Source organism: Streptomyces sp. NPDC057280, assembly GCF_042668605.1.
GTDB lineage: Bacteria > Actinomycetota > Actinomycetes > Streptomycetales > Streptomycetaceae > Streptomyces.
Genome location: NZ_JBHUYR010000012.1, coordinates 115,344 through 230,686, shown reverse-complemented (window position 1 = coordinate 230,686; position 115,343 = coordinate 115,344). Strand labels below are relative to the sequence as shown.

97 protein-coding genes and 11 pseudogenes (2 of these 108 cut by a window edge) are annotated in these 115,343 nt (G+C 68.9%); 50 read left to right on the top strand and 58 right to left on the bottom strand.

What is annotated here, in order from left to right:
* The 3 genes from ACFUO4_RS40790 to ACFUO4_RS40780 form a co-directional block, all read left to right on the top strand.
* Window positions 1-1,660, top strand: partial view of a hypothetical protein gene (locus ACFUO4_RS40790; RefSeq protein WP_383494974.1) — the 3' portion only. Its footprint begins 1,349 nt before the window's first position; 1,660 of the gene's 3,009 nt are visible here — the last part of the coding sequence; its start codon lies beyond the left edge, outside the window; it ends in the stop codon at window positions 1,658-1,660.
* 107 nt (window positions 1,661-1,767) lie between these two features.
* Window positions 1,768-2,487 (top strand): hypothetical protein, encoded by a 720-nt coding sequence (locus tag ACFUO4_RS40785; RefSeq protein WP_383494971.1) that lies wholly within the window; start codon window positions 1,768-1,770, stop codon window positions 2,485-2,487.
* 107 nt (window positions 2,488-2,594) lie between these two features.
* Entirely contained in the window at window positions 2,595-3,047 is a 453-nt protein-coding gene (locus tag ACFUO4_RS40780) for a hypothetical protein (protein ID WP_383494968.1), read from the top strand.
* A 157-nt stretch (window positions 3,048-3,204) separates the two neighbouring features.
* On the opposite strand, the gene ACFUO4_RS40775 is transcribed toward ACFUO4_RS40780, so the two are convergent.
* Window positions 3,205-3,585, bottom strand: coding sequence for a PRC-barrel domain containing protein (locus ACFUO4_RS40775; RefSeq protein ID WP_383494965.1), 381 nt, complete (start codon window positions 3,583-3,585; stop codon window positions 3,205-3,207).
* Between the two features lie 485 nt (window positions 3,586-4,070).
* On the opposite strand from ACFUO4_RS40775, the gene ACFUO4_RS40770 reads away from it, so the two are divergent.
* Together ACFUO4_RS40770 and ACFUO4_RS40765 are read left to right on the top strand one after the other, a co-directional pair.
* Window positions 4,071-5,828, top strand: coding sequence for a SpoIIE family protein phosphatase (locus ACFUO4_RS40770; protein ID WP_383494962.1), 1,758 nt, complete (start codon window positions 4,071-4,073; stop codon window positions 5,826-5,828).
* Between the two features lie 67 nt (window positions 5,829-5,895).
* A complete protein-coding gene (locus tag ACFUO4_RS40765) occupies window positions 5,896-7,044 on the top strand; it encodes a serine hydrolase domain-containing protein (RefSeq protein ID WP_383494959.1) in 1,149 nt (382 codons plus the stop codon).
* 340 nt (window positions 7,045-7,384) lie between these two features.
* On the opposite strand, the gene ACFUO4_RS40760 is transcribed toward ACFUO4_RS40765, so the two are convergent.
* On the bottom strand, window positions 7,385-7,957 hold the full coding sequence (locus ACFUO4_RS40760) for a HutD family protein (RefSeq protein WP_383494956.1): 573 nt from the start codon (window positions 7,955-7,957) through the stop codon (window positions 7,385-7,387).
* 119 nt (window positions 7,958-8,076) lie between these two features.
* Entirely contained in the window at window positions 8,077-8,427 is a 351-nt protein-coding gene (locus ACFUO4_RS40755; RefSeq protein WP_383494953.1) for a hypothetical protein, read from the bottom strand.
* A gap of 48 nt (window positions 8,428-8,475) precedes the next feature.
* On the opposite strand from ACFUO4_RS40755, the pseudogene ACFUO4_RS40750 reads away from it, so the two are divergent.
* Window positions 8,476-8,562, top strand: a pseudogene (locus tag ACFUO4_RS40750) (IS5/IS1182 family transposase); the annotation flags it as partial.
* 203 nt (window positions 8,563-8,765) lie between these two features.
* Here ACFUO4_RS40750 and ACFUO4_RS40745 read toward each other — a convergent pair.
* From ACFUO4_RS40745 to ACFUO4_RS40705, 9 genes are all read right to left on the bottom strand, one after another.
* On the bottom strand, window positions 8,766-9,182 hold the full coding sequence (locus ACFUO4_RS40745; protein WP_383494950.1) for an AtzH-like domain-containing protein: 417 nt from the start codon (window positions 9,180-9,182) through the stop codon (window positions 8,766-8,768).
* A gap of 91 nt (window positions 9,183-9,273) precedes the next feature.
* The gene (locus tag ACFUO4_RS40740) at window positions 9,274-11,004 is read right to left on the bottom strand and encodes a regulator (RefSeq protein ID WP_383494947.1); all 1,731 of its coding nucleotides are present in this window, start codon (window positions 11,002-11,004) and stop codon (window positions 9,274-9,276) included.
* A 146-nt stretch (window positions 11,005-11,150) separates the two neighbouring features.
* Window positions 11,151-11,891, bottom strand: coding sequence for a cysteine hydrolase family protein (locus ACFUO4_RS40735; protein WP_383494944.1), 741 nt, complete (start codon window positions 11,889-11,891; stop codon window positions 11,151-11,153).
* A 123-nt stretch (window positions 11,892-12,014) separates the two neighbouring features.
* The gene (locus ACFUO4_RS40730) at window positions 12,015-12,749 is read right to left on the bottom strand and encodes a cysteine hydrolase family protein (protein ID WP_383494941.1); all 735 of its coding nucleotides are present in this window, start codon (window positions 12,747-12,749) and stop codon (window positions 12,015-12,017) included.
* Between the two features lie 569 nt (window positions 12,750-13,318).
* Complete coding sequence (locus tag ACFUO4_RS40725; protein WP_383494938.1) at window positions 13,319-13,486, bottom strand: hypothetical protein; 168 nt, start codon at window positions 13,484-13,486, stop codon at window positions 13,319-13,321.
* Between the two features lie 342 nt (window positions 13,487-13,828).
* Window positions 13,829-14,449: a hypothetical protein gene (locus ACFUO4_RS40720; RefSeq protein WP_383494935.1), complete on the bottom strand. Its 621-nt coding sequence runs from the start codon at window positions 14,447-14,449 to the stop codon at window positions 13,829-13,831.
* Between the two features lie 74 nt (window positions 14,450-14,523).
* Window positions 14,524-15,339 (bottom strand): hypothetical protein, encoded by an 816-nt coding sequence (locus ACFUO4_RS40715; RefSeq protein WP_383494932.1) that lies wholly within the window; start codon window positions 15,337-15,339, stop codon window positions 14,524-14,526.
* On the bottom strand, window positions 15,336-15,695 hold the full coding sequence (locus ACFUO4_RS40710; RefSeq protein WP_383495021.1) for a TraR/DksA family transcriptional regulator: 360 nt from the start codon (window positions 15,693-15,695) through the stop codon (window positions 15,336-15,338). Before ACFUO4_RS40710 ends, ACFUO4_RS40715 begins: the two co-directional genes overlap by 4 nt.
* Window positions 15,696-15,759: 64 nt before the next feature.
* On the bottom strand, window positions 15,760-16,086 hold the full coding sequence (locus tag ACFUO4_RS40705; protein ID WP_383494929.1) for a TraR/DksA family transcriptional regulator: 327 nt from the start codon (window positions 16,084-16,086) through the stop codon (window positions 15,760-15,762).
* A gap of 335 nt (window positions 16,087-16,421) precedes the next feature.
* Between ACFUO4_RS40705 and ACFUO4_RS40700 the strand changes: the two genes are divergently transcribed.
* From ACFUO4_RS40700 to secD, 4 genes are all read left to right on the top strand, one after another.
* Entirely contained in the window at window positions 16,422-17,375 is a 954-nt protein-coding gene (locus tag ACFUO4_RS40700; RefSeq protein ID WP_079307941.1) for a sensor histidine kinase, read from the top strand.
* Window positions 17,372-18,037 (top strand): response regulator, encoded by a 666-nt coding sequence (locus ACFUO4_RS40695; protein WP_383494926.1) that lies wholly within the window; start codon window positions 17,372-17,374, stop codon window positions 18,035-18,037. Before ACFUO4_RS40700 ends, ACFUO4_RS40695 begins: the two co-directional genes overlap by 4 nt.
* A 133-nt stretch (window positions 18,038-18,170) precedes the next feature.
* The gene (locus ACFUO4_RS40690; RefSeq protein ID WP_383494923.1) at window positions 18,171-18,599 is read left to right on the top strand and encodes a hypothetical protein; all 429 of its coding nucleotides are present in this window, start codon (window positions 18,171-18,173) and stop codon (window positions 18,597-18,599) included.
* A 70-nt stretch (window positions 18,600-18,669) separates the two neighbouring features.
* The gene (gene secD / locus ACFUO4_RS40685) at window positions 18,670-20,940 is read left to right on the top strand and encodes a protein translocase subunit SecD (protein WP_383494920.1); all 2,271 of its coding nucleotides are present in this window, start codon (window positions 18,670-18,672) and stop codon (window positions 20,938-20,940) included.
* Between the two features lie 35 nt (window positions 20,941-20,975).
* Here secD and ACFUO4_RS40680 read toward each other — a convergent pair whose 3' ends face one another.
* Window positions 20,976-21,653, bottom strand: coding sequence for a metalloregulator ArsR/SmtB family transcription factor (locus tag ACFUO4_RS40680; protein ID WP_079307778.1), 678 nt, complete (start codon window positions 21,651-21,653; stop codon window positions 20,976-20,978).
* A gap of 87 nt (window positions 21,654-21,740) precedes the next feature.
* Between ACFUO4_RS40680 and ACFUO4_RS40675 the strand changes: the two genes are divergently transcribed.
* The 3 genes from ACFUO4_RS40675 to ACFUO4_RS40665 all read left to right on the top strand — a co-directional run bounded on the left by ACFUO4_RS40675 (window position 21,741) and on the right by ACFUO4_RS40665 (window position 24,492).
* Complete coding sequence (locus tag ACFUO4_RS40675) at window positions 21,741-22,178, top strand: hypothetical protein (RefSeq protein WP_383494917.1); 438 nt, start codon at window positions 21,741-21,743, stop codon at window positions 22,176-22,178.
* A 716-nt stretch (window positions 22,179-22,894) separates the two neighbouring features.
* Entirely contained in the window at window positions 22,895-23,173 is a 279-nt protein-coding gene (locus ACFUO4_RS40670; RefSeq protein WP_383494914.1) for a hypothetical protein, read from the top strand.
* Between the two features lie 416 nt (window positions 23,174-23,589).
* The gene (locus ACFUO4_RS40665; RefSeq protein WP_383494912.1) at window positions 23,590-24,492 is read left to right on the top strand and encodes a hypothetical protein; all 903 of its coding nucleotides are present in this window, start codon (window positions 23,590-23,592) and stop codon (window positions 24,490-24,492) included.
* Between the two features lie 258 nt (window positions 24,493-24,750).
* Here the strand turns inward: ACFUO4_RS40665 and ACFUO4_RS40660 are convergent, their stop codons facing one another.
* The 3 genes from ACFUO4_RS40660 to ACFUO4_RS40650 form a co-directional block, all read right to left on the bottom strand.
* The gene (locus ACFUO4_RS40660) at window positions 24,751-25,146 is read right to left on the bottom strand and encodes a nuclear transport factor 2 family protein (RefSeq protein WP_383494909.1); all 396 of its coding nucleotides are present in this window, start codon (window positions 25,144-25,146) and stop codon (window positions 24,751-24,753) included.
* Window positions 25,147-25,512: 366 nt separating this feature from the next.
* Window positions 25,513-26,160, bottom strand: a complete 648-nt coding sequence (locus tag ACFUO4_RS40655; RefSeq protein ID WP_383494906.1) for a hypothetical protein — start codon at window positions 26,158-26,160, stop codon at window positions 25,513-25,515.
* A complete protein-coding gene (locus tag ACFUO4_RS40650) occupies window positions 26,157-26,705 on the bottom strand; it encodes a SigE family RNA polymerase sigma factor (RefSeq protein ID WP_383494903.1) in 549 nt (182 codons plus the stop codon). The genes ACFUO4_RS40655 and ACFUO4_RS40650 overlap by 4 nt, the downstream gene beginning before the upstream one ends.
* A 299-nt stretch (window positions 26,706-27,004) precedes the next feature.
* Between ACFUO4_RS40650 and ACFUO4_RS40645 the strand changes: the two genes are divergently transcribed.
* Together ACFUO4_RS40645 and ACFUO4_RS40640 are read left to right on the top strand one after the other, a co-directional pair.
* Window positions 27,005-27,265, top strand: coding sequence for a hypothetical protein (locus ACFUO4_RS40645; protein ID WP_383494900.1), 261 nt, complete (start codon window positions 27,005-27,007; stop codon window positions 27,263-27,265).
* A 232-nt stretch (window positions 27,266-27,497) separates the two neighbouring features.
* The gene (locus tag ACFUO4_RS40640) at window positions 27,498-29,660 is read left to right on the top strand and encodes a toll/interleukin-1 receptor domain-containing protein (RefSeq protein ID WP_383494897.1); all 2,163 of its coding nucleotides are present in this window, start codon (window positions 27,498-27,500) and stop codon (window positions 29,658-29,660) included.
* A 248-nt stretch (window positions 29,661-29,908) separates the two neighbouring features.
* Here the strand turns inward: ACFUO4_RS40640 and ACFUO4_RS40635 are convergent, their stop codons facing one another.
* Together ACFUO4_RS40635 and ACFUO4_RS40630 are read right to left on the bottom strand one after the other, a co-directional pair.
* Window positions 29,909-30,433, bottom strand: coding sequence for a DUF1877 domain-containing protein (locus tag ACFUO4_RS40635; protein ID WP_383494894.1), 525 nt, complete (start codon window positions 30,431-30,433; stop codon window positions 29,909-29,911).
* 96 nt (window positions 30,434-30,529) lie between these two features.
* A complete protein-coding gene (locus ACFUO4_RS40630) occupies window positions 30,530-31,246 on the bottom strand; it encodes an SDR family NAD(P)-dependent oxidoreductase (RefSeq protein WP_383494891.1) in 717 nt (238 codons plus the stop codon).
* Window positions 31,247-31,415: 169 nt separating this feature from the next.
* Between ACFUO4_RS40630 and ACFUO4_RS40625 the strand changes: the two genes are divergently transcribed.
* Both ACFUO4_RS40625 and ACFUO4_RS40620 read left to right on the top strand, forming a co-directional pair.
* The gene (locus ACFUO4_RS40625; RefSeq protein ID WP_383494888.1) at window positions 31,416-32,468 is read left to right on the top strand and encodes an Lrp/AsnC family transcriptional regulator; all 1,053 of its coding nucleotides are present in this window, start codon (window positions 31,416-31,418) and stop codon (window positions 32,466-32,468) included.
* Between the two features lie 428 nt (window positions 32,469-32,896).
* Entirely contained in the window at window positions 32,897-33,811 is a 915-nt protein-coding gene (locus ACFUO4_RS40620) for an LLM class flavin-dependent oxidoreductase (protein WP_383494885.1), read from the top strand.
* A 227-nt stretch (window positions 33,812-34,038) separates the two neighbouring features.
* Here ACFUO4_RS40620 and ACFUO4_RS40615 read toward each other — a convergent pair.
* The 9 genes and pseudogenes from ACFUO4_RS40615 to ACFUO4_RS40575 form a co-directional block, all read right to left on the bottom strand.
* Window positions 34,039-34,140, bottom strand: a pseudogene (locus ACFUO4_RS40615) (AAA family ATPase); the annotation flags it as partial.
* Window positions 34,141-34,178: 38 nt separating this feature from the next.
* Window positions 34,179-34,775 (bottom strand): ATP/GTP-binding protein, encoded by a 597-nt coding sequence (locus ACFUO4_RS40610; RefSeq protein ID WP_383494882.1) that lies wholly within the window; start codon window positions 34,773-34,775, stop codon window positions 34,179-34,181.
* Entirely contained in the window at window positions 34,759-35,112 is a 354-nt protein-coding gene (locus ACFUO4_RS40605) for a DUF742 domain-containing protein (RefSeq protein ID WP_383494879.1), read from the bottom strand. The genes ACFUO4_RS40610 and ACFUO4_RS40605 overlap by 17 nt, the downstream gene beginning before the upstream one ends.
* On the bottom strand, window positions 35,109-35,537 hold the full coding sequence (locus ACFUO4_RS40600) for a roadblock/LC7 domain-containing protein (protein WP_079308908.1): 429 nt from the start codon (window positions 35,535-35,537) through the stop codon (window positions 35,109-35,111). The genes ACFUO4_RS40605 and ACFUO4_RS40600 overlap by 4 nt, the downstream gene beginning before the upstream one ends.
* Complete coding sequence (locus tag ACFUO4_RS40595) at window positions 35,534-37,909, bottom strand: nitrate- and nitrite sensing domain-containing protein (RefSeq protein WP_383494876.1); 2,376 nt, start codon at window positions 37,907-37,909, stop codon at window positions 35,534-35,536. The genes ACFUO4_RS40600 and ACFUO4_RS40595 overlap by 4 nt, the downstream gene beginning before the upstream one ends.
* Before the next feature lie 404 nt (window positions 37,910-38,313).
* Window positions 38,314-40,068, bottom strand: a complete 1,755-nt coding sequence (locus ACFUO4_RS40590) for a cellulase family glycosylhydrolase (RefSeq protein ID WP_383494873.1) — start codon at window positions 40,066-40,068, stop codon at window positions 38,314-38,316.
* A 115-nt stretch (window positions 40,069-40,183) separates the two neighbouring features.
* Complete coding sequence (locus tag ACFUO4_RS40585; protein ID WP_383494869.1) at window positions 40,184-41,695, bottom strand: glycoside hydrolase family 43 protein; 1,512 nt, start codon at window positions 41,693-41,695, stop codon at window positions 40,184-40,186.
* A gap of 51 nt (window positions 41,696-41,746) precedes the next feature.
* Window positions 41,747-43,888, bottom strand: a complete 2,142-nt coding sequence (locus ACFUO4_RS40580; protein ID WP_383494865.1) for an alpha-galactosidase — start codon at window positions 43,886-43,888, stop codon at window positions 41,747-41,749.
* Between the two features lie 71 nt (window positions 43,889-43,959).
* Complete coding sequence (locus ACFUO4_RS40575; RefSeq protein ID WP_383494862.1) at window positions 43,960-45,945, bottom strand: beta-galactosidase; 1,986 nt, start codon at window positions 45,943-45,945, stop codon at window positions 43,960-43,962.
* A gap of 313 nt (window positions 45,946-46,258) precedes the next feature.
* Between ACFUO4_RS40575 and ACFUO4_RS40570 the strand changes: the two genes are divergently transcribed.
* The 4 genes from ACFUO4_RS40570 to ACFUO4_RS40555 all read left to right on the top strand — a co-directional run bounded on the left by ACFUO4_RS40570 (window position 46,259) and on the right by ACFUO4_RS40555 (window position 49,463).
* A complete protein-coding gene (locus tag ACFUO4_RS40570) occupies window positions 46,259-46,609 on the top strand; it encodes a hypothetical protein (protein ID WP_383494859.1) in 351 nt (116 codons plus the stop codon).
* Between the two features lie 121 nt (window positions 46,610-46,730).
* Window positions 46,731-47,441, top strand: a complete 711-nt coding sequence (locus tag ACFUO4_RS40565; protein ID WP_383494856.1) for a ThuA domain-containing protein — start codon at window positions 46,731-46,733, stop codon at window positions 47,439-47,441.
* Window positions 47,411-48,538: a Gfo/Idh/MocA family protein gene (locus ACFUO4_RS40560; RefSeq protein WP_383494853.1), complete on the top strand. Its 1,128-nt coding sequence runs from the start codon at window positions 47,411-47,413 to the stop codon at window positions 48,536-48,538. The genes ACFUO4_RS40565 and ACFUO4_RS40560 overlap by 31 nt, the downstream gene beginning before the upstream one ends.
* A 571-nt stretch (window positions 48,539-49,109) precedes the next feature.
* Window positions 49,110-49,463: a hypothetical protein gene (locus ACFUO4_RS40555; RefSeq protein ID WP_383494850.1), complete on the top strand. Its 354-nt coding sequence runs from the start codon at window positions 49,110-49,112 to the stop codon at window positions 49,461-49,463.
* 610 nt (window positions 49,464-50,073) lie between these two features.
* Here ACFUO4_RS40555 and ACFUO4_RS40550 read toward each other — a convergent pair.
* The gene (locus tag ACFUO4_RS40550; protein ID WP_059190295.1) at window positions 50,074-50,361 is read right to left on the bottom strand and encodes a DUF4190 domain-containing protein; all 288 of its coding nucleotides are present in this window, start codon (window positions 50,359-50,361) and stop codon (window positions 50,074-50,076) included.
* Between the two features lie 289 nt (window positions 50,362-50,650).
* Between ACFUO4_RS40550 and ACFUO4_RS40545 the strand changes: the two are divergent.
* The 4 genes and pseudogenes from ACFUO4_RS40545 to ACFUO4_RS40530 all read left to right on the top strand — a co-directional run.
* Window positions 50,651-50,923 (top strand): annotated as a pseudogene (locus ACFUO4_RS40545) (ATP-binding protein); the annotation flags it as partial.
* Window positions 50,924-51,177: 254 nt separating this feature from the next.
* Window positions 51,178-52,488, top strand: coding sequence for a cellulose binding domain-containing protein (locus tag ACFUO4_RS40540; protein WP_383494846.1), 1,311 nt, complete (start codon window positions 51,178-51,180; stop codon window positions 52,486-52,488).
* Between the two features lie 20 nt (window positions 52,489-52,508).
* Window positions 52,509-53,675, top strand: a complete 1,167-nt coding sequence (locus ACFUO4_RS40535; RefSeq protein ID WP_383494843.1) for a cellulose-binding domain-containing protein — start codon at window positions 52,509-52,511, stop codon at window positions 53,673-53,675.
* Window positions 53,676-53,867: 192 nt separating this feature from the next.
* On the top strand, window positions 53,868-55,364 hold the full coding sequence (locus tag ACFUO4_RS40530; RefSeq protein ID WP_383494840.1) for a cellulase family glycosylhydrolase: 1,497 nt from the start codon (window positions 53,868-53,870) through the stop codon (window positions 55,362-55,364).
* A gap of 721 nt (window positions 55,365-56,085) precedes the next feature.
* On the opposite strand, the gene ACFUO4_RS40525 is transcribed toward ACFUO4_RS40530, so the two are convergent.
* From ACFUO4_RS40525 to ACFUO4_RS40505, 5 genes and pseudogenes are all read right to left on the bottom strand, one after another.
* Window positions 56,086-56,550 (bottom strand): hypothetical protein, encoded by a 465-nt coding sequence (locus tag ACFUO4_RS40525; protein WP_383494837.1) that lies wholly within the window; start codon window positions 56,548-56,550, stop codon window positions 56,086-56,088.
* Window positions 56,551-56,657: 107 nt separating this feature from the next.
* Window positions 56,658-56,851 (bottom strand): annotated as a pseudogene (locus tag ACFUO4_RS40520) (IS110 family transposase); the annotation flags it as partial.
* Window positions 56,852-57,206: 355 nt separating this feature from the next.
* Window positions 57,207-58,784, bottom strand: coding sequence for a hypothetical protein (locus ACFUO4_RS40515; protein ID WP_383494834.1), 1,578 nt, complete (start codon window positions 58,782-58,784; stop codon window positions 57,207-57,209).
* Window positions 58,675-59,613, bottom strand: coding sequence for a hypothetical protein (locus tag ACFUO4_RS40510; RefSeq protein ID WP_383494831.1), 939 nt, complete (start codon window positions 59,611-59,613; stop codon window positions 58,675-58,677). The genes ACFUO4_RS40515 and ACFUO4_RS40510 overlap by 110 nt, the downstream gene beginning before the upstream one ends.
* Window positions 59,614-60,069: 456 nt before the next feature.
* Window positions 60,070-60,912 (bottom strand): helix-turn-helix transcriptional regulator, encoded by an 843-nt coding sequence (locus tag ACFUO4_RS40505; RefSeq protein ID WP_383494828.1) that lies wholly within the window; start codon window positions 60,910-60,912, stop codon window positions 60,070-60,072.
* A 186-nt stretch (window positions 60,913-61,098) separates the two neighbouring features.
* Between ACFUO4_RS40505 and ACFUO4_RS40500 the strand changes: the two are divergent.
* Both ACFUO4_RS40500 and ACFUO4_RS40495 read left to right on the top strand, forming a co-directional pair.
* Window positions 61,099-61,334 (top strand): annotated as a pseudogene (locus ACFUO4_RS40500) (Atu4866 domain-containing protein).
* Entirely contained in the window at window positions 61,331-62,191 is an 861-nt protein-coding gene (locus ACFUO4_RS40495) for an oxidoreductase (RefSeq protein WP_383494825.1), read from the top strand. Before ACFUO4_RS40500 ends, ACFUO4_RS40495 begins: the two are co-directional and overlap by 4 nt.
* Before the next feature lie 14 nt (window positions 62,192-62,205).
* On the opposite strand, the gene ACFUO4_RS40490 is transcribed toward ACFUO4_RS40495, so the two are convergent.
* Window positions 62,206-62,742, bottom strand: a complete 537-nt coding sequence (locus ACFUO4_RS40490) for a DUF6924 domain-containing protein (RefSeq protein ID WP_383494822.1) — start codon at window positions 62,740-62,742, stop codon at window positions 62,206-62,208.
* Entirely contained in the window at window positions 62,630-63,406 is a 777-nt protein-coding gene (locus tag ACFUO4_RS40485; RefSeq protein WP_383494819.1) for an alpha/beta fold hydrolase, read from the bottom strand. The genes ACFUO4_RS40490 and ACFUO4_RS40485 overlap by 113 nt, the downstream gene beginning before the upstream one ends.
* A gap of 54 nt (window positions 63,407-63,460) precedes the next feature.
* Here ACFUO4_RS40485 and ACFUO4_RS40480 point away from each other — a divergent pair, with 54 nt between their 5' ends.
* Window positions 63,461-63,874 carry a MarR family winged helix-turn-helix transcriptional regulator gene (locus ACFUO4_RS40480; protein ID WP_383494816.1) on the top strand — a complete coding sequence of 138 codons (414 nt, stop codon included), beginning with the start codon at window positions 63,461-63,463 and terminating at the stop codon, window positions 63,872-63,874.
* Between the two features lie 36 nt (window positions 63,875-63,910).
* Here the strand turns inward: ACFUO4_RS40480 and ACFUO4_RS40475 are convergent, their stop codons facing one another.
* Window positions 63,911-64,522, bottom strand: a complete 612-nt coding sequence (locus ACFUO4_RS40475; RefSeq protein ID WP_383494813.1) for a GNAT family N-acetyltransferase — start codon at window positions 64,520-64,522, stop codon at window positions 63,911-63,913.
* A gap of 165 nt (window positions 64,523-64,687) precedes the next feature.
* Window positions 64,688-64,858, bottom strand: coding sequence for a hypothetical protein (locus ACFUO4_RS40470; protein WP_383494810.1), 171 nt, complete (start codon window positions 64,856-64,858; stop codon window positions 64,688-64,690).
* A gap of 570 nt (window positions 64,859-65,428) precedes the next feature.
* Between ACFUO4_RS40470 and ACFUO4_RS40465 the strand changes: the two genes are divergently transcribed.
* Window positions 65,429-67,279, top strand: coding sequence for a M1 family aminopeptidase (locus ACFUO4_RS40465; protein ID WP_383494807.1), 1,851 nt, complete (start codon window positions 65,429-65,431; stop codon window positions 67,277-67,279).
* Between the two features lie 11 nt (window positions 67,280-67,290).
* Here ACFUO4_RS40465 and ACFUO4_RS40460 read toward each other — a convergent pair whose 3' ends face one another.
* Complete coding sequence (locus ACFUO4_RS40460; protein WP_383494804.1) at window positions 67,291-67,539, bottom strand: putative quinol monooxygenase; 249 nt, start codon at window positions 67,537-67,539, stop codon at window positions 67,291-67,293.
* Between the two features lie 511 nt (window positions 67,540-68,050).
* Between ACFUO4_RS40460 and ACFUO4_RS40455 the strand changes: the two genes are divergently transcribed.
* Window positions 68,051-68,860 carry a DUF6585 family protein gene (locus tag ACFUO4_RS40455; RefSeq protein ID WP_383494801.1) on the top strand — a complete coding sequence of 270 codons (810 nt, stop codon included), beginning with the start codon at window positions 68,051-68,053 and terminating at the stop codon, window positions 68,858-68,860.
* Window positions 68,861-68,906: 46 nt separating this feature from the next.
* Here the strand turns inward: ACFUO4_RS40455 and ACFUO4_RS40450 are convergent.
* A pseudogene (locus ACFUO4_RS40450) lies at window positions 68,907-69,143 on the bottom strand (amino acid permease); the annotation flags it as partial.
* A gap of 181 nt (window positions 69,144-69,324) precedes the next feature.
* On the opposite strand from ACFUO4_RS40450, the gene ACFUO4_RS40445 reads away from it, so the two are divergent.
* The gene (locus ACFUO4_RS40445; RefSeq protein WP_383494798.1) at window positions 69,325-70,422 is read left to right on the top strand and encodes an isopenicillin N synthase family dioxygenase; all 1,098 of its coding nucleotides are present in this window, start codon (window positions 69,325-69,327) and stop codon (window positions 70,420-70,422) included.
* 694 nt (window positions 70,423-71,116) lie between these two features.
* On the opposite strand, the gene ACFUO4_RS40440 is transcribed toward ACFUO4_RS40445, so the two are convergent.
* The 8 genes and pseudogenes from ACFUO4_RS40440 to ACFUO4_RS40405 all read right to left on the bottom strand — a co-directional run bounded on the left by ACFUO4_RS40440 (window position 71,117) and on the right by ACFUO4_RS40405 (window position 81,988).
* Entirely contained in the window at window positions 71,117-74,179 is a 3,063-nt protein-coding gene (locus ACFUO4_RS40440) for an FG-GAP-like repeat-containing protein (protein WP_383494795.1), read from the bottom strand.
* Between the two features lie 376 nt (window positions 74,180-74,555).
* Window positions 74,556-75,194, bottom strand: a complete 639-nt coding sequence (locus tag ACFUO4_RS40435) for a hypothetical protein (protein ID WP_383494792.1) — start codon at window positions 75,192-75,194, stop codon at window positions 74,556-74,558.
* Window positions 75,195-75,361: 167 nt separating this feature from the next.
* Window positions 75,362-75,556 (bottom strand): annotated as a pseudogene (locus tag ACFUO4_RS40430) (hypothetical protein); the annotation flags it as partial.
* Between the two features lie 647 nt (window positions 75,557-76,203).
* Window positions 76,204-77,781, bottom strand: a complete 1,578-nt coding sequence (locus ACFUO4_RS40425; protein ID WP_383494789.1) for a sensor histidine kinase — start codon at window positions 77,779-77,781, stop codon at window positions 76,204-76,206.
* A complete protein-coding gene (locus tag ACFUO4_RS40420; protein ID WP_383494786.1) occupies window positions 77,778-78,530 on the bottom strand; it encodes a response regulator transcription factor in 753 nt (250 codons plus the stop codon). Before ACFUO4_RS40420 ends, ACFUO4_RS40425 begins: the two co-directional genes overlap by 4 nt.
* A gap of 163 nt (window positions 78,531-78,693) precedes the next feature.
* A complete protein-coding gene (locus ACFUO4_RS40415) occupies window positions 78,694-80,460 on the bottom strand; it encodes a CotH kinase family protein (protein ID WP_383494783.1) in 1,767 nt (588 codons plus the stop codon).
* Window positions 80,460-81,143, bottom strand: a complete 684-nt coding sequence (locus tag ACFUO4_RS40410) for a DUF4956 domain-containing protein (protein ID WP_079308886.1) — start codon at window positions 81,141-81,143, stop codon at window positions 80,460-80,462. Before ACFUO4_RS40410 ends, ACFUO4_RS40415 begins: the two co-directional genes overlap by 1 nt.
* The gene (locus ACFUO4_RS40405; protein WP_383495017.1) at window positions 81,140-81,988 is read right to left on the bottom strand and encodes a polyphosphate polymerase domain-containing protein; all 849 of its coding nucleotides are present in this window, start codon (window positions 81,986-81,988) and stop codon (window positions 81,140-81,142) included. The genes ACFUO4_RS40410 and ACFUO4_RS40405 overlap by 4 nt, the downstream gene beginning before the upstream one ends.
* A 442-nt stretch (window positions 81,989-82,430) precedes the next feature.
* On the opposite strand from ACFUO4_RS40405, the gene ACFUO4_RS40400 reads away from it, so the two are divergent.
* Window positions 82,431-84,914: an ATP-binding protein gene (locus ACFUO4_RS40400; protein WP_383494780.1), complete on the top strand. Its 2,484-nt coding sequence runs from the start codon at window positions 82,431-82,433 to the stop codon at window positions 84,912-84,914.
* 98 nt (window positions 84,915-85,012) lie between these two features.
* On the top strand, window positions 85,013-85,429 hold the full coding sequence (locus tag ACFUO4_RS40395) for a glycosyl hydrolase (protein WP_383494777.1): 417 nt from the start codon (window positions 85,013-85,015) through the stop codon (window positions 85,427-85,429).
* Between the two features lie 15 nt (window positions 85,430-85,444).
* Here the strand turns inward: ACFUO4_RS40395 and ACFUO4_RS40390 are convergent.
* Window positions 85,445-86,376, bottom strand: a pseudogene (locus tag ACFUO4_RS40390) (IS5 family transposase).
* Between the two features lie 301 nt (window positions 86,377-86,677).
* Window positions 86,678-86,815, bottom strand: a pseudogene (locus ACFUO4_RS40385) (DUF899 domain-containing protein); the annotation flags it as partial.
* A gap of 312 nt (window positions 86,816-87,127) precedes the next feature.
* Here ACFUO4_RS40385 and ACFUO4_RS40380 point away from each other — a divergent pair.
* The 4 genes and pseudogenes from ACFUO4_RS40380 (at window position 87,128) to ACFUO4_RS40365 (ending at window position 90,077) form a co-directional block, all read left to right on the top strand.
* Entirely contained in the window at window positions 87,128-87,349 is a 222-nt protein-coding gene (locus tag ACFUO4_RS40380; protein ID WP_383494774.1) for a hypothetical protein, read from the top strand.
* A gap of 378 nt (window positions 87,350-87,727) precedes the next feature.
* Window positions 87,728-88,222 carry a hypothetical protein gene (locus ACFUO4_RS40375; protein ID WP_383494771.1) on the top strand — a complete coding sequence of 165 codons (495 nt, stop codon included), beginning with the start codon at window positions 87,728-87,730 and terminating at the stop codon, window positions 88,220-88,222.
* A gap of 333 nt (window positions 88,223-88,555) precedes the next feature.
* Window positions 88,556-89,063 (top strand): annotated as a pseudogene (locus ACFUO4_RS40370) (transposase family protein).
* A gap of 807 nt (window positions 89,064-89,870) precedes the next feature.
* Window positions 89,871-90,077: a DUF397 domain-containing protein gene (locus ACFUO4_RS40365; RefSeq protein ID WP_383494768.1), complete on the top strand. Its 207-nt coding sequence runs from the start codon at window positions 89,871-89,873 to the stop codon at window positions 90,075-90,077.
* Window positions 90,078-90,150: 73 nt separating this feature from the next.
* Here ACFUO4_RS40365 and ACFUO4_RS40360 read toward each other — a convergent pair whose 3' ends face one another.
* Window positions 90,151-90,375: a hypothetical protein gene (locus ACFUO4_RS40360; RefSeq protein ID WP_383494765.1), complete on the bottom strand. Its 225-nt coding sequence runs from the start codon at window positions 90,373-90,375 to the stop codon at window positions 90,151-90,153.
* Between the two features lie 591 nt (window positions 90,376-90,966).
* Complete coding sequence (locus ACFUO4_RS40355) at window positions 90,967-91,884, bottom strand: helix-turn-helix domain-containing protein (RefSeq protein WP_383494762.1); 918 nt, start codon at window positions 91,882-91,884, stop codon at window positions 90,967-90,969.
* A 217-nt stretch (window positions 91,885-92,101) separates the two neighbouring features.
* Between ACFUO4_RS40355 and ACFUO4_RS40350 the strand changes: the two genes are divergently transcribed.
* The 3 genes from ACFUO4_RS40350 (at window position 92,102) to ACFUO4_RS40340 (ending at window position 95,804) form a co-directional block, all read left to right on the top strand.
* Window positions 92,102-92,563, top strand: coding sequence for an IS30 family transposase (locus ACFUO4_RS40350; protein ID WP_383494759.1), 462 nt, complete (start codon window positions 92,102-92,104; stop codon window positions 92,561-92,563).
* A gap of 202 nt (window positions 92,564-92,765) precedes the next feature.
* A complete protein-coding gene (locus ACFUO4_RS40345) occupies window positions 92,766-93,128 on the top strand; it encodes a hypothetical protein (RefSeq protein WP_383494756.1) in 363 nt (120 codons plus the stop codon).
* 129 nt (window positions 93,129-93,257) lie between these two features.
* Window positions 93,258-95,804: a tetratricopeptide repeat protein gene (locus ACFUO4_RS40340; protein WP_383494753.1), complete on the top strand. Its 2,547-nt coding sequence runs from the start codon at window positions 93,258-93,260 to the stop codon at window positions 95,802-95,804.
* Between the two features lie 87 nt (window positions 95,805-95,891).
* Here the strand turns inward: ACFUO4_RS40340 and ACFUO4_RS40335 are convergent, their stop codons facing one another.
* The 5 genes from ACFUO4_RS40335 to ACFUO4_RS40315 form a co-directional block, all read right to left on the bottom strand.
* Window positions 95,892-96,482: a hypothetical protein gene (locus tag ACFUO4_RS40335; protein WP_383494750.1), complete on the bottom strand. Its 591-nt coding sequence runs from the start codon at window positions 96,480-96,482 to the stop codon at window positions 95,892-95,894.
* A gap of 15 nt (window positions 96,483-96,497) precedes the next feature.
* Window positions 96,498-97,409 (bottom strand): hypothetical protein, encoded by a 912-nt coding sequence (locus tag ACFUO4_RS40330; RefSeq protein WP_383494747.1) that lies wholly within the window; start codon window positions 97,407-97,409, stop codon window positions 96,498-96,500.
* 854 nt (window positions 97,410-98,263) lie between these two features.
* Window positions 98,264-98,881, bottom strand: a complete 618-nt coding sequence (locus ACFUO4_RS40325) for a DUF305 domain-containing protein (RefSeq protein WP_383494744.1) — start codon at window positions 98,879-98,881, stop codon at window positions 98,264-98,266.
* Complete coding sequence (locus ACFUO4_RS40320; RefSeq protein WP_079308872.1) at window positions 98,857-100,227, bottom strand: DUF1996 domain-containing protein; 1,371 nt, start codon at window positions 100,225-100,227, stop codon at window positions 98,857-98,859. Before ACFUO4_RS40320 ends, ACFUO4_RS40325 begins: the two co-directional genes overlap by 25 nt.
* A gap of 160 nt (window positions 100,228-100,387) precedes the next feature.
* Window positions 100,388-102,100 (bottom strand): discoidin domain-containing protein, encoded by a 1,713-nt coding sequence (locus tag ACFUO4_RS40315; RefSeq protein WP_383494740.1) that lies wholly within the window; start codon window positions 102,098-102,100, stop codon window positions 100,388-100,390.
* A gap of 325 nt (window positions 102,101-102,425) precedes the next feature.
* On the opposite strand from ACFUO4_RS40315, the gene ACFUO4_RS40310 reads away from it, so the two are divergent.
* From ACFUO4_RS40310 to ACFUO4_RS40290, 5 genes are all read left to right on the top strand, one after another.
* Window positions 102,426-103,418: a LacI family DNA-binding transcriptional regulator gene (locus tag ACFUO4_RS40310; RefSeq protein WP_383494737.1), complete on the top strand. Its 993-nt coding sequence runs from the start codon at window positions 102,426-102,428 to the stop codon at window positions 103,416-103,418.
* A gap of 980 nt (window positions 103,419-104,398) precedes the next feature.
* Window positions 104,399-104,572, top strand: a complete 174-nt coding sequence (locus ACFUO4_RS40305) for a hypothetical protein (protein ID WP_383494734.1) — start codon at window positions 104,399-104,401, stop codon at window positions 104,570-104,572.
* A 66-nt stretch (window positions 104,573-104,638) separates the two neighbouring features.
* The gene (locus tag ACFUO4_RS40300) at window positions 104,639-105,568 is read left to right on the top strand and encodes a hypothetical protein (protein ID WP_383494731.1); all 930 of its coding nucleotides are present in this window, start codon (window positions 104,639-104,641) and stop codon (window positions 105,566-105,568) included.
* 344 nt (window positions 105,569-105,912) lie between these two features.
* A complete protein-coding gene (locus tag ACFUO4_RS40295) occupies window positions 105,913-106,212 on the top strand; it encodes a hypothetical protein (protein ID WP_383494728.1) in 300 nt (99 codons plus the stop codon).
* A gap of 95 nt (window positions 106,213-106,307) precedes the next feature.
* A complete protein-coding gene (locus ACFUO4_RS40290; RefSeq protein WP_383494725.1) occupies window positions 106,308-106,445 on the top strand; it encodes a hypothetical protein in 138 nt (45 codons plus the stop codon).
* A gap of 114 nt (window positions 106,446-106,559) precedes the next feature.
* On the opposite strand, the gene ACFUO4_RS40285 is transcribed toward ACFUO4_RS40290, so the two are convergent.
* Complete coding sequence (locus tag ACFUO4_RS40285) at window positions 106,560-106,970, bottom strand: hypothetical protein (protein ID WP_383494723.1); 411 nt, start codon at window positions 106,968-106,970, stop codon at window positions 106,560-106,562.
* Between the two features lie 36 nt (window positions 106,971-107,006).
* Here ACFUO4_RS40285 and ACFUO4_RS40280 point away from each other — a divergent pair, with 36 nt between their 5' ends.
* The gene (locus tag ACFUO4_RS40280; RefSeq protein ID WP_383494720.1) at window positions 107,007-107,264 is read left to right on the top strand and encodes a transposase; all 258 of its coding nucleotides are present in this window, start codon (window positions 107,007-107,009) and stop codon (window positions 107,262-107,264) included.
* 169 nt (window positions 107,265-107,433) lie between these two features.
* Here ACFUO4_RS40280 and ACFUO4_RS40275 read toward each other — a convergent pair whose 3' ends face one another.
* Window positions 107,434-108,714 carry a hypothetical protein gene (locus ACFUO4_RS40275; RefSeq protein WP_383494717.1) on the bottom strand — a complete coding sequence of 427 codons (1,281 nt, stop codon included), beginning with the start codon at window positions 108,712-108,714 and terminating at the stop codon, window positions 107,434-107,436.
* Between the two features lie 521 nt (window positions 108,715-109,235).
* Between ACFUO4_RS40275 and fxsT the strand changes: the two genes are divergently transcribed.
* The 4 genes and pseudogenes from fxsT to ACFUO4_RS40255 all read left to right on the top strand — a co-directional run.
* On the top strand, window positions 109,236-111,662 hold the full coding sequence (gene fxsT / locus ACFUO4_RS40270; RefSeq protein ID WP_383494714.1) for an FxSxx-COOH system tetratricopeptide repeat protein: 2,427 nt from the start codon (window positions 109,236-109,238) through the stop codon (window positions 111,660-111,662).
* Between the two features lie 511 nt (window positions 111,663-112,173).
* Entirely contained in the window at window positions 112,174-112,632 is a 459-nt protein-coding gene (locus ACFUO4_RS40265; RefSeq protein WP_383494711.1) for a hypothetical protein, read from the top strand.
* A 48-nt stretch (window positions 112,633-112,680) separates the two neighbouring features.
* Window positions 112,681-113,004 (top strand): annotated as a pseudogene (locus ACFUO4_RS40260) (transposase family protein); the annotation flags it as partial.
* Between the two features lie 69 nt (window positions 113,005-113,073).
* Window positions 113,074-115,343, top strand: the 5' end (the start) of a protein-coding gene (locus ACFUO4_RS40255; RefSeq protein WP_383494708.1) for a hypothetical protein. The gene runs 5,227 nt beyond the window's last position; only the first 2,270 of its 7,497 coding nucleotides appear in the window; the start codon lies at window positions 113,074-113,076; the stop codon falls past the right edge of the window.

Sequence of the window (115,343 nt, the reverse complement as noted above, 5' to 3'; positions counted from 1 at the left end):
GGTCGAGTGGGCCGTCGACCAGGCCGTCCACGGCGACTTGAACATCACCCGGCCGTCGAACTACCTCGGCACCGGAAGCGCCGCCTATAACCCGCAGTCGCTGTTCCCGCGCGTCGCGCTCACCGGCGGCGGCACCGTCCCCGCTCAGGTCGTGCTCGGCATCCTCGCCCAGGAGTCCAACTTCAAGCAGGCGTCCTGGCATTCGGTGCCCGGTGACGGCGGCAACCCGCTGCTCGGCGACTACTACGGCAACGGCGACAGCATCCACTACTACCCCAACGGCGGGGCCGCCGACTGCGGTTATGGCATCGCCCAGGTCACCACGGGCATGAACGAGGCCAAGCCGAACCCGTACGAGCCCACCCAGGCGTACGCCATCGCCACCGACTACGCGGCCAACATCGCTGCCGGTGTGCAGATCCTGAGCCAGACATGGAACCAGCTCAAGAGCCTGGGCATGAACGTCAACACCGGCAACCCCGCCTACATCGAGAACTGGGTCATGGCGCTGTGGGGCTACAACAGCGGCGTCTACACCGACTCCTCGCAGAACGGCGGCCACACGGGTCTGGGTTGGTTCAACAACCCGGCCAACCCCGACTACCCGGCCGACCGCGCCCCGTTCCTGCGTGAGTCGTACGACGACGCCTCCCACCCGGCGGACTGGCCGTACCAGGAAAAGATCATGGGCTGGATCGAGACCCCCCAGCTGACCTACAACAGCCAGCCGTCCTACGCCCTGCCCCAGTTCCCCACCGGCGGCACCAGCCCGGCCGGCAAGCTCAACCTGAACCTCAACTACCGCGCCTACTGCGACAGTTCCAACAACTGCGACCCCGGCGCCGCCTCCGGCAGCGATCCGTGCCCGGCCGAGAACGAGACCTGCTGGTTCCACGGCTCGGTCAACTGGGGCGCCGGCCAGGACAGCACCGACGGCTCCACCGAGAACCTCGTCCACGCGCTCGGCAGCAGTGAACCGGCCCTGAACCGGCAGTACGCCGCGGGCCCCTGCAACAACGCCCCCGCCGGCCTGCTCGTCGACGACCTGCCCGACCCTGACGACAACACCCAGGGCTGCACCGAATCACAGTCGGCCGAAGGGAAGTTCACCCTGCAACTCGGAGACAACTTCACCTACGACCGCAGCGACGGCACCTGGCGTGCCACCGGCGACATCGCGCCCATCGACCTGCACCAACTCGGCGCCGGATACGATGGACACGCCTGGTTCACCCACGGCTACGCCGGCGGCACCGGCAGCGCCGCCAACCTGTGGCACAAGGTCACCGCGACCTGGACCCCGAAACCGTCGCTGATGTCCGAGCCCGGCACCACCGGGCTGCTCTACGACATCTACGTCCACCTGCCCAACCACGGCGCCCAAGCCATCGTCCCGTACACCGTCCACGTCGGCATGAACACCGCCGGCGCGACCGCCACCCGCACCTGCAGCGTCAACCAGGCCACCAGGAGCAACGGCAAGGACGTGTGGGTCGAACTCGGCACCGTGCGGATGTGGCAGGGCGGCAACCTCCAGGCCGACAACACCAGCCGCTCCGACTACACGGGCGACCAGGACGTCGCCTACGACGCGGTCGTCTTCTCCGCGACCACGACGGCATCCAGCACCGGCATCTGCTTCCACGACGCGATGCCCTGACCAACCCCCGCGCACCACGCCACGGCGGTGCGCCCCACGACCCGGAAACGGCCGGGCGCGGGCGCACCGCCTTCGGCACAGCCGCCCTCGCAACGGAGCCCACGTCCATGAAGATCCCCCACACCCTGGCGGCGGCGCTGGCCGTCTGCGCCCTCCTCACCGCCTGCTCCTCGCACGCCGCCTCCTCACCGGGCTCCGCCTCCTCGACGTCACCCGGGCCGGGGGAGGGCGAGGTCACGCCCTCCGCCACGGCCGCGATCACCCCCTCGACCACGGCCACCGCCGACCTCGACGACTGGCCCACCGAACCCGCGACCGCCGACAAACTCCCCACCGGCATCCACAGCGCCGCCTTCGCGCACGGGTACACCGGCGCCGCCTTCCTGGACCGGCTGACGAAGCGGTGGAACATCACGATGAGCGCCAGGAAGAAGAACGACTTCAAGGCGAACGATGCCTGGCCCGCCGTGTGGATCTCCTCCGGCTCCACCCACCCCACGCCTGACACCAAGGTGAGCATCGCCGTCGTCTGGAGCCTGGGCGGCGACCTGGAGTCCCTCACCTGCACGGCCGACCGGAAGGCCGCCGACCACCCCGAGTTCCTGCGGCAGTGCGCCGAACTGGACCATCCCGGCGCACACCCACAGGCCGCGGCGAACTGGCTCCAGCGCACGACACCGGCCGTGGACAAGGCGTTCGCCCAGGCCAACAAGCCCGTCGGCAGCGCCCTTCACCGCTCCGGCCGGGCCGCGACCTACCTGCAGGAGTACGGCACCGGCGAGGACACGGCGACGTACGCGCTCCGCGTCTTCGGCACCGCCTCATAAGCCACCGCACACGCCACCCACTGCCCCGAGCCCGGGCATGTCCGGGCCCCTGTCGCAGCCCCTGGGCGGATCGCGGAGCGGAGGCGGCTCGCCGGTAGGCTGCCCAGGTGGCTGAGACCTGGGACGAAGTGCAGCTGATCGCGGATGGCTTTGAGCGTGTGTACGTCGAGTTGGAGTGGTACGACGGCCCCCGCTTCGGCCTCGCCGGCGTAGACGGCAAGCCCCATTATTTTCAGATCGACGACTACAGCGACGCCGACGAAGCCCACGAGTACCGTGTCTGGCCCGCCGACGAGACCGCGGTGAAGCTGGAGCGCGAGCAATGGGCGATCTACGCCCGGTGGAACCAGCGCTATGAGGCCGGTACGGTCACCACCGAGAGCCATCCGGGCCACGGGGGAATCGACGCCCGATACGACGAACTGACACTGCTGCTGGCCCCGCACCGCCAGGCACCGGACGACGCGCGTCGGCTCGTGGGCGAACTGCGGTTCGACGCGGGTGCTCGCTACCGGGTCGAGGGGCTGGACCACTGGTTCCGGTGGCGTCCCAGCAGGTGAGAGCGCGGATGATCATCGGGTGTCGTGTGGGCACCCAATGATCACGCGGCGGCCTCGGGCGCCGGCATAGGCCAGGTCGCGTTCTTGCGCGGCGCGGCGCGGGCGAGGCCAAGGCCCTGGCGTGGGCGTCCCTCATGACTGGCGCCGTGTGCGTCGCTCAGGCGGTGCCGGGAAGTCCGTAGTGCTCGTCGATCAGTGCGCGGAAGCTCGGATCGGTGACCCGCATGTCGCCGTCGAAGCGCGGCGCACCCTTGATCCTCTCCGTGTCGTACCCGACGTGGAGCAACTGGGCCTCCTCGTCGATCCTGGTGACGGCCGCCAGGGGCAGCAGGACCTTCTTGCTCAGCAGGACGTCCCTGGTGGCGACCACGACATGCTCCGGGCCGGCCTCCGTCGAGACGGCATCCACCCGCCCCACCGAGCCGTCCGTCGCCTCCACCGCATAGCCGACGAGGTCCGCGCCCCTCAGCCGGCCGGCTGGAACTTCCTGCTCTCCCCTGGGGCAGGGCGTCGGCCCAGCGCTCAGGTCGTCCGTCATCCTCGTACTCCTCTCCGCCGCGAACCGCGCGGGACTTCCCCGGCGCATCCAGGCACCGGGCGGCCGCCGACTCTGGCGTGCCTGGCAGTTCAGATGTCCGCGCGACGCCCGGCAAAACCTCCCCGGTCAGTGACAACGCAGCCCTCGAACATGCCAGTTGGGTAGACGGCGCACATCCTGCGTCGCACAACCTCCGCACGGCTGCGCGCCGGTGAACGCTTCCAGGCTGGGCGCGCGAAGATTGCGACCGTGAGGAGAATGCTCCTCTGCGCTTCATCCCAGGACGTGCCGCCGGGGAGATGGGAAATCCCGATCTGCCGGTGGCTGAACGATCTGCCCTCCCTCAGGCCTTCCCGGCGAGAGCCGGGGGCGAGGGCGGCATGCCTGCGCAAGGGGGTAGTCGGGAAGAGGAACGCAGGACAGGACAGCACGCAGCGTGCGGATGCACAGTGGGGGCAGGACCGGTGATCATGAAGGAGGCCCACGTGGCGGAGCCAGAGCGGACCGAGAGCATGGATCAACGATCCCGTGGGGCGGCTGACACCACTGTGGGCGGGGCATTGTCCGCCATCGGTGCGGGGGCGTACGTGGTGGACGAGAAGGGGTACATCATCGCGGTCAACGCCCGAGCCGCGCAGTTGCTGGCCCGGCCCGCCGAGCACCTCGTGGGCCGTGACGCGCACGATCTGCTGCACCGCGACGGCCGCGGTCAGCCGATGCCGACCAGCCGGTGCAGCATGCGGCAGGCCTTCCACGCCGGACGCACCGCGCAGGCCGAAGGGGAGTGGTTCGCCCGCGGCGACGGCTCGCTGCTGCCCGTCAACTGGGTGATCACCCCGTACGACTCCGGTGGCGGGGAGACCGCCATGCTCGTCGTTTTCTACTGCGCCCAGCAACCGCAGGAAGCGGGCCGGCCGCCTGAGCTGGTGGCTGACGCGCTGACCGAGGTCGAGCGGCTGGCGCTGCTGGCGCAGACCACGACACAGCTGACGTCCACCCTCGATACCGATGAGGCGCTGCGTCGGCTCGTGGCGCTGCTCGTGCCCCGGCTGGCGGACTGGGTGGTCATCGATCTGATCACGGAGCGGGACGAGGTGTGGCGCGCCGCCGTGGTCCACGCCGAGGACGACGCATTGGTGCACCGCGAAGAGCTGCAAGGACCGATGCCTCCGGTGCCGGAAGAATCCCCGATGCCGCTGTCCAGAGCACTGCGCGGGGTTGCCTCCACCCTTGCCGGTCCCGAGACCTATCAGCAGCCGCCTGATTCCGGCATCGCGGTCGAGCAGCGCCGCCTTTTCGAGGCGACCGGCATCCGCTCCGCGGCCATCGTCCCCATCCGCAGTGCCCGGGAGGTCCTGGGGGCTCTGACCCTGGGCCGCGCCGAGACGGCGGGGGACTTCACCACCGCCGACCTGCCGCTGATCGAGGACCTCGCGCGGCGGGCCGCGGTCGCGCTGGACAACGCGCGCCTCTACCAGCGTCAGCGCAAGGTCGCCGAGACCATGCAGAACCACCTGCTGCCCCAGCTGCCCCGCGTGCCCGGGCTGGAGATGATCGCCCGCTATCTGCCGGCACCCCATGCCTCGCAGGTCGGCGGCGACTGGTACGACGCCTTCTGTCTGTCCGACGGCGCCACCGTTCTGACCATCGGAGACGTCGTCGGCCACGACCTGGACGCGGCGGCCGGCATGGCGCAGGTCCGCAACATGCTGCGTGCCTACGCCTGGGCCCAGCAGGATCCGCCCAGCCGGATCGTCGAGCGGCTCGACGAGGCGATCACGCACATCACCGACGTCCCCATGGCCACCATGCTCTTCGCCCGTCTCACACAAGCGGACCACGGCCACTGGGAACTGTCCTGGACCAACGCAGGCCACCCGCCACCCCTGCTCATCAGCCGGGACGGCATCACCCGCTACCTCACCGACGGCCACGGCATCCTCCTGGGCACCGGGACCCGCGCACCCCGCCCCGACGCCACCGCCGCGCTGCCGCCCGGCTCCACTCTCCTGCTGTACACCGACGGTCTCATCGAAGAACCCGGCCGCTCCCTGGACGAGGGCCTGGATCGGCTGCGTCAGCACGCGGCCGCCCTCGCCCACCGCCCCCTCGCCTCCTTCACCGACCAGCTACTACGGCGGGTCCGCCCCGCCGCCAACGACGACGACGTCGCCCTCCTCGCTCTGCGAACCCCAGGGAAAACCCGGCCGCACGGACGGACATCGAGCCCACCGCGCAGCTGAGACGCCGATGATTCCCGGCCCGGGCGGGAGTCTGTCTTTCGACAGCACTCTTCTGGAAGGCGGACTCGTGACGACCCTGCACGACTTGCTCGAAGCCCACGTCGGTGCCGGTGCGCTGCCGGGAGCGGTTGGCCTGGTGGCCCGGGGCGAGAAGGTCGAGGTGGTGGCCGTCGGCGCGCAGGCCGCCGGCGACGGGTCCCCGATGGGGAGGGACTCCATCTTCCGGGTCGCCTCGATCACCAAGTCCGTCACCGCCGCCGCACTGCTGATCCTCGTGGAGGAGGGCAGGATCGCACTGGACGACCCGGTCGGGAGGTGGCTGCCGGAGCTGGGGAAGCCGGTGGTCGTCCGCACGCCGGCGAGTCCTGTGGACGACGTGGTGCCGGCCGACCGGCCCATCAGCGTATTCGACGTGCTGGCCTCTCAGGCCGGGTACGGATTCCCCTCCGACTTCACACTGCCGGCGGTGCAGGAGTTGTTCACGGTGCAAAAGGACGGCCGGGTGCCGAGCAACTTCCCGCCGGCCGACGAGTGGATGGCGGCACTCGGCCGCATCCCGCTGCTGTACCAACCGGGCGCCGCCTGGCTGTACGACACCTGCTCGGTGCTGCAGGGGGTCCTGGTTTCGCGGGTCACCGGACAGCCGCTGCCGCAGTTCCTGGCAGAGCGGATCTTCGAGCCGCTGGGCATGGTGGACACCGGTTTCGAGGTGCCGGCCGCCAAGCGGAGCCGGTTCACCAGCTTCTACAGGCCGGCCGACGACGGCAGCCTGGAGCTCGCCGACGGCCCGGACGGCGAGTGGAGCAGCCTGCCCGCGCTACCGCTCGGCAATGGCGGGCTGGCCTCGACCGCCGACGACTGGCTGGCCTTCTGCCGGATGCTGCTGGCCGGCGGGGTGGCGGCCGACGGCCGCCGGGTGCTGTCGGCCGACTCCGTGCGCATGATGACCACCGACCATACGAATCCGGTCCAGCGCGACATCGGCCGGCTGTTTCTGGAGGGCCAGGGCTGGGGCTTCGGCGGTTCGGTTGACATCGACCGGACCAATCCGTGGAACACGCCCGGCCGTTACGGCTGGGTCGGCGGCACGGGCACAGCGGCGCACATCGTCCCGGCCACGGGTGCGGTCACCATCCTGCTGACCCAGGTGGCAGCGATGGGTCCCGTGCCGGCACCGGTGATCAGGGAGTTCTGGCGGTATGCGGCGGACGCCTGACACACGCATCTCACGCCCGTGGCCTGACGGCGGGCCCAGCTGACTGCGTGGCGACATCGGACCACGACGCATGGCTCTGTATGCCCACCAAGAGATCTAGCTGACATGTCCAGGTTGGGTGCGTCTGTTGTGGCGATCTGATGGTTCGCAGGGTGGGGGAGCCGTGACCGATCTGTCGCCGGCGACCGGCGGAAGACGGGCAGCAAGCATCGTCTGATCTGCGGCGGCCAGACCCCCGCTACACGTCATCACGAACGCCGTGGTCATGGCCCGAGGAAGTCGCGACCTGGCAACTGCCGCTGTTCGCGACCCGCCCCGGTGGCGCAACCGGGCCGCCGGGTCAGTCCTCACCGCGATCGGCGACGGTGACCAGTGCGAGAACCCCGTCGACGTCAACGTCGTCGGCATCCCCTTCGGCGAACAGCACGGCGTCCAGGCGGCCGAGGCGGATGGACTCCTTGCCGAGGGTGGCCAACCCGCGAAGGACCACGGCGAGCACGCAGGTTCCGGCTTCCGGTCGTACCGTGAAGCGGTCGCGCATGATCCGGACGTCTGCCGTCGCATCAGCGCGCCGCACCATGACGTTGAAGTCGACGATCGGGCCGCCGAGCAGCTCGCACTCCGTTTCGGAGTCACCGCGGAAGGCGAACGGCTCGTACGGGGCGGCGATCTCGTGCGAAGTGCCGTCAACCGTAAGGGTCATGCCGGGACCGTCGACGACGGTGATGATCCTGTCCACGTCCTCGAAGACGGAGAACGGTCCGCTCCGGGCGACATCGGCGATGCTGACGCGCCAGACGAAATCACCGGTCCCCGCCCCCTCAGGGCGGGCGGCCACCTCGGAGGTGACGCCTCCGCCGTTCTTCCACGGCGCGGGTGTTCTGTCCTGCGCCCGCAGAACCTGCAGTGCCATGCGCGTTCCCTCCGGATACAGCGGACCGTGGACGGCTGCGGAGCCCGTTCCCCCAGCTCGGCGGCCCGGACGGCCTTGAGGCCCTCGACACGGCACCGTACGCGACGATCTCCGACGCCTCACAGAAGCCGGGACGCCGAGGCTAGGAGTTGTCCGCACCCGGGCTTGTCCCCAGCGCCGTCCAGAGCAGCGATCACGGCCTCAGACACCATCACTCCTGTCTCCTGGATTCGCTGGCGCATGTCCCCTTCGTACAGCCAGGCGCAGGCCTCGATCGCTGGGTGGAGTTCGGCGAGGATCAACGCCGCACGCTTCGGTACGTGGGTTTCTTCCCTCCACGCCGTCCCGCAGCGATCGATCTGCCCCTGTAGCTGAAGGAGCGCCTGCTCATCGAACCCTTCGTTCAGGCGCAGGGGGATCACGAAACGATCCGCAGCCTCTTCCAGACGACTCACCAAGTCCGTCTCCATATGCGCCTCCGTATCGGCCAGTTCGCAACGCGGTGGGACGATCTTCTCGTGGCAGGCGTGATCACGGCGTCACAGCCGTCCTGGATAGGTCCGTTCACCGGGCTGAGCCCGCGCTGCTTCGGCAAACTGGTGTCGGCCGCCGACGGCCCCGTCGTACGAGGGTCTGGCTGGCCGAACGCGACCGCAACGGCAACCGCACCCGCCCGCTACGTCCTCAACCCCACTCTCCCGCCGCCGAGTTGAGCACAGCCTTCCCAGCCGTCCTGCGCTCCCGGCACCGGCGCGCCGCCAGCCCGCCCCCTACATCCCCGCGGCGGCCACATGGCCGCCAAGGCCCCTCACGCGCCCGGCCGGGAAGGCTCGTCCGGCACCTCCGACACATGGGCGCTGACAATGCGCCAGCCTACGGGGAAGCGTGTCCACGACTGCGTCTGGCGGCCGACGGCGTTGCCCCCGGGGTAGGCGAACAGGGTGGTGACCACGGCGTAGTCGGTCCCGAACGTGCTGATTCTGGTGTCGAAGAGCTTTCTGCCCGGGGGAAGCGGCGGTTGTTGCCGCCGCCAGTCCCGGATTTCCTCGATCCCGGCCTGCCGGTCGGCGATACCGAAGCGGACCGTGTCGGGTGAGGTCCAGAAGTACCCGGTGACGCCTTCGTCGTCGTCGGTGACCAGGGCTTCCTCGTAGCCGGCGAAGGCCGCCGTCACTTCGGCGACCGTCTGGGGCAGGTCCACATCCATGCGCTCTCCGTTCGTCATGGGACCGATCCGTCCTCGCGCGGGCGTGCAGCCAGGGGGTCACCCGGCTGCACGGGAGGCGCTGTCATCGGTGTCAGTTGTCTGAGCCACGTCAGTCGGTGGCCGCCGATTTGTGCGGCTCGGCGGGCGCGGTGGTCGCGTCCGACAGGACACCGACGCTGGCCGGCGCGGTCTCCGGGACCGGGTCAGGTCCCTGCTCGTTCTCCGGCTCCGGTGCTGCCGTCGCGGAGGAGCCGCCGCCGTGCAGCCGCTCGAGTTCCAGTTCCTCGGCGTCCGGCTCGCGGGGTGCCGGCCGGGTCAGGGCGAAGGCTCCGCACAGGACGGCGGCGAAGAGGTAACCGAGACTGACGCTTCCGCTGGCGTTCCAGTCGATCTTCGGGGCGTGGATGAGCCCGATGAAGGAGAGCGCCGCTCCGGTCAGGGCCACCGCTGCCGCCGGGACGAACCGTTTGTCGATGACGAACGCGACGAGCGCGCCCAGGATCAGGCCCGCCAGGATCGCGCCCTGGCCGAGGACCATCAGCCCGTGGTAGACGACACCTGACGACTCCAGACCCGCTTCCCCGACCTTGGAGGCGTTGGTGCCGGCGGCCGCGAGGGCGTTGTCGATCTGGCCGACGGCCCACGAGGCCAGGTTCGGCACGAGTGCGGCGACGACGGCCGCGGCGTGTGCCTTGGGTGACAGCTGGAAGGCCTGGGCGCCGATGAGCAGGCCTATGTACAGCAGGATGGGCACGATCGCAGCGACGGGGAAGATCGCACCCAACAGGCTGAACATGCCGAGGAAGCACATCAGGGCGATGACCGCGCCGGTGGCCAGCGAGTAGCCGGTGCGTCCGCCGGCCGCCTTCCACCCGGGGTGACCGACGTACACGGCGGGCGGGAAGGGTGAGCCGAGCGCCGAGCCGATGACGGCGCCCGCGCCGTCGGCCAGCAGTACCGAACGCAGGTTGTAGTTGTCGCCGGCGGCAGCGGCGCTCTCGACGTTGCTCATGCCCTCGGTGAAGTTGTAGACGCCCAGCGGGATGGCGGTGGCGAGCAGCGGTGCGACGTCCGAGAGGCCGGAGAACAGCGTGTCGAGGTGGAGGCCCGGGAGGGCGAAGGTGATGTCGTCGGCCGCAGCCGAGACCGCGGAGCCGTCCATCGCTCCGCCGGCCCAGCCGATCGCGGTGCCCACCAGGAGCGCGGCGAGCCCGATGGGGATGTTGCCGGGCAGCTTCAGATCGGTCATGAGGCCGATCAGGAGCAGCAGGAAGACCGGCAGGGCGATCCACAGGTCGTCCCACATCTGGCCGGCGGGCCGCATGGAGATGAAGGAGACGGAGATGCCGGCGAGGGTGCCGAGCAGGGCGGCCCTGGGTGCGAACCGGCGGATGTACGGGCCCACGAAGGCCCCGATGAGGACGATGACACCGATGATGAAGGCCCAGGCGATACCGGCCTTCCACGCCAGCAGCGGATCCTTGGTCTTGAGGTAGATCGGCAGCATGATGACGAACACGACGATGAACATGTGCGGCACGCTCGGCCCGTAGGGCATCGCGGTGACGTCCTGCCGACCCTCCCGCCGTGCGAGTCGGCGGCCGAGGTAGGCGTAGTAGATGTTGCCCGCGATCAGGGCGATGCCCAGCGCCGGCAGGATGGTGTGGAAGACGTCGTCGGCCGGAATCTTGACGACGCCCAGGCACAACCCGGTCAACGTCAGCACATTGACCAGGACGTTGACGGCCAGTCCGAAGAACGCGTTGGTGTCGCCGCGTACCCACAGCGGGAGGGGCAGGGGTTCGGTCTCGGCGGGGGCGGTGCGGCGGAGTGACAGCATGGCGGGATCACCCTTCGTAGGGTGGAGCGGTGGATTCCGGCGCGGGGTACGCCTGGTGACGGGATGCTGGTGGACAGTGGGCGCCGTCGAGGTGGCGGTGCAGTGGGGGCGGGCCGGGGCGTGGCGGCCGGGCGCTGGTGGCCCTGTCAGCGCGGCTGTGGCGCCGGTTTGCGGGCGGTTTCCGGAACGTCGGGGCTGACGGGCGACGCGGTGGCCAGTGCCGCCAGGAACGCGGCCGACTCCGCGGTCCAGCCGAAGATGCCGCCCTGCGCGGCCACCATCTCCAGGCCCGCCTGCTGGAACTGGGGGAAGTAACTGCCGACGCAGTCCGACAGCACCAAGCACTCGTATCCACGGTCGTTGGCTTCGCGGACCGTCGTGTGCACGCACACTTCGGTGGTGACGCCGGTGACGACGAGACGGCGAATGCCGCGGGCGGTGAGCAGCTCACCGAAGTCGGTGGCGTAGAAGGCGCCTTTGCCCGGCTTGTCGATCACCGGCTCACCCGCCACCGGGTAGAGCTCCTCGATGATGTCGTGGCCCTCCTCACCGCGGACCAGTATCCGGCCCTTGGGGCCCGGGTCACCGATGCGCAGGCTGGGGTTTCCTCGCAGCAGCTTGCTGGGGGGACAGTCGGACAGGTCCGGCAGGTGCCCCTCGCGGGTGTGCATGACCGCCATGCCCGCGGCACGGCAGGCGTCGAGCACGCCCCGCAGCGGAGCGATGGTTTTCCGCAGTTGTTCGACGTCGTTGCCCAGGCTCTCGCCGAATCCACCGGGTTCGAGGAAGTCCCGTTGCATGTCGATGAGGACGAGTGCCGTCTCGGCGGGGTCGAAGGTGAACGCGTACGGGGCGGCCTCGACACGGAGCGATTCCGCAACTGCCATGGCGGTTCCTGCTTTCGTCGATGGGAAGGGGAGTCGACGCGGCCGGCTCGGGCGGATTCGGACCATGCGCCCGGATGCGCAGGACTGTTCGAGCGGTGCAGGGGCCCCGTCCGGTGGGTCAGCTCAGGAGGTGGTCTCAGTCGTGGCGGCGATCAGGTCGTCGGCGGTGGAGACGCATCCGAAGACGCCGCCCTGCATGGTCACCATGTGCAGCGCGGCTTCATGGTTCGAAGGGTCCGTCGCCCCGGTGCAGTCGGAGAGGATCAGGCATTCGTAGCCGCGGTCGTTGGCCTCGCGCATGGTGGTGTGGACGCACACGTCCGTGGTGATGCCGGTGAGGACGAGATGGGTGATGCCCCGGGTGCGCAGCACGAGGTCGAGGTTGGTGGCGTAGAACGCTCCCTTGCCCGGCTTGTCCACGATCACTTCACCGGGAAGCGGGGCCACTTCGGGCACGATCTCCCAGCCGGGTTCTCCCCGGACCAGAATGCGGCCGCACGGTCCGGCGGCGCCGATCTCGGCGCCGATCTGCGCGGACCGCCAGCGCTTGTTGGCCGGCAGGTCCGCCAGATCGGGGGCGTGCCCCTCACGGGTGTGGACCACGAGCATGCCCGTGCTGCGGGCGTGCGCGAGCAGCTTCTGCGTCGCCGGGAGCCCGGCCCGGGTCAGCGAGATGTCGTATCCCATGGTGTCCACGTAACCGCCGGGTCCGCAGAAGTCCGTCTGCCAGTCGATGCAGAGCACGGCGACCCGGTCGGCGGACACGGAGGTGTCGTACGGCCACGCGTAGGGCTTCGCGGTGACCGGGCCGATGATTACTGTCGGATTTTGCGGACTTATAGGCGCATTGTCAGCCATTGATCCCCCAAGCCGGGTGAAATGGTGCATGGGAAAGTAGCCGCAATATTTCTGGTATTCCGTACACGGTGATTATGTGGAAATTAGTTTCGGCCAGACGCTCGCCGGGTTACGCAGGAATGACGCGCCCACGGGTGGGCGCAGGCCTGGGCCAGGGCCGGGTCGACGTCGCGGGGCCTGGTCTGCTTCCGTTCTGGCCCCCGTGCCCGCCCGGTGTACGGCTGCACTGCGCGCGTATCACGGCCGTTATGGCCGACCTGGCCCCGAGTTCGGCTGCGCCGGCAGCAGCGTGTCCCACGCGGAGGCGGGCCGACGATTCACAGGGTTTCGCCCCGGTAGGCCATGCCGTAGGGATGCCGGGAGAACCGCGGTCAACCCCAGCGGCAGCCTCCATCTGGGACTAGTTGAGCCACTCCCTGCTCACTTCGTTGAACCAGCCGGTCACCTACATGTTCCACGCGTTGAAGATCAGATTGACCCGACTCTGGCCCATCGGCCGCCGCCCCGCCCGCGGAGGAAGTAGACGGTGGTGTCGTACTGGTCGGCGTCGACGTTCGTCATGTCGAAGCTCATGCCATCGGCCGGGACCTTCGCGCCGGCCAGCCGTAGTGACCGCCCAGCGAATGGAGCTGCGCAGCGGTGGTGAGGTTGCCGCCCAGGTCGGCGACGGCGTCGGCGAGGGCGGTCGGGAGAATGGCCCATGTGCTGAGCCTGCGGAAGATGTGCGCTCGGGACATGGTGTGCGCTCCGTTGTGCGTGGTCGGTGGCCCGGGCCCGGGGCCCGGCTTGCCCCACCGACACGGGCGGCGCAGAGATTGATTCGCAGGCCCCTCCACCGACCGGATCAACTTTGTGTGCGGCAGGCCAGTGTCAGAGGTTGTTTGGTGGGCAGGGCCGGTTGTGGGCGTCCCCCCACACGCCCTTCGCGGGCATGAAGCTGGGGGCTGCGCGTTCCCACCGTTCGTCCTGCGACCGCCGCACCGGCCGGAGCTCTTGTCCGCGGTCGGGGTCGATACTTTCCAACTGCACCGCCTCACCCAGGACATGTTGGCTGGGTGGAGTCCCGGCAGCGCAGCGAGTCAGCGAGACGTGGTCCATCGCTGGGCGACGTCAGCCCAGGCCGCGTCCCACCGGGCGAGGTTGTGCCGTTCCAGCCTGCGGTGGGCGTAGCCGTATGCGGCGGCACCGAGGAGGGGCACGGCCATGGCGGCGACGAGGGCGGAGCCCATCGCGCGGTTGCGGACCTGCGTTGTGGTCATGGGCGGGTCGGTGATCTTTCCGTCGTTGTCGACCCAGACGCGGATGGCGCTGCCTGCGGGAAGGGCGGGCTCGACGTCGGCCTTTGCGGTGCGGGTATGTCCATGCGGGTCGGTGAAACGGACGGAGGCCGGGTACCGGGTCTGCTTCGCCTCGTCTGATCCTGGTTCTGGATGGCGCGGGGCGTCGTGGACCAGTACGGCGGGGGTGTGATGGCGGGTGGCGGCCTGGTGCCGGGCGGTCTCCATGTGATGGCGGTAGGCGGTGTCGCCGACGAGGAACATGGCGACGGGTATGGCGGCGAGCACGGTGAGAAGGAGTACTGCCCCGATCCATGCCTGCGCGAGATCGGTGCGACGGCGCAGGGGGTTGCGCCGCCACCGCCACAGCACGACGCGCGGGAGTTCTTCGGCAGGGGGCTCTGGGGGTGTCGCGCGGGCCACGAGGTCTCTCCTTCCGCGTGGTCGTGACCGTCCTCGCCATCCGTGCGGCGAGGACGGGACGGGCCGTGACCTGACTAGCCGTGGTGCACCGCGTCGGTGAGCGCGGAGGGGTGGGCGTGGGCAGCCTGCAGAAGTCTTGCGGCGCCGCGGACCGCGCTGGTGTGGGGCGCCGCGACAGGCTGGACGGACGCGTGGAGACGGTCGACGAGCGGGTAGACGATGTCAGCTCGCAGTGCGCCCCCGCCGGCGAGGAGTGGACCTCGGCGGAGGGCGTCCAGCGTCAGGGACGTGCGGTCCTGGTCCAGCATGGTGGTCACCATGACGACGACCGCTTCGGTGATCCGCGACGGCGGGGTGCGGCTGTCCAGGTCGCTGGTGCCCAGGGCGGTGCAGTGGGCGTCGGTCACCGCACCGTCGACGAGCAGGGTGACCTCGGTGAGGTGGGCGCCGACGTCCACGACGAGCAGCGGGCGGGTCAGGTCGGCCTCTGCGGCCGCGGCCACGGCGCGCGCGGTGGGGACGGTCAGTACCGCGCGCGGGCGCAGGACCTCGACCGCGGTGCGGGCTTCGGCCCGGTAGGCCATGCCGCCCAGTACGGGCGTGGTCAGGATGAGCAGGGGACGCCCGGATCGGGGCAGCCGGTGACCGAGCAGCCGGTCGAGCATCCTGGCGGTTCCAGGGGTGTCGACAATGGTGCCGCGCCGAATGGGGTACGTGGCGCCGTGGCCGGGGAACGTGACCGTGGGCACGTCGAGGATCATGCGTCGTCCCGACGTCCAGGCCCGGGTGCGGGCGCTCCCCAGATCGAGGGCTATGCCGTTGCACCGTCGGCACCGAGGCCACAAGCGGTGCCGGGCGGTCACGGGAAGGAGGTTGGGGACGGTGGTCACCGGCCGGCCTCCCTGACCTGCTGGCAGCGGGCGCAGTAGCGGGCCTGCGGCACGATCATCAGTCGCTCGCGGGCGATGGGCCCGCGGCACAGATGGCAGGCGCCGTAGCGGCCCTCGTCCATCCGCTGGAGGGCGGCCTCCACATCGGCCAGAACCATGCGCGCGGAGGCGGCGAGCTTGACGCGGACCTCGGTCTGCGCGGCGGCCTGCCGGTCGAGAGCCGCGTCGAGGCGGGTCGTGGCGGCGTCCGACAGGTGCTGAAGCTGTTCCTGGCGGAACAGACGCTGCTCGTGCAGGTTCTCGCGCAGTGCGGCGAAGTCCTCGACCGAGAGAGTGGTGTGGGGGTTCTCGACCATCTGTGGGTTCACCAAGTCACCTCCTGAGCAAGGCGGGAGAGGGAGTAGTCCGGGGGAGCGGCCGTCAGGCGGTGTCACGCTGGCAGGGCACGCAGAACGGGGTGTAGGGCAGGATCTCCAGGCGTTCGACCGGGATGGTCTTGGAGCAGTTCTGACAGATGCCGTAGCTACCGTCCCGAACGCGGGCGAAGGCTGCCTCGACCTGGGCGAGGACCCTCTTGATGGTGTCTTTCTGCGCGGACATCACCTGCTCCTCCGCGTCGGGCCCCGCCTCGCCGATGGCCCGCAGCTGGGTGAGGCGGGAGGCACGTTCGTGTTCGAGGCGCTGAAGGGCCTCGTGCGCCGTCAGCCGCTCGCGACGGGTCTCGGTCTGGGGCGTGTCGAGCGACATGGCTTCTCTCTCTTTCGGATGGAGGCGGGGCGCGCCGGGCAGGCAGCGGTCGGGGGAGAACCGGGGAGCCACCGGGTCGATTGCTGCCTCCAGCGTGGCCGTGCTGCCGCGCAGAACCAATCGGGCGCGATACCCATCCGCGGCAAGGCCCGGCAGGGCGGCATGGGCAGGCCAGGCTGCGGAAAATGGGCAGTGGTCCCCATCGACGGCGGTGCCGGAAGCGGGCAGCCTGGACGGCAGGCCGGTTGAGACCAGTGGCCGCGGCTCACACATGAGAAGCGCGGTGACAGACAGTGGAAACGAAGCCGCGTCACCTGGAGAAAGGCGTCATCGCGGTGTCCCTGTTCTGGCGGATCTTCGCCCTCAACGCGGTCGTGCTGGGAAGCGCCACCGCGCTGCTGCTGTGGGCCCCGGTCACCGTCTCCGTGCCGGTCCTCCTGACCGAGGCGGTCATCCTCGTGGCGGGCCTGGCCGTCATGCTGGTCGCCAACGCGGCCCTGCTCCGGATCGGCCTGACCCCGCTCGACCGGCTCACCCGGCTGATGACCACCGTGGACCTGCTGCGGCCCGGTCAGCGGCTGCCGGAAGGCGGCCTCGGCGAGACCGCCGAACTGATCCGCACCTTCAACGCCATGCTGGAGCGCCTTGAGCACGAACGGGCCACCAGCAGCGCCCGTGCCCTGTCCGCGCAGGAGGCGGAGCGCCGCCGTATCGCCCAGGAACTGCACGACGAGGTCGGCCAGAGCATGACCGCGATCCTGCTGGCGCTGGAGCGAGCCGCCGGAGAGGCGGGCGAGCCCCTGCGCAGTGAGCTCCGCCAAGCACAGGAGATCACCAGGACAAGCCTGGACGAGGTGCGCCGCCTGGTCCGCCGACTTCGGCCGGGGGCTCTGGACGACCTCGGTCTGGTCAGCGCACTGACCTCACTGACCAGCGAGTTCGCCACCCACGTCGGGTTGCGCGTGGTGCGCCGCTTCGACACCGGGCTGCCCACGCTTGACCAGCAGACGGAACTGGTGGTGTACCGCGTCGCCCAGGAAGCCCTGACCAATGCCGCCCGCCACGCCGAGGCCGACAAGGTCGAGGTGAGCCTGCGCCACACCGACAGAGCGATGGTGCTGGCCGTCAGCGACGACGGCCGCGGCACCGGCGGCGCCCGCGAAGAGGCGGGAATCCGCGGAATGCGCGAGCGAGCCCTGTTGATCGGGGCCGCGTTGGACGTCACCTCACAGCCGCAGGCCGGTACGACGGTCCGGCTGACCGTGCCCCTTGTCAGGAAGCAGCCATGACCAAGCCCCACACCTCAGTGATCCGCATCCTCGTCGCCGACGACCACGCTCTGGTACGTCGTGGGGTGCGGCTGATCCTCGACCGCGAACCGGACCTCGAGGTCGTCGCCGAAGCGGGGGACGGCGCGGAGGCCATCGAGCTGACCCGCACCCATGAGGTCGACCTGGCGGTCATGGACATCGGGATGCCCCGCAAGACAGGACTGCAGGCCACCCGGGAACTCCTCGCCCTGAAACCCGGCGTACGGGTGCTGATGCTGACGATGCATGACAACGAGCAGTACTTCTTCCAGGCGCTGAAGGCCGGCGCCAGCGGCTATGTGCTGAAGTCCGTGGCGGACCGCGACCTGGTGGCGGCCTGCCGGGCCGCGATGCGTGACGAACCCTTCCTGTATCCGGGCGCGGTCACCGCGCTCATCCGCAACTATCTGGACCGGGTTCGCCAGGGCGAGGAGCCGCCCGAGCAGGTGCTGACCGCACGGGAGGAGGAGGTTCTCAAACTCGTCGCCGAGGGCCACTCCTCCAAGGAGATCGCGGAGATGCTCTTCATCAGCATCAAGACCGTCCACCGGCACCGGGAGAACCTCCTGCACAAGCTCGGCCTGCGTGACCGGCTGGAACTCACCCGTTACGCGATCCGCGCCGGCCTCATCGAAGCCTGAGACCGCTGACTCCTCAGGGCCTTGGCTGCCCACTCCCCAGCCGAGGCCCTGAGGTACCGACTGCCGCCGACGGGCTGCTGCCGCGGATCGGCTGCCACCGATGGGCTGCCACCGATGGGAAGGGAGACGGGGGATGGCTCGTTTCGCACGCCGCGTAACGCGCACGAGTGAACCCCGCTCGGCAGCGATGTGGGCCGTCCTGCTCACTGTTCTCGCCATCCTGCTCGGCTCGTACGCCCCGGGCAGCGAGCACGCCCGTGCGGTGAGTGGGGCGGGGGTCACCGGGGAGACCGCGCCGGCGCGCAGCGCGTCGTACGCGGACAGTGTGTCGTACGTGGCCAGCGCGGACCCCGCGATCCTCACCACCCTTTCCGTACGAAGCGATCGTGCCGGCACCGGCGAACGCCATGCCTCGCCGGTCGCCACCCCAGGGACAGCACGGGCGGCGTCCGCCACCCCCTTCCCGTGCGCACCGCCGCCCTCAGCGACGAGCCCGCCCGCATCGGGGCAACCGGCACACCGTGACGGGGTCCGGGCTCCACCCACGCTCTCCGGCATCTGAACCCTCACCACTTCACACTTCTCCACCCAGGCCACTGCGCTGGCCTCGGTGCGCCTGCCGGAGGCCCGCTGTGAAACGATCCCCGCACATCAGAGGACTGATCGCCCTCGCCACCGTCGCCCTGTCCCTGTACGTCGCGCTCACCGTGCCCGTCCATCTCGGACTCGACCTGCGCGGCGGCACCCGGATCATGCTGGAGACCCGTCCCGCTTCCGCCGCGGATGCCGGCGGCGAGGCCACAGACCGCACGGTGGAGGTGCTGCGCGGCCGCATCGACGCTCTCGGCGTCGCCGAACCCACCCTCGCCCGCTCCGGCAGCGACCGGATCGTCGTCGAACTGCCGGGCCTGGAGGATCCGCGGAAGGCGGCCGAAGTGCTCGGCCGCACCGCCCAACTCAGTTTCCACCAGGTGCTCGGCACCGTCACCGGCGCCAACCAGCTTCCCGAGCCGTTGCCCAAGCGGCCGCGCGAGCAGGCGTTGCCCGATGAGTCCGGCCAGTACCTGCGTCTGCGGGCGGCTGCACTCACCGGCAAGGACGTCGAGAGGGCCGCCGCCCGCTTTGACCAGCAGGGCGGTGCCGGATGGCACGTCACCGTCGACTTCAAGGGGTCAGGCAAGAAGGGGTGGGCCCGCTTGACCGGCGAGGCCGCCTGCCACGCGAACGGAGACCCGGCCCGCCGGGTCGCCATCGTCCTGGACGGCAAGATCATCTCCTCGCCGCAGGTCGACCCGTCCGTCGCATGCCGCTCCGGCATCAGCGGCGGTTCCACCCAGATCACCGGCGCCTTCGACGACGGCGACGCCGAGGAGCTGGCCCTGCTCATCAACGGAGGTGCGCTGCCGGTGCCGGTCGAGATCATCGAGCAGCGCATCGTCGGCCCCACCCTGGGCGCCGAAGCCATCACGGCCAGCGCGTGGGCCGCCGTCATCGGCACCGCACTGACCTCGCTGTTCATCATCGTCGTCTACCGCATCATGGGGTTCCTGGCCACGGTGGCGCTGGTCTGTTACGGCCTCCTGTCCTACGCGGCCCTCGCCGCCCTCGGGGCCACCCTGACTCTGCCGGGCCTCGCGGGATTCGTGCTGGCCATCGGTATGGCGGTCGACGCGAACGTGCTCGTCTTCGAACGCGCCCGAGAGGAGTACGCCTCGGGCCGGCGGCGCACCCCGCGGTCGGCCCTGACGTCCGGATTCCGCAGGGCGTTCAGCGCGATCGCCGACTCCAACATCACCACTCTCATCGCTGCCGGTCTGCTGTTCTTCCTCGCTTCCGGGCCCGTGCGCGGGTTCGGCGTCACGCTGGGCATCGGCGTCCTCGCCTCCATGATCAGCGCCCTGGTCATCACCCGAGCCCTCGCCGACCACGCGATCGCCCGCCCCTGCTTGCGCCGCCGCCCCCATCTCACCGGCATCGCCCACACCGGCACCGTCCGCGACCGCCTGAGCCGTAGCAAGCCGGACCTTCTGCGCCACCCGCGCCGGTGGCTGGCAGCCTCGGCAGCTGCCCTCGTACTGGCCGCCGCGGGGATCGCTGTGCGCGGCCTCGACTTCGGTGTCGAGTTCACCGGTGGCCGCCTCATCGAATACACCACGGCCGGCCCCGTCGACGCCGACCGGGCCCGCAGCGCGCTCGCCGACGCGGGGTTCCCGCGGGCCGTCGTCCAGAGCTCCGGTGAGAACCGGCTCACCATCCGCACGCACCACCTGAGCAACACCGAGGCGGCGGCCCTCACCGACACCGTCACCGGCCTGGTGGGCACAGCCGACAGAATCCGCGACGAAACCATCGGGCCCAGCCTGGGCGAGGAACTGCGCCGTGGCGCCCTCATCGCGCTCGTGGTCGCCCTGGGCGCCCAGCTGATGTATCTCGCGGCACGCTTCCGCTGGCTGCTGGGCACCTCGGCGGTCGCCGCCCTCGCCCATGACGTCGTGATCCTCATCGGCGTCTTCGCGTGGCTCGGCAAGCCCATCGACGGCGTCTTCCTGGCCGCGCTGTTGACCGTCATCGGCTACTCCGTCAACGACTCCGTCGTCGTCTTCGACCGGATCAGGGAACTGGACCGGCGTGACCGCGGGGAGTCCTTCGCCCGGGTCGCCAATCAGGCGCTGCTGCAGACCCTGCCCCGCGCCGTCAACACCGGCATGGGGGCCGCCTTCATCCTCACCGCACTGGCCGTCCTCGGTGGCGACACCCTGACCGACTTCGCTCTGGCACTGCTGATCGGCCTTGTGGTGGGCACCTATTCCTCGATGTTCACCGCGACCCCGCTGGCCATCGAACTGCACCAACGCGGCGGGGCCGGTCGCGTCCCCGCGGTCGGGGGCAGCAGGCGCGAATGACGTCGCGCAGGCCGGACCCCGGGCGTCCCTGATGATCAGGCGACGGGCTCCAGCCGGACACAGCACCGGCCCGGGCTGGGCGACAGACGGGCTGCGTACCCGCTCTCGTCCAGCCCGTGCAGGACACCGCGCAGCAGATGGAGGTTCATGCCGCACACCGTCTGTGTGTGCTCACGCGCCAGGGCGTGGAAGGGGCAGTTGCCCAGCACGACGGCGTCTTCCTCGTGTCGCGGCTCGAACCCGTGCTGTTCCAGCAGATCGAAGAGGTCCGAGCCGCCGCGCTCGCCCAGCCGCGTGCCGAACTCCTCGGCCTTGCGGTGCAGCACCTCGCGCACCGGGGCGCCGGTCGCCGCGGACTCCTCCACGGACTGCGCCAGCAGCCGGCCGGCGAGCTCGTAGCGCCGGTCCGGCAAGCTGACGGCGAACTGCCTCGTCGAGCGCCGGTACAGCTTGGCGGGCCTGCCCGCACCCGGCCCTGCCCGCCCGCTGCGCCGCTCATAGACCACGTCGAGCAGGGATTCGTCGGCCAGGCGGTCGAGATGGAACGCCGCTGTCTGGCGCGCCAGGCCGAGCGCGGCGGCCGCGTCGTCGCGGCTGACGGGACCGGGCTGTCGCGCTACATGGTCGTACAGCCTCCTGCGGGTCGGCTCGTCCAGAGCGGCGACGGCGGAGACATCGGCATCGCGTACTTCCTTCGGGTCGTCCACGAACACCAGTGTAAAACCAACAGCCATTGACTAAAGAAGCGGTCGGAGCTTCTATAAGCAATGAGAGTTGTCTATAGAAAGAGGGGACCCGCCATGTCCTCCGCAACCGCCCGCACCCCATCCGCCGCCACCCCGCGGCGTGCGCTGCTCGCCGATCCCGGCTATCAGGCGTTCGTGATCCTGCGTACGGCGTTCACGGTGGCGCCGATCCTGTTCGGGCTGGACAAGTTCACCAACCTGCTCGTGGACTGGCCCGCCTACCTCGCCCCGTGGATCGACGACCTCGTCCCTGGAAGCGCCCAAGCGGCCATGTACGCCGTCGGCGTGATCGAAGTCGTGGCGGGCGTCGCCGTGGCCCTCGCACCCCGCTTCGGAGCCTGGCTGGTGGCTGGGTGGCTGGCCGGCATCATCATCAACCTCCTGACGATCCCCGACTACTACGACATCGCGCTGCGCGACTTCGGCCTCCTCCTCGCGGCTGTGGCGCTCGCACGCCTCGCGGAGCGCTACCACAGCAAGCGGCAGCGCTGAAGCAGTGCCACACGCTGAGTGGCGCTGACGGGCGGGCCTGCGGGGTCCGCCCGTCACACCTTGCAACCGGAGTCCGGGCAGAGCCGCTCAAGGATCCGTACGATCTGGCTCCACCGGGCCACATCGCCTTGGCGGCACTTCGGCCGCGCCCTTCATACCCGGACGACGGCGTTCCATCGCTCTCCTCGACGACCGCCCGATTCGACCAGCTGAGCAGCTTGCCCGCGCACCTGCCGCCCAACGGCACCCGCGCCCTCTGGCACGAGGCATGCCGCGCTCCTGCGCCGCATCGCCGGCACCGCGCGCCGGGTGCCCACCGCAGGCATCGTGCGGACCGTCGCCCGCCACCGCGCCCGCGAGCGGCCCGGCAACCGGAGCATCACGCGCCCACCACAGCACGCGTACACGGCCCGGCCCGACTCCTCCTGCCGGCGAGGACGTGCCCGGAGCCGGCTCGTCCGCGAACAGACCGGCACGGCCGGCGCAGTCCCCGTGCCCCCTCCGCCTGCACGCTCATGCGGGGCAGGTGAGCGTAGCCTCGCGATTCAGCCCCCCTGCACTCGGTCGGCGCCGGCGTCTGTGCGGGTTGCGTGAGAGAGAGCCCAAGAACCCCACCCCGCCCAGGGCAAGAGGGCACATTACGCACCATGTCCTCGTTGAACACGGCCCCACAGAAACGACGGCCGCCCCTCCCAGTCCTTTTCATGATTGCTTGGGTGGGCCTGTTCGCCGTCCTCTTCGGCGTAGTCGGGATCGGGGTCGTGATCGCCACGGGTGATCCTCGTGCACTCTTACTAGTGCTCGTTGCGCTCTTTCCTGGTGCGACAGTCCTCGGCCTGTGGCAGGGCAATAGCGGGGCCCGGTTCGTGGCGACCGTGTTCTTCGGGGTGATCCCCGGCCTCCTGCTCCTCGTCATGCCCAGGTCATCCCGCGCCTGGTTCAACCCTCTCTTCTACGACGACTGGGACGAGCTCGACGACGAGACTGCCGACTGATTCGAACGCTCGCGCGCGGTCTCCTACACCACCGCATCCACTACGAAGGCGACTTCGGCGCGCTCGATCTCGACCACGCACCGCCCTGGCCGGCCGGGAAGCCTGGGAGCAGTGGCCGTCCAGGTGACGGACACCGAACAGCACAGCATGGGCCATCGGCGCACGCCTGTGACTGGTTGCGAGAGATGATCGCCGGTGCTCGCCCCTTGACCAGGGGTGGTCGGTCGTGGCCAGTCACACCCGTCCGACTCGTGACCTGGGGGCTGACACGCTACGAGCGGCAGGTGCGGTCGATGATCTGAATTGTGGCCGTTCGGTGCACGACCCGGGGCGGGTGCTGCGCGGACCCTGTGTGCTCAATACACTCGGCGATCGCGCCCATCGCGGCGCTCACTCGCACTATCGGGGGACGAACGATGAGCAACTGGAACCCGGGCGGACAGCCGCCCCAGGGGCCGCAGCCCTACCAGCCGCAGCCACCTCAGCCCTATCCGCCCCAGCCCTACGTGCCGCCACAGCCCCAGCCGCCCTACCCGGGGCCGCCGGTGCCGCCGCCGGGCGGGCCGGTCACCCGGCTGCGGCGGCGGATCGGCCCCATCCACGCCGCGCGCAGGGTCTTCACCCCGTCACGGCCGGGCATCGTCTCGGATCCCGAGGTGGCGCGGATGCGGAAGATCAGGACCCTGGTCGGCGTGGGCGCGTTCCTGTGGATGTCCTACGCCTACAAGCTCGCCCCCAAGCTCAGCGACACGGCGGACGAGCAGGTCGACAAGTCATGGACCAGCGCCCTCGCGCTGGCGGCGACCCTCCCGGTCGTCGTCGGCGTCCTGTACGGACTGGCCGCTCCGGCGGCGCGACGGGACCTGCTGCGCCGGGCGGGGCGGTGCTTCGGCGCGATCGTGGCCATGATGGCAGCGGCCTCCGTCTTCCCGATCATCGTGCTCTCAGGGTTCTTCGAGGGCCAGGAACCCCTCGTGGAGGGCCACTTCACCGTCACGAAGGGCCTCACCCTCGCGCTCACCCTCTTCGTCCTGTTCTGGGTGACGCCGTTCGTCGTCTGGGGCGTGGGACTCGCCGTCCAGCACGTGTTCCGCACCGCGGACATCCACGAGACGGTGCCGCCGCTGCTGATCATGGCGTTGGCGTGGGAGACGGCACTGATCGACATGTTCACCGGCGCCCACGAGGGCGTGCCGACGGTGATCCGGTACGTGTTCATCCTGGGCGCCCCGCTCTCGGTCACGGCGGTGGGCCTGTGGGAGCTGCACCGGCTGCGCGTGCACTACGGGTTGGGGATACGGGGACTGCTGATGCGCTAGGAACGGCACCGCGCAGGACGTACTAGTGATCTGGTTCTGAGGTCGGGGGTCGCCACATGAGGCGACCCCCCTCTTTGAGAGTGCGGCGTGCTGCTGCGGCGGGTAGCGCTCGTGCCGGTGGTGCGCGGATGGGCGATACCCGGCTGGAACCTGTCGTGTTGCGGAGGCCGAGCGGCCGACCCTGGACCGTGCCGCGCGTACGAAGCGGACCGTCTGAGAAGCGGACCGTCTGATCTGGGCGACCTTCGCCGAGGACAGTTACGGTCCTGCGTCCCCATGACGGTGGGCGACCCGCCACCACCCGTCCTCGCGGCGGTAGATCTGCGTCACCCGGAGCGTGTAGCTCCTGGGCTCGCCGTTGACGGACACCGACGTGTGCTCGAAACCAGCCGTCCAGGCCAGGTCACCCGCAACGTCGTAAGCCCGCGGATCGAACGCGTACGACGTGCAGTGGGAGAAGCTCTCAGCGAGGTGGGTGAAGAGCTCCTCGACCTCGCGTAGTCCGAAGGCGTTGCGCCAGGCGCCGAGCACACTCACCGGCTCCCTGCGGGACCACAGCGCCCTACGGCGGCCCGCGTCGCCGTTGTGAAGGGCCAGCTCCGCCGCATACAGGTCGGATCCCACCCAGGCCAGGAAGTCGTCGCGCTCGCTCATGGCACCCATCGAAGCGCCACTGCGGCCTGCCCGCCTTCCCGGCCTGGCAGGTGGGGGAGCTGCGCTTGGGCCGTCTGCGGGTCGGCGCGGCGCACTCGAGCTTTTGCCGTCCTACAGGCGAACGGGTCCGCCCCGGCGGAGTGTCCAGGTCTTGTCGTTCTGACCGGCGGCGGCCCAGGCGCCAACATCGTTGATCCAGGCGGTCCTTGGCCAGACTGGCGGCCAAGGCCCGCCGGTGCGGTGATCCGAATTGCTCCTTCCAGTGGACCTGCGGAGGGGTGAAATGCGCTGCTCCCTGAGAGGTGTCGCGCAGCGGACCTGCTTCGGGGTGCTGCCGCGAACCTTCCGGCGCGAGGGCGAGCGCGCTCAGTGGCTCGGCGCAGTGCGACTCCACCCGACAGCGACACCCCAGGTGACGCCCGCGTCGCCGGTGACCTCGAAGTGGGAGGCTGGACTCGAGAAAGGCAGCTGATCGGCATTGAGCGTGCCCGAAGCACCGGCCGAGCAGGACTCGGTGTAACGGGACGGGCCGACGGTGACGGTGACCTTGCCGCTGCCTTGGCACTCGATGCTGGTCCAGACGGTGCCCGCGTGGGGCTGGGCAGGCAGGGGGAAGTGTCCGGCCCCGGTGCGGCGGCCGGTGTGGGCCCAGACCTCGCCTCCCTGATCGCGGATCGCGGCGGCGGGGTCCTGCCACGACATGGGGGCGTCGCCTGGGATCCCGGACGGGCTCGGGGACCTGGTCGCGGCCACACCCGTGTTCGATGCATCGCTAGGGCTCGAACCGGACGACAGGCCGGTGAGAGCGAGCGCGGTAGCGCCGCCACCGATCAGGGCGGCCCCCAGGACCAGGCCCGTGGCCGAGCGCCTGCGCCGGATACGGCGCTTGATGATCACAGCGTCGAACTGCGGAGCGTCGGGGGCGTTTGCGACATCGTTCAAGGTATCTACCAGGTTCTGCTCGAAGGGCGTCAGGTTGGCGTCATGGAGAGCTCGCGCGGAGTGACGGGTCATGGGGCGACCTCCTCGGTCTGCTGCCGGCCAGGACTGGGAAGCTGAGCGCGCAGCTTGTCCAAGCCCCGGGCGAGCTGGGAACGCACCGTGGTGGCAGAGATCCCGAGATCTGCGGCTATCTCGGCGTCCGGCATGTCGTGGAAATACCGCAGTACGACGACCGTTCGCATGCCCATCGGTAGCTGTAGCAGCGCGCGAATGAGCTGGTCCCGGCTGTCCAGGCGGGCGTACTCGTCCGCTGGAGAAGCCTCGTCCATGAGGTCCACCCGCTTCGAACGCCGGAATCGGCGCCAGCGGTCGTTGGCCAGATTCACCATGATCCGCCGCACATAGGCTTCCGGGGACTCGCTTGCGGCGACCTTCCGCCAGCGACGGCACGCGCGCTCCAGAGTCTCTTGAACCAGGTCCTCGGCCGCCTCACGGCTGCCGGTGAGAACGTAGGCCCCGCGGAACAGCGCAGCAGACCTGTGCGCGACGAAGTCCTCGAACGCCACCTCCGGGCACTCGTCCCGCCTGTGAGGTGGCGCCGGGTCGGCACCTTCCATCAACGTCTCCTTCCTTACACCCCACCTAGACGGCGCCGCCCCGGCATCTGCTGCATGGGGGTGACGAGACGTGGATCACACGGAGTCGCTGGTGGCGCTGCCATCTCGCGGGTTCTGCTCCACCTTCTGGCCTCGTGGCTGTTTCGGGTGTCGCACCGGTTGACCAAGATGACAGGAGGATGCGGCGTCGTAGGAGGTCGAAGTCGGCCCGGCCGTACATCTGTCGCTTCAGCAGCTCGAACTCCTCCGGGCTCGCATCCTCAACCAGCCATGACTCGGCACACCTGATACTTACGCCGGTGGGCACACCTACCAGCGATGACAGCGACCGACCGCTCGATCCCGGCCTGGCCGACATGGGCAACAACTTCTGCGGCACCATCGAAGGGGTCATCGACCCGGACCTGGTGGCAGCCCGCTTGAGTTCACTCGGGAATCACGAAACCGCGGAGAGTCGAATTGACGAAGCCTCATCGCCCCGCGGCCCGAAGGGCCGGCACTACTCGTACGAACGGTTCACAGGGCTCCGCATGGGCGGGGTGAATGCCGCCGGCGTTTGACGCGGTTGCGGACGACCAGCCCGCGCACACGCACCGTCATGACACCTCGCTCTCGCACGGTTCACTCAGGAGGGATCCTCTCGCGGCCGTCTCCGGGCACGCCGGCCGAGCCCTCTGGCCAACACAACTCCTATGCCGTTCCATGGAGTTGTCGGGGGGACGGGGACCTGCCATGAGACTGCACTTGCGGCGACGGAAGCCAACGGGGTTGGCGCCGATCCCAGGGCGCGACGTGTTCATCTCGTACGCACGCGAAGACGGCCCCTTCGTCGAGGACACTCTGTCGCCATGGCTGCGAGAGCAGGGAAGCTCGTGCTGGGTCGATCTGCACGAGCTGCCGGGCGGAGTCCATTTCCCGACCCGCATCGCCACCGGCATCGTCGGCAGCAAGGCCTTCCTCTTCGTCCTCAGCCCGGACTCCCTCGCCTCGGAGCACTGTCGAGAGGAACTCACTATCGCGGTCCGGGACCACAAGCGCCTCATACCCGTGGTCCGCCGAGAACCGGGCGACGGCGACATCCCGTTGAGTCTGCGCACCATCCAGTGGGTGTGGTGGCGCAGCCCGTCGGACGACGCGCGGGCAAAGCGTCAGCTGGCCGCTGCGCTCGGCGGCGATGTGGAATGGCGCGAGCGCCAAGCCGGGATCGCCCTGAGGACCAACGAGTGGATCAGTCACGGGCGCAACCGGACGTACCTGCTGCGCGGGGCCACGCTCGCTGCCGCAGAGCGATGGCTCGCGGACGGCACGGACCGGTTGGAACGGCCCACCCCGCAGGAGATCGAGTTCATCACCCGCAGCCGTACCACGCGGACGACGCGACTGCGCGCGGCCGTCGCTGTGATGCTGGTCCTGACGGTCCTGATGAGCCTCCTCGCGGTGGTGTCCTGGACCGAACGGGGCCGAGCTGTGCGCCAGGAGCGGGAAGCCAGGCACCAGACCGCCACTGCGTATGCACGTGAACTCGCGCAGCGGGCGGATTCCGCGCGTTCGACTGATCCGCAGCTGGCGCTCCATCTCGCGCTGCGCGGCGTGCTGAAGTCCCGGACACCGGAGGGCGAGACGGTGCTGCGCAAAGTGCTCACCGCGGCCCGGGCCCGGGAGGGAACACCGATGTCCGGCCCCCGGTCCGGCAGGCTCATCGCTCTCGGCCCCGGCGCGAACTACGGCGTGGCGACCTCCACCGACGGCCGGCTCACGGTCTGGCGGCTCCGAGCCCGGAGCCAGATACTGCGTGCCGCACCGCTCGAGGGAAGCGTCGTCTTCAGCCTCGACGAAAGACTGCTCGCAGTCCGGACAAGCAAGGGAACGCTGTCCGTGTGGGACCTCGCATGGGAGCAGCGCGTCGCTTCACAGAAGGGCGTGCGGGTCGTCGACCCCGCTGGCTCTGACGGGATTTCCTACGTCCATGAACTCGGCGGTGGCGCCGGGGACGTGGACAGCGTCAGCACCAGCGAAACAGACTACGCACCGAGCCTGCCGGACCCGTTGCGCACCTCTGGGCTCCTTGCCGTACTAGCGGCGGACCCCCAGGACTCGTCCCTCGGCATGAGCACATACGTCACCACTGTCGATCGTCACCACGTGGACACATGGCAGGTCGTAGGGACTGGCGCATCCCAGCGAGGGCGCCCCACACACCGGTACACCGAGCCCGGGGGCATCGACCAGGCCTGGGTAGACCCCGTCGGGCAGCGCGTTGTGACGACGAACCAGCGAGGCTCGTCCGTCGTGTCCGCGCGCGGGACGTTGGTGAGCCGAATGCCTCTCACGTCGCTCGCGTCCGTGGTCTTCAGCGGCGACGGCGAACTCATGATCACCGTGCCGGAGTCGGGGGCTCCCGCCGTGGTCCAGACGGGTACAGGCGAGATCCTGGGCACTCTGCCCGGCGGTACGGCACGTGCCGCGGCCTTCACCCAGGACGGCCGGGGCGTCGCCATCGCCGGGGCCGACGGCACGTTACGCCGTCATGAGTGCGTGCCCTGTCTGCCGTACAAGGAGCTGCTCGACCTGGCGAAGAAGTCACTGACCCGTCCCATGACCCCGGAAGAGCGGCGCACCCACCTGCACGAGGAGCCGGCGCAGGGATGTCCTTTGCTGACCGACGACGCGCGGCGCAGCTGCATCGACATCGATCCGAACTCCGGTCCGCCGGGCAGCGTCGTCGAGGTCGGCTTCGTCAACTTCCCAGCCGGCACACAGCGGCTGCGCTTCACCGATGCGCGCGATCGGCAGTGGGACCTGGGACCGGTCGACCTGCCCGGACCGTACGCCACGGTGACGGTGACGGTTCCCAGCGGCGCGCCGCTCGGAGCGGGCCGTTTCTCCACAGAATTCGTGCCGTCGATCTGGCACGACGAGTACGCGGACTTCGAGGTCACCTGCCTGTGGTGCTGACCGGCGCCGACTCAGTCTGCTACGTCTCCCCGAGCCCGGGGCGCACGAGCCTTGACCACCCGCCGGTACCCAGCCCTAGGGCTCCGTCGTTCATATACCTCGACAGCGCAGACGACGCTGCGGAAAGCCGACGCGGAGCCTCCGACCCGGGATACGCGAATCGTCGTATGTCCGGGGTCCGCCCGCCTTTGCGGGCATGGGTCGCCTGCGGACCGCCAGCCCATGCGCCCACTCTGAAGTCCTGGATGTCAGTCCCACCAGAGCACGAGGAGAAGGTGCCGTCGGGACGCAGCAAGGTAGAACTCGCGCAGGGCATTGAAGCGCCCCAGCAGGTACTTCCTCGGGCCACCGCCGATCTTGTCCGCTGCATGACCGATCACGGAAGCAGCCTCGGTGTCTTCGGTCGGAAGGCCGGCCAGGACCGCCGGGAAGTCGATTTGACCGAGCAGTTCGGAGACGCGGGCCACTTGAGCTGCGGAAAGGGCGGTGGGAGGCGGTCCGAAGGGACCGATGGCATGCGGGTGTGTGTTGAGGAAGCCGAGGTCGATCGCCGCGTCGCCCTCGGTGGCCTGCCGGAGAGCATCGAGGTGGGCGCCGTCGAGACCTGCCAGCTCGCAGACCCGCTCCAACATGGCTGGTGCCCAGTCCAGGTCCAGGACGTCCGCCGGCGGCGGATCCCAGTGGGGATCTCCATCCGTCGATGTTCCGGCTGACTGGCGGCAGGCGGCGAGATACTCCGCCGGGACGCGGGCAAGTTGCTGGGTGACGGCCATGACGGCAGTATCCCGACGGCGTCCACCGGTTTTCCTATCGAGGTCTCGACGAGGACGACAACCCCTTTTGATGAGTGCTGCGGTGGACCGCAGGGGCTACCAGGGGACGGTCTGGCCGAAGCGGTCCAGATACGCCAGGCCGGGCGTGCCCAGTTGGGAGAGCAGGACGTCCACCAGCAAAGGGACGGTCTCCTCGATGGTGAACGGCGCCTCCGGACCACCCAGGGCGGTGCGTATCCAGCCCGGCGCCAGGAGTACGAAGGCGCGCTGCGTCTCACCCTGCCGGGCCGCGAAGCTCCGTAGGAACATGTTCAGGGCTGCTTTGCTTCCTCGGTAGACCTCACGGCCTCCAGTCGTGTTGTTGGTGATGCTGCCCTGTCCGGAGGACATCGCCCCGATGAGTCCCGCCGGTGACACCAGGTCTTCGAGGGTTTCGATGACGCGCATGGGGCTGAGTGCGTTGGTGAGCATCACGTCGATGAAGTCGGCTGTCGCAACGGCGCCGATGGGTGTCTGCTCATTGTTGGTGGTGCCCGCGTTGACGAAGAGCACGTCGAGTCGGCGGTGTGCCAGACGTTCGTGCAGCGGGGGCAGTTGGCCGGGGTCGTTGATGTCGAGATGCTCGATGGTGACCCGCCCGTCGGCATGGTCCGCGAGATCGTGCAGCGGCGTTCGGGCCGTGGTGCCGCGAACGGTGCCGACGACGTCCCAGCCCCTGGCGAGGAACTCCGCCGCCATCGCGTGGCCGAGGCCGCGCGAGGCCCCGATGATGAGAGCGGTCGGGGGGTGTTGTTCGGTGCCAGTCGATGACATCCAGCGTCATCTCCGTTCTTCGAGCGTTGTAGCCTTCGGGCCTCGGCGCGGTCCCAGGACCGTCACAGGCGGTGGCCGCTGCTCCGACCCCCTGGCTCGTGCGCTTCAAGTGTTTCGTCCGCGCTGCATCACAGGCGAGCGACGAGCGCCCGTTTGTACGATTGCCGACATGGCAAGGGCACTTATGACGGAATCCGCTTCCGTACAGCCTGACGATGTACGAATCATTCGGGCGCTACAGATCGCTCCGCGGGCTTCGTTCGCCGCCATCGCGACCGCCCTCGGCCTGACCGAGGGCACCGTCAACCGTCGGTATCGCCGCCTTCGCGCCGATGGGGTCATCCGAGTGGCCGGCGTGGTCAACCCGGGGGCCCTGGGGCAGAGCAGGTGGCTGGTGCGGCTGCGCTGCCGCCCCGGCAGTGTCGCGGCGATCGCCGACGCGCTCGCCAAGCGTGATGACGTCAACTGGGTCGCCCTGAGCGCGGCGGGCTGCGAGATCACCTGCGCGACTCAGTCCCGGACGCGAGAACAGCGCGAGGAACTCCTGGGCCAGCGGCTTCCCCGCACTGCAGCGGTGATCGACATCAACGCCTTCGCGATGCTCCGCCAGTTCCTCGGAGGCCGCGGCCACTACTGGTCCGCCCTGCGGGGCACTCTGTCCCCGAAAGAGGAAGCAGCGCTGGGGAGCAGCGGGCCCCCCTTCACCGAGTCTCCGGTCGTCACTCGCGACCCACTGCGCCTTACGCCCGAGGACGAGAAGATGCTCGATGCGCTCGCTGCAGACGGCCGCGCCAGTCTCGTCGATCTCGCCACAGCCACCGACCTCACTCCGGGACGCGTCTCGCGACGCCTTGATGCTCTGCTCCAGCACCGCGTCGTCCACATCGATGTCGAGATCGCCGCAGCGGCCCTGGGCTATCACGCTCGCGCGAACCTCTGGCTTCGCGTGCACCCGTCCGCGGTGAAGAGCGCGGGCCGCGCGCTCGCGCAGGAACCCGAGGTCGCCTTCGCCGCAGCCATCTCCGGGCCCTGGAACATCCATGCCGTCGCACACTGCCGGGACCTCGACGAACTGTTCGAGTTCACCTCGGATCGCATCGGATCCCTGACCGGACTGCAGAGCATGGAGGTTTCACCCGTGCTGAAGCACGTCAAACAGGCCGGCACCCGGCTCTTCGACGATCGCCTCGTCGAGCCATCCAGCGCTCGCGCGCGACGCTGAGAGGCTGAGTCGCGACCAGCCGCTCGGCGGCCCGCTCGATGCCGCCGTCGACGCGAAGCTCGTCTTCGAGCGCGGCTGGAGCAGCTGGCGGCGACGGTGCCCGCTGGTGACTGCTCAGGGCCGGACTGCCGTCGGACGCGATATCAGCTGCCGGTGCCTATGCTGTCGCCAAATGATGGCGAGCCCAAGCGGTCAGCGCATCACCGCTGTTCGAGAGGTCGGCGTAAACCGCTGCTGCCCCGGCCGCCTCTGATGACTCGGGCACCATCACTTCGATCCTCTGGCGTGCTCAGAGCCTGCCCACGAGGTGACCGAGCAAGGGGGCCAGGACGGGGGCGACCGCCTCGGCGTATGCCTCCGAGAGGTGACTGTCGGCGCGCCTCCCGGACCAGGCTGCCTTCGACAGGGTTCGTCGATACGTTGGAGGCATGCGCTTTGCCATCTCCATCCCCCAGTTCTACCGGGACGGCGAGTTCGATCCCGGAGCCTTCCGCGCGTACCTCGCGCGGGCCGAGGACCTCGGGTACCACAGCGTCTGGGCGCAGGAGTCACCGCTCGGCACCGGGGCGGTGCTGTCGCCGATGGAGGTCATGACGTACGCCGCCGCGTGTACGACCCGGCTGCGGCTGGGGACGACCGTCTTCGTGAGCACACTCCACCAGCCCGTCCATTTCGCGAAGGCGCTGGCGACCCTCGACCAGATGAGCGGAGGCCGGCTGGAGGTGGGGGTCGGCTCCGGTGGCCCGAACCGGCCGTTCGCCGCGTTCGGCATGGACAAGGCCCGCTACCTGGCGCGGTTCACCGAGGGCATCGACCTCGTCAGGGCGCTGTGGACACAGCCGAGCGTCACCTTCGACGGCGAGTTCTGGCAGCTCGAGGACGCCGCGATGGAGCCCAAGCCGATTCAGAAGCCGCATCCGCCGCTGTGGTTCGGTGGATCGAGTGAGTCGGCGCTGCGGCGCGCGGTGCGGCTGGGGGACGGGTTCTTCGGCGCCGGATCGTCCACCACGGCCGCGTTCCGCGAGCAGGTCGCGTTCGTCGCCGAGGAGGCGGCCAAGGCGGGCAGGCCGGAGTTCCCGGTCGCCAAGCGGGTCTACATCGACATCGACGACGACGCCGAACGGGCCCGGGAGCGGATCAACGCCGGACTGGCCCGTGTCTACGGTCGCCGGATCGCCCGTATCGAGGCCGCCGCGGTCGCCGGGACCCTGGACGAGTGCGTGGCGGGCGTCCGCGAGGTGATCGACGCCGGCGCGGAGCTCGTCCTGTTCACCCCGCTCGGCGACCCCGCGCCGCTCGCGGAGCGCATCGCCGCCGAGGTGATTCCCGCGCTCTCCGTTTGATGTCGCGCCCGCATCGGAATGAGCTCGGTCGCGGAACGCTGTTGCGGGCAGGGCAAGACGGGGGCCGACTACGGCCATTCCCGGGTGAACAGGCTGGTCAGGACCAGCAGATCGTCTTGGGAGCAGGCATCGGCGACCTCGTCCTGGCGGTTCCCCACGACACGCTCGGATGATCAGATCCGGGGACTGGCAGCGGTGCGCCGGCCACCGCCCCAGTCCCCACCTGCTCAGATCGTCGCAGCTTCTGCCTTGGCCCTGATCTGGGCCAGACGGTAGGAGTCGGTGCCGGTCTCGATGATCGTGCCGCTGAAGGTGAGCCGGTCGACGATGTCACCATCCGCTCCCGCTGACGAGGGACAGGCGGCCGCTAACGCACCATCACCGCCCGCCTGTCGGGGGCTGCCCGAACCCCGATCACCCGGTCCATCAGAGCGCCCAGAACATCCCGCACCGACGCCCGCACCCGCGCGTCGCACTCCAGGACAGGCACATCGCGCCCCAGCCCCAGCGCTTCCCGCACCTCCTCCAGGTCGAATCGCTCGGCCCCGTCGAAGTGGTTCACCGCCAGCACGAACGGCGCCCCCTGAGCCTCGAAGTAGTCCACCGCGGGAAAGCACTCCTCGATCCGCCGGGTGTCCGCGAGGACGACCGTCCCCAGGGCGCCCTCCACCAAGTCGTCCCACAGGAAGGAGAAGCGGTCCTGCCCGGGCGTCCCGAACAGGTACAGCGCGATCGTCGGATCGAGCGTGATCCGCCCGAAGTCCAGGGCCACCGTGGTCGTCGTCTTCGACTCGACGCCGTCCAGCGAATCGACGCCCACGGAGACCTGCGTGATCGCGGCCTCCGTGTCCAGCGGCTCGATCTCCGAGATCGCCCCGATGAACGTGGTCTTGCCGACACCGAGTCCACCGCTCACCACGATCTTCACGGCGAGCGGCACGATCCTGTCAGAGCGCCCGGACATGGTCCCTGATCCTTTCGAGCGTCTGGAGCGGCAGCTCCGCGGGTTGCCGGCAGGTCAGCTGACCCGCCACGACGAGGTCGGACACGAGCACCTTGGCGACACCGAGTGGCACACCGACCCGCGACGCCACCTCCGCGACCGTCGTCGGTCGCTCGCAGACCGCGACGATGTGCCGCCGTTCGAACGTCAGCGTCTCGTCGGGTACGCCGACGGCCACGACCAGCGTCTCCAGCCGAAGGTCGGCCTGCAGCGGCTCGGCCCGGCCGCCGGTGATGATGAACGGCCGGACGAACGTCGCGTCCTCAACCGGTTCTTCCCTGGGCAGTTCACCGTTCACCGCGGCAACGCCTGCCGCAGATCGGCGATGAGCGTGGGCGTGAGCAGATCACCCGCCCGTTCCGCGAGCACCGCCATCTCGTAGCCGACCAGGCCCAGTTCACCGCTGCTGTCGGCGAGCACGCCGAGACAACTGCCGTCCCTGATCGCGGAGACGAGCAGGAAGCCCCGCCCCATCTCGATCATGATGAGCTTGACCCCGTCGAAGCCGTACCGCTTGGACGCGCTGCGCGCGAGGCTGCTCAGCCCCGACACGATCGCCGCGAGATGGTCGGCCTCGGTGCGCCCGAGCCCGTCCGACACGGCGATCAGCAGCCCGTCGGAGGAGACGGCGACCGCGTCCCGTACCCCGTCGGTGCCCCTGACGAAGTTGGCGAGCAGCCAGTTGAAGGTCTGCGAGTCTTTGTGAGCGTCCACCGTGGTCACTTGACGTCACCCTCTCCCTGCTCGGCGGACAGCTGCTCGTCCTGTTGCCGTTCTTCCTGCTTCTGCTTCTGCTTCTCTCGCTTCGCCTTCTCCACGCTGATGCCTCCCCGCATGTGGGCGCTGCGCAGCGTGGAGAGCATCCCGGAGATCTCCTCGGGGCTGCGGTCGGATGCCGGCTCGGCGGGCGCCGGCCGCTTCGGAGTGTCCGTCTCGCTGACGGCGTCCGCGATGGCGCTGCGCTGGGGGCGTTTGACGAGCCCGTTACGGGTGCGGGCGGCGGAGGTGACGCTCCTCGTCACAGCGCTCCTGTCCTCGTTGCTGTTCGCGTTGTTGTTCGTGTTGTTGTTCGCGTCCACGCTCGGCTTCGCCTTCGCCGCCACGGTGACCAGCTCGGCGGCCGGCACCTCCGTCTCCTTTCGCGGTGCGGGCAGCACCGGCTCGTCCTGCGCCTTCTTCTGCGGGGCCTCCGTCAGCAGCGAGGTGGGGATCAGCACCCGGGCGACCACGCCGGCCGCCGGTGCCTCTCCGAGCCGTACCTCGATGCCGCACTTGCGGGCGAGGGCGCCGACCACGAAGTGGCCCAGGAACCGGGTCGGTTCGGCCATGAAGCTGGCGGTGCCGGACAGCCGGACGTTGGCCTCGGCGAGCGCCTGGGCGTCCATGCCGAACCCGTGGTCGACGATCGCGACCAGGTATCCGGCGCTGGTGCGCCGCCCCTCGACCTCCACATCGGAGTCCGGCGGCGAGAAGCTCAGCGCGTTCTCGACCAACTCGGCGAGCAGGTGAGCGACTTCGGCGACCACGGAACCGGTGATGTACGCGGGCTCGATCCGCCGCAGGGTGACCCGGCGGTACTCCTCGACCTCGGAGAGCGCGGCGCGCAGCACATCGGTGAGGGCCAGCGGGGTGCCCCAGGGGCGGGGGCTGGACTCGCCGGCGAGCACCAGCAGGCTCTCCGCGTTGCGGCGCATGCGGGTGGCGAGGTGGTCGAGTTCGAAGAGGTTGGCCAAGGTGGCCGGGTCGGCGTCCTCGTGCTCCAGCTTGTTGATGAAGCTGATCTGGCGGCGTACCAGGTTCTGGTTGCGGCGGCCGAGGCTGACCAGCGAGTCGGTGGCGTTGCGGCGCAGCACGGCCTGCTCGGTGGCGAGGTCGAAGGCGGCACGCTGGACGCGGTCGAACGCCTCGGCCACCTCCCGCACTTCGGAGCCCGTCCGGCCGGGCAGGGTGAGCGGCGCCGGGGGCTGCGGGGTCTCGCCGGAGTCGGCGTTCTGTACGGCGGCGACGGCGCTCGGCAGCCGTTCGCCGGCCATCTCGCGGGCCTGCTGGGCGAGTTCGGCGAGCGGGGTGGAGACGGACCGTACGCAGTCGAGGGCGAGGGCGCCGAGTGCGGCGATGGTGCCGAGGGCGAGCAGGGCGAACAGCAGCAGGTCGCGCTGGGCGGCGCTCTCCAGTTCAGCGGCGCGGTTCTCGACGTCGGTGCCGAGCGAGACCTGCACCTGGCGCATTCCGTTGATGGTGGAGGTCATCGCGTCCCACCATGCCATGGGCGGCACGGTGCGAGCGGTCAGCCGTCCGCCGCCGTGCACGGCGGTGCTCTCGTACGCGAGCATGCGCTCGGCGTCCGGCGTGGTCAGGGCCGCGTCCAGTCGGCGTTCCTGGGCGGCGGTGGCCGAGCGAGGGAAGGCGGCGAGGGCGGCGAGCCGGCCGGCGCGGATCTCCATGAAGCGGCTGTAGTCCTCGCCGCGGAACTTCCCGGCGCGTACCGAGCCGAGCACGATGGCCCGCTCCTCGCCGGTGAACTCCTTGGCGTTGCCCAGGGTCTGCAGCGACTGGTAGGCGTCGCGCAGGGTGGCGTCGTGGACCTCGTCGAGGCCGAGGTCGAGCCGGTCGAGGGCGGTGATGGTGGTGGTGAAGTAGTCGAAGGTGTCCTTCACGACGCCGGTGTGGTTGTCCGCGTGGCCGCGGATGCCGGCCAGTTGATCCAGCCGTCCCAGCGACTCGCGCACGGAACCCGCGCTGTCTCCGTACCCCTTCAGGGCCCTGTCGAGCTCGGCGCGCGCGGCGTCGGTGGCCTTGCGCTGGGCGGGCAGCTTGGCCTTGAACTGCCGGACGCCGCCGACGTATCCGGTGGTCAGACCGCGTTCCTTCTGCAGCTCGTGGACCAGGCCCTGGAGGGTGACCTCCAGCCGTGCGCCGCCCTCGGTGGCGGACGCGTTGCGGTAGGCGGAGACCTGCTCGGCGGCGGCGAGCCCGAGCAGCGCCAGCAGGACCGCGAGGGCCAGGGTCAGGATCCTGAGGAGCCTGATGCGGATACTGGTGTCGGTCTTGGATGTGACACGGGTCTTGGATGCGACGCGTGATGTGACGTCCACAGGATTGCCTTATGGGAGGGGTTGGTCGGGGCAGAGGAAGAAACTGTTCTGCTCCCGGCCAACGAGCCTCACGGGGCGACGGTCACCGGATCATGTTTTTGTTTTACGTCCAGGAAACAGGATCTCCGGGAAACGCCAGGTGGCCGTCGCATCCGGCGTACCTCGTATACGCCACTCTCGGTAGCCGGCTCAGCCCGGGGCCAGAGATCGGAGAACCGGTTCATGGGACCGGAGTTGAGGTAGAAGAGGCAGTTCCAGGGGAGTGGAGGTCCGTCTTGCCGTGGGGTCCACGGTGGGGTCGGCCTCCTGTTGCCGGTGGCCCGACGGCTCGCCCCGGCCGCCGAAGGGCTGGCCGGGCGGGAAGAGGGCCCCGGGTGCTGGGAGACAACCGGGGCCGGGGAGGGTCAGGCGACGGTTCCGGTCACCGAGCCTGCGGTCTTCGTCACGTGGTACGTCACGGTGGCTCCGCTCCAGAAGTGGAAGACGAGCGTCGCCTGCGTGTCGTCGCGCAGTGAGGCGACGAACTTGGAGGTGAGCAGGAGCCCATTGCCCGAATAGTCGGGGGAGAAGGCCTCGTTGAACTCCTGGTAGGGCGTCCAGTTGGTCGGGCCGGCATTGCTGCCGTCTGCGTACGTGGCCTCCATGGTGGCCAGTTGGTCACCGCGGTACTGGGTGGGAATGGTGAGACCGCCGGCGTCACCGGTCGCGTCGGAGAGCACCGGCCTGTCGTACGTGGTCACGTGGATCTTCCAAGGCAGACCCCGGGAGAAGCGAGCCTCGATGGTCGCGTTGACCCCGTAGGCGCGGTCGCCGGCGAGCCGGGTCAGCGCGGTGGCGGTGAGCGTGAGCTGGTTGCCGGAGACGGTGTAGTCCCGGCCCCTGACGAGCTCTTTGCCGCCCTGCCACAGGCCGCGGAAGGTGGTGCCGTTCGGGTTGAGGGTGAGTGTCCTGGCGGTGATGGCAGCCGACTTGGCGAGGAAGACACGGTCCGAGGAGGCGGTGCCCGAGCGGGTGGTCCAGCTCGACTTGATCAAATTGATCAGCTCGGGGTCACGCCATTGCAGCGTGGAGCGGTTCAGGAAGTTGTAGGCATCCCACAGGGCCGTGGTCACCCCGGAGGCGCGGGCCTCGTACCCGAACATCTCGAAGTACTTCAGTGCCTCGCCGCGTTCGACACGCGGCGCGGGCTGGAACTGGTCGGGGTACGACAACAGGCCGTACTCACCCAGGTAGACGGGGATTCCCTTGGAGACGAGGGTGTCACGGAGGCGGGCGAAGTTGTCGGTCAGGTCTTTCTGGGCGGTGGCGTCGAACTGGGTACCGCCGGCGATGTTCACGCTGAACGGGTACCAGCTGTAGTAGTGCACGGTGGCCACGAGGTTGGGATCGTTGAGCGACTTCATCTTGCTCACCAGGGCGTCCAGGAAGACCTGGCCGGAGTTGGTGTGCAGGCTGGGCAGGATGAGCAGGCGGGTCGCGTTGTTGCCGCCGGACTGGCGCACCACGCCGTGGAAGGCGGTGTTCAGTTCGTCGTTGTACTGGATGCCTTGCGCGTCGGTGGTGTTGTTGAACTGCGGCTCGTTGTTGCTCTCGAAGAGCAGCTTCTGCGGGGAGTCCTTGAACGTGGCGGCGATCTGGGTCCAGGAGGCCTTGAAACGGGCCAGGACGCCGTCATGGTCGGTGGGCATGTCGGCGATCCACTGCCACGAGTCGTGATGGACGTTGATCACGACGTAGAGACCGTCGGACAGGGCCCAGTCGACCACCTGCTTGACGCGGGTCATCCATCGCGCGTCGATCGTGTAGGGGGCGGTGGAGGACTGGTGGTCCGTCCACGTCACCGGGATCCGGACGCTGCGGAAGCCCTGGGACTTGATGGTGTCGAACAGGGCCTTGGTGACCGGGGGGTTGCCCCAGGACGTCTCGTCGGGGATGGCGTCCAGGGTGTTGCCGAGGTTCCAGCTGGGTTGCATCGCGGCCACTGTGCCCATCGGACCGGGCGCGATGCTCTTCGTCGCCGCGTACGTGCCCTCGTGGGACGGTACGGCGAACGCGGTGGTGCCGGTCAGTCCGATCGCGGCGACCAGCGCCAGCAGCAGACCCAGCACCCGGCGGGGGCCGACTCTGCGCTGGTCGGAGGGGTGGTGCGTTCCCTTCATCTCTGACCTTCCTGTGTTGGCCGAGCGGGTTCCGCCCGTGGGGGGATGGAGCGGCAGACAGCAAGGGGGGCGTTGGCGGAATTCGAGGTGTGGTGTCTCGGCTCGCCGCGCCGGTTCAGGGGGAGAGCGGCTCGTAGTCGCACCAGTCGAAGTGCACGGTGCCCGCTGCGGCGTACAGGCCGATGACCCGTCCGGTGAAGCCGCCTGCCACCTCGGTGGACAGGTAGCGGCCGTCGAGTGCGCCGAGCGGGAGGAAGGTGCCGTCCTGCTTCTCGACGCCGAACGTGAGGACGTCGGGGCCGGTGCGGGGGCCATTGGAAGGGGCGTCGGAGACGTCGAGGCGCAGAACCACGGGCCCGGGGGGCACGGGATGGGCCGCCACGACGGTGCGGAACGGTCCCACGCGGCTCAGGACGCGTACCTGGCCCTCGGCCGCCTCGATCTCGTAGTGATGCTCCTCGTCCAGACGGACGGCGAGGCCACCGTGCCCTTCGGCGGGGTCGATCCGGGTGCGTACCCGGCAGGACAGGTGCTGCTGACGGCGGCCGGCGAAGACGACGTCCGGCTCGTCCAGTGAGGCGCCGCGGGCCCGCAGGGTCAGCCAGCCGGGCCGTTCCTTGGTGGTGAAGTGCTCGGCGGGACGGTCGCGTACGGAGATCCACTGCGGCCGCAGCTCGCTCAGGTCGAAGTCGTCCCGTACTTGCTCGGCCGGGCCGGGCACGAGCGGCCATGCCGGTGCGGGCAGAACGGACGTCACCTCGCCGACGACGGGCCAGTCGTCCACCCACGACACCGGTGCGAGGAACGTCTCGCGCCCCAGCACGTGCCAGCCGGGCGTGCCACCGCGCGGGCGGACCCCCAGCAGCACCAACCACCAAGTGCCGTCGGGGCCTTGGACCAGGTCGGCGTGCCCGGTGTTCTGGATGGGGTGGTGGGTGCCGCGGTGGGTGAGGACCGGATTGCGCGGGCACGGCTCGAACGGGCCGGTGGGCGTGCGCCCGCGGGCGATCGAGACGGCGTGGCCGCGCTCGGTGCCCCCCTCGGCGATGAGCAGGTACCAGTAGGCGCCGATGTGGTAGAGATGCGGGGCTTCCGGCGCCTGAGCGCCCGGAGTGCCGGCCCACACCTGGTGCGCGGGTCCGGACGTCTCGCCGGTGTACGGGTTGATACGGACCTGCGCGCCTCCGGCGACCGTGCACCAGCAGGTGCCGTCCTCGTCCCAGGCGAGGTCCGGGTCGATGCCTTTCACCTCGGGCAGCCGGATCGGGTCGGACCAGGGCCCGGCCGGGTCGGTGGCGGTGAACAGCATGGTGCCCTCGCCGTCGGCCACGTTGGTGACGATCAGCCAGAAACGTCCGTCGTGGTGGCGCAGGGTGGGGGCGTAGATCCCGCCGGAGGACGGCATGGCGGCCGGCAGGCGCAGTTGGGCCGGCCGGTCCAGGGCGTTGCCGATCTGTGTCCAGTGCATCAGGTCCCGGCTGTGGAAGACGGGGATGCCGGGGAAGTACTCGAAGCTGGAGCAGACGAGATAGTAGTCGTCGCCCACGCGGCAGACGCTGGGGTCCGGGTGGAAGCCGGGGATCACGGGGTTGGTCATGGTGGCGTCCGCCCGCCGTATGTCTGACATGGGGTCAAGTCCCTTTCCTTCAGCGGGTCGTTGTCAGGTGGCACCGGCGGTTCAGGGGGCGTCCGGCGCCGTGGGGGTGAGGCGGAGCAGCACGGCGGACGGAGCTGTGGGCAGCGTCAGCGAGAGGTCGGCGGCATCGGGGTTCCAGGCGGCGACGGCCTGGCTCGCGGTGGGGTAGAGGACGTCGACGTGAGCGGTGGAGCCGCGCAGGTGAGGCAGGGGGAGGGCCATGGTGGGCGCGCCGCCGGGGCGGCGCCACACGGTGAGGTAGGTGGTGTCCGGGGTGCGCAGGGCCAGGGCGAGCCACGTGTCGTCCCAGGCGGGCAGGCCGAGCGGCCAGGCGGGGACGGCCTGGGGCAGGTCGGCACGGATGGCCTTGTACACGGTGACGGCCTCATGAACCAGGGCCCGGGCCTCGGGCCGCAGATCCGGGAGCAGCCCGGAGAGGTGGATGCGGCCCAGGAGTGCGCTCGCCATGGTGAAGGCGACCTCGTCGAGGGAGTCCTCCGGCAGCGGGTAGGCCCAGACGGCGCCCTGCTCGGGGGTGACGGCGGTGGGCGCCGAGGCGGCGATCGGAGCGTACAGCTGGAGGTTTTGCTGGTCGCTGGTGGACTGCAGTTGCAGGCGCGACAGCAGTGCGTAGTCCCAACGCATGCCTCCGGAGGAGCAGTTCTCCAGCACCAGGTGCGGGTAGCGGTCCAGGATGCCGTCGAGCCAGTCCAGTTGGGCGCGGTTGTGGCCGAGCAGCCCGGCGGCCGGGGTCTCGCCGGGGTGGGCGCTGGTGCCGGAGCCCGGGTCGATGTTGTGGTCGAGCTTGAGGTAGCCCACGCCCCACTCGCCGACCAGACGGTCCACGACCTGGTCCAGATGGGCCCGAGCGGCTGGATGACGCAGGTCCAGGTGGTGGCGGCCGGTCTCGGTGACGCGCACGCCGTCGCGGCGGAAGAACGCCTCGTCCGGGAGGGCCTTGGCCATGGGGCTGCGTACGCCGATCACCTCGGGCTCCAGCCACAGGCCGGGCACCATGCCGCGCTCGCGGATGCGGTCCAGCACCTCGTGGATCCCGCGCTCTCCGGGGAACCGGGAGGCGGCCGGCTCCCAGGCGCCGACGCTGTCCCACCAGCCGCCGTTCTCGTCGTCGTACCAGCCGGCGTCGATGACGAAGTACTCCGCGCCCGCTTCGGCCGCCGCGTCGATCAGCGGCAGCAGTTTCTCCGTGGTCGGGTCGCCCATCAGGCAGTTCATGTAGTCGTTGAAGATGACGGGGAGTTGCCGGTGATCGGAGTGCGGGCGGCGGGCTGTGCGGCGGTAACGGGTCAGCGCGGCGAACGCGTCGTCCGGGCCTCCGTCGGCGCTGAGGGCCAGGGCGACGGGTACGGTGTGGAACTCGCCGCCGGGCTGCAGGGGTTGGCGCCAGCCGTGGTGGGTGTCGGTGGGGCCGAACAGGGCCAGGTAGGCGAGCTGGTCGCGTTCGCCGCACTCCCAGTGCCAGCCGCCGCCGTTGTGTTCGATCTGCCACAGCCAGGTGCGGCCCGAGTCGCGGTCGGTGAGGCCGCCCATGGGCAGGCGGCCGCAGCTGGACCACACGCCCCGGCCGGTCTGCGTGAACTCGCCCTTGCCGTTGTCGTAGACGACGACGCGGTCGCTCAGCATCGGTAAGGTCACCCGCATCGGCCGGCGCTGCCAGCGGCACTCGGCGACCCAGTCGTTCTCCGCCCACAGCAGGTCCGCGCCTCCGATGGCCTCCGGGCCGTCCGCGAGGCACCCCACGACCAGGGACGAGACCGATTCCAGGTACAGCGCGGCCTGCCCGCCGTTGCGCAGCACCACCTCGCTGCGCAGCACGGGCACGCCGTCCGGCGAGCGGTAGGTCACCTCCGCGACGAGTCCGGTTTCGGGGTCGACGAGTTCGACGGTCAGTACGTGCGAGTCACCGTCGCGGGAGACGCGGTGCGCGCGGTGGCGCAGCCGTCCGCCGACGTAGGAGTCGATGAGCCGCCCGCCCGACCAGGCGCGGCCGTGCCCCGCGGCCGTGACCTCCAGCAGGGGCAGCGGAGGCCAGTTGCGCCGCTCGGGGGGTGTCCCGCCGGGGAGGCCGATGCGGGTGAGGCGGGCGGTGCCGTCCTCGCCGACGTCGATCTCGACCTCCAGGGCGGCGTGGCCCCATCGGAGGGTCTGCGGTGCGCTGGTCATGGTGGCCTTTCGGTGGGGGAGAGTCGTGTGGGTCGGGCCCCAGCGGTGAGGAGGGAGGCAATGGGCGGGGGTCAGGTGATACGGAGCACCGCGCAGCCGCCGGGCGGCAGTTCGGACACTGTGATGCCGGTGAGCACGTCGTGGGCGGGCTCGGGCAGGGGCACGGGTTCGGGGCGGTGGTTGATCAGGACGTGCCAGCTACGGCCGTCCGGAGCGCGTCGGACGACGGCCTCGACCTGAGCCGGCAGGCCCGGCACCTCGGGACCCACCCTCGCCTCGTCGAGCAGCCGGGCGACCAGGGCGGCGTAACCGGCGTCGTCCAGGCGGGTCGAGAGGTACCAGCCCGTTCCGGTGCCGAAGTGGTGGCGGGTCAGCGCCGGGTCACCGGCGAGCATGCCCTCGGCGTAGGCGGCGAGCGTGTCCGCACCTTCGGCGCGTAGTGACTCGCTCCAGACGGTGCCGTGCGATCCGTCCGACAGGGCGATCCGCTCGTCCCGCCGCAGTGGCCGGTACTCCTCGACACGGATGCCCAATGCCTCGCGCAGCGGCGCGGCGGGGTAGCCGCCGAGGCGGGCGTGCAGCTGCTCGTCGACATATCCGCTCGCGTGCTGGACGAGGAGCGTCCCGCCGTCGGCGACGTAACGGCGCAGGTTCTCGGCCGCCGTGTCGGACAGGAGGAACAGAGCCGGCGCGATGACGAGCGGGAAGCGGCTCAAGTCGTGCTCGGGGTGCGCGAAGTCGACGGTGACGCCGGCGTCCCACAGCGCCCGGTGCGCCCGACCAAGTGCGGCGTGGTAGTCGAGGTCTGCCGAGGGCAGGCCGTCCACGCCGAGCGCCCACCAGGCGTCCGCGTCGTGCAGGACCGCCACCGAAGCGGTGACCGTCGATCCCGCCAGCTCGCCGAGCCGGGCGACCGCCTCGCCGACGTGCGCGACCTCACGGAAGATGCGGCTGTCCGGCCCCGCGTGCGGGACTATCGCCGAGTGCCACGTCTCGGCGCCGAAGCGGGACTGCCGCCACTGGAAGAACAAGGCTCCTTCCGAACCGCGCGCGATGTGACCGAGGGTGTGGCGCAGGATGTCCCCGGGCTCTTTGGAGAGGACCCGGTCGCGGTCGTAGACGGTGCTGGTGCCCTGTTCCATCAGCAGCCAGGGCCGGCCGCCGCCCAGGGAGCGGGCGCGGTCGGCGTGGAAGGCGACGTCGGCGGCTGCGTCCAGACCGGGGGCGCTCGGATACTGGTCGGACGTGACGACGTCCAGTTCGCGGGCCAGGGCCCACAGGTCGACGTTCTGGTAGGCGGGGAGCATCAGGTTGGTCGTCACCGGGCGGTCGCTGTGCGCGCGGATCGCGTCGCGTTGTTCGCGGTAGGCGGCGATGATCTCGTCGGACCAGAAGCGGCGGAAGTCCAGTGTCTGACCGGGGTTCCTGTGCCACTGCGTCGCGCGCGGCGGCAGCACTTGCTCCCAGGAGGTGTAGCGCTGGCTCCAGAAGGCTGTTCCCCACGCTTCGTTGAGGGCGTCCAGCGAGCCGTGGCGCGCGCGCAGCCACCCCCGGAAGGCGACGGCGGTGTGGTCGCAGTAGCAGAGCGTGCCGTACTCGTTGTGGACGTGCCACAGGGCGATGGCGGGGTGCTCTGCGTAGCGTTCGGCCAGGGCGGAGGCGATCCGGCGGGCCGCGCCGCGGTAGGCGGGCGCTGTGAGGCAGTAGGTGTCGCGGCTGCCGTGGGTGAGGCGGGTGCCGTCCGGGGTGACCGGAAGCGCGTCGGGGTGGGCCAGGGTGAACCAGGGCGGCGGAGACGCGGTCGGGGTGGCGAGGTCGACGGCCACGCCGTTGGCATGCAGGCGGTCTAGTTGGGCGTCGAGCCAGGCGAAGTCGTAGCGGCCCTCGTCCGGTTCCAGCAGGGCCCAGGAGAAGACGCCGACGGTGGCCAGGTTGACCCTGGCCCGGCGCATCAGCGCGTCGTCCTCCTTCCAGACCGGTTCGTCCCACTGCTCGGGGTTGTAGTCACCGCCGAAGGCGAGGCCGCCCAGGCGGTCGGTCAGGCTGCGCGTGGTCATGACTGGTCCTCGGGAAGAAGGGACTCGGCACGTGCTGGGCTACTGCTCCGGCCCTCCTGACGGTGGTGAGGGAGCGGTTCCGCTCCGGCAGCGGGGCGTGAGCGGGCGGAGCCGCTCCCGGTCGCGGGTCGAGGGTGCAGACGGTCGGCCGGTTCACTTCCTGATCGCTCCCGAGAGCACACCGGTGCGGAAGTGCTTCTGTCCGAACGGGCGGATGATCAGCAGCGGTACGGGCGTCAGGAGATCACCGTCACTCAAGGCGGAGGCCCTTCCTTCTCGATCGTCGAAGCGCTTCACCTGGCCGGGAACGTTAATGACACGTCTCTTGCGAGACAAGAGGAGCTGCATCAAGAAAATCTCTTTGGCTCAGGCTGTTGACAGTCCGTCGCGGCAATGCGAGCGTCGAAGCGCTTCGATAGCCGCAATCAGCCTGCCTCAGCGTCTTCCTCGTGGGTTCTTCGTCCTGCCCGCCGCCCGGAATCCGTTCCGCGGCCCGGTGCAGCCGATCGACGGGCGCGCCGGCGACCTGCTCGGGCGGCTCACGCGCGACGAGCGGATGGCACTGCTGCACCAGTACGCATCGGCCGTCGAACGCCTCGGTATGGCCTCGTTGTGCTCGGGCACGGCGGTGGTGCACGACGTCTGGTGCGGAGGGTGGAGTTGAAAGACCTTCGTGTAATTCGGTGGCTCTTCCCTGTGGGCAAGCGCCTGACGCATAGTGGGTGCGCCGATCTTCAACCTCAAGTCTCAAGACTGCGGCTTGAGAAGACACGAGTAGGCACGAGATGACGCGGAAGAAGGCCCTGGTCGTCAGAGGCGGTTGGGAGGGGCACCAGCCGGTTCGGGCCACAGAGCTGTTCCTGCCCTTCCTGCGCGGCAACGGATACGACGTCCGGGTCGAGGAGTCGACCGACGTATACGCCGACGCCGCCGAGATGGCCCGCACCGATCTCGTCGTGCAGTGCGTCACGATGTCGGAGATCAGCGGTGAGCAGCTCGAGGGACTGAGCGCGGCGGTGGAAACCGGCACGGGCCTCACCGGCTGGCACGGCGGCATCGCCGACTCGTTCCGCGCCTCGTCCGACTATCTCCACCTGGTGGGAGGGCAGTTCGCGACTCACCCGGGCAAGGAGCCCTGTCAACGCCGGGGCGTTCAGGAGGACAACTACCTGCCGCACAGGATCGACATCACGGACCTCGGTCGCGAGCACCCCGTCACCGCGGGCGTCGAGGACTTCGAGCTGCACACCGAGCAGTACTGGGTGCTCCACGACGACCTGATCGACGTCCTGGCCACCACCACCCATCCCGCCCGACCGTGGCAGCCCTGGCACCGGCCGGTGACCTCGCCTGCGGTCTGGACCCGGCGGTGGGGTGCCGGGCGGGTCCTGGTCACGACACCGGGACACAGCCTCGACGTTCTGGAGAACCCGAACGTCCGCACCATCATCGAAAGGGGCATGTTGTGGGCGACGCGCACCGCGTCGGCGTCGTAGGTCTCGGCGTCATCTCCCGCGCGTACCTGGACACGCTCGTCGGCCATCCCGCCGTACGCGTCACCGCGGTCGCCGATCTCGACGCCTCCCGGTCGACGGCGGTCGCCGCCGAACTGCCCGGTGCGCGGGCCATGTCCGTCGAGGAGTTGCTGACCAGTTCGGATGTGGACACGGTGCTGAACCTCACCGTCCCCGCGGCCCACTCCGAGATAGCCCTCGGCGCGATCGGCCATGGGAAGCACGTCTACGGGGAGAAGCCGCTGGCCGCCGACCTGCCTGCCGCTCGCGCCGTGCTGGAGGCGGCAGCGCAGGCCGGTGTGGGTGTGGGATGCGCTCCGGACACCGTACTGGGCACCGGTATCCAGACGGCGCGCGCGGCGGTGTCGGCGGGAAGCATTGGGCGTCCCCAGTTCGCCTCCGCCGTGATGGTCACAGCGGGGCACGAGCGCTGGCACCCTCACCCCGACTTCTACTACTCCGCCGGGGGTGGCCCGCTGCTGGACATGGGGCCGTACTACCTCACGTCCCTGATCCACCTCCTGGGCCCGGTACGGGCCGTGATCGGGGCCACGAGCCGGTTGCGGAGCGAGCGCGTCATCGGTTCCGGCCCGCGCGCGGGCGAGCGGATACCGGTGGAGGTCGACAGCCATGTCGCGGGCGTGCTCGAGCATGTGAACGGGACTCTGACGACGATCACGACGAGCTTCGACGGGGTGGCCGCCACAGCCGTGCCGATCGAGGTGCACGGCGACGCGGGAACCCTGGCGGTCCCGGATCCGAACCACTTCGACGGTGAGGTACGCCTCTTCGAACTCGGCGGCACCCAGTGGCAGCCGCTCCTCGCGTCCGCGGGCTACGTGGACGGTGCACGCGGCCTCGGTCTGCTCGATTTCGTGACCGCGGGCCGGCTGCGGGCACCCCGCGCGAGCGGTGACCTCGCCCTGCACGTGCTGGAGACGATGAGCGCCCTCCTGCGTTCGTCGGCCGAGGGACGGCGGATCGAGCTGACCACCTCGGCGGAGCCGCCCGCCGTCGTTCCGCTGACGGCCGCCGCGCAGTGGAGGGGCTACGACGCCCGCTGGACCGCACAGCGCTGAGCGCCGGCACCGATAAGTCCCACTGAGCGGGTGTCAGTCCAGGCCCGCTGCCCATCGCGCGGGGGAATGAGACGCCGCTCAGCCGCAGACAGGCTCGAAAGCCACATGATCGAGTCGCTTCTACCCCGGTGACGGCAAGCCGGGTAGCCAGTGGGCGGATCACCCGAAGTTGGTCAACGGGGGTCGAGTGCCCGCTGCGCCGTGTAGGCGCCACGCACCTGCAGCATCACCCGCGCAAACCAGCTGAAACTCACCTACGGTGCCGCGACCGCTCGGCTGCTGCACACGCTCGGCGTCATCACCTCGCTGTACGACCAGGTGTGGGGCCCTGCCGCCCAGAACCTGGTCGGCGGCGTCGTCTACTCCGGCAAGTCCTGACCCGACAAGGCCCGCCCAACAGGGTGTGCTGCGGTGGTCGGCGGGCGGTCACGGACCTCGTGGCCGCCCGTACGACCGGTGTGTCCGCGACGCCGCAGCGACACCGAGGAGTCCTTGCGGAGCGGCGCGTGCAGGACCCTTGCTGCGCGGTCCGATCCTGTGGCTGACTGGCGGCGACTGCGAGGGGGAGCGGATGGGCGAGTGGGTAGTGATCGCGGAGTACTACAGCGACGTGCACCGGACCGAGTTCATCCGCCGCGACCTGGAGACGAAGGAGCAGGCACTGACCGCACTTCGCGCCGCCTTGCACACGTATGTACCGAGCAAGAACATCATCGAGAAGCGGCGCCAGGTGTACCGCTTCGCCGACCACGAGACCTACCGGGTCGTGATCAGGGGCAAGCTGTCGGAGTGGGACTGCACCCTGCGCGTCGCGCAGCTGGTCGCGGACTCGGCCGACCCGGCCGTGGCCCGGCGGGCGCAACGGCAGGACGCCGCGGCAGAGGTGGCTGACGAGCCGCAGGACCGGATCCCGCCCGGCTACTGAGCGCCGACAGCACTCTGCGTCCGGCCACCGGAAGGCCCTGGAACTCGCCGAGTGCGGGACCCTGTGCCGCTGGATCCGCGACAACGAACGGAGCCCGGGACGGTAGCGAGAACCGCTCGGCACGGTGCGGCCTCGTCGTACGCCCGGTCTGTGCCACGGTTCCCTCGCTGGTGGGGATCAGCGCCACAGGCGGGCTATTGCGCCTTCAACCCGAACGGATGCCAAATCCAACGGCATTGGGTCGTCGCTGTTTCTTCTCCCCGAACATTCGCCACGGCACAACAGGTCCGTCGTGATCCGCATGTCCCCTGTCGGGACTGCCTCGAACAGGCGGCGGAAGTACCTCCTTGGATTTCCTGGCGCACGTACGCCTGGCGAAAACGGCGGGGGCCGCGACCTCGCCCATCAAGGCGGGTAACGGCCCCCTGTGTGGCGCGGAATTCGGCGGTCCTATGCGTCCGCCAATGGCATCGAGGCGTTCTGCGTGCGGCATATTGCAGCCTGTTTGGCACACACGCCCCGGCACGCCCACCGGCCTCGTTCCGGCTCGACGCCGCCACTTGGTCGACCGGCACCACCTCCGGTCCGGCGGACCCGTGAGGTCGGAGCGTCAGCCGCCGACGTACCAGCCGAATCCCCCGTTGTTGGCGGCCACGATCAGGAGCACCAGCCACAGAACCACGTCGACGATACCGAGGATGATTCCGGCCTTTGCCATTCCCGCGCCCGTCTTGACCGCAGCCTGGCGGCGGGCGACAGCTCCGAAAATGATGGCCAAGGGACCCAGAATGATGTTCAGGATGAACAGGCCGACGATACCGCAGCACAGACTCGCGATCGCCAGACCATTGGTGCGCGAACTCGAGGACGCGGCAGAAGATCCGCCGTAACTCGCCATTGGACACTCCCAGTTGTCGCTTGCGCGGACCGGATGGACCGCTCGGCTTCTCACTGTTGGCTTCTGTGTCCGATTTCCCCGTCACGACCATCCCATGTCCACAATTCATCGACGGCGCCCGGTGCTTGGCGGGTCCGGGCAGAAGGGATCGTCGATGACGCCGAGCGACGAACGTGACGGCACCGCAGTATCCGGAAGCGCTCGCCGAGGAGGATCAGTCGTTGTCGGTCTATGACGAGCTGACCGGAGGCCGCCCCTTCACAACCCACCCGAGGGTGAGGGAAACGTCTTGAGCGAGCCGGTTAGCACCCACATCCGCACCACGGCCGGCAAGCTCGGCCTGCCCACCTGACCGAGACCGTCAACGAGTAGCTCCGGCGGGCTGACGAAGGAAAGATGGCCACCCCGACTTCTCGACCTGGTGCTGTCCGAGGAACTCGCCGTCCGCGACGACCGTCGCCTCCGCCAGGGTCTGCGGCTCTCCCGGCTCCCACACGACAAGACACTCGACGAGTACGACTTCGCCTTCCAGCCGGACCTGGAGCCTCGCGAGGTCAAAGACTCCCGGCAGAAGCGGAACCTCCGCTGACTCCGCTCCCGTCGGGCCCGGGTACGTCCCCGCCCCGCCCCGGACACGGTGAAAACTCCGACGTATACGCGACCCCTTGTCAGGGTCATGGCCCTCTTCTACAGTCCCGGATACAAGGTGTGGGAGCGCTCCCACAGTGAAGGCGCTCCAGCGCTCGCTCCCCTCACCCTCAGAGAGGTCCCGCACGAACGACACGGCGCCCCGTCACGAAGAAGGCGGATCCCCCCATGCAGCTTCCCTCGGCCCCCCGCTCGCCCGCCCGAAGGCGTATCGCCACGTTGCTCGCGGCGCTCTGCTGCGCCGCGATGCCCGTCGTGGCCGCGGCCGCCCAGCCGCCCGCCGCGAGCGCCGCCGCCACTGAGGTCCTGGGCAACGCGACCCACTTCGACGGGCTCGGGAGCCCTTACGGCGGCTGCGGTCTGCCGCAGCGCGAACTGGACAGCCAGGACTTCGTGGCCCTCAACGTGTTCAACACGCCCGGCGACTACTCGGGCGCCTACCCCCGCCCGGTGCCGGACTCGCGCGCATCGATCAAGGGCGCCTTCGACAACGGCCGCAACTGCGGCCGCTGGGTCAAGGTCACCATCGGGGACTACTGCACCGGCACCAACGACGGCGCGCAGGGCCAGCCCTTCTGCCGCAACGGCTCCTGGGCGGCCGACCAGTACAACGGGGCCACGCTGACCATGCTTGTCGCAGACAGCTGCGCCGATTCCAACGCCTGGTGCCGGGACGACCCCAACCACCTCGACCTGGCGACCGACTCCCTCAACCGCTTCCGGATCGGCGGCACCCCGGTGGGGACGATGTACCCGGGCCGCTGGAACAACCGTCATGTCTCCTGGAGTTTCGTCCCGGCCCCGGACTACAGCGGCGACATCCGTATCGGCTTCCTCAAGGGGGCCCAGCGGTACTGGCCCGCCATCGCCGTCTCCCATCTGCCCAACGGCGTCCACGGCATCCAGTACCTGGCGAACGGCACCTGGACCGACGCCGTCATGAACAGCGACATGGGGCAGTCCTACGTCATCGGCGCGACGGCCTCCGGCGGAAGCGACTTCACCATACGGATCCGCGATGCCGCCGACGCCTGGCTGGGCGGCGGCCGTACGTACTCCTTCTCGCTGCCGTCGGGCTGCGCGGGAGGCTGCGCGCAGGACTACACCGCCGTCCCCTACGCCACTGACACCTCTGGCGGGACACCGCCTCCCACTCCCGCGCCGAGCCCCTCCGGCGACACCGCCTGCACGGCGCAGTGGAAGCTGACCGGCTCATGGCAGGGCGGGTACCAGGCCGACGTGACGGTCACCAACACCGGGTCCCGGGCGGTCACCGGCTGGTCGGTACACCACACCCTGCCGGGCGGTGTGACCGTGGCGAACCGCTGGAACGCGGTGGTGGATCCGTCCCGCCCCGCCACCACCGTGCACAACGCCTCCTACAACGGCTCCCTGGCCCCGGGCGCATCGACGACCTGGGGGATGACGCTCAACGGCGACGACCGAGACCTCGGCACCCTCCTGTGCACCGCGTCCTGACTCCCGTCGAGAGAGTGATCATGGCCATGACTTCATTACGCGTGCGCCGCCACCAGCTGCCGCTGTGGGCATTGGTGCTGACCGTGGTGGCGGTTGCCCTTCCCGTGCTGGCGACGTCGCGCGCACAGGGCGCGGTGACGGGCTGCACGGTCACGTACACCATCAACGAGTGGTCCGGCGGCTTCACCGCTCAGATCCGCGTCACGAATCTCGGCGCCGCCCTGAACGGCTGGCGGCTGGAATGGACCTACGGCGGCGACCAGCAGGTCACGTCCGCCTGGAACGCGCAGGTCACCCAGTCGGGCAACGCGGTGACCGCCGTGAACGCCGCACACAACGCCGAGCTCGCCACCGGCGGGATCGTGGACTTCGGCCTGCAGGGCACCTGGCGCACCACCGACCCCGCCCCCACCGCCTTCGCCCTCAACGGCGCTGCGTGCGGCGGAACCGCGACTCCCACGCCGACACCGACACCGACGGTCACAGCGCCGGCCGAATGCGCCGGGGCCGGGGCGGCCATCTGCTCCGACTTCGAGGACCAGAGCGGCACCGTGCCCTCGGGCGCCTGGCACACCACGGCACCCGACTGCCAGGGAACGGGGAAGGTCAGCGTCGACACGTCCGTCGCCTACAGCGGCACCAGGTCGCTGCGCGTCGACGGCGGCGCAGGCTACTGCAACCACGTCTTCGCAGCCTCCACCCGCGACCTGTCCTCCGTCGGGCCCGTGGTGTACGTGCGGATGCGGGTCCGGCACACGACCGCCCTGCCCCTCGACCACGTCACCTTCGTGTCCATGCCGGACGCCTCACAGGGCGGCAAGGCGCTGCGCGTCGGCGGGCAGAACGGCGCGCTGCAGTGGAACCGCGAGAGCGACGACGCGACGCTTCCGGAACAGAGCCCGGCGGGTGTCGCTCTCAGCACCCCGCTGGCGACCGGCCGGTGGCTGTGCCTGCGGTACCAGATCGACACCACCACCCAGTCCATGCGCACCTGGGTCGACGACCAGGAGATCGCCGGACTGCAGGTGGACGGGGTGCCGACCCAGAACGTCGACGGACAGTGGCTCGCCCGCCGGACCCCTCCCCGCCCCACCGGCCTGCGCCTGGGCTGGGAGAGCTACGGCACCGGGGACGACACTCTCTGGTTCGACGACGTGGCCCTGGGCTCCTCACCGATCGGCTGCTGACGCCCGCATGCAACGTGCCGGGACGACAGGACCTGAGCGCGCGACAGTTGTCGATTCCTCGATCCGTACGGCGCGCAGCACCCGCCGGGTGGACCGGTCAACCGCCGGCCCTCGGCCTGGGCCCCTGGCTCACCCGTCCGTCAATCAGATGGGTATCGAGCTCATCGATCCCTTATGCAACAAGGAGATCAGGTGAAACGTCGTCACACCTTGATAGCCGCCGGCGCCGCCGGTGCACTGATCCTGGGCGGCCTTGCCCTCGCCGCCCTGCCCGCATCGGCAGCCGCCACCGGCTGCTCGGTCACGTACAAGGTGCAGAGCGAATGGCCGGGAGGGTTCACCGCGGACCTGGCCATCACCAATCTCGGCTCCCCCGTGCGAGGGTGGACCGCGACCTTCGACTTCCCGAACTCCGACCAGAAGGTCACCAACGGCTGGAGTGCCACCTGGACACAGTCCGGAACCCACGTGTCCGCCACCAACCTCGACTGGAACGGGACGCTGGACACGGGCGGGTCGGCATCCATCGGGTTCAACGGCGCGTGGAAGGGTGCCAATCCGCAACCCGCGTCGGTTGCGCTCAACGGCGTGACCTGCACCGGCTCGGTGACATCCCCGACCCCCAGCCCCACCACCACTCCGACCGCCAGTCCCAGCGGACCCGCCCCGGAGCTGAAGGTTTCCGGCAACAAGATCGTCACCGCGAGCGGCAAGCCGTACCGGCTGCTGGGCGTGGACCGCTCCAGCGGTGAATACGCCTGTGTTCAGGGCAAGGGACTGTGGGACGGCGGCCCGGTCGACCAGGCTTCCGTCGACGCGATGAAGACCTGGAACATCCACGCCGTACGTGTGCCGTTGAACGAGGAATGCTGGCTCGGCCTCAACGGCTCGCCCAAGGGGGCCGCTTACCAGCAGGGCGTCAAGGATTACGTCAACCTGCTGGTCGCCAATGGCATCACCCCGATCCTCGACCTGCACTGGACGCGGGGCGCCTATACCAACGGGCCGGACTGGCACTGCAAGGACGCCACCGCGACCTGCCAGAAACCCATGCCGGACGCGCAGTACGCCCCTCAGTTCTGGACCGGTGTCGCAGGCGCCTTCAAGGGCAATGACGCCGTCGTCCTCGATCTGTTCAACGAGCCGTACCCGGAGATCGCCGCCGACTGGGACAAGACCGTCGGCTGGCAGTGCTGGCGCGACGGCGGCACCTGCACGGGCCTGCCGTACGAGACGGCCGGCATGCAGGACCTGGTCGACGCGGTCCGGGCCACCGGCGCGACCAACGTCCTCATGCTGGGTGGCCTTGAGTGGGCCAACGACATGCGCGAGTGGCTGACGCACATGCCGAACGACCCGCTGAACAACGTCGCCGCGTCCTGGCATTCGTACAGCTTCAACGCCTGTGCGACAGTGTCCTGCTGGGACAGCCAGGTCGCACCGCTCGCACAACAAGTTCCGGTCGTCATCGGTGAGTTCGGCCAGGACAACTGCGGCTTCGACTACATGCAGCAGTTGGTGGACTGGGCCGACGCGCGCAACATGAGTTATCTCGCGTGGACCTGGAACCCCTGGGGCTGCAGCAGTGGTGGCGTGCTCATCAAGGACTGGGCGGGCACCCCGGAACCCGGCGTCGGAGAGGGCCTGAAGGCCCACCTGATCAGCCAAGACCCCTACTCGACCCCATAACCGAGTGCCCAGGTTCCCACCCGGGTCGTCGACGACGAACCGGCCGGTGCGGAAATCCTGCTGGTCCCTTCCCAGCCCACCGACACCACCAGGTCTCACTCCGCGCGGACGAGCCTGAACACATCGGCGCTGACGGAATGACCCTCCGACCGCGATGCCTGGAGGGCCCACGTCGAAGACGAAGAATCCCCCGGCGCGGCCGGGGCGGAGGATCGGTGACGTGGTACCGGAAGTACCGGAAGACGCCGACCGCCGCCCCGGCCAGTCCGGTCGACCAGCACCATCAGGAGCCCGACCTCGGCCACGGCCAGGGTCTGCGACCTTGACGCGACGCGCGGCCCGCGGGGAGGGACGGTCGACTCCGGTGCGCTCGGTGCGGTGCACTCGATGTACCCCCTCGACCATGTGTGCCGTCGGACTCCATCCAGCCCAGCTCGCCGTCGACGTCCTCGCGGTGCTGGCGCGGTACACACAGGCGGCCTTCGCGGGCGTGGAAGTGGCGGGCGGCGGCCATGTTCCGTCGGGATCACCGAATGGGCATGTCGGGGATAGGAGTGGTGAAGGTCACGGACGCCGTCAGTGGTCGGCTGCCGGCAAGGGCCTGCGTGGTCGGTGCTGTCGGTGAACTACCAGCACATCCTCATGGCGCTCGTGGACGGGGCCTGGCTCCACTGAATTCCGCTGACCTGCCAGGGCAGGCAGCTCGGCGTTGATTCTGTACTCAAGCCTCGTCAGCCTGCTGATCTGGGTGAGCGCTGCCGAGGTCGACTGACTTGACGGTGATCTGAGCGAGGGCGTCCTGGAGTCGGCGGACGGCGTCCTCCGCCTCTGCATATTCTTCAGGACGCGGCAGAACAGTGCCGAACGTGCCGCCACCCTCAGACGGCAGGGCTCGCCAGCGCAGGACCGGTTCGAGCGCGTTGAGGGCGCCGGAGAGAAACCAGGCGAGACGGCCGTGCGTGCGAGCGAGCGATATGGCCAGGATGGCGAGGGTTTCTCGCAGGTGTTCGAGCCGCTTGATCGTCGGCAAGGCCTCCTGTGCGTCCAGCGGACCGACAACGTCGCGCAAGCGGGCCTCGGTGTCCAGGGCGAGTGTGCGGTCGCTCGCGGTGAGCTTCCACACCTGGCTCTGAATCTGCTGTTCGGCCTCTTCAGCCAGCACGGCGACGATTCTCCGCATGTCCATGAGGGCCACTCTAATGAACGGTAGCGGCCGCCCGGAGCGACTGTGATCTGCCGACCTGGGCCAACGCGGCGGCGAGGGTGCTGAGGGGGGTGGCCCTATGCCTTTCGTCAAGCGAGGCGTGGGGTTCTGGGTTCGTAGATAGTGCCGTCGCGGAGCATCGCGCACAGCACGTTGATCCGCTGACGGGCCAGGGGAGAAGTGCCTGTGTGTGGGCCTTTCCGCGGGCCCGGCGTCGATCGTAGTAGGTGCGGGAGGCGGGTTCGCGCAGGGCGGCGAACGCGGGCAGGAACATCGCGCGTCGTCTTGCCTACGTCAGGCTGAGGAAGACGCCTGTCTCGCCATCCTCCCGGACGGATGTCGTGCCTGCTGGCCTGGGAGTTGGCGTCGTGCGCTCATCCACGTTATGCAGACCTGCCGCCCGCGTTCGGACGGGTCTTGCGCTCGGCGGGGGGCGGTAGTCGGACCTCGTCAGCGTTCCGACAGCGCCTCTCGAGCCCGGTGATACCACCCCCAGGTCATCCGTTCGACAGGGGGACCAGTCATGCCGGGCCCGGAGGCCAGCGGTCCTCTTGCGGGACTGCGAAGGAGATAACGGGGGAGCGGGTACTCCCGCTGCACCCATCCGGCCTCACGGGCCCTCGATGACGAGCGGCACGTCAACCCCGCTGGGACGGGAGATCTGGGAGGAGGGGGAGTAGTTGCGCCCGGATGCGCAGCAGCTGTGCGCGGCGGGACTCTCCACGGGAAGCCGCCGCGGACGATGCATCAACCACGGGAAAGGTCACGACGTTCGGCTGCCAGGAGCTGTCGAAGTGGATCACGCCTCGCAAGGTCGTGGTCCCCGGGCCACCGGGGGAGGCCCGCGGCGGTGAGGCGGGTAACCATGAAGAAGAGGCGTACGGGCGCTCGTCGTCGGGGGCCGCGGCCGCGCGTTCCCTGAACGCTTCGACGGCGGCCTGCCGGAAACGGGCGTACTCCTCGGCGCAGTCGGCTGCGGAGGGGAGGAGCAGCAGCACCCGGGACGGCGGGAGGAGACGTACGGCCTCGGTCAGCTGCCAGAGGGTTTCCGGCGCCGTGCCGATGGTGGGAATGATGACCAGATGGCAGTACGGCAGCGCGGTGGTGAGGGTGCGTTTCCAGTCGTGCGGAGGCAGCGGCAGTCGGGCCAGTTGTGGGGGTGGGGGTGTCAGGTCCGTGATGTGGCCGACGCGGAACAGCGCCGGGGCGTCGAACACCGTGTTGAGGTCGGTGTCCAGGGGACCTTCCCATACGGACTGGGGGACGGGGTCGTCGGGATGCGGGCGGAGGTAGAGCACGCAGGGTTCGCGGGCGAGGTCTCGCGGAACAGCGGGTTGCAGTCGTAACTGTCGCATGCGGTGGTGGTCCTGCTGTGACCGGAGCCAGAACCAGTACGCCGTGAGTGCGCCGATCGCTGCCACGGAGAGCATCTGGCCGCCGGACCGCACACGGAACAGACCGACCGTTGTCCCGGTGACAGTGCCCAGCAACCCTGCCAGTCGCACGAGCCAGCGCAGTCCGAAACGCCTGCTTGTCATGTCGATGTCTCGGTCGGTCTGCACGACCGCCAGCATCCTGGTGCGCAGCACGAATCCCGCCGACCACACACGTGTTGTGCGGAAGGGCTCCAACTCCTTGGTCGCGGTCAGGGCGTGACGGAAGGGGCGGGACGGGGCGTTGACGTACCGCATATGTGTGTCGCGGTACCACCGGAGGACGAGGACGCCCAGACCCCGGCGGCCAGGCCAACGTACGACGGACTCGGTGGCGACATACGAGTCCGCGACGGCGTCGATGACCGGGTCGGTGGAGGCCGGGGCATCGCCCTCCCCACGATCGTCGCCGTGTGAGCGGACCTGCACGGCGTCGCGGCTCATGCCCCGAGCAAGAGCGGACACTCTGCCCAGTCCGGTGACGATGGAGGCCAGCAGGACAAGTACGGCACACTTCTGCGAGAGAGCGATGTCGTTCCATCGCACAACCAGGAGAACCGTGATGAAGCCGACGAGCAAGGCGGTGGGCAGCTTGAGATGCCAGTGATAGCGAATCCTCGCCGGCTCGACGGTGGAACCCGGCAGGTCTTGCTCGAACGCGTCCAGCCACGGATCAACCTGTGTGCGCACCGTCTTGCGCCAGCGCGCGTACGGCGTGGGGCCGCGCTGCCCGGTCGGGTCGAAGTGCACGAACTCTGCCGTCCAGTCGGAGCGGAAGCGCACGATCCCGTGCAGGGGAAAGCCCTTCCTGACCTTCTGCGGGCGTTGGGGCTCGGGCCAGTCGGGAAGTACCGGCGGCGGGGGGGAGCGTCTTGCCGCACGCCGCCAACTCGACGGCGCGGTCAGCGAAGTACTCAACGGCGCTGGTGCGGAAGCGCTCGTAGGCGTCGCGTCCGCCACAGGCGATCAGCAGGACGCGCGAGGGCGGTAGTTGCCGTACGGATTCGGAGTACTCCCAGAGGGTGCCCCGTGAGTTGGCGGGCCCCGCACCGACGGCGGCGACGACGGCTGCCACGCGTGCCCGGCCGATGGCCCGGCCGACATCCTGTTGCCACTCCTCGCCTTCCGGAGGCAGGTAGAAACGGCGGGCTCCGGGGAGTGGCAGTGGCTCACCGGGGCGCCCCACGGCGACCACAGAACCGAAACGGCGCAGGAGTTGGGCCAGACGGCCCTCCCAGGTGCCGTCGAGGAGGCTGGGGTCCCGGTATCCGAAGGAGCTCACCAGCGAGGTGAGAAAGTGCGCGCCACCGGCTGGATCTGGACGCGACAGGGCATTGTCGACTAAAAAGGACCGCAAGTAGAGCACGTAGTCACAGTCTCCGGTGGGTCGCTGATCGCTCAGCCCAGCCAGTAGACGGGAAGTGACGCCCGTGTCGAGTTGGCGTTGCGCACTGACCACCATGACGAGGCTCACGGGCACGAGAACCATGAGTGGGATCAGGTAGCGGGGCGACGCTTCCTGCCGGAGGGCGATCACGATGAGCGACGGGACCGTGGTCAACAGGAGGGCGGGCGAGGCGGCGTTCCACATGCTCAAAATGAACAGTGCCACACCTGAGAGGCGGCGGGGCCGTTGCTGACGGCCTTCCCGAGATTCCGGCATAGCGCCATTACGGCAGATTCCGCAAGTGTCGCCAATGGGTCGGTACATCAAATGATGTCCGCACATACATCCAGTCAGTTCACGCCGCCACGGCCGACAGGGCAGCGAGGTCAACAGTCGCCGGTCGTAGCCATGTGGCTTCCGGGGCCCATGTCGGTCGTACGATGCCATATCTCCCGGTTGCGGCGGTCCGTGCTCTCCTAGGCCCTCATCCCGAGCACGTTGGCGAACGTCAGCGGTCCGTCCGTCTCCTTCCTGAGTGTGCGGACCTGAGGGAACGCCTGGTACACCTCTTCGTCTTCCACGGAGCCGTGCAGGGCAGATGGAACGGCACGCGTTCACCGTCGACTTCACACCTGCGGCGGATCACGGGGTGCGATGGGCTCCGCTGTGGCTGCCGCCGGTCTACTGTTCCGGGGCGTTCTCCCGGCTCCGGGTGGCGTGCAGACTCCCGAGCAGGGCCAGCGCCTGCGCGCTCGGGCTGCCCGGGGCGGCATGGTAGACCACCAGCTGCTGGCCCGGAGCGCCGCGCACGTCGAAGGTCTGGTAGGTGAGGTCGAGGTGTCCGACGTCGGGGTGGAGAAGTTCCTTGCTGTCGCGTGACTTTCCGTGGACGGTGTGCGAGGACCACAGGGCGGCGAACTCCTCGCTCTCCTCGGCCAGAGAAGCGACCAGGTCGTGCAGGCGACCATAGTGCGGGTTGAGGCCCGTGGCGTGGCGCAGTCCGGCGACGACCGCCTTCGCCGCCCGCTCCCACTGGGTGAAGAAACTTCGGGCGGCGGGATCGAGGAACGTCATGCGGGCCATGTTGTCCATGGCCTCGAACGGTGAGAACAGGGCGTCGGCCAGCGCGTTCGAGGCCAGGAAGTCGTTGGCCGGGTTGAGGACGAACGCCGCGGCGTTCGCATGTCCGTCCAGCAGCTGCCGCAGCGGGGCGCTCACCGCCCCTCTGGGCTGGGGGCGCTCCCCTTCCGGTGCGGTGCCTGCCAGGCGGAAGAGGTGCTCGCGCGCCGCGTCGTCCATCAGCAGCGCGCTGCTGATCGCTTCGAGGATCTGTGCAGAGGGACTGCGCTCGCGCCCCTGCTCCAGGCGGGCGTAGTAGTCGCTGTTCATACCGGCCAGGACGGCGACCTCCTCCCGTCGCAGCCCCGCCACCCGCCGGGCGCCGTAGGAGGCGAGCCCTACGTCGTCAGGGCGCAGGCGGGCGCGGTGGGCGCGCAGGAAATCTCCGAGATCGTTGTTGGTCACCGTCCCAGGCTAAGCAGCCCCCTGCCCGGCGTGCCTGGGTGCGCCGTACCCAGGCACGACTCGTCCTGGTGCCCGTTCCACGACCCGCCGAAGGTGGTGGTCACCACCCCCGAGAACGACAGGGAACGCATCGTGAGACACCAGTCGAACCCGCCGCAGAAGTCCACCGGGCAACAGAGCGGTGCCGTGGACGTGGTCGGGCTGTGGGAGACCGCGGACGCGCACATCCGCCAGGAGCTGCGCGCCGAGAGCCGCTACGACGACGCCGCGGCCAACACCGCAGCCCGTACACCGGCCGCTACGCCGTGACGGGCAGCCACCTCGACTACGTCGACGACATCGGCTTCACCGCCACCGAAGACATCCGCGACGGTGTCCTCTTCCACGGGCACCTCGTCCTCTGCAAGGAGCAGCAGGCATGACCGACACGGCCAGGACGATCCTGATCACCGGCGTCAGCAGCGGCCTCGGCCGCGCCTTCGCCACCGCCGCCCTGGATGCCGGCCACACCGTCGTCGGCACCGTCCGCAAGGAGGCAGATGCAGCCGCCTTCGCCGCCCTGCACCCTCAGCGCGCACACGTCCGCATCCTCGACGTCACCGACGACGCGGGGGTCCGCGCGGCGGTGGACGGGGTGGAGCAGTCCGTCGGCCCGATCGACGTACTGATCGCCAACGCCGGATACGGCCTGGAAGGCACCTTCGAGGAAACGCCCCTGGCCGACCTGCGCGCCCAGTTCGACGTCAACGTCTTCGGCGCCGCCGCCACCGTCCAAGCCGTCCTGCCCCACATGCGCGCACGCCGCCGAGGACACGTCCTGGCCGTCACCTCCATGGGCGGCCTGGCGAGCTTCCCCGGCGTCTCCGCATACTGCGGCAGCAAGTACGCGCTCGAGGGCATCCTCGAAGCCATCGGCAAGGAAGTCGCCCCGTTCAACATCCACGTCACCGCCATCGAGCCCGGCTCCTTCCGCACCGACTGGGCGGGACGTTCGATGATCCGCGCACCGCGGACCATCCCCGACTACGACGACCTGTTCGAGCCAATCCGCGCCGCCCGTCAGCAAGCCAGCGGCCGACAGCTCGGCGATCCTGCCAGGGCAGCAGCCGCTGTCCTGCACATCCTCGACACCCCCAACCCGCCCGCCCACCTCGTCCTCGGCTCCGACGCACTGCGCCTGGTCCGCGCCGGACGCGACGCCGTCGACCGAGACCTGAACGCGTGGGAGGACCTCGCCCGCTCCACCGACTTCCCGCAGAGCAGCACCACCAGCGGGTAAGGGCGCCCTCGGCTTCAGAAGGACCGGAAGATCCCCTCGGGATCGTCGTGAGCCCATGCCGCGAACTCCTCGAAGCCCAGGTTCCCAATGCTGAGGTTCGCGTGGACTTCGTGGAGTCTTGCGGGTAGGACGCGGAAATCGCCACCGAACTCGGTCAGTTGTTCGTAGTCCTCGTCGTCCAGGCATTCCCCCCGCGTCAGCGTGGTGACGGCCAGCAGTGGGTGGCTCTTGGCCTGCATGGTTGTACGGTCGGCAAGAAAGACGACGGCCAGGCTGTCGTCGCCGCGGACCGCCGCGAGCACCTCATCAACGGTCGCCCTTGGCCAGTCCGGAACATTGATGAAGTGGACGTCCGCCTCGTACTGCCTGTCTCCCCAGGGCTCCATCAGCGCTGCCGCCACGTCCTGCCACGCCTGGTCGTCGAGGTAGTCGGTTCTGTCAGGGCTGTGCCAGGAAAGCGTCGATGGCTGCCCAGGTCGCGTCCGGGGCTTCGAGGTGCGGGAGGTGCCCGGCTTTCGGAATCTCGGCGAACTGCGCGCCGGGTATCGCATGGGCGACGGCCCGTCCGTATGCGGGTGTGACGATCCGGTCGCTCTCGCCCCACACCACCAATGTCGGGACGTTCACCGCAGCGAGCCGGCCGAGCAGCGTCGGGTCGCTCATGCTCGTGCCGGCGACGGCGGCGATCGTGCGCTTGTTCGCCTGCTGGATCGCGCGCTGCTCGTCGGTGAGGCCGGCCGGGTCGACGTATCCGCGCTCCGGGTCGTGCCAGGCGGCCTCGGCGAGGGCGCGGGCGTCGAGGGCGAAGAAGTCAGCGACGGGCTCGCCTTCGACTTCCGCTCCGACGCCGTCGATGACGACGACGGCTCCGATCAGTCCTGCGTAGCGCTGGTCGTGGGCGGACTGCGCCGCCATCTCGAGTGCGATCCACCCGCCGATCGAGGATCCGATCAAGACGACGTCATGCTCTTTGTTCTCGTGCAGGCGCGTGAGGTAGGCGGCCGCCAGCTGTGCGACGGAGGTGAGGGAGTGGGGGCGCGTTGTGCCGTCCCAGCCGGGATGGGTCGGCGCGATGGCGTGCATGGTGGCGGCGAGGTGCTCGACGACGGGCGCGACGGTCCGGGGCCCGCCCCCGCCGTGCAGCACGAGTGCGGTGCGGGATGCGGGCGGGCCGGCCTGGATGACGGGAAGGTCCTCGGGCAGGGCGATGCTCATGATGCTCCCTAGTGAGTAAGCATGTTGATATAAACTTGTTGATACACTAGCAGCATGACGACCGACCTGGAAGCTCTCGGACTGGCGATCAAGCGGGCGCAGTACCGCAACCACCGCACGATGGATGCCGCGCTGCGCGAGACCGGGGTCAGCCTCGTCCAGTGGGATGCCCTGCGCGCCATCGAGCGGATGCCGGGGGCCTCCGGGCATGAGCTCGCCGTGGCGACGTTCCAGAGTGATCAGGCGTTCGGCACCCTGGCGGGCCGGCTGGTGGAGCGTGGATTGATCGTCCGCTCCGCAGGCCACGGGCGACGCGTCGCGCACACTCTCACCGAGGCGGGGCACACCGCACTCGTCGAAGGCCGGCAGGTCTCTATCGGCGTACTTGAGGACCTCTTCGCACCCCTCGACGACGCGCAGCGCACCGAATTGCTTCGATCGTTGCGCAAACTCACCGAGGGCATGTGATCCGGCATCACGCGGCCCTTCAGGCCTGGACGCAGATCAGGCGGCCTGCCAATACGTGAAACCGAGCGACGTCAGCCCCTCGGACTGGCATAGACGATCCGAGGCGCCTCCGACTTCGGTCTGGAGGAGCTGGTACACGGCTTTGTGGTTCTGTCCCCAGTGCATCGCGGCGCGCCACAGCAGGCGTCCCAGCCCCTTGCCGCGGTGCTCGGAAAGGACACCGAAGTACTGTGGCATCAGTTGCGGGGTGCCGATCGCGTCGGGTCGGATCTCCATAGGGCCGATGGCGCCGGCCACCTTGCCTTTCACGACGGCTGTCAGGACGGGCCCGACGGTTCCTGCCTGCATCAGGCGATAGAGGAAGGCGAAGCCGTCCGCGGTCATCTGTTCAGCGAAGCCGGCGAAGGTGTCTTGTACGCCGGCCGGCCACTCACGCAAGAGACGGACAGGGCCATCAGGAGCCGGGCAGGCGGCCGTCTTGAAGTCCTGGAGTTGGATGCGCGTACCGCGCCCGTCTGCAACTTCCGGACCGGAGAAGCGCACGATCCGTGTCTTGGCCGCCCCGTGCTGGGCGGCTAGCTTCTGGGCCAGCTCGGTCGCCGCGAGCGCGCTGCCGGGCTCGGTGCCGTAGAGGTGGACCTTGACCATGCCGGCGCCGCGTCGGGACAGCGTGGGAATGAGCGTCTCGCTGGGTTGGTGGACGATGTCCTGGACGAGGACGGTCTCGTCCTTGCTGTCGGACCAGCGGATGTCCTTGTCGTAGGGCAGGAACCGGCGCTCGGTGGATGCCGCGATCAGGGTGTCCGTGAAGAGTCAGTTCGGGTTGTCGTCGCCGTCGGCCGCGCCGGAGTAGGCGCTGCCCTCCATCAGGGCATCGGCGTCCGTTTCGATGACGAGCGCCCTGGTTGCGACGAGCGTGGCTGACGCGGTCGGGCGGACGACCAGCGGGCGGTTGGCGAGGATCTCGACAGGTACGGGACTCATGCCTGCACCATCTCCTTGGTGTCTGCTTGCTGGCAGTAGGTCTTCCGGCGAAGACCGTCGATGCCCTCGGCCATGAGGTCGATCTGGTCATCGCGGCCGATCTTGCAGATCGAGACCTTGGCGTGAGGGTCGGCTGGAAGAAGGTGACGCCGACGTTGCAGCCCTGGGGACCAGTCGCTTACGCAGGTGCTCGGTGGACTGGACGAGCAGGGGCTCGTCGGCGCTGGAGAAGGTCGGCTGCATGGTGCTGTAGACGTGAGGGTCGAGGCCCCAGCTTGGACGAGGGCCACCTTGGCGTCGACCTCGTGGGCGTTGTCCTCAGTGACCACGACGGAGACCCGCGGGGGCAGACCGGCATGGCGGGCCGCGACCACCCCCTTGGTTCCGGCTCGCCGGATCCACGTTCGGTGTTTTGGCGTTCGAGCCGGTGTGCCCGTCCCCATCACCTCCTCGCGTGTGGCATGCTCGCGTCAATCGATGCACGCAGTCCACGACTACCCGCCGACGCACCCCTGCCGGTGGGTGGCCGCCGAGCAGACCGGGATCCCGGTCGCCGCAAAGGAGTTACGCGTGAGAACCATCCCCCACAGATCTGGCGCCGTGCGCGCCCTGGCTGTCGCCGCGCTGGCCGCCATGTCCCTGCTCCCTGCCCATCCGGCGTCCGCCGCCACCGACGCGGCTGCGGCCTGCACACCGACCCAGGCGGTCGTCAACGGCGGCTTCGAGAGCGGCACTTCGCCCTGGACACAGTCGTCCACGAGCGTGATCACCAGCCGTTCCGGCCAGTCCGCACACGGCGGCACCCGCTTCGCCTGGCTCGACGGCACCGGCGGCACACACACCGACACGCTCTCGCAGAGCGTCACGATCCCGTCCGGCTGCAGCACCGCTACCCTGACGTTCTGGCTGCACATCGACACCGCCGAGACCACCTCGTCCACCGCCTACGACAAGCTGACGGCGAAGATCGGCAGCACCACGCTGGCGACCTGGTCGAACCTCGACAAGGCCACGGGATATGTGAAGAAGACCCTCGACGTGTCGTCGTTCGCGGGACAGACCGTCACCCTCGCCTTCACCGGCACCGAGGACTCCAGCCTCCAGACCAGCTTCGTCCTGGATGACATCGCCCTCGACACCTCCGGCGACACCACCCCGCCAGCGGACTCGACACGGACCCCGGCCGCGCCGTCGTACACGGTAAACCTGAGCAGCAACATCTCCGGCACCGTCTGGACCGGCCACGAGAGCGCCACCTTCACCAACGCCTCCTCGACCGCGCTGAGCGAGGTGTACCTGCGCCTGTGGGACAACTACCACGGCACCTGCGACGCGATGCCGATCACGGTCACCAACGTCACCGGCGGTACAGCCGGTTCGCTCTCCGTCGCCTGCACGGCGCTCCAGATCACCCTGCCGACACCCCTGACGCAGGGTCAGTCCGCCACTATCGGCTTTGACTTGGGCATCACCGTGCCCAGCGGCGCCGACCGGTTCGGCCATGACGGCGCGTTCAACAACATCGGCAACGCGCTGCCTGTGCTCGCGGTGAAGGACGGCTCGGGCTGGCACCTGGACCCGTACACCAACAACGGCGAGTCGTTCTACTCCCTGGCCGCCGACTTCAAGGTGACGCTGGACCACCCGAGTTCGCTCCTGGTCCCGGCCACTGGCACCTCGACCGACACCCCCGGCTCCAGCGGGCGCACCGTCACCACGGCGACCGCGTCGAAGGTCCGTGACTTCGCCTGGGCGGCGGGCCCATTCAGCAAGATCTCCGGTACCTCGGCGGCCGGGACGGCCATCAACATCTACTCCGTCTCGGGCATCAGCTCCTCCGACGCGCAGTCGATGCTGAACACCGCCAAGACGGCCGTCGACGCACACGCCGGCCGCTTCGGGGCCTACCCTTACGGCGAGTTGGACGCGGTCATCGACAACAACTACTGGTTCGGCGGCATGGAGTACCCCGGCTTCGTCCTGGACCTCGTCAGCACCACCGCGCTCACCCACGAGATCGGCCACCAGTGGTGGTACGGCATCGTCGGCGACGACGAGTACAACAGCCCCTGGCTGGACGAGTCGTTCACCGACTACGCCACCGACCTCGCCCTCGGCAAGACCGGCACCAACTGCTGGAACAGCGTCTCCTGGGCCTCCTCGGCGGAGAAGATCACCAACTCCATGGCCTACTGGGACGCCCACTCGTCCCGGTACTCCACCGTCGTCTACGGCTACGGCAAGTGCGCCCTGCACGATCTGCGGCGGCTGATCGGTGACACGGCGATGACCAACCTGCTGAAGAGCTACGCGAGTTCACACTGGTACGGCGTCTCGACCACTGCCGAGTTCAAGGCGGCGGCCCAGGCGGCGACCAGCACGGATCTCACGTCCTTCTGGACCACGCACCGTATCGGCTGAACCGCCGAACGTCAGCCGACCGGGACGAGGAAGGTCAGCACCGAGGCGTCCTCCTTGATCAGAGGGGCGAACACGGTGTCGAACGGGCCGCCGTAAGGGCCCTTGAGGTGTACCTGGAAGGCGTCCTCGTCCCGGTAGACCTCATGGACGAGGTCGCCCTCCTCCGCACGCACCTCCTCGGCCTGGTCGAGGATCAGAGGGGCGACCTCGTCCTCCGCTCCCGCGCGGGCGATGAACTCGGCGAGCAGGGGCTTGGGCATGACGGTGTGTCTTCGTCATCGCCTCATGTCCGAGCCGTATCGGGGCCGGCGCTGCGGCCGGTCGTCCGCGTTCCCGAGCCTGTGGGCGAGCAGTCACACCCAGGAGTGGACGAGCTGGACTCGGCGACCACGACCACGCGACACTTCGACAACAGGGCTTCTTGGCTTTCGCTGGACTCGATATCCGCGAGCCACCGAAGAGGCCCTTCCTCCATGCACCCGCCCCGGACAACTCACCCGAACCCGGCCCCCGTTCGAACCTGTCCGACCGCGCGAAGGGATAGAGAACAGGCAGTTACGGTTTCTCCGTTAGGACCTCTGAGGTCGGCTTCGGCCACGGTTCCCCCGGGGCTGATCTTGCGATGACTGCGCCACCGTGACGTACCGCTCCTTCCCGTTCCTCTTCGCTCTCGCTCAACTCCTTGGCGTTCACCCATACTTGGATGCCTCGCCCGATACGGCGGCACACAGGGCCGGTCTGGGCGGACCGTATGCGAGGAGGGGGTTTCTCATGAGGGACGTCGGAGAGGCGCCGCGCTCGGTGCACGACGCGGCGCAGGAACTCGGCCTCGGCGTCCGCAAGGGGCTGGTGGCCAACTCCCCCAGGTCCCTCCCTTGGGCACCGCTGATCGGGCTGACGCTGGTGAGCGTGCTTCTGCTGACCGTGGCGGTGACCTTCGCCGTCAATGACCAGCGGACGGAGGGTGCCTGGTACTACTCGCTGCCGCTGCTGATCCTGGCGATGGTGCCGCCGGCGGTCCTCGTGTGGCTCCTGGTCGCGTGGTCGCACGGCCGCGACCACCAGAGGTGGATCGCCTGGTACGAGGGCGGGGTTGTGTACCACGCAGAGGGCTTCGAGACCCACGCGTTCCCGTGGGCGCAGATCGATTCCCTCGTTCGGCACGACGTCAAGGTCACCAACGGCGTTGTCAGCGCCACGACGCGCAAGCTGCACGTGCGGGCGACCGATGGCCTGTCGTTCACCGTGAGCGACGACGAATACGCCGGGATGGCGCCCTTCGCCGAGGGACTGACGGACATGTTCAGCCGTGTCCGGGTGGCGGAGGACGCTGCCCGTCTGGAGGCCGGCGCATGCCTGTGGTTCGGCGTCCTGGGCATGACGCTGGGCGGTGTGGGGCGGGAGGACAAGCGCATCGGCTGGGACGAGGTGGAGCGGATCGACGTCAAGCACGGCGATGTGCGGATCCACCGCCGGGGCCAGCTCACGGCCTGGCTCAAGGTACCGGCGCCCGGCTTCCCGAACCTAGTGGTCTTCCTGAACCTCGCCGACGCGTTGAGACGCTCGGCCTCCACCGGATGAACAGCCCGTCGCGGCGACATGCCGGCTGCGGGCCCGGGCCCACACCCGAAACATCACCGGCGACGAGGTAGGAGACGAGGACTGCGGGTCCCTCCGTACCGTCCGTCACTGTCCCGGACGGAGGGAAGGTGCCCGCACTGATGATGCCGCCTACGCCGATTGCGGTCGGCCGCCACAGCCCGAGAGACCGTTCCAGGCCGGTGCAGGCACCGGATTCCGTCTCCTCGTCGCTTTCGATCGGTTTGCGGCGGAGAATCCCCTCGCGCATCCGGAACCGGGCCATGCGCCCCACCTCTTCGCATTCGGCAAACGGGTGACGGCAGATCATGACGACTCCGGGACGCCTGGGACGGAAGACGCCGCGCAGATACCTGGTGGAAGCAAGTGAACTGAACGGCTGTTCAGTTCGTGGGCCGGAGTAGTTTGTCCCGCAACCACTGAGCGGAGTTCTCGGAGGTTTCAGAATGACCACTGACCCACATGCCCCGGCGCCCCTGCGGACGTTCCGGCTGCCGGCCGTCGTCGACGGCACGGATGCCGACCGCGCCCTCGGCCAGGAGCTCGTCGCCGCCTGGCAGGCCGACGGCATCTTCCAGGTCCACGCCACCCCCGCCCAACAGGAAGCCACCGAAAGGGCACTGGAGGCATCCCGGGCCTTCTGCCGCAGACCCCTCAAAGAGAAGGCAGGGTACGTCTCGGACCTCAGCTACAGCGGCTACGTGGCCTCCGGCGAGGAGGAGACGGCGGGGGAGCGGGACGGCTCGGAGATCTTCACGGTGTGCCCCGACATCCCGGCCGACGACCCCCGCGTCATCGACCAATGGCCCTGCCACGGCCCGGCACCCTGGCCCTCACCCGGCTACGCCCGCGCCATGAACGGCTACATGACGGCCGTCGGCGAGTTGGGGCACCGCCTGCTCCGGCTGACGGCTCTCGGCCTCGGCCTGGACGACCCCGACCACTTCACCCGGCTCACCGCGGACGGCTGGCACCACATGCGGGTCCTGCGGTTCCCGCCCGCCGACGCGTGCTCCGAACGCGGCATCGGCGCCCACACCGACTATGGCCTGCTCGTCATCGCAGCGCAGGACGACGTCGGCGGCCTCTACGTCCGGCCACCCGTCCCCGGTGAGGAACGCGGCCGCAACTGGCTGCCCGGCGAGTCCATGGCCGGCCGTTACGAACACGAGGAGCCGTGGACCTACGTCACCCCGGTCCCGGCCGTCCTCACCGTCTTCCCCGGCGACATCATGCAGTTCATGACCGGCGGCGCCCTCCTGTCGACCCCGCACAAGGTCCGCCTGGCCGACCGTGAGCGCTACACCCTCGCCTATTTCCACGAACCGGCCTTCAACGCGGTGGCCCGCCCGCTCGACACCGCGGACCCCACCGAGTACATCCACTACGGCACCCACTTCACCCGGATGTTCATGCGCTGCTATCCGGAACGCGTGACCACCGCCCGCATCGAGACGGAGGGCCGGCTGAAGGTGCTGGACCGGCTGCGCGAGGAGGCACTGAACCCCTCTGCTACGTCGTCTTCCGCATCTGCGGCTGGGTAGCGGCCAGCTGGGGGCGCCGCTGACAATCAGCTCAGGTGGTGACTGTTCTGTTCTTCGTCCGAAGCGGTGGTTTCGGTCGTGATTCACATGAACAGGACATGCCCGATGGCCACACCCACGGAGATCCAGCTTCGCGGCCACACGGCGCCGGTCTGGACCGAGGCCGAGGCAGGACTGTGCTCGCTTTGCTCAGCGAAGTGCAAGCGCTAGGGCAGTGGTGCGAATCCGCCGGACACCCGAATAACTGGGCGACCGTGCGGACCAGGCGGTCGAGCGCGAGACGCCCCTCCCAGCCCCACCTGGAACAAGCAGCCCGTGAACACCAGGTCATCGTCTCCGGACCGCTGAAGAGCAACCACACCCGCCAGCACCCCCGAGGCGAGGGCTTCGCCGGGGACGACTTCCACATCGACTACGGCAAGCAGCAGATCGCTGGCCCCAGGGACAGGTCAGCGCGGGCTGGCACGGCCCTTACCCGACCTCCTCGCCCACCGCCGCCCCGCTGATCGTGTTGGCGGCCAAAGCCGTCAACATTGAGCGCCTCGGCGACCGTCACCGGCTGAGGAAGCCCTGACACCCCGCCAGCCCACTGCCTTCCAGAACTACCTCGACCAGCGCGAGATCCCTCGCCTGAAGTCCTGGCGAACCCTGGGCAGTTGACTCCGCCGACGCCGAGATCCTCGACGGAGTCAAGCTAGTAGAGGTTCTTGTAGCCCTGCCAGCCGGTGGCGATCCTCACCCGTGCGCCGAAGGATCCCTTGCCGTCGCCGTTGTTGCGCCAGACGTTCCCCCCGCTGTCCCGCGAGACGAGGTCGGCCTTGCCGTCCCCGGTGATGTCACCGACGCCGACGATCACGTTGTAGGAGCCGCCCCAGTCGGAGAAGACCTTCGTGCGGGCGCCGAACGTGCCGGTTCCGGTGCCGTAGTACCGGTACAGGTTGTTCGACGTGTCCTGCGCGAGCAGGTCCCCGACGCCGTCGCCGTTCAGGTCCCCGGCGCCCACGATCTTCTTGTACGTCTTCCAGTTGTCGTAGAGCTTCACCCGGGCCGACAGCTGGCCGGTGTTGGTGCCCTTGTAGAGGTACACCGTCCCGGTCGAGGAGTTCCTCGCGATCAGGTCGGGGCGACCGTCGTTGGTGGTGTCACCGGGCGCGGTCAGCACGTCGTACTGGTTCCATCCGGACGTGCCCAGCGAGGTGTACGCCGTCGACGGCTTGAGCGCGGCCCCGCACGCCGGCTTGTAGGCGCGCAGGGCGCCGCTGCTCAACCGCACGAGGACGTCGTTGCAGCGGTCCCCGCTGAGGTCCCCGAACGGCACCGGCTTGGCCGTGGTCGGCCAGCCGCTGCCGCTCACCTTGCCGGAGAACGTGCCCTTGCCGGTGCCCTGCTGGAACGTCAGTGCGCCGGAGGAGTTGAGGGTGAGCAGCTCACCGAAGCCGTCGGACCCGACATGGTCGCGTCTCACCGCGGCGCCACCGGTCAACTTCAGTGAGCCGGTCGCCGTCGCCGGCGCACCTTGCCTGTCAGCCGGGGCCACCGTCAGCGTCCAGTTGTACGTGCCGTTCGGCACATAGGCGCCGTTCGGCGTCCTGCCGTTCCAGAACGTATGGATGGCGTCGTCGGCGGCGCCATCGGACAGCGTGCGCACCGTGGCCCCGGTCGCCTTGTTCCTGAGGACCAGCGTCCACGACGCGGCCGGCTTCGACAGCCACCACGTGCCGTCCCACGAGGACGACGAGTCCACCAGGCTGACCGCGGGCTCCGTCTTCATCCCCAGGAGCGCGATGTCCGTGGCGGGGACGCCGCTTCGTAGGACGTGGATGTCCTGGGTGGCCGGGTCCACGTAGCCGACCAGGCCGGTGTACGGATCGACGTCCCACCTTCCGGCCTTGGCCGCCAGGGTTCGGCTCACCGCGGAGCCGCTCGTGACGTCCGTGAGGATCAGCGCTGCGGACGTGGAGTCACGCGTGACCAGGAAGCCGTCGCCCAGGTGCGCCTCTGCGCCAGTGGGCACAGCGATGAGCGTCTTCCTGCGGGTGTCGTACACGAACGCCTGCTGCACGCTGCCCTGGGGAAGATCGCACGAGCCGGACCAGTACACCCAGCGTCCCACCGCCTGGAAGTTGCCCGGAGCGCAGCCGCTGCCGACCACGCGGAACGACGTGATCGGGTTGCCCGAACGAATCTCCGTGGCCGTGACACTGCCGTCCCCGGCCGCCGTCCACAGCGTTTCCCCCCACAGGGCGGAGGGCACCGCACCGGCTGCGCCCGTACGGGTCAGCACGACCTCCCGTGTGTCCAGATCCGCCACCACCAGGCCGTCTCCCGCGGGCGAGGGTCCATGCCAGGCCGCATACCGGCCCTCAACGTCCGCGAGGCCATGGTGGTCCTGGAGGCCGGAGGTCACCACGGTGCCGGGAAGGGACTGGCCCCGGTCCAGGACGGAGATCTCCCCGGCCGCGTTCCGGATGACCGCCCGGCCGTCACCCGTACCCATCAGATCGGGACAGCTCCCGTAGTCCCCGGCCATGACCCCACACCTTCGGGTCGCTCCCCGGTCCGTGCGCGCGCCCGCCGTCAGCGCCTCCGCCGTGGCCAGCGAGCGGCTGTACAAGTGCGTCGCACCGTCGCCGGACTCGTAGGTCATCAGCTCACCGCCGCTCAGGTCGAGCGACTCGATCCCCATGGGCACGGCCGGAAGGTCCACGATCCGGTGGACTCGGGGCAGGCCGTCGGCCCCCGCCTGCACCTTGGCGATGCCGTAGTCCACAGAGGACTCCCCACCGGCGAGGACCAGGCCGCCGTCGGGGGTGATGACGGTAGCGGGATCCGCCCGCTTGAACAGCGGCAGCTCCGCGGAGCCGTCGAAGGGCAGTGCTGACACACTCCAGTCGGACGAGCCGCTGCGCCGCGCGACGACGAGCGCGTCACCGACGACGCCGAGGATCGTGTTCTCAGAGGTGCGGGGGAACGCAACCTCGTGAGTGGGCGAGTCGTAGGAGCCCTTGGCATACACCCGTACCCGGGACGTGCCGTACCAGCTGACCAGGTAGTCGGATCCGACCACGGTGTCCGAGTTCGCCACCAGCGGAGGCAAGATCGTGGCCGCACCGGTCTCGGCATCCACCCAGGCGTAATGGAGGACATGGTCCGGGCCGTTGTAGTTGACGAGGATGCCGGAGGCGGAACCCCTGGGAAAGAAGGGGAAGACCGTCCCGTCCGGGAATCCGGTCACGGGCTTCTGCACCGTGCTGCCGTTCTCGTTGTGCAGCAGGAACAGCTGAGTCCGTTCCCCATCGGTCGACGTACTGGTCAGGACAGTACGTCCGTACGTCTGCAGATATCTCTGGCCTGATGGGATGGCCACGGTCTGCGTCGTACCGGTTCCCATGTCCCGAAGCAGGACCTGCCCACCACTGCTCTGGGTCGGGCGAAGGGCGACGACGTCCGAACCGGTGCCGTACGAACCCGCAGTGCGCGGCTCGAGTCCCTCGCCACCTTCCACGGGCTTCCGGCCGCCGTCGTAGCTGGTCCACCAGAGGCCGGAACCTTCGGCGGTGGAGCGGTACTCGAGGAAGCCGGAAGCCCCCGCGCTCTGCAGGTACGCCGTGCGTGGGGTTGTGCGCATGGTGGCCGGAACGATGATTTCCGTTGCGGTCTCCGCGTGCGCCGACGCCACCAGCGGCACGGCGGACACACAGAGCGCCAAACCGATGATCGTGGCAAGGGAGCCACGCATGAAGGTACGACGAGTCACTTGCTTCCCCTCCCGACGGAGGGCCCCATCCCCCCGAACAAGCGGGCGAACTCTAGCAGTTGTTCAAGACGGATGACCTTGCCGAGCCGGATACGGCATGACCGACGAGCCTGGAGCGGCCACCGGGTAGGTCCTGTAGGTACTAGTTCATCTGCAGAGCTGAAATACGGGCTCAAATGCAGAGGTGCGTACGAAGTTTTGGCCGGGTCGAGGACGTCAGGCCTCGACCCGGTCGTATGGGGTGAAGCCGCAGATTCAGGCGGTCGCTGCGTCGCCGCCGTCGATCGCGAAGATCTTGTTGCGAAGCCTGTAGCTGTTGCCGTTGATCACCAGTCCTCGCTGTTTACCGGTGGGCGGTTGCTGGTGTGGCCGGCCGTCAGTGGAGGATGCTCACAGCTCGGGCGATCACGAGGAGTGAGGTGAGCAGGGCGGAGACGCTTTGGATGCTCATCAGGAGCTTTGCGCGGGTCGACAGCGGCATCGTGTCGGTCGGGCTGAACGCCGTGGAGTTCGTGACTGAGACGTAGAGGTAGTCCGTGAGCGTGGGGACCCAGTCCGAGGTGCCGCTGGCGCCGTCGGCCACTTCCTGGATGGCGTCGTCGTTCTCGTCCTGCGAGAAACGGAAATCCGCCAGGGGCAGCGCCGAGCGGGGCACTTGGGTGCGGCTGACCGGGCCGCCGCGGTCCAGCTCCCAGTAGGCCAGGCCGAAGACGATGATGTTGGTGAGCCACACCTGTAGCGCCGCGATCAGCAGGGACCGGCCGTCCTTCACTCCGGCGTACACCAGCTCGTGTACCAGGATGCCCAACGCCACGAGATTGCTGACGGCAATGACCGCCACGAGCGTGAGAGACAGCACCCGGAACGCCTTCGTCTGCCGGGTCAGACGCTTCGGGTTGATCGCGATCAGCGGAATGAGCAGCAGGCACTCCAGGGCGGGCAGCACGTAGCGCGGAGCGATCAGCAGCCGTTGCGGCAGGAACAAGTACAGGGCGATCGCGGCGAGCGTCGCCACGACCGCAGGCAGCCGGGCTTCGCCCCTGCGTTCGTGCCGTGGATGCCTGATGCTCGCTTCCGCACGCGAACGCGCCATATCGACTCATCCTTCCGGTCGCCGCCACGGACAGCGCCACGACGGCCTGCATCCTTTATTGACGCAGGCCACCGGGCATCTCCAGCATCTACCCCGAATCCTGCCCTTCCTGCGATGGAGGCCGGGTCACCCGGCGCGCCGGGTTGTCTTCCCGGCCTGAGCGGGTACGTCGGCAGGACCTGCCGCCCCGCGCTCAAGCGACGCCGTCGAGTGCCGCGAGCGCGACGGTCTTCCCTCAGGCGGGTGGCGAGGAAGCGGAGGAGGCATAGCCAAGACCTGTGGATCGGTGTGCTGCGCTCTTCTTCCCATGCCGCGTCGCCGACCACGCCACCGTGCTGGCTGCGGTCAAGCCCTGAGGCCGTGTCCGGGGGCGGCCGGGCTCTCCATAGTGATGGTGCTGTAGAGGCTCTGTCCGGATTCGAGCGGACGGATGTGTTTGCCCTCTGGACCAGCCGGCCGCCGAGTGTGACCGTCAGAGTCAGGCCTCGGCCGCCCGTGGGGAGTTACCAGAGTCGGCCCTGTCAGGAGGATCGAGTGGGCCGCTCGGTTGCGCGCAGGGGAGGGATTCAGGCGGTTCCGTTGAGTGGTTGCCGGTGTACAGATGGTGGACGACGACATAGCCCGGCGATGTGGCGGAGCGCCGTGATCGTGGGGATGTGGTGTGCGGGCGGGTGTTGGTCAGGGGCGGCACCGCTGGACAGTGTTGTTTCAGTTCCTTGACGCGTGACGGGTAGTTGGGTCCTGCGCGGATGGCTCTGCGAGGGGTGAATGGGGGCTCCGTCGTCTGCGCGGCGTGGAGGGGGAGCTGTTCGTCTTTGTGGGTCGCGGCTGTTGTGCCCAGTCCGGGCCCGATGCGATCAGGGCCCACACGTCGGTTTGAGGCCGGAGCGTGAAGTGCTTCTTGTCGACGCGGGCGGCTGCGGTGCGGTCCTCACCGGCGATGCGGAGCGTCGTGAGCCTCATCGGCGTAGTCCTCCGGAGCAGTCGTGGGATCAGGCAGAAGCAGGCGGAATGTGCAGCCTTCCCCGGGGCGGTTGTCCAGGTCGAGGCGTCCGCCGTGGGCTGCGGCGATGGCCGCGGCGATGGCGAGTCCCAGGCCTGCGCTGGGTTCGGGACCGGTCTCGCAGACCGACTCCCTCGCCGGTTCGAGCGGTGTCGCACGGTAGAAGCGGTTGAACACATGGGGAGCCTCGTCGGGCTTGATGCCGGGGCCGTCGTCGGCGACTTCGATGACGCACACGGATGTGCCGGGCGGCAGCGTCCTGCCGCTGCCGACCTGCCCGGCGGCAGGCGCTGGCGTGGCGCCGATCCGGACCCGGATGCTGCTGTCGGCGGGCGTGTGTGTGCAGGCGTTGGACAGCAGGTTGCCCAGGACCTGGGCGAGTTGATGGGGGTCCCCGGAAGTCTCGACGATGTCGAGGTCACGCTCGGGCTCGGTGGGATGAGACGCGAGTGGCTCCAGGGTGATGGACCGGTGGGGGTGGCGTATCGCGGTGGTGGCGATGGCATCCGCGGTCAGGGAGAGGAGATCGATGGGTTCCCGGTGGGCTGCGGGTGAGTCGTCGAGCATGGCGAGGAGGAACAGGTCGTCGACGAGACGGCTCATGCGGTCGGCGTTGCGGGCGAGCAGGGCGTGCGCCTCGCGCCGCCGCGCGGCCGGCATGTCGGGTTCGTCCAGGAGGAGTTCGGCGAAGCCCTGGATGGCGGTGAGCGGCGTACGTAGTTCATGGCCGGCGTCCGCCATGAAGTGACGCAGCTGCGCTTCGGAGGTCTCCGTGCGGTGCAGGGCGGTCCGCAGACGGTCGAGCATGGTGTTGAGGGCCAGACCGAGCCGGCCGACCTCGGTGTCCGGGTGTGCCACGGGAACGTTGAGTTCGAGAGCGCCGTCGGTGATGTGCTGGGCGGTGTGCTCGACGCGGGTGAGGGGCCGCAGACCCAGGCGGACGGCGCCGTTGCCCAGGGTCACGACGCCGATAGCCACGGCGACGCCCAGGCCGAGGCTGAGCCAGAGGAGTTTGGCGGTGGCGCCGTCCACGGTGTCCAGGGGGAGAGCGACGACGGTGCGCATGTGGTCGGGACCGGAGTAGGCGATCACTCTCCAGCCGGATCCCGAGGCGTCGTCCTCGGCTGGAACGGTGCTCGGCCGACCGGCGGTCAGGTGCAGGTCGGCTGCCCGCTGCGGGAGCCGGGGGCCTGGGCCGTCGCCGCTGCCCAGGGAGGTGCGCAGCAGGTTCCCGGTCTCGTCGTAGAAGAAGACGCGGTAGTCGGAGGGCAGTGCGTCGTCGGGGTGCGGAGGTCGCAGCGTCCCGTCGTCGGCTATGTCCTCGTACACCCGGCTCGGGGGCCGGAAATGGGAGAGGCGGTTGTCCACCTGATCGGTGAGCCAGCCGCGGAGGACGGCCAGTCCGGCGAGCTGGCAGACGAGGACGGCGCTGGTGGCCAGCAGCCCGGCTATCAGGACGAGGCGGCTGCGCAGGGAGCGCGGGCGCAGCTGGCGGGGCCACTTCATCGCTCGGTCTCCTGCGCCCCGTCACGCGGCAGGCGCAGGCAGTATCCGACCCCCCGGACGGTGTGCACGAGCGCGGGTGGATCGCGGTCGATCTTGCGGCGCAGGTTCTTGATGTAGGTGTCCACGATGCGGGTGTCGCCGGAGAAGTCGTACTGCCAGACCTGCTGAAGGATCTCGGCCTTCTCCAGTACGCGTTCGGGGTGGCCGAGCAAGCAGGCCAGGAGGCGGAACTCGGTCGGCGACAGCTTGAGCGGGCGGTTGCCGCGCCGCACTTCGTGAGTGGCCTGGTCCAGAGTGAGGTCGGCGTAGCGCAGCGGCGGACTGGTGCCGGTCACGGAGGCGGGGGCGTTGCTGCGCCGCAGGATGGCACGGACGCGCAGCAGTACCTCCTGGACGTGGAAGGGCTTGGTGACGTAGTCGTCACCGCCGGAGCTCAGGCCGATGATGCGGTCCTCGACGCCGGTGCGGGCGGTGAGGAAGAGCACCGGCGTGTAGACGCCCTGGGCGCGCAGGTCGCGGGTGAGCTGGAAACCGTCGGTGTCGGGCAACATCACGTCCAGGACGATCAGGTGGGGGCGGCGGTTGCCGGCCTCGAACATGGCTTCCTGTCCGGTGGCTGCGCCGGCCACGGCGTATCCGGCCACGCTGAGCGCGGAGGTGAGCAGGGCGCGGATGCTGGCGTCGTCCTCCACGACCAGGACGGTGTGTCCGGAGGTGGCTGTGCGCGTGTGGCTGTGCTGGTCGATCACGTTCTGGCACCTCAGGAACTACAGGCACGGAAACCGATGCAGGGCGGGTCCTGGTCGGGCGGCGCAATAGTAGGAACAGAATCTGTGGATGAAGGCACTCAAAGAGCTCATTCCGGCATCCCGGACACGCCCTCGGGGCAGGCGGCCCGGGATGCCGGGGTTCTCAGCCGGTCACTTCCTTGTCCTTGGCCAAGGCTGTGGTGCGGTCGGTGACGGTGGTGGTGAGCTTGGCCACCGCGGTGTCCAGTTCCTTCGAGTCCGCCCCTGCCGAGCGTGCCTGCTCAGCGACGGCCCTCAGTTCCTTCGCCGCCGTTCCCGAGCCGTAGAACGTCTGGTAGAGCTTCCGGTACGCCGTCTTGTAGACGTCGTCGAAGGCGTCGGAATCCAGGAACCTGGTCTTCAGAGCGTGCTGCATGAAGCCACCCCCACCACCCCTGCCGCCCGCGCCACCCTTGCCGCCCGCGTCCTCGCCCCCGCCGGACGCTCCGCCGGGCATCCCTTCTGGCATGCCGCTGGGGATCCCTTCCGGCATTCCCTCGGGCATGCCCTCTGGTATCCCGCTGGGCAGCTCCTGCGGGAGACCGGACGGCATCGCGCCGCCCGCCGAGGGTTGCTCCGTGTCGTTCCCGCCCGTGGCTTCGTCGTCGGCCTTGCCTCCGGCATCCGCGTCGCCGCCCGGCATGCCCCCGCCCATGCTGATCGAGTCGTCCGGTCCGGCCGCGGCGTCTCCACTGAAGGTCAGGTTGTAGTCCCAGCCAAGGACGGAGAACTTCTTGGTGTCCAGGTCGTACGCGAGCAGGTAGTTCTTGCCGGGGCCCGCCATGTCGTCGAAGTTGAGTAGCAGGTTCTGCGCGGCGAGGTACGTGGCCAGCGATCCGACGTCCACGTACTTGTCGAGGTCTCGGGCGAACTCGTCGTCCGAGGCGCTGTTGACCCACTTGATGAGCTTCATCACCGGTTCGAGGTCCTGGCTGCCCTTCTTGTTGAGCTGCTTGAACGAGGACTCGTACTCGGTCGGGTCGTCCCCGCGGTATTCGAAGCTGCCACTCGCCCTGGCCTTGTACAGCACCACGTTGCCGTCGGCTACGTCGTCGGCGTAGTCGGTGTCCGGCGCCTCGACCATGAGGCGGGTGACGGCGGGCCGGCTGTTCACCTTCAGCTCGGTGAAGCTGTAGCGCTCGGCCTTCTGTCCGCTCTTCTTCGTCAAGGACAGTGACAGCGCCTCGTTGAGGGGAACCTGCCCATTGGTGCCGGGTCGCAGCGAGATCTGCCGCTCGCCCTGGTAGGCGCGCCCTTCGACGTACTCGTCGATCTTGACGAGCCAGGGCAGCTCCTCGGGTTTGTCGGCGGACAGGTCGTACTGCACCATCCCGCCCATGCCACCGCCGCCGCCCATTCCGCCGGGACCGCCGCCGGCCTGTTGGCCCTGGCCGCGGTCCCGGCCTCCGGCGGCACCGTCGGCGCCGGCCGGAGCGCCCTGCGCGGCATCGGGCAGGTCCCGGCCGCCACCGGGCATGCCTCTGTTGCCGCGCAGGGACGACAACGTGGAGTTGCCCTTGAGGCGGATCCCGACGTCATTGAGGTAGACGCCGTCGATGACGAGGTCGGCCTCGATGTAGTCCTTGGTGCCGTCCTCCTTGAACTCCTTCATCATTTTGTTGAAGTCGGTTTGCTGGTAGGTGAGTTGGAACGAGTGCGACACCGACGTGTCGTACAGGTCCACCGTGCCCTCGACGTTGTCGGTGATGGCGTCCGCTTCGGCACGGGAGGACGACGTCACGTACGGAGAGATCCGTGCGTCGCCGAGGAAATAGACCATGGAGGCGAGCCCGACGCCCAGCGCCGCGGCCGGCTTCCAGTGGTGGCGCAGCCGCACGGGCAGCCGGTCCCGCAGCCGTCGCCCGCGCTGCACCGTGGTCTCGCCACTCATCACAGGTCCGTCGTGTCGTAGCCGGTCAGAACAGTGACCCGCTGGCCGGAGGTGCGTTCCTGAAGGGCGCTGACCAGGTCGCCGGGCTCAGCGCCCTTCTTGAGCCGCACCGTGTAGAAGACCTCGCTCAGCGCGCCACCGCGGATCGTCTCCGTGCTGACCAGCTCGAACTCGCTGGTGTACTTGATCAGCACGTCACGGATCTGGGGCGTGTAGTCGTCACCGGCCGGGACCTGGACCTTGACGACCTGACGCTGCACGTTCAGCGCGAACCAGTTGAACTTGAACATCACCAGGACGACGGCGCAGATGACGACCGCGCCCACGGCGGCCAGAGTGTAGAAGCGGGCACCGCAGGCCATACCGATGGCCATGGCCAGGAAGATGAAGCCGACGTCCCTGGTCTCTTTGACCGCATTGCGGAAACGGACCACGGACAACGCGCCGACCAGCGAGAAAGCACGTGCCAGGTTCGACCCGACGACCAGCATGATCAGGGCGACGATCATGCCGACGATGACCAGGGTCTGCACATAGGACTGGCTGTAGGAGACGTTGCGGTGCGTGTACCGGTACACGTAGCCGATCAGCGTGGACAGAATGAACGACAACGCCATCGCCGCCACGACGTCGGCCACACTGAACGTGCCGCTCAGTTCCTGAAGTTCGAGATCGAAGTTCACTGTGCTCCTACCTTCAACGACGCATCGTGCTGCGTCGGCCGCTGCGGATGCGGCTGCTCATCAGTGGGGGTGGGCGGCGGACAGTCCGCCTCGTTGATGTGAAAGACCGAGCGCGGGGCGAGGCCGAACGCCTCGACGGACTGCACGTACTTCGAGATCCGTACGAGGCTGAGGTTGCGCCGGGCCGCGAGATCGGTGATCCAGTGCGGAGTGCGCTCGTTCACCTTGATCTCCATCACCGACATGTGCGGCGGGATCGTGAACCGGTTCTCCGGCGCCTGGATGCCGAAGTGGAAATCCCGGTCCCTGCCGCGGATGCGCCGGTCGAAGGTGACCCGCAGACCGGTGTCCGCGTCCCGCCCGACGAGGGCCTCGCGTTGGTATCCGGTGATCGCGGTGGGCTGCAGGTTCAGCCGGACGATCAGTTCCAGCACCTCCTGGATGAAGGCGCTCTCCTTCGCTGTGTGCTCGACGAGCTCACGGCCGTCGCACAACCGTCGTGCCACGCCGTAGGGGAGGGTGATACGACGCTTCTGAGTGACCCGGTTGACCCGCTGCTTGATCTCGACGCAGACCGGCGAGTCGTCGGTGACCTGGTCGAGGTCTCCGTAGTGACGGACGCGCAGCTTGCGGCGGAACTTCAGCCCCTCGATCTTCTCCCAGTAGAACCGAAGCTGAGGGGTGTCGTAGTACAGGCTCCACACGCCGTACCCGCCGACCGGGCTGTGCAGGTCGCGGTCCATCCGCTCGGCCAGCTCGTCGCGGATCTCGGCTGCCTGCTCCACCGGGACCAGGTACTTCAGCTCGAACCGGTTGAAGGCGTGAAGCCGACTGGCCACGTGCAGCGGTTCTTCGCTGACGCAAGCCCCGCTGTCCCCCTCCCCGGATTCGTCTGCCTGGCCCTCGCGCGCCGCGGCTGCTTTGGACAGGAACACCATGCGCCTCCTCGCTCATACGTTGCGGACCGACCGGCCTCGCATACGCAACCAACGGCGCATGAGGAGCACGTGAGAAAGGAGGGTTGATTCCGGGAGTCTTGAGAGTGGCCGGAAAGTGAACGTGGGGCGACGGCGCAGGTCTGTAGGCGACGGTGAAGTACGCGCCACAGCCGTGCCACCGTCAGGTGTCAGCCACGATCCCTTGGTGTGATCTGACAGCCACGTGCGTGCCCGCCGGCCCGACGCTGGAGGCCGTAGGACCTCGGCCAGGCCCTCGAGGCTCTGTGCTGTTCGGGCACGTTGGTGACAGGGCAAGGGGCTTGCAGGGGCGGGGGGCCTTCTGGTTTCGGTGGAACGCTCAGACAGGAGGGTACGTAGCCGAAGGCGTGCGGGGCGGGCTCGTCGGCGGAGGACTCGCTTGAGCGTGGACCATCATGCGGTCACCGTTGCGCAGGGCCGCACTCTCGGGCTGCTCATCCGGCAGGCCCATGCTAGGACGTGTGTGGGGGCGGTGCCGGTGCCGTCGAACCGGTCACGGGTGGCTGATCTCCCTGGTAGGAAGGTTCCTGTGGGCGATCATTTGGCTGCGGCGATTCGCCGGTTTCGGTTGCGCGCGGGGCTGACGCAGGAGGCGCTGGCGGAGCGTTCCGGCGTCTCGGTCAGCACGATCCGCGGCATGGAGAGCGGCAGACGCCGCAACCCCCAGCTCGCGTCGGTGCGCCAACTGGCCGCGGCGCTCGAGCTGCGGTCGGTGGAACTGGACAAACTGCTGGCCGCGGCGGCGGGCGCGGCGGAACCCTCGACTGTCCCCGTGCCGCGCCAACTGCCTGCCCCGCCCGCGCCGTTCGTGGGCCGCCTGGAGGAACTGGACCTGCTGGACGCCGCGATGCGGGCCGGTTCGGGCGAGGCGCCCACCGTGGTCGTCGCCGCGATCGCCGGCGCCGGCGGAGTGGGCAAGTCGTGGCTGGCGTTGCATTGGGCGCACCGCAACGCCGACCGCTACCCCGATGGGCAGCTCTTCGTCGACTTACGTGGCTTCAGCCCCGACAGTGATCCGATGGATCCGGCCGTGGCGGTACGCGGATTCCTCGACGCGCTGGGTGTCGAGCCCGACCGCATCCCCGTCGCTCCGCACGCGCAGGAGGCGTTGTTCCGCAGCCTGGTGGCGGACAAGCAGATGCTGTTGGTGCTCGACAACGCTGTCGACACCGCCCAGGTCACCCCGTTGCTGCCGGGCAGTGACAGCTGCGTCGTGGCGGTCACCAGCCGCAACCGGCTGTCGGGCCTGATCACCGGGCACGGTGCCCACCTGCTGTCCGTGGACACACTGCCCGACGCCGAGGCCCGCGCGCTCCTGGTCGCCCGGCTCGGCGCGGCACGTATCGAGGCCGAACCAGCGGCCGTGGGTGAACTCATCCGGTTGTGCGGCGGGTTCCCGCTGGCGCTGAGCATCATGGCCGGGCGGGCCCACACCCATCCGCACCTGTCGCTTGCCGAGCTCGCCGACGAACTGCGCGACGACGCCCTCGACGTACTCGAGGACGCCGATCCCGCGGCGAGCCTGCCCGCCGTGCTCTCGTCGTCCCATCGCGCGTTGACCGACGAGGAGGCTGAGGTGCTCGGGCTGCTCGCGATCGCCCCCGGGCCCGACACGGGCCTAAGGGCCGCTGCCAGCCTCACCGGCCGCGACCTGAGCCGGACCAGGGCCGTACTGCGCAGGCTGGAACAGGGCTCGCTCATCAGCCGGGACGCAGCCGGCCGCTACCGGATGCACGACCTGATCCGGCGCTACGTCACCACCGCCCACGCCCCGGCCGACGACGCGCGGAGCAGGGCGCTGCGGCGGGCCCTGGCCTACTACACGCACACCGCGCATGCCGCCGCCCGTCTCCTGGACTCCCACCGCGAGCCCATCGAGCTCGGACCGCTGGATCCTGGCTGCCTGCCTCCGGCGCTGCCCGACATCCCGGCGGCGATGGACTGGTTCGACACCGAGCACCGTAACCTGCTCGCCGCGCAACGCACCGCCGTCACGCACGCGTGGCACGGTACGTCATGGCAGCTGGCCTGGACGCTGAACGACTACCACTACCGGCGAGGCCACCGCCAGGACCAGCTCGCCGTGTGGCGGATCGCGGTCGACTCCGCGCGTCTGCTTCCCGATCCCGGCGCCCAGATCCTCACCCACCGGCTTCTCGGCCGCGCGCACGTCGTGCTGGGACACCACCAGGAGGCGATCGACGCCCTGAACCAGGCCCTCGCCCTGAGCGAGCAGCAAAACGATCGCGCCCTGCAGGCCCAGGCGCACTACACGCTTGCGTCGATCTGGCCGGACGGCCGCCGGGCGCTGGAGCACGCCAGGCGCGCACTGGACCTCTACCGCGGCCTCGACCAGCCGATCGCGGAGGCCAACGCACTCAACGCCGTGGGCTGGTACGCCGCGCTCCTCGGCCAAGCCGACGACACCGCCCGCCGGCACTGCCAGGCCGCCCTCGCCCTGTACCGGCACCATCGGGACGTGAACGGGCAGGCGCAGACCCTGGACAGTCTCGGCTACATCGACCACCACAGCGGCCGCCACCTCGACGCCGTCGAGCACTACCGCCAGGCCATCGGTCTGTACCGCGATCTCGACAACCTCTACGAGGCCGCCGACACGCTTGAGCGGCTCGGTCATCCGTACGCCGCCCTCTGCCGGCACGACCGGGCCCGAGAGGTGTGGCTCAAAGCCCGCGACCTGTACCGGCGGCAGGGCCGTGACCAGGAGGCCAAGGAGGTGCAGCGACAGCTCGATCGGCTTCCGGCGGACCGTTCACGCATGGACGGTCCGTGAACTGTTCCCCCTGACGACCCGACAGCAGGATGGTTCACGCAAGCCGAAACCGACCACGGGAGCCCCGAGGCTCCCAAGGGGGAACACGCCACATGCGCATGAACACGAAGGTAGCGGCCACCGTCTCGGCGCTGGCCATGACCACGGGACTGCTGGCCATGTCCGGAGCGGCTACGACCGCCACTGCCGCGGACGGCTGCAGCACCAGCCCGGTGACCGGGACCGCTCGCTCGGCGGTCGGAGCCAGGGGTCAGCTCTTCGAGCTGAGGTACAACGGCTCCGGGAACAGCACCTGTGCCTGGGGCCGGGTCACCAACGGCGCCGTCGGCATGCACGTCTGGGTCGACCGCAGCGACGACGGCGGCAAGACCTGGGAGCCGCAGCTGGGCTGGCGCCAGGTCGACGCGGGAACCAGCGTGCACACCGAAGCCTGGAGGGACCCCAACGGCTACCTCATGCGGGCCTGCGGGGACTCCGGGTACAACACGAACATCACCTGCACCGGCTGGTACTAGGCGCTGTTTCTTGGATCATGTGCGGAGCCAGATGACGAGTGCTGCGAGGGTAACTGTGCCGAGGTAGGTGTAGGCCCGTTTCTCGTAGCGTGTGGCGACGGCGCGGAAGCCTTTGAGACGATTGATGGCTCGCTCAACTGTGTTGCGCTTCTTGTAGCGTTCGCGGTCGAACCCGGTGGGGCGGCCAGCGCGGGAACCGCGGTTGCGTCGGTGTCTGCGTTGGTCGAGTCGTTCGGGGATGGTGTGCGAGATGCCGCGTCGTCGCAGGTAGCGGCGGTTTTCGCGGGATGTGTAGGCCTTGTCGGCCATGACATGGTCGGGCCGGCTGCGCGGCCGCCCGACCCCGACACGCGGCACGGACACCTGCTCCAGGACGGGCTGCAGCTGGGGGCCGTCACCGTAGTGGCCTGGTGTCAGGAGTACGGAGAGCGGTCGGCATCGTCCGTCGGCTGCGAGGTGGATCTTGGTGGTGAAGCCGCCGCGGGAACGTCCCAGGCACTCGCCGACCTGACCACCTCCTCCAGCCGGAGGGCAAGTTTCCGAAGCACCGGATCGACCTGGTTCGTCCTCGCGCGAACCCCCTTTTGAGCAGCCACGGGGGGCGGTGCCTTCCTTGCGCCGGCGGCGTGCTGGTGGGCCCGCACCGCCGTGGAGTCGACGGACACCTCCCAGTCGATCCGGCCCGCGGCGTCCTCGACGGCCTGCACCTTCGACAGAAGTAGTTGCCAGGTGCCGTCTGCCGACCAGCGGCGATGGCGCTTGTAGACCGTCTCCCACGGCCCGAACCGCTCTGGCAGATCCCGCCACTGGACCCCTGTCCGGACCCGGTAGAGCACCCCGTTGATCACCCGTCGGTGATCGCTCCATCGGCCCCCACGTGTACCACCGCGAGGTAAGAACGACTCCAGCCGATCCCACTCCGCATTCGTCAGGTCTCCGCGTCCCATGGAGTCAGCCTGTCCCCAACATCCCGCCCACGGAGGGAGATCCGAGAAACAGCGCCTAGGGTCCGGCGCCCGGATGGGCCCGGTTATGCATCGGGCCCATCCGCCGGGCTGCGTCAACTCACCCTGAGAGGACGGGTCGGCGCAGACAACCGCGAGCGCGTTCTCGGTGTCCAGGTGACGGTCGGCGTCGCTGCGGGGAAGCGCGGCGAGGTGCCGGGCTTGGGCGAGGCCGGCGGTGCCGTAGCACGATGGCGGCCGCCGCAGCCGAGTTGACCCGTTCATCGGCTTTGATGCAGGTTGTTCAGCCGTGGGAGTCCGGGCCATAGGGCGCAGCGATGCCTTTGGACGTTGCCCACCGACTGTAGGTCGGCGACTGAGGCCGCCTCTCGGGGGAGTCCTGCTGCTCCTCCTGCCGTCCGTACGGCAGGAGGAGCAGCAGGACCTTGGCCAGGACGTCGCGCTACCCGGGGCTGAGTGCGGAACTTGACGTACAGGCCGACCTTGTTCACGTCTGTCCCCAGCTGCGTCATCAAGTGCCGGGACGACGATCGCACGGTCCGGAGGGGCATGCAGGTGCTGGTGGACCACCGTGGGATGGAACTCGCAGCGACGCCGGCAGGTCAGGAATCGGTGATGGGTGTGAGGGTGTCGAGCCAGACGTCGAAGACGAAGCGTGTGCCGTTGGGGCCGCCTTCCAGCCACCAGGTGCTCACTGTGGCGACGTCGTCAGCAAGGGCTGCAGCGTCGGGGTATGCAGCGTGTTCTCGTGCCAGGACGGTTCATCGTCCGCCTGCTGTTCCGGGGAGATGGGCTCGGGTGGCGCGCCGTAGCGCTGGTTGAGGATCTGAAGCAGGAGTTGCAGGTGGGCGTCGGTGAGAAGTCCGCCTGCGGTGGGGTGATGCTGTGGTCCTGGCGTCAGGAAGCGAACTGGACAGCGGAGGGCGCGGTCTGGAAGTTCGCGGTCCAGGCCTGATAAGCCGCGGCGAAGCCCTCGGCCTCGCCGCTCTGCCCTACTCCGGGGGCATGTCCCGCCCTCTTGAGCGGGATTTGATCTGCGGTCCGTGTTGCCACACTGCTCGGCGACAGTTCCCCTTGGCGCCTGCCGCGGGCTCGAACCGCCACCAGATGACGGGCACCACCGACGAAGGGGCAGGGGCACGGAAGGGATCTGTTCACGAGGCGCCGGACCGATGATGGTGGAGAGGCACGTCAAGGACGGAGGGGTTCGTCAAGCAAGGGTCCGCCACGCTGCCCTGCCTTGCTCCTGACATCTGTCAGGGACCGCTGCACGATGCGCCTTCCTAGGCTTGCGGCACGCAATGCCCTGTCAGCCCAGCCGCGAGGAGCATCCATGTCCCTGTACGCGCGTACGGCCGCCACACTGACCGTGGCCGCTTCGTTCATCGGCCTCGTCGGACTCGCACCGCAGGCATCGGCGTCTGAGCCGGCGAACGCCAAGCACTGTGCCGTGGTGGTGGAGCGGGTGAAGCCGCAAGAGAAGGTCTCCCGTGTGAAGAGTCGGACCTGTTCCGAGGCCGGGACGCAAGCGGTCAGCGTCAGCGGCCGGACCCTGCTCGTGACCTGGTATGAGCACGCCGAATACGGCGGCGCCAGTACCGACATATACGGGGACTACGGCCCCTGCGACGCGGCCGGATACGTCCTGACCGCCGACTGGTGGTGGCGTAAGTCGATCTCCTCGTTCATCACCTACAACAGCTGCGACGGCCAGCAGGCCGTCCTGAACAACGGCGGCGCCGTCTATTACTACGGGTTCGGCACGCCCTACGTCGGTGCCCAGGCGAACGACAACATCGGCTGGTTCAAGGTGTGGGACTCCATCTGAGCGGTTCGGGTGAAGTGCGGTGGCGGCGACGCCTAAAAAGTGGACCAGTGGCACGCGAACGCGACGCCTGTTCGTGATCAAAGGCACCTTGATCATGAGGGGGTGCGTCTCTCGTTGCCGAACCGGACTGCACGCAGCGGCGCGTGCACAGGCGATCAGCTCATCTCGCCAGCTGAGAACGCGTCAGCCTTGGTCACGAGGCAGGCGGCGACTGAGCGAGCTGTATCAGAGTGGCCACTGATCGGGTGTGCCCGGTGGTGTGCGCCACGCACGAGGCTCCCGTGCCGTTGAGGGAGGTGTTCGTCGTCTCAACTCATCGGCGCAGGAGCCTCGTTGGTTGCCTATCCTGCCGCACTCGATCTGCCACACGCCCTTGGTCGAGTGGGTCACCATACTCATCGTCACCCGAGAGGGTGACCGCCCCACCACCGCAGTCATCAATCTGCTCGCCGACCGCGCGCCCGGCCTGCTGCGCGCCCTGCGCGAGGCCGACCCCGACTACGTCATCTCGCCCGCGCTGCCCGGCCGCGCGCACGACCTGACCGCCGCCCCCGCCCACCGGATCATCCGGATCTGTGAGCGCCAGGGCATCCCGGTCCTCGCCGACCGCGCCTCCGTGGGAGCCGGACCATGGGTGACAACTGCCCTCAGACGCCCACCCGGCCGTGACCTCACGCCTACCCAACAGGCCGTCAACCGCGCGCTGTCCGCGGTACGAGCGCCGGTCGAACGCGGCGTCGCACGGCTGAAGTCGTGGCGGATATTTCGAAGGTCCCGGTGCAGCCCGAATCGAAGGACGTCAATCTGCGCTGCGGTCCTCACCCTGGAGCGGCCACGCTGAAACAGCTCAGTCATTGAAGTCGGGCCCCGAGGATGAAGCTTCTGCGGGCCCCCTTGGCATCTGGTCGGCCAGGTCAGAACAGCTTGCGCGGAAGGCGGTAGCTTATGTCCACCCGCCGTACCGGGATGAACAGGTCTCTTCGAACAGTCCCACTCGCGTTTGTGGTAGTCGCGCACCGCTCGACCTGGACAGGCTCCGATGCCTCTCTCGTGCTGTAAAGAACCACCGGATCCAGGGTCACGGAAGCGTGCGGCCGCAGATCTACGGTAACTGCCGTCCTGTGAGGGCGGATTCGCCCACCTTCATCGTCTCCGGCCCCGCTGACGTCCGTAATGCCGACGACGGCACGGGGCCAGCGACGCACCCAGTGGTTCACGTTACCTACGGGCGCCGCGTGAGCCCTCTCGGTCGGGATTTGCTGCCTGATAGTTGGCCAGATACGCGGGGGTTCCGTACTCCGGCTCCGGGAACTCTGCATCAACTCCGGTGATCAGGTGGCGTGCCCCAGCCACCCTAAGCCGCCGGCCTTGCGCGCACAGCGGGGAGGGCACGTCCCGGCCGCGCATTGGCTACGGCTGGGCAACGAGTTCCAGGATGAGGGAGGCATGGCATGTGGTGCGACGGTAACCTCTCGGCGCCATGCGCAGTTTGTCGTGCTGAAGCGTGCGCACGGGGTGGGTGAGTGGGCAGCGGGAGCGGACGCTCCAAGTACACTCAAAACCTCCCAGAAGGGGCAAGTCGGCCTCTTCGTCGTGTGGTTGGCCGGTGCGCGGTGGTGCGTGACGGCTGTGAGAGTAAGGCATGTACATGCGTTCTTCGTGGTCGTGGCGGAAGTCCTCCTACAGCGACATGCAGGCCGATCAGTGTGTCGAAGTGGCGTGGACGGGGCGGGATGTCCTGGTGCGGGACACCAAGGATGCCGCCCAGGGGCGGCTGGCCTTTGCCGCCCAGCCCTGGAGTCTCTTCCTGCAGGCGGCGGGTGACGCTAGGAGGGGCACGATCATCGGCAGGTGACGGGCGGCGAGTGCTGCGGGCTCGTCGTAAGCAGGTGGCGAGTCCGCAGCACTTACGGGAGGTGCGCCGACCGTCAGCGGGGCGAGCCGCTCAGCCGCCCGGCCAGGGCGAAGCCCGCGGTTGCGACGGCGCCGGCTGCAGCCAGACCCGACTCGGTGGGGCTCACGACCAGGATGAGAACGGCTGTAGCCAACGAGGCCACTGCGACAATCGCGGCCGCGATGATGTGGATGTGTGAGAGGTGAGCGAGGCGGGTGCCTTCGGAGGTTTTTCCTGGAAGGCTTTCATGGTCGGACACGGCTACTCCAGGTGGCCCGGGACTTCATGGAACGCAGCGGCCCCGCTTGCAGACGGAGCCCTGTCTGCAAGCAGATTCCCACCCCGGTACTTGGTCATTCACGCACCCGAAACCGGCACGAGCGTGGACGTGGGAATTCCGGCAGAAAACTCCGTCCAGGACGAAGCCATCTGGATGTGCGGCTGACAGCAATCCCGCCATAAGCTGGCTAGCAGATTGATGGTTTATGCCGACGTCTGGCTGAGCACACCATGTACGTACGGTTCGCCGCCCGGCCCGAAGAGGCTCTGTCGACCAGCACCGATTGCCAATGCGCCGGGGATGCGCGACCGTGGTGCATACGCTGGTCTACCGGTGGCCCGGGCGATCAGCCGAGGGGCGCACCCCGTTGCAGCGGGCTTGCCCCAGCTGTGGCTCCGCTGAAGCGGAGCCACAGGCATGTCCGGCCACGATGTCCGCTGAGCCCCGCCCGCTTCCGTGCGCCCCTTTCTGCTGCCCGTGCGCCGGGGGCACACGAACAGTGCATGGTCGGTCGAGCCACCGTGGGGATCACCCGGGGTGTCCGCCATTTCGCCCCAGCTCGCGCGCGGATCAGGAGTCTTCGGCGGCCGACTCAGGAGAAGGGAGCACCAGGTCGTGCGGTGCCGTCTCCATGTGCTCGGCCATCTGCAGCAAGATCTGCGGCACTTGATCCCCTTTGATGGAACGTTCCTCCAAGTCCCAAAACAATGCCAGTAGCTTATTGAATTCGCCTTCGTCCGTGCTGACGTCAGGGGGTGTTCGAAGATTCTCAAGGTAGACAAACGGAGGAATCCCCTGCTCCTCGAACTCGAAGAGTGTGAAAGGGCCTTGCGAGGCAGGCGTCCCGCTACTGAACGGGAAGATCATAATCTGGCGGCGTGGGTGCGCTGCCAACTCGGCGAGGCGACGCAGCTGCCTGCGCATGACCTGGGGCCCACCGATCTGACGGCGCAACACGGCCTCGTCCACGATGAAGTAGGTCTCGCCCTCGTCGCGATCCAGAGCCTCCTGGCGCAGGAGACGTCCTTCGATCAGACGCTGCAGTTGCGGCTCGGAGAACCGATCCGCACTGTAGGCCCTGCTCAACTCTGCCGCATAGTCCTCCGTTTGCAACAGGCCGGGGACCACCAGCGGCTGAAAGGCACGTGTGATGAACGCAGAGGACTCCATAGCCAGGAAGTTCAAGAACGGCTGGCCATAGACATCGCGGTACTCGGCGAACGGCATCTTCCGGCTGCCCCGCGCCAGATCGAGGAGCCGTTCAATGACCCCTTCGTCACGGACGCGATAGCAACTCAACAAGGGCCGGAGGTCGTGAACGGATATTCCCACCTCACCCGATTCAATGCGCAGCAGTTTACTCGGAGACCACTCCATCGTCTTCGCAACCTGGCGTTGGGTCAGCCCTACTTGTTCGCGAAACTTTCGCAACTCGGTGCGCAACTGTAAGCGCTGAACCGCCGCATTTCCCGGACGCTGATTTACCATCGGTCGTCTCCCTGTCTGCTACATCGCTGATTGTGGCATCACCAGCAGGAAAACACCCGACTGCGAATCAGCATAAAGCTAGCCGTCCATCTATCACATCACGGCATTACCTCCATACCCTCCCGTCACATATTCCCTCACGCGACTCCTCCTTTGGAAACCCGAGTGAGGCCTGGGGCGCACCTAGTGACTTCCACGACGTCCGCGCTCGCTCAGCATGTCGGCCGCTCGCTCCAGCACCCGGCTCGATTTGCCGCTACGCACCCAGGACCGAGAGTGCTATCAACGCCACCGCCCCGCGGCGGCACGCAACGTGAGCCGCTGTCGTCCCGTTGCCTTCTGCACGCTCAAAAGCAGCCCGCGGGCCGACCGCAAAGTGCCGCCCGCAGCACGCCGCAGTCTCACCTGGGACCAGGGCTCCGAGATGTCACGCCATCACGAACTCGCGCCCTGCTTCACCGACGGGATCTTCTTCGCGCGCCCTGTCAGTCCCTGGGAGCGAGGCACGAATGAGAACACCAATGGCTTGATCCGGCAGTACCTGCCCAAGCGCACGAACCTGTCCCTGCACACCGCTGACGACCTCCGTGTCATCGAGCAGAGGCTCAACAACCGCCCCCGCAAGACACTGAGTTGGCAGACCCCGACTCGGACATTCACCACCGCCCTGGCACTCTGAGCCCGCAACGTTGCGACGATCATGCGCATCCACCGCCGGAAAACTGGGGCCGAAGCAGGGCGTTAATGCCAAGGAAGTGACGGCGAGTGCCCCGTGCGGCTGCGGGCAGTCTCGCCGCACATTCAACCAGCCGGTCCGTGCAGCGTGTTGGGCTATTCACGAACCGGACGCGACTCCGGAGGTGCGAGGTCATGATGGAGCGATGACGGGGATGCAACGAGTCGTCGTGATGGCTTCCGGACTGGCAATGGGCCTCCTTGCGGGCGCCACCTGCTTTCTGACCTGGGATCATGCCAATCAGGTCGCCGGCGTGGTGTCGGCCTTCGTCGGTATCGCCTCGCTCGGGACGGCCCTCTGGGCCGCTGTTGCCTCAGCCACCGAATCTTCTGGCAGCAGCATTCGGGTTTCCGCCACCGGCAGCGCTACCGCTCGCGGCGGTGGCAGCGCGAACACGGGCGTGGCCCTTCCCGCCGGTCTGGTCGACCCGGCGAGGGTGGAGGTCACCGGGACGGGCGACGCGGACGCCGAGGGAGGCCAGGCCAATACGGGGGCGAGCTTCCAGTAGAGCGCAGGCGTCGGCGCCTGCCACGCGGGTGAGGGGTGCCGGCCAAGGGGCCGACCGCGGACTTGTGCCGTTGCGGCTCTCGGGCGTGATGGTGTGGGCCGGTGCCGGGAGCGTTGGAGCGGAAGAGCGATGGCCTGGAAATGGCGTAGGGCCGGCGCGGCGGGTCGGTGGGCATGGGCGCCGTGGAGGTCCGTAGTCATCAGTGACACCGGCTCGGCAAGGGCGACGCATGGCGGAATTGCCGTGAGCGGATACGTGCACTCTCTGACGGTCCATGCCACGAACGCACGTAAGGGTGCCGGCCCTTGGGAGCCGACTGGCCGGCCGCACAAGGTGGGTGTCGTTCCGCGACCCTCGTCAGGGTTCCAAGCCCGGGCGGAGGCTGCCCAGTTGCGTTCCCTGCTGGACGGTGGAGGTGATACGGGTGCGACGGGGCTGGTCCTCAGCGGCCTGGGCGGGGTGGGTAAGACGCAGCTGGCGGCGGAGTACGCGCGCACCGTCTTCGGCAGTCCGGAGGTCGACCTCCTGGTGTGGGTGAATGCCGCCGACCGAGGTGCGGTCGTGGACACCTATGCCCGCGCGGGGGAGGAGTTGTGCGGGGCCGACAGACGTGAGCGTGAACACGCTGCGGAGGTGTTCCTGGAATGGCTGGAGGAGTCGCCGGGGCGCCCTCGATGTCGCTGGCTGGTGGTGCTGGACGACGTGGTCGACCCGGGAGACTTGGACGGTTTGTGGCCGCCGCCGCATCCGCGCGGGCGGACCCTGGTCACCACACGGCGCCGGGACGCCGCGCTGGTGGGTGAGGGGCGGCCCCGCATCGACATCGGCACGTTCACGGCTGACGAGGCCACCGCATACCTGAGCAAGGCTCTTGGCGTGCCCGAGACTCCCGTGCACGCGGCTCAGATCGCCGCGCTCGCGCGCGACCTGGGATATCTCCCGCTGGCTCTGTCACAGGCCGCCGCCTACCTCATCGACGCCGGGCAAGGCATCCCTGACTACCGGGCGTTGCTTGCCGACCGTACGCGCACCCTGGACGACGCGGCGCCGCACGCGCTGCCCGACGAGCAGAAGGCCAAGGTTGCGGCGGCATGGTCGTTGTCCCTGGAACGGGCGGACCGCCTGCCCCCGGTCGGTCTCGCGCGTCCGATCCTGTGCATGGCCGGCATGCTGGACCCCAACGGGATTCCCCAAGCCGTTCTGACCAGTGCTCCGGCCTTGGAGTACCTGGCTCTGACTGGAACGCGCGCACCGTCCGGCGCCGCCGCTCCCACGGCGCGGGATGCCGCACTGGCGTTGCGCGCCGCGCATCGGCTCAGCCTCCTCGACCACACCCCCGACGATCCCGTGAGAACCGTCCGAGTCCACCAACTCGTCCAGCGCACGGCGCGAGACAGCCTCACCCCTGAGGACCGTGGCGGCCTGGCCCGTGCCGTGGCCGACGCCTTGATGGCCGTTTGGCCCGAGTCGGAACTCGACACTCCGATGGCGCAGGCGCTCCGCGCCAACACCGCTGTCTTGGCGCACGTGGCCGAGGACGCGGCCCTCTACTCGGGCGGTGTGCACCGCGTCCTCCATCGCGCGGGGCGAAGCCTGGGAGAATCGGGTCGTTTCACGGCCGCCGTCGAGCACTTCCACGCGGTGCACGACAGGGCCGTACAGCATCTTGGCGTCGACCATCCCGACACTCTGGCGGCCCGCAACAATCTGGCGTCCTGGACGAGTGAGGCGGGTGACGCGGCGGGCGCGGCGAAGGCGTTCGCGGCACTGGTGTCCGACCGGAGACGTGTACAGGGCGCAGATCACCGGGACACGCTGGCCGCCCGCCACAACCTGGCCCACTGCAAGGGTTTGGCGGGGGACCCGGCGGGTGCCGCGGACGCCTTCGCGGAACTGGTGTCCGACCGGCGTCGTTTGCAGGGCCCTGATCATCCGGATACCTTGGCCGCTCGTCATAATCTGGCCCGGTGGCAGGGCGAGGCGGGTCACGCCGCGAAGGCAGCCGCCGCGCTCGCGGAGCTGATGGCGATCCAGTCGCGGATCCAGGGCGCTGACCACCCCAACACCCGCGCCGTACGGCACAGTCTGGCCCACTGGCGGGGAGAGCTGGGCAATCCCGCGGGGGCGGCTGAGGCCCTGACGGCCCTGCGGGCGGACCAGTTGCGGATCCAGGGCGCTGACCACCCCAACACCCTTGCCGTACGGCACAGTCTGGCCCGCTGGCGGGGAGAGGCCGGTAACGCACGGGAAGCCGCTGAGGCGTTGACGGAGTTGCTGGCCGACCAGTTGCGTGCGCAGAGCCCCACCCACCCGAGCAGCCTTGCCGTGCGGCACAGTCTGGCTCGCTGGAGAGGTGAGGCGGGGGATGCGGCCGGTGCCGCGGACGCCTTCGCGGAGCTGGTGTCCGACCGGAGGCGGGTGCAGGGCCCTGATCATCCGGACACCCTGGCCGCCCGCCACAACCTGGCCTTCTGGCGGGGCGAGGTGGGAGACGCGGCAGGTGCCGCGGCGGCCTTGGCGGAGTTGGTGTCGGACCGGTGCCGTGTGCAGGGTCCGGCTCATCCGGACACGCTGAAGACGCGCCAAGAAGCGTTGGCGTGGGCGGAGCGGGCTGCGAGCGCGGGTGTGCCAGGTGATGGCCACTGGCGACCGCGTCGACGGTCGAAGCGTCGGTGAGGCAGGAACACGGACAGACTCCAGCCGCTCGTTTTCTCCCGGATGCGCGACCGGTAGGTCGTTCACGTCCCTGCCCCGGCTTACGTTTCAGGTTGCCGGGTGTCTCGGTGTGGACGGGGCAGTGGCGTGGTGCGAGGGCGTGCCCGCGGTGCGGGTGTGCTGCCACAGTGGGTGTCCCGGGTCGTCCAGCCACGCGTGGAAGGACTCCCACCACACGGTCGCCGGGGCCTTCGGTCGATCGGGATCGTCCGCGTGATTCAACGCGGGCGCGTTGTAGAGGGCGATCCACAGGAAGACCAGTGCGCAGGCGACCCTCCCGGACCGAGCGGCGAGCCTGCGCATGTGTCTGCTCAACGCCCGTCCTGAGGACCTCGTCCAGTCTGTGACTCCTTCCGCCCAGTCACCGTAGAGGCGCACCAGCAGGGGAATGCCCGCTCCTTGGCGGATGCGCCTCATCGTGTACGCGTACTCCGGGGCGAAGAGCAGGGTGCCGACGAGCCAGGCCGCCTTCGGGCTCAGCCACGAGATGATCGTGCCGAGGGGGGCCACCACCCATCTCATGGCCAGCTGGATCAAAAGGATCCAGGCGAGGACCAGGAGCGGGACACGAATGGGGTAGACGAACAGTGAGGGCGCGTTCTGCCAGGCCGCTCCCAGGTCCTGAAGGCGTTCTGTCACCGGCGGCAGGTCCCTCTACCCTTCGCCGTGTGGGGCGGGGTTGCGGCTTTCCGTCCCGGGATCCGCGTTCTGGTCCTCCTGGTCGAGGAGGGGAGGGTTTTCGACTGCGCGTGGCGCCGGTGGTTCGCCGGTGCCGCCGGGCACGTACCTGCCTAGTTGGGCCAGCAACTCACGCACCGCGTGCGTCGGTTGGTGTTCCGTGCCGTTCTCGAGGGCTTGCATGACCCTGGCGATCTCCAACTGGGCGTGCAGCACGGCACGCTTGTCCTCACGCATGTTGCGCACGAGCTCCACCACGAGCTCCGGGTTTCGTGCCACCGCGTCAGCGGTGACCGCCAGTTCGCCCTGCACGAGCATCTCCGCGGCTTGGCCCCGTCGCATGCCGTCCAAAGCCCCGGCACGCAGGACCTCGGTTGCTCCCGGATCCGGACGGAGATCGAAGCTGATGTCCACGATCTCCAGCAGACCGTCACCGGACTCACCCGTGAACTGCTCGCGGGCGAGACGCTCTTCGAGTTCCGGTACGGCGTCGTACGCGCACTCCTTGGCAGCGGCACTGAGCCGAGGCAGGAGCAGGCGCTTGAGCTGTCGCTCGACATCGAGCTGACGACGCTCCACCGCCTGTCTGGCATCGGTGATGCGCCAGTCGACATCGATGGTGCCGTGGAAGCGCAGGCCCTTGTCGGCACTGTCGAGCTGCACATCGAGCGAGTTGGTGGACAGGGCGATGTTGACGACCCAGTACTTGGCCGTGGGCCGGAACCAACGCTGCGCGGAAGTCGGCAACTCGCCTTTGGCCAGACAGTGGAGTGTGGTGCCCAGCAGGACGACCACACACTCGCCGGCCCCGGGCCGGGCGTCTCCGGTGATGGAACCGGGCCGGGCCATGGGAAAGGGACCGCGAACAGGGCCGTTCGGTGCAGCCACGCCTTCAACTCCTCGGCCTCTGTGGTCACTCGGTGCAGTGCGCCGAGCTCGACTGGACGTGACTTCCGGACCGCACCTTCAGTACGTGCACCTTGCTCTCGCGCATGCGTGCGCGAGTTCTGACTCCGATGCGGCTCCGATGCGGATTCTGTCTGCGCGCGATGACGGTAGCGCCGAACGGTGACCGCCACTCGAAACGTTCGCGGTCTCCCGTTCCTGTCGCCAGTCTGCCGAGAACGCGACAGGTTTCGCGCGCCGCGAGTCCTGATCAGATCGGCGGCTGAGCGGGTTCGTCTCTCGTCCTCGTGCACACCGGTCGGGCCGCCTGATACCTCACCGCCGACCCCAGTCAGCGCCCCGGGAACCCCCGTCGAACGCCGGGCCACGGGCTTCGCGCAGCACCGGGACTTCGGCCCGACTGCCGGCCCCCGTGATATGGGACAGCCTCCTCGCCGTCAAGCTCCTGCACGTCACCGGCGGCGTGGTCTCACCGGTCAAACCACCGCACTGCGGCGACCTCGGTGCGGCTCGCGCCGTCCAGGACGGTCCGTCCTGCTGTCGTCCGAGCCCGACGCGAACCACCTGGCTCGACTACGTTCATGACGGGGCGTTGGCGAATGTCGAGAGGCCCGGGGTGCGGGCCGACCGGGTCCGCGTGGTGTCTCTCATGATCCTCACCCCGGACGCTCAGGGGCAACCGGACCGGGGGAGTTCTCCACCCTCCTCAACGCCTTCAGCGACCGCGCCCTGGTTGCCCACAGCGCACAGTTCGAGGGGCATCCACTCGGGAGGGGGGCGGGCGAGAGGCCCACTCGCCCCTGGGCGTGCCGACCTCTCTTCGCGCCTTGCTGCTCCTATTGCGTGGTCACGGACGAGTCGGGTGCTGAGGCTCGGGCTGGGCGTGCATCGTCCAGCCAGCCAAGTTGTCGGGTTGAGGCGTTGGCGAGGTTCGCTGCCAGCTGCGTGGCCGCACTCGCACGACCGTGGGCCTGCTCATTGCTGCTGAGCATTCCGACGTGCGTGAGGTGATCGTGCAGTGCGTTGACGAAGATCCGGTCGAATCTCTTGCTTGTTGCCGAAGCCGCGTCCTTGAGGGTGGTGAGGCTGACCATCCCGGGCATGTCGTGCCCTTCGTGAGGCCGGGTGTCAGGGACCCCGGAAGCTCTCAGCAGCCGTTGCAGGCTCTGCAGGTCCGAGCGCAGCAAAGGCTCGATCTTGGCAGCAAGGGCCACCAGTCGCGGACTTGCCTTGCGCGCGGGAGCCAGGTCGATCAAACGCTGCGCGCGTTCCTCCATGGGAATCATCAATTGGATCCACGCGGTGTCGGTCGGGCTGAAGGAGGCTGCCGTGGGCGATACGTGTGTGCTGGGCGGCGTGCTGGTGGTCGGCGGGGCTGTACAGCCGACCACCAGCAGCGCCCACAGCGCGGCGCACGCCAGCGGCAGGGTCAGAATGTGCCGGCGGAGTTGCACTTGGCCTTCTGGGTGATGCAGTCCTTCACGCGGTGTCCCTGGGCCGTGTTGTCCCATGCGTTGAAGAAGTCACCGTGGACCGACGATGCCATGCCCGAGGCCAGCCGCAAGCCTGCCGCGCTGCCCTGGGTCGGATAGGTGACCACGAAGGAGAGGTTGGGGATGGCGACGGGATAGGCGCCGCTGCACTTCCCGTCGTAGGTGAAGGCGACGTGGGACTTGTGGTCGGGGCTGTCGAGGTTCTTGCCGTCCCAGCAGTCGGGGAAGACGAGTTGGTGGGTGAGGTAGGCGGTCGGAGCGCAGATCGGCCAGTTGCCGTCGGCACTGCGGCCGATCTCACCGCCAGGGCCGGCGCACCAGTACTGGCCCGGTGATCCGGCGGGTGTGGGAGTCTGCGCCTTGGCGTTGCCGGCGATCATGCGGAAACCCTCCGGGAAGGGCACGGTCGTGGAGGGGTCCGTCAGGCGCGAGCCGTAGTAGACGATCATGTTCTGTGGTTCGACGGCCTTGTCGCCCTCGTACAGGGTGGGAATCCAGTACGCGGACAGGTCCTCGGCGGGTGCGCAGGTGGTGGCTTTGCTGTTGAGCAGCGACTGGGTGGTGGAGAACGCGTCGGTGCCCTTGTTGCCGAAGAAGCTGTGCATGTGGGAGGCGCCGGGCAGGCCTGGCAGGACGATGGGGTCGTCCGGCTTGGAGTGGCTGTAGGCGCAGGTGGCGTTGAACTCGGGCACGCGGACCACGCCGGCGGGCACAGGGGCCGGTGTCATGGCGCGGAACTGTGCCAACTGCGCGTTCCACTTGGCCTGGTCGACGGGGACCCACCCCGCGCCCTGGCCGTCTCCGTCGCCTGCGAACGAGAACCAGTTGATGTTGACGAAGTCGCCGGGTGCGGTGCTGCGCATCACGGCGAACACGGTCTGCGCACCGGTGGGATGGGTGCTGACCTCGGTGGTCCGGGTCACCCAGGTCTGCCAGCCGCCGGTCGGCGCGACCTCGATGACGGCGAGAAGTGGCCCGGTCACGGTGGAGGTGCGCAATTCGATGGTGCCGGAGCCGGCAGCGGAGGCGATGCGGGCGGACACGGTCAGTCGCCCGGCGGTCCCGAGGTCGACGTTGTCGAAGCGCATCCAGTCGCCGGCGGCGAGGAACGCCGCGTTGTCTCCTCCGCCGGTGTCCGCGGTTGCCTCCAGGGTCACCCCCGACTGGGCGGCGTAGGACTCTGCCTGGACGGTGATGGCGGCGGCCTGAGCCTTCGGGGTCGAGACGGTCAGGTTGAGCGCGGCGGCCAGGAGGACCACGAGCGCGCCTGCTAAGAGCGTGGAGAGCCGCGCGGGATGTCTGGGCATTTCACTCCTCACGGAATGCGGTGAACGGGGCATCGGATTGATACGGCGACAGCGAGACGGAAAGAGCCATGTGTCTGCTGGACCCGGGTGTCCCGGGCCGTCCCCAGGGGGCGAGCGGGACGGCCCGGGAGTCTCGTCGATCTCGTCGGGGTAGGTGCGATCACTGGAAGACGCGCACGTAGTCGACGAGCATCTTTGCCGGGAAGGGTGTGCCGGCATCGGTCGGGCCCGGCCAGTCCCCTCCGACCGCGAGGTTGAGGATCATGTAGTTCGGGTGGTCGAAGACCCAGGGCCCGCGGGTCTGCTCCACCTGTTCTTTGTCCAGCGAGAACACGACTCGGCCGTCGAGGCTGTAGGTGATCCCTCTGCTGTTCCAGTCGGCGGTCCAGGTGTGGAAGTCGTCCGAGAAGTCGGCGTCGCCGGGTAGCCGGTACGGGGACCCGATACCGCCGCCTCCGTTGTAAGCGGGGGCGTGGACCGTGGAGTACGCGGTCTTCACGTCCTTGCCGAGCACCTCCACGATGTCGATCTCACCGTTGTACGGCCACGGCCTGCCGGTCAGGAAGTCGGCGCCCATCATCCAGAACGCGGGCCACAGCCCGTTGCCCTTGGGTACCTTGATGCGGGCCTCGACGCGGCCGTAGGTGAACTGGAACGTGGCGCCGGTGTTCATCCGCGCGGAGGTGTACTGGCAGGTCGTGCTGCCGCTCAACGGGTCACGTGGGCAGGAGGATCCAGCGGTGGCCTCTTTGCGCGCCTCCATCACGAGGTGACCGTTCCCGTCCAACGAGGCGTTCCGGTGGTCGGTGTAGTACTCCAGCTCGTTGTTCTGGCCGGTGCCCGGGTCGGCCCGCCACTTCGAGGCGTCAGGCTTGCTGCCCTGGGCGCCGTCGAATTCGTCGCTCCACACCAGTCGTGGCGGGTTGGCGGGATCCTTCGGCAGCGGGGGAGCGGGATTCGGGGCGCCCCCGGTGCCGTACACCTGGAACTCCCACAGCGAATAGCCGTAGGGGGTGGCCCGCTCAGTGCCGTACATGCGCACGTAGCGGCCGGTGCCGGAGACCGCCAGGGTTTGCTTGAACCCGGTGCCCGAGGTCGTCGAATAGATCGGTGTCCAGTCGGAGCCGTTCGAAGAGACCTGGATCTGGAAGGACTTGGCGTAGGCGGGGTCCCATTGCAGGACGACCTTGTCGATCTGCGCTGTGGCACCGAGGTCGACGGAGATCCAGCCCGGGTCGGCCCATCCCGTGGTGGAACTCGTGGCCCAGCGTGAGGCCGGGTCGCGGTCGAAGGCCCGGGCAGGTGTGCACTCCCAGCAGTTCTGATCGCTCTGAGAGGAAGAGGCGGACCCTGTCCTGCCGTAGGAGAGGAGAGTGCTGGTGTCGCCGGTGCTGCCGGCGCCGTACACCTGGAACTCCCACAGCGAGTAGCCCCACGCCGTGGCCCGTTGGGTGCCGTACATGCGGACGTAGCGGCCGGTGCCCGACACGGTGATGCTCTGGGCTCCGCCTGTACCGGCCGCGGTCTGGTGGACAGTGGTCCAGTCCTGGGCGTTGTTGGAGAGCTCGATCCTGAATGCCTTGGCGTACGCCGTCTCCCAGTTGAGAGCGACCCGGGTGATCTGAGAGCTGGCGCCGAGGTCGATCTGGATCCACTGAGGGTCGGAGAACCCGCTGGACCAACGGGTGCCCAGGTCGCCGTCGACGGCGGCCCCGGCGGTGAATACTCCCTCGGCACTCGAGGCGGTGGCGGACTTGCCCTGGGAGAGCAGGACTTCGGCAGCGTGGGCGGGAGGCGAGGGCACGGAGACAAGAGCGAGCAGGGTGGCGACTACGGCCCCTAGTAAGCCGAAGCGACGCAGCTGAGTTTGCACGGGCGACTCCTCAAGTGGGGGAGAGTTGAGGGAGCGCTCCCTGAGGGGAGAATGCTGGGGCCGCCAGGGACTGTCAATACATCTTTCACAAAGGGATTGAAGGGCGGACCGGTACGGTCACAGGCTCAGGGAACGATCCCTGACCGAGGGAGAGTTGAGGAGGTGCCCGCGAGAAACTGCAAAGTCTTGAGGTGCCTTGAGGGGGCTTACGCTGCACTGCCTGCGGATATGCTGTTGCCATCGTCACGAAGCAGAGCTGGAGGCCCTTGATGGCGACACCCTCCCCTCGCACAGGCCCGGGAGGCGGCACAGGGGCGGATCAGCCATGAAGCGCCCCACACTGCAGGTGGTCGCTGCCCGGGCAGGGGTGTCGAAGTCGAGCGTCTCGCGCGTGATCAATGGTGAGGCAACGGTCGCCCCGGAGATCCGGGACGTCGTCATGCAGGCGGTACGCGAACTCGGCTACGTGCCCAACGGAGCGGCCCGCAACCTCGTCACCCGTCGCACGGACACCCTCGCGGTGGTCGTCTCCGACCCGCCTCAGGGCGTCGTCTCCGACGATCCCCTCTTCTCCGCCGTCGTCCGCGCCATCAGCCGAGAACTGGAGAGCGCAGGCAAGCGTCTTGTGCTCATGCTGGCGGAATCGGACCAGAGCCGGTTCCGGGTGGAGCAGTACATCGCGGGCGGGCACGTGGACGGCGTACTCCTCGTCGCCCTGCACGGAACGGACCCGCTGCCGGCGGCCCTCGCCAGGCAAGACCTGCCAGTGGTGTCGTTCAATCGCACCTCCGCACAGGATGTTCCGTACGTAGCCCTGGACAACACGGGCGGGGCGGAACTGGCGGTGCGTCACCTGCTGGAGCGCGGGCGGCGCCGGATCGCGACCATCACCGGGCCCCTCGAACTTTACGAATCGCGTGAACGACTCGCGGGGTACCGCCGGACCCTTCAGGACACCGGCCGCCGCCCCATGGTGGGCCTGGGGGACTTCACCCGAGCCTCGGGTGCGCAGGCCATGCGCGAGCTACTGGCGGACGACCCCGAACTCGACGCGGTGTTCGCGGCCAACGACCTCATGGCCATCGGCGCACTGCGCGCCCTCCATCAGGCAGGGCGGCGCGTCCCGGAGGATGTGGCCGTTGTCGGCTTCGACGACATCGAGGCCGCCTCCTACACGACCCCGGCGCTCACCTCGATACGCAGCCCCATGGCGGACCAGGCGACCGCCGCGGTCCACCTGCTCCTCCAACTCATCGACGGCGGACCGGCAGATCCGGTGATCATGCCGAACCAGCTCGTGATCCGAGAATCCAGTTGAGCCGGAAGGCGATTCATCCCCTCAGCGGGACGGTCGGGTAGACCAGGGCGACCGCGGAAACGCTCTCTCCGGTTGATTGATGCGCGGTCTCGATCTCCGAGGGCGCCCGGCGGGGGAAGAAGATCAGCCATCCGGGACGACGGCCGGCAGTGGGCCGGAAAGCACCGAATCGTCTCATGCCGGGTTACTGGCGGGTGCGCGTGTGAGCGGGTCCCGTGACGGCGCCTGTCGCGCGGCCCGGCCTGCTCAGGTAAGCACGAACGGTGGACAAGGGCGCGACCGACCCTTGCGTGCATGCTCGGGGAGCCGGTGAGAACAACATGCGGAACATCGACGTCGACGTCCCACGGGACGCGATGGTCGCCTTCACCGGCGTCTCCGGTTCGGGCAAGTCCTCCCTGGCAGTACATCGGCCGGCCCTGACCAGACCGTCGACCAGGTCAGGCCGACCACGGGCGGCTGCGCGACGGGTGAAGCACACTGCTGGGTGCCTGCGCAATGGCCAGTGCGCAGGCGCGGGACCGAGCCCATGCCCGGGGTGCGCAGTCGCAGGGGCGGGCATGCGCAACAAGCTGCGCAGTCATGCGCATCCACCTGGACGGCGACTCCTCCGGCGCTGCGCATCGACGCGGCCGTGCCGTTGCGCACCCATCACGGATGCGCAGTCCTCATTGCGCATCGGGTCTGCGTGACGCTGCGCAGCCCGGTTGCGCAGCCGGGCGGGAGGGGCTGAGGGCGCCGCCTGGTCAGGGCGTGGACGGCCTGACCATGTCCCCACGAGGCCTGACCACTGTGAATGGTGCTCGAACTGTGACCGTGGTCGGCCTGACCTGGTCGATGGTCTGGTCAGGGCAGCTGGCTGAGCTGGCGGGCATGGATCTCGTCCGCGCGCGTGCACGAAGCAACCCAGGCCACATCTACGCCTCCTGCACGCCGGGCCAGGCCAGTGAGCCCGAGGCGACGGCGCATGGGACAGCGCGGTGAGCCGCCGTGGGGCGGGACTGCGCCGGGGGGTGATGGCGGCAGATCAGTTCACCCAGATCGCCAACGGCCTGCTGCGCGATCCTCAGCTGTCGTGCAGGGCGAAGGGACTCTTCGGCTACCTCAGCACCCACCGTGCAGGCTGGGAGATCACCCTGGCCGACCTGGTGTAGGCCGGTCCGGACGGGCGGGACGCCGTCCGGGCGGGCCTGAGCGAACTGCAGGACTGCGGCTACCTCGTGCGTACCCAACTGCGGCGCGCCAACGGCACCCTCGGAGAGATCGTCTACAGCCTCACGGATGTTCCCGCAGGCGGTGGTAACAGCCCTCCACAAAGCGGTGCGGTGGCATTGGTATCTGTCCCTGCCTCGGCGGCCGGCCCCCTCGCCGGGGCCGGAATCCGGCGAGGCGCGATGGCGGCCGATCCATTCACCCAGATCGCCAACCGTCTCTTCCGCGACCCCCGGCTGACGTGGAAGGCGAAGGGACTGTTCGGGCTGATCAGCACGCACCGCGACGGCTGGCGCATCACCGTCGCTGACCTTGCACGCCGCAGCCGCGACGGCGAGGGGGCGGTGAAGAGCGCCCTCAAAGAGCTTGAACGCCACGGCTTTGTGCTGCGGCAACGCACCCGCCACGACGACGGCACCCTCGGCGGGATGGTGTACATCATCACCGACCAGCCCGATGCGCAATCGTGCAGGCCGCAGCCGGAGCCGGGTTCTCCACCGGTGGATGAGCCGACGTCGGCTGACCCGCCCCCTAAGAACACCATCGTTCAGAAGACCAACCAGCAGAACACCAACCCCCTCCCTCCAGGTCCGCACACCGGCGCACACGCACCCCGCGGGATGCCACACCCGGACGGGAACCCGCCCGCACCGCCTGCCGACGAGCTGCATCCCGGTATCCTTCTGCTGCTCGACATCGCAACCAGCCGCCCCGAGTTCCTGCTGACCGGCAAGGCACTGACCGACCAGGGTCGAGTGGTGGTGACCGTGATGGTGGAGAGCGGCTGGAGTCCCGAACTGCTGCGCCACGTCATCGGCCAGGCCAGCTGGACGATGTGCTGGAAGACCGCACTGAACGCTTTCGACATCACCTTCGACGGCCGCCTCAGCAGCCCGCCAGTAGCCCACGGTGGAGGGGCGGCCCGCACCGTGCGATGAGGCTCTGACGCCTGGGCACTTCGGCGCACTGTCCGAGGCGTGGGAGCGCCGAACGGGCCAGCAGCCTGTACGACTGTCACCAGCGCGGACCGGTGGCGCCGACCGGGGGAGGGACCGGCGGTGTCCAGCAGTCCGCTCCTTCGGGGAGGACGAGGCTGAGACGGTGGGCGGCCCCAGGACGCCCTGCCCGGTGGGCGCACACCTGTGTATACCGGGCGCGCAAGCGCCACACATCATCCGGGTATGCCTCGGTGCGCTCTTCGTCGGCTCCGCGTCCAGCGGGACGATGCCTGGGCCACCACTGAGGCGGTGGCCCACCAGATGAGACGACCAAGGGGTGGGACATGGCAGTTGTGATGTCGATGAGCTGGGCTGAGGTGACCGCGGAGCAGTACGACGCGGTGCGCGAGACGGTCGGCTGGGAGGAGTCCGCACCGGCAGGGGGAGAGGTCCACGTGGCCTGGTTCGACGCGCGGGGACTTCACGTGATCGACGTCTGGGAGTCGGAGGAGGCTTTCCACGCCTTCTTCACCGAACGGCTGGCCCCCGCTGTTGAAAAGGCCGGTATCCAAGGCGTCCCGGAGACCGACTTCAGCCCGTTGCACCGGCGTTTCGTCGCCCCGGGCGTTACCGGAGCCGCGTAAGGGACGACGGCGCGGTCCGGGGTGCGGCGGATGCCCTGCACCCCAGGCTGCGGCACACGTCATGAGCTGCGCCGCATGCCTCGACCGTCGTTGTGGTGAGCGACTCTGTCGGGTATCTCAAGGGCCCCGACAGAATCACTCAGTCTGACGGCATCACCTTGCTCGGCGAGACCGGCGGCAAGCACGGCATGCCCGACAGCGCCGAGTTCCACGACCACGCGGTCAGCCGGTGACGGTCAGACCACGCCGTGAGATCGACGCACACCACAGGGCCTGCGTCCGGGTCACTGGATCAGCGGGGACTTGTCCGGCTGCCGCTTCCACTCCTGGCCGGGCAAGAGCGACCATCAGCCGGATCTGAGGCGCATCGCCGAGATCCGTCCCGAACCAGCCTTGGAGATCGAGGACAGGCAGCGTGCCCAGCTGATTTGCCACTCCGGGCACCACCCGGGATCGATCTCCTTGAGTGCCTCCATGCGGGCCTGTGACAGCTCCCCGGCATACGAGGCGGCGGCCAGTTCGCGCTTCCGCTCAGGCAGTTCGGCGACCTGCTGCTGCTCGGAGTCGGTCCAGCCGGGGGAGTCCGGGTGGGTCGGGGACGTGGGGAGCCAGTAGCCCTCGGGGTGCGCCCAGGCTTCCATCGGCTCCCCGCTGTGCGGCAGCACCTCGAACAGGGCCGCGAGGCCGGCGCACACCGCCTGGAGAGCGTGCTGCACCTTGAGGAGATCGTCGGGACAGTTGCTCTTCGTCTTTGCCACGTCGGAATATTGGGGCCTGTCTTCAAAGATCATCGGGTGGCGGATCATGTTCAGGTGATACGCCGTCATGAACTCACCGACCACCAGTGGGAGTTGCTCGCTCCGCTGATGCATCGGGCCGCGACGGGCCGGCCTCGGGTGTCGGACCGGCAGGGCATCAACGCAATGGTCTACAAGATCCGGACCGGCATCTCCTGGCGTGCCCTGCCGGAACGCTACGGACCATGGCGGACGGTCCACACCCGTTTGCGCCGCTACGCCCTGGAGGACGTCTTCACCCACGCACTCGAGTAGATCCAAGCCGGTGCGGACGCGGCTGGCGACATCGAGTGGCTCGTCCAGATCGACTCCACCATCGTCCGCGCCCACCAGCACGCCGCCACCGTCAGAAGAAACCAGGTCAGACAGCGAGATCCTGCTGGAGGACTAAAGTGCGCCCTGGTGCCATGGACAGGGCGGGAGGTCAGTCCGATGACGTTTCCTCTCGGAGCGCCAGGTGCCGGTCCGCTGCATGTAGATAATCGCGGACCGTACTGCACCCATTCGCTACAGCCAGCGCTCTGCCCTCCTGATCGAAGCTCACGAGGCTCCCCGGTCCGGGATCTTCGCCGGGCAAATAGCCCGCTGCGGCCAGGGCCTTCGCTGTGGTCTCCCAGGACTGGAACGGCGGTTGGCCTCCTGGCCCTCTGGCCCTGACGCGCACAGACACAAGCGGTGCAAGGAACCAATGCAATACCAGCGTGAGCCAACGGCCCTCTGGGTACTGCTCCGCTTCCCTAGCTGAGGTCGGGGCCAGCGGTGTCAGGACGAACAGTTTCCGTTGCTGTCCGGTCTGCCGAATGTGGGTGAACTCCCACAAGGTACTGGGGGCTTGCGAAGGGACGGCGAGCACGCAGTGGGCCTCGGAGATCATACGTGTCACGACGTCCTTCCAGCCTGTGTCCGACAGGTAGACCCGCACAGCACCGGACGGGGCGATGCGCTCCGTGGGATTGCCGAGGGCAACGAACGGCTCCCACTTGGCGGTCATGGCGTCGGCAAGGATCGTCTCCAGGCTCGCCGCATCCTGCCCGCTGAGTTCTCCGAAAGGCTGGTGCTCCGACTCGAACGGCCGCAGGTACAGAGTTCGGGCCGTCACAGCCCGCTGGGCTGGGCCAGGTTTGAGCCGGTCTGCGGCGAGTGAGATCAAACCGCCCATTGCCATGACAGCGAAGGGGGAGAGGGCTGCGTACAGGAATCCCGACCACCGCTCGACGCCGTGAGAACGCGAGGCCTCGAGTGCCATGAGGACGCCCGCTGCGGGCGCGAGCGGAATCATCGCTACGGCCAGCGCATTCAAGGATCGGTTGCCGATCGTGTTGAGGGCGGCGCGTGGCCCCGTCCGGCGGCGAGGCCGCAGAAGGACGCAAACCAGCAGAATCGAGGTCGATCCCAGCACCGCACCCAAGATGGAGCCGACCGCTATGTCGGCGAAAGTGGAGGAGAAGTCAGTAGCCTCGAAAACGATCGCCGCATAAGTCGTACACAGCGCAAGAAACGGGACCAGCAGGAACCAGGAGCGAGACCTGGGGACCGGGAGCAATCCGCGCTTGCGCAGGACTCGTTCGGTCAGGCCCACCCCGTAGAAAGTGAGGAGCATTCCGGCGTAGAAGCCGGGCAGCGCGAGCACAAAGAAGCCGAGTGCGTCCAGCACCGTCTCGATGAGCAGCTTCGTGGTGCCCCAGGTCAGCTCCAGAGTGCTCACGCGTTCTCCCCGGCCAGTCGGGCCCTGTGCTGGCGCGCCTTCTGGGAAGTTGGGGTTCCACATCCGGCGCCTATGTCTCTCGTGTCGTGCTGCCGTGCGGATGCCACGAGTGTACGAGGCATAGGTCACATCACCAACGTCAACTGTGCGTTGGGCACACCCTCCGACCTACTTCGAACCGAAGCGGTTCACCACGCCGGAGTGGACCGCGAGGGTGGCACGACAACCCACTGGACTCAACCTCAGCCCGTGCCGTTCCGCTCACGTGACCATGGCTTCCCGGCGGCCTCGCATTTCCGCGGCGCGCTGCTCGTAGCCCTCGGGGCCACGGCGCCGCTCCCAGTAGCCAAGGGCTCCATCCCGCAGAGCCAGCGGACACCGCCCCGCCATGGACCGGGGCTGGTGAAGTCCGGGTCCGGTTAGGTGGGTGCGCTTTACGCTGGGTGGTATCAGTGCGTTGCGGGTGGCTCGGGGGCGTGATGGGTAGCGGTACGGGGGCGTCTGACGGTGCGTCGGACGGGGTGTGGTTTATCAGTCATGCGGGTGCGGATCGGGCGTGGGCGGAGTGGATCGCCTGGCAGCTCCTGGACGCCGGGCATGAGGTGGAGTTGGACTGCTGGGACTGGGGTGCGGGCGATAACTTCGTACTGAAGATGAACGCCGCTCTTGAGCGCGGCCGGTTCCTGGCCTTGTTCTCGCCCGCGTATTTCGAGCCGGAGCGGTTCACGACGCCGGAGTGGACGGCGATGGTGGCACGGCAGGAGCGGATCACTCCGGTCCGGATCGCGCACGCGCCCACGCCGCCGATCCTGAGTCCCTTGATCGTCACTGACCTGTTCGGGCTGGACGACCAGGCTGCCCGCGAGTCGCTCCTGCGGGCGGTGAACGGCCCGTCCCGTCCCGGCCTGGCGCCAGCGCGCCCGCCGGGGATGCTGTCGCGGATTGGTGGTACGGGCCCGCGTCTTCCGGGTTCGTTACCGCGGGTGCGGAACCTGCCTGCTCGGAACGCGGCGTTCACCGGCCGCGACAGCGTGCTGGTACATCTGCGGGAGGAGTTGGCGTCCGGGCAGCGCGTAGCGGTGCAGGCCCTGTACGGCCGGGGCGGAGTCGGCAAGACCCAGCTCGCCCTCGAGTACGCCTACCGCTTCGCCGGCGAATATGAGGTCGCCTGGTGGATCACCTCAGAGGACCCTGCTCTGATCCCCGACCAACTCGCCGCGCTCGCCGCCCGGGCCGGCATTGCCCCCGCGGGCACACCACCGGCCGCCGCGGTGGAGCTCCTGCTGGCGGAGCTGGGAACGATGTCACGGTGGCTGCTGGTGTTCGACAACGCCGAAGACCCTGCCACTCTCGCTGCGTTCCTGCCCGGCGGCCCCGGGCATGTGCTGATCACCTCCCGCAGTCCGCTGTGGACCAGCTATGCGGTTCCCGTTGACGTCGACACTCTCTCCCGGACCGAGTCGGTGGGCCTGCTGCGCGCGCAGGGCGCGGTCCTGACCGACGCGGACGCCGACGCCATCGCCGCCACCTTGGGCGACCTCCCGCTCGCCCTCACGCAAGCGGCCGCACTGTTGGCCAGGGGCTTGTCGGCGGCGGATCTGCGGGAGGAGCTGGCGGCGAATTTGGTGGAGGTCATGAAGCGCAACCCTCCGCCTGGTTACCCGGCCGGTCTCGCCGCGCAGGTCCACCTGAACCGCACCAGCCTGAAGGCCGAGCGTCCCGGGGCGGCCGCGGTGGTGGATGCGCTGGCGCTGCTGGCCCCCGAACCCTTCCCCCTGACGTCTTGCACCGGCCGGCCTCCCGAGCAGGCGTCCGTGCGTCTTGGGGAGGCGGTGGGGGCGCGGTTGGCGGCGGTGGACACGGTGGAGGCCATCGCCCGCCACGGTCTGGCCCGGATCCAGGATGGCACCGTGCAACTGCACCGCCTCACCCAGGACCTGCTCACAGGGCAGATGACCCGCCCCGAACACGATCAGGCGCAGACGGATGCCGAAGCCCTCCTGACCGCGGCCTCCCCCGGTGATCCGGCCGATCCGCGGTGGTGGCCGGCCTGGCAGGTGCTGCTCCCGCACGCCCTGGCCCTCGATCCCGCCCAGCTCGCCACCAGCGGGGGACGGTACGTGGTGGGGCAGGCGTGCTGGTATCTGATGGACCGCGGGCAGCCCCGCCCGGCCCGGGAACGCCTGCAACGACTCTACGACGCCTGCCTGCAGCAACTGGGCCCCGACCACGGCGACACCCTGCAAGCGGCCCACAACCTGGCGCGCGCCTACGACGACACCCGGGACCACGAGCGCGCCCGCGCCCTGGACGAAGACATCCTCAGCCGCCGCCAGCGTCTCTACGGCGATGAGCATCCCGACACCCTGGCCAGTGCCGTCGCACTGGCCGTGCGGCTGCAGGCGCTGAGGCGGTATGAGGAAGCCCTCGCCCTGGAGGAAAAGACGCTTGCGGTGCAGCGTCGGGTGAGGGGACCAGAGCATCCGGACACGCTGCTGACGGCGTCCAACCTGACCAACCGTCTGGCGGAGGTGGGTCGGGTGGAGGAGGCGGTGGTGTTGGCGGAGGAGACGCTTGCGGCGCGGCGTCGGGTGTTGGGACTAGACCATCCGGCCACGCTGGTCACGGCGTCGAACCTGGCCATTCGTCTGGCGGAGGTGGGTCGGGTGGAGGAGGCGGTGGTATTGGGGGAGGAGACGCTTGCGGCGCGGCGTCGGGTGTTGGGACTAGACCATCCGGACACGCTGATCACGGCGTCCAACCTGGCGATTCGGTTGGGGACGGTGGGTCGGGTGGGGGAGGCGGTGGTGTTGGAGGAGGAGACGTACGCCCGGCGGCGGCGGGTGTTGGGTGAGGACCATCCCGACACTCTGAAGTCTGTTGAGGTGATGGAGTGGCTCAAAGGGCGACAAGGCGAAGGTCCGGAGGTACGCGCCTCAGGGGAGTGACTTCGCCTACTGCCCGCGGCAGCCCGCTTCCCCCCGTGGGTGTCTACCAGCGCATAAGTCGATGATGTGGAGCTCGACGTCGGGCTGGCAGTGGGTGCAGCCGGGCAGCCCGGCGCTCGGCGGGCGGCCCTCGCCGATGCCGAGTTCGACGATCCACTCCGGCGGCGCAGGCCCGGGCGCGGCGGCCGTGTTCCTGCTCGCGTTCGCGCTGCCGGAGGGCTGCGATCTTGCGGTCGATGCGCTCGATCCACAGGGCATGCCAGACCCTCATTCTGTGTCATCAGACGGGCCACCGGCCGCGCGGCGGCCCGGTTCAACTGGCCGTTGCACTGGCGGCTGGCGCCGGCGCAGGTGGCGTACAAGTCGTCGTCCACATTCGTCGCTCTTGCCTGCGCACGCGTACCGAGTGTGGCGTAACAACAGCAGGAGGCATGCCGGAAGCCTTGCCGGGGCCGGTTTGAAGGCCCCATCGTCCTATCGTGCGGCCACGGCATCTGGGGGTGGAGGTCGTATGGAGGCGGAACTCGCAAAGGCTCTCGTGGGGGCTCTCGCCCTGGTCATCTCGATCGTCTCTTTAGTCTTGGCTCGCCTAGCTGACATCCGGTCGAGGAAGGCAGAGGTGATCCGGAACTTGTTGGGCGAGAAGGAAACGGTGGCGTTCGGCGCCCTCAAGCTGTTGCGCGACGGTCTTCCGCCGAAGCGCTCAGACCGGGATCTCGTCATCGACGCAGTCATGCAGGCTTGCGTTTTCGAAAGTTCGGACCGTGCGCGGGCTTTGCTGTACCGAGCCATCGAACTGAACCGTGAACAACATGAGCCAGAATTCCTTGATGCCTTTCACAGAGTGGAGAAAAGCTTCAAAGCCATGGACGTCTACGGCTTCAGCGTGGCGGAGTTGGATCTCAAGAATGGCCACACCCGTCTCGGAGCCGTAGGTAAAGTCCTGGGAGGCCGGGCCAAGTCCCGTTAGGCCCGTTCCCCGGCCGTACGCTCTACAACTCAGGTCCTTGAGCCTTTTCGGCTGCCTCCTGGCAGGCATCGACTCGCCATCAGGATGTCGCCCATCCCGGCGTGCCTGAACCGGCAGATGCTCTTGTTCGCGGAGCCGGGCCTATGAAGGCGTCGGCGCCACCGTTCGCACCCCCTACTATCACCACCGCGAACACCCCGAGTACTACCAGCAGTTCAACCGTGATCACGCCCGCCTGCGGGCTCCCGGAGAACGCGCCTTCGCGCAACTGAAGACCTGGCGACTCCTCCGACGCGCCAGAGCTCCGCCCGCCGCATCGGCACCATCGTTCAAGCCGCCCACACCCTGATGACCAGCACGTATTCAGGATGAAAGAGGTTCAGTGATGGAGTACGTCAAAGAGGGGATGCCGTTGCGTCCGGTTCGTGCTGGTCTCGAATCATGAACGGGAAGACCTCGCGGTTGGGTCTGTACGAGTTGCTCGCACCGCAGTTTTTGGCTGGCTTCACCTTCCCGGAGTACGTGGACCGCTACCTGTCGACACTCGGGGTTGACGAACTGCACACCGCGCACGACGGCTCGGCGGTTGTGTACTCGGGGCGCTGCTCCTTCACGGGCGCCGCCGGAGCGGCGCCCGAGCGCGCGCACCATGACCCGAGCGGGGCGGTGTTCGAGTGGGGGGATGTGACGCTGGACTTCCGGCTCACGCTGCCCCGCGACGGCGCCGCATTCGTGTCCACTGCGGTCGGCGCCCCGATGGTCGGCTCCCCCGGCCTCAACGCGCTGTTCAACGCCTTCGGCGCCGTGGAGGGGGCCGGCACAGCACCGACCGAGTATCCCGGCGTCCGCTTCCGCCTAGAGCTCATGGCCAGTGCGCTGATCTTTCATCTCGGCTCGAGCTGGCGACCCGGAATGCTCGATTCGAACGGTCGCGTCGTACCCGATCCGGCGCGTACCACCGACGACGTGCGCTTCGTCCTGCCCAAGGTCCTGCTCGCCTACGAACAGAGCGACGACCTGACCACCCCGCCGGCTTTCGAACTCTCGTCCTGGGGCTCCGGTGGCTTCGACGCACCGCACGACCTCGCGGCCGGCGAGCTGGTGCGGATGGAGCCGCCGCTCGCGATCCACGAGTCGGGCCGCATCGGCTTCGGCGTCGACCAAGTCCTGCTCGACCTGTCCGAGAACTCAACGCCGCCGGAGATCCTGCAGTTCTTTGGCACCGATGAGGCGTTCCGCGGCGTCTATGTGCGCAGCGCGCGCGTCTACTACGCCGACGCGGACAAGGACTGGGCGGTCAACGTCGGCGCACAGGACGTACTCGTCTCGTTCGCCGGCGAGGTGTCGCTGGAGACCTCGCTCGACGTGATCGGGCCGCAGTCGAAACTCGAAGTCACCGTCCGGTTGTTCGAGGGAGTACGCCCGGTTTCGTACGTGAAGGGGACGGCAACCGGCACGATCGTCCCAGGGCACGCAACGATCCTGAACACCGGCGTCGTGCAGCTACTTGTGTCAGGCGGAATCCCTCCGTACGCCATCCAGGCCCGCCTTGGTGACGGCGCGAACGCCGAAGAGCTGTGGGACCCGGCCGCACGCCAGGCGCCGCTTTCCCCAGGCGCGCCTGCGACGCTGCGCCCGGCCGGCCCGGCCACGCTGCATATCCTCGTGACGGACGGCGGTACACCGGTCGCCGGCGGAACCCGGCAGACCTACCTAGAGGACATCGATCTCACCATCCAGGCGGCGCTCGCAACCCAGGACGGCGCGCCCGCCGACCGCCCCGCCGACACGGCGCCGCGCGCCGATGCCGTGTTCGAGGTCACCAGCCGCAACCCCGCCCCGTTGCCGCAAGGCTACTCACTGTCCTGCACGCCGTCCTCGAGCGGCCTGACCGAGACCATCGTAGTGACCGGCGGTCAGGGCCCGACGGTAACTGTGGGCGGAACCGTGCGCACGCCCGACCCCCGCGGCGCTGTGTCATTCGACGTACCCGAGGGAACTGACCTCTCGATCAGCGTGAGCTGGCCGCCACTGGCGGGCGCGCCCGGCGGTGAGTTCCGGCTCGGCTTCACGCTCGACAGGCCTGAGGTCGACGCCACCGCCCTGGGCCTGGAGCAGCAGATCTGCGCCTATGCGGCGGGCACGGAGTCACCAGCCGACTTCCTGTTCGACGCGAGCCGCCCTACCGGAGGAGGGCCGCCCGCGTCCAGCGTTGTGGCCGCATTACAGGACTGGGTGACCAACCAGGTGCCCGCGACGGCGCACTTCCAAATCCAGGGGCACGCGAGCTTCGAGAACGTCGCGAACCAGGCACGCGATCAAAAGCTGTCCGAGGCACGTTTGGAGATCGCCAAACGGATGATCCGGGCCGCCCGCCCGGGCGCCGTCTTCGACTCCGAGCAGGCAACCGGCCACACGAAGGCGAAGGGCTCCTCGGATCCCCACGCGGATCGACATCGCGTCGCGATCATCACCGCGCCCGCCGGCCCGCCGAGCGCCCCGGCGGCAACGCTGCAGGCCCACATCTCCCGCGCGCCCGCGTCGACACCCCAGCCGGTCCAGCCGCCCGAGCCCCCGGCCACGCCGCCGCCCGAGCCGAACCGCAAGCCGAACGTGTTCCGACGCGCCGGGCTGCGCGTGCGGCTCGAGCGCAACGTCCTCGTACTCGCCGAAGTCAGCGGGCGGCTCGACCTGGAAACCGACATGGAGGC

Coding starts and splice junctions, on each gene's coding strand:
- ACFUO4_RS40785 (WP_383494971.1), top strand. CDS start 1,768: ATGAAGATCCCCCACACCCTGGCGGCGGCGCTGGCCGTCTGCGCCCTC.
- ACFUO4_RS40775 (WP_383494965.1), bottom strand. CDS start 3,585: ATGACGGACGACCTGAGCGCTGGGCCGACGCCCTGCCCCAGGGGAGAG.
- ACFUO4_RS40760 (WP_383494956.1), bottom strand. CDS start 7,957: ATGGCACTGCAGGTTCTGCGGGCGCAGGACAGAACACCCGCGCCGTGG.
- ACFUO4_RS40755 (WP_383494953.1), bottom strand. CDS start 8,427: ATGGAGACGGACTTGGTGAGTCGTCTGGAAGAGGCTGCGGATCGTTTC.
- ACFUO4_RS40745 (WP_383494950.1), bottom strand. CDS start 9,182: ATGACGAACGGAGAGCGCATGGATGTGGACCTGCCCCAGACGGTCGCC.
- ACFUO4_RS40740 (WP_383494947.1), bottom strand. CDS start 11,004: ATGCTGTCACTCCGCCGCACCGCCCCCGCCGAGACCGAACCCCTGCCC.
- ACFUO4_RS40735 (WP_383494944.1), bottom strand. CDS start 11,891: ATGGCAGTTGCGGAATCGCTCCGTGTCGAGGCCGCCCCGTACGCGTTC.
- ACFUO4_RS40730 (WP_383494941.1), bottom strand. CDS start 12,749: ATGGCTGACAATGCGCCTATAAGTCCGCAAAATCCGACAGTAATCATC.
- ACFUO4_RS40725 (WP_383494938.1), bottom strand. CDS start 13,486: ATGTCCCGAGCGCACATCTTCCGCAGGCTCAGCACATGGGCCATTCTC.
- ACFUO4_RS40710 (WP_383495021.1), bottom strand. CDS start 15,695: ATGGTCGAGAACCCCCACACCACTCTCTCGGTCGAGGACTTCGCCGCA.
- ACFUO4_RS40705 (WP_383494929.1), bottom strand. CDS start 16,086: ATGTCGCTCGACACGCCCCAGACCGAGACCCGTCGCGAGCGGCTGACG.
- ACFUO4_RS40695 (WP_383494926.1), top strand. CDS start 17,372: ATGACCAAGCCCCACACCTCAGTGATCCGCATCCTCGTCGCCGACGAC.
- ACFUO4_RS40690 (WP_383494923.1), top strand. CDS start 18,171: ATGGCTCGTTTCGCACGCCGCGTAACGCGCACGAGTGAACCCCGCTCG.
- ACFUO4_RS40675 (WP_383494917.1), top strand. CDS start 21,741: ATGTCCTCCGCAACCGCCCGCACCCCATCCGCCGCCACCCCGCGGCGT.
- ACFUO4_RS40665 (WP_383494912.1), top strand. CDS start 23,590: ATGAGCAACTGGAACCCGGGCGGACAGCCGCCCCAGGGGCCGCAGCCC.
- ACFUO4_RS40660 (WP_383494909.1), bottom strand. CDS start 25,146: ATGAGCGAGCGCGACGACTTCCTGGCCTGGGTGGGATCCGACCTGTAT.
- ACFUO4_RS40655 (WP_383494906.1), bottom strand. CDS start 26,160: ATGACCCGTCACTCCGCGCGAGCTCTCCATGACGCCAACCTGACGCCC.
- ACFUO4_RS40650 (WP_383494903.1), bottom strand. CDS start 26,705: ATGGAAGGTGCCGACCCGGCGCCACCTCACAGGCGGGACGAGTGCCCG.
- ACFUO4_RS40635 (WP_383494894.1), bottom strand. CDS start 30,433: ATGGCCGTCACCCAGCAACTTGCCCGCGTCCCGGCGGAGTATCTCGCC.
- ACFUO4_RS40630 (WP_383494891.1), bottom strand. CDS start 31,246: ATGTCATCGACTGGCACCGAACAACACCCCCCGACCGCTCTCATCATC.
- ACFUO4_RS40625 (WP_383494888.1), top strand. CDS start 31,416: ATGGCAAGGGCACTTATGACGGAATCCGCTTCCGTACAGCCTGACGAT.
- ACFUO4_RS40620 (WP_383494885.1), top strand. CDS start 32,897: ATGCGCTTTGCCATCTCCATCCCCCAGTTCTACCGGGACGGCGAGTTC.
- ACFUO4_RS40610 (WP_383494882.1), bottom strand. CDS start 34,775: ATGTCCGGGCGCTCTGACAGGATCGTGCCGCTCGCCGTGAAGATCGTG.
- ACFUO4_RS40590 (WP_383494873.1), bottom strand. CDS start 40,068: ATGAAGGGAACGCACCACCCCTCCGACCAGCGCAGAGTCGGCCCCCGC.
- ACFUO4_RS40585 (WP_383494869.1), bottom strand. CDS start 41,695: ATGTCAGACATACGGCGGGCGGACGCCACCATGACCAACCCCGTGATC.
- ACFUO4_RS40580 (WP_383494865.1), bottom strand. CDS start 43,888: ATGACCAGCGCACCGCAGACCCTCCGATGGGGCCACGCCGCCCTGGAG.
- ACFUO4_RS40575 (WP_383494862.1), bottom strand. CDS start 45,945: ATGACCACGCGCAGCCTGACCGACCGCCTGGGCGGCCTCGCCTTCGGC.
- ACFUO4_RS40570 (WP_383494859.1), top strand. CDS start 46,259: ATGACACGTCTCTTGCGAGACAAGAGGAGCTGCATCAAGAAAATCTCT.
- ACFUO4_RS40565 (WP_383494856.1), top strand. CDS start 46,731: ATGACGCGGAAGAAGGCCCTGGTCGTCAGAGGCGGTTGGGAGGGGCAC.
- ACFUO4_RS40555 (WP_383494850.1), top strand. CDS start 49,110: ATGGGCGAGTGGGTAGTGATCGCGGAGTACTACAGCGACGTGCACCGG.
- ACFUO4_RS40550 (WP_059190295.1), bottom strand. CDS start 50,361: ATGGCGAGTTACGGCGGATCTTCTGCCGCGTCCTCGAGTTCGCGCACC.
- ACFUO4_RS40540 (WP_383494846.1), top strand. CDS start 51,178: ATGCAGCTTCCCTCGGCCCCCCGCTCGCCCGCCCGAAGGCGTATCGCC.
- ACFUO4_RS40535 (WP_383494843.1), top strand. CDS start 52,509: ATGGCCATGACTTCATTACGCGTGCGCCGCCACCAGCTGCCGCTGTGG.
- ACFUO4_RS40525 (WP_383494837.1), bottom strand. CDS start 56,550: ATGGACATGCGGAGAATCGTCGCCGTGCTGGCTGAAGAGGCCGAACAG.
- ACFUO4_RS40495 (WP_383494825.1), top strand. CDS start 61,331: ATGACCGACACGGCCAGGACGATCCTGATCACCGGCGTCAGCAGCGGC.
- ACFUO4_RS40490 (WP_383494822.1), bottom strand. CDS start 62,742: ATGCGATACCCGGCGCGCAGTTCGCCGAGATTCCGAAAGCCGGGCACC.
- ACFUO4_RS40485 (WP_383494819.1), bottom strand. CDS start 63,406: ATGAGCATCGCCCTGCCCGAGGACCTTCCCGTCATCCAGGCCGGCCCG.
- ACFUO4_RS40480 (WP_383494816.1), top strand. CDS start 63,461: ATGACGACCGACCTGGAAGCTCTCGGACTGGCGATCAAGCGGGCGCAG.
- ACFUO4_RS40475 (WP_383494813.1), bottom strand. CDS start 64,522: ATGGTCAAGGTCCACCTCTACGGCACCGAGCCCGGCAGCGCGCTCGCG.
- ACFUO4_RS40470 (WP_383494810.1), bottom strand. CDS start 64,858: ATGAGTCCCGTACCTGTCGAGATCCTCGCCAACCGCCCGCTGGTCGTC.
- ACFUO4_RS40460 (WP_383494804.1), bottom strand. CDS start 67,539: ATGCCCAAGCCCCTGCTCGCCGAGTTCATCGCCCGCGCGGGAGCGGAG.
- ACFUO4_RS40455 (WP_383494801.1), top strand. CDS start 68,051: ATGAGGGACGTCGGAGAGGCGCCGCGCTCGGTGCACGACGCGGCGCAG.
- ACFUO4_RS40445 (WP_383494798.1), top strand. CDS start 69,325: ATGACCACTGACCCACATGCCCCGGCGCCCCTGCGGACGTTCCGGCTG.
- ACFUO4_RS40425 (WP_383494789.1), bottom strand. CDS start 77,781: ATGAAGTGGCCCCGCCAGCTGCGCCCGCGCTCCCTGCGCAGCCGCCTC.
- ACFUO4_RS40415 (WP_383494783.1), bottom strand. CDS start 80,460: ATGAGTGGCGAGACCACGGTGCAGCGCGGGCGACGGCTGCGGGACCGG.
- ACFUO4_RS40395 (WP_383494777.1), top strand. CDS start 85,013: ATGAACACGAAGGTAGCGGCCACCGTCTCGGCGCTGGCCATGACCACG.
- ACFUO4_RS40380 (WP_383494774.1), top strand. CDS start 87,128: ATGCAGCGTGTTCTCGTGCCAGGACGGTTCATCGTCCGCCTGCTGTTC.
- ACFUO4_RS40375 (WP_383494771.1), top strand. CDS start 87,728: ATGTCCCTGTACGCGCGTACGGCCGCCACACTGACCGTGGCCGCTTCG.
- ACFUO4_RS40365 (WP_383494768.1), top strand. CDS start 89,871: ATGCGTTCTTCGTGGTCGTGGCGGAAGTCCTCCTACAGCGACATGCAG.
- ACFUO4_RS40355 (WP_383494762.1), bottom strand. CDS start 91,884: ATGGTAAATCAGCGTCCGGGAAATGCGGCGGTTCAGCGCTTACAGTTG.
- ACFUO4_RS40350 (WP_383494759.1), top strand. CDS start 92,102: ATGTCGGCCGCTCGCTCCAGCACCCGGCTCGATTTGCCGCTACGCACC.
- ACFUO4_RS40345 (WP_383494756.1), top strand. CDS start 92,766: ATGACGGGGATGCAACGAGTCGTCGTGATGGCTTCCGGACTGGCAATG.
- ACFUO4_RS40340 (WP_383494753.1), top strand. CDS start 93,258: ATGGCCTGGAAATGGCGTAGGGCCGGCGCGGCGGGTCGGTGGGCATGG.
- ACFUO4_RS40320 (WP_079308872.1), bottom strand. CDS start 100,227: ATGCCCAGACATCCCGCGCGGCTCTCCACGCTCTTAGCAGGCGCGCTC.
- ACFUO4_RS40310 (WP_383494737.1), top strand. CDS start 102,426: ATGAAGCGCCCCACACTGCAGGTGGTCGCTGCCCGGGCAGGGGTGTCG.
- ACFUO4_RS40295 (WP_383494728.1), top strand. CDS start 105,913: ATGGCAGTTGTGATGTCGATGAGCTGGGCTGAGGTGACCGCGGAGCAG.
- ACFUO4_RS40265 (WP_383494711.1), top strand. CDS start 112,174: ATGGAGGCGGAACTCGCAAAGGCTCTCGTGGGGGCTCTCGCCCTGGTC.